Here is a 111674-nt window from a genome sequence, read left to right as displayed (position 1 = left end):
GCATGGGCGGTATGGGCGGTATGGGTGGCATGGGCGGCGGTCCCGGTGGCAAGCCGTTCAACTTCCGCCAGTCGCGTCATCAGGGTCGCGGCGGGTTCGAGGACATCTTCTCCGACCTGTTCACCGATTTCGGCGGTCAGGGCGGCGGCGGGCGCCAGCGCCAGGCCCCGCGCAAGGGGGTTGATGTGCGCCAGACCGTGACCGTTGATTTCATGCAGGCGGCCCAGGGAGGCAAGCACCGGGTGACCCTGGCCGGTGGCCGCACGCTGGACGTGGCGGTTCCGTCCGGCGCCAGCGATGGCCAGGTGCTGCGCCTGCGCGGACAGGGCGAGGCATCGGCCATGGGCGGCGAGCCGGGCGATGCGTTGATCGAGATCCGGGTCGCCGAGCACAAATTCTTTTCGCGTTCGGGTGATGATGTGCGTCTTGAACTGCCCATCAGCCTCAAGGAAGCCGCGCTGGGTGCCAAGGTGCGGGTCCCGACCATCGACGGCGCTGTCGATGTGCGGGTGCCGCCTGGCTCCTCGACTGGCACACTGCTGCGCCTGCGCGGCAAGGGATTTGCCGGCAGCAAGGGCAAGCGCGGCGACCAGCTGGTCCGGCTGATGGTGGCGCTGCCGTCCGGCGATGAGGCGCTGAAGGCCTTCCTCGAGAAATGGTCGCCACCCGATGGCCATGACCCGCGCAAGGGTCTGCATTCGTGACGGTGATGTTTTGGTAGTATGTTGTTCAGCACGGGTTCAGGGGGAGCCCGTCAATGTGAGTGCCATGTTGAGAAACCTAGTGATCCTTGCTGGCGCCCTGAGCGTCTTCGCAGCCCCCGCCAGGGCCGACGGACTTGATCCGGCGGTCGTGGAGCCTGCCGGCTATGCCAGCCTGCAGGACCGTTACACGGCGCCTGAAGCCCGCGACGCCCGGCGTCAGGGTGATGTGGTGCCGGCCCTGCGTGTGATCTCCGAAGTGCGTCGCCGCTATCCGGGTGCCGATGTGCTCGATGCCGAGCTCGAGGGCGGTGGTTCACCGCGGTATGTGATCAAGATTCTCACCCGTGAGGGTCGCCGCGTGGATGTGGTTGCCGATGCCCGGACCGGGCAGATACTGTTTGAACGATAGGGGGATTGCATGCGCGCGCTTGTTGTTGAAGACGATCCGGATCTGAACCGCCAGCTTGGCCGGGCTCTCGAGGATGCCGGCTATGCCGTCGACGCTGCTGTCGATGGTGAGGACGGGCATTTCATGGGCGACACCGAACCCTATGACGTGGTGGTCCTGGACCTTGGCTTGCCCAAGATGGACGGCGTCACCGTTCTGGAGCGCTGGCGTCAGGCCGGGCGTGATTTTCCGGTCCTGATCCTGACCGCGCGCGATCGCTGGTCGGAAAAGGTGGCGGGCTTTGATGCCGGCGCCGATGACTATCTCACCAAGCCTTTCCACACCGAGGAATTGCTGGCCCGCATGCGCGCCCTGACGCGCCGCGCCGCCGGTCACACCACGGCGACGATCGAGTGCGGCGGCCTGTCCATCGACACACGCGGCGCCCGCGTCTTCATTGATGGCGCGCCGGTGAAGGTGACCTCGCACGAGTTTCGCATGTTGTCCTACCTGGCCCATCACCAGGACCGGGTGATCTCGCGCACCGAGCTGGTCGAGCATATTTACGACCAGGATTTCGACCGCGACAGCAATACGATCGAGGTCTTTGTCGGTCGTCTGCGCAAGAAGATCGGGACCGACCGGATCGAGACCGTGCGCGGGCTGGGCTATCGACTGGTTGATCCGGTGGCGCGCCCGGTTTCGTGAAGCGTCGCGCCTCCCTCGCTTTCAGGCTGTTTGCCGGCGCCGCCGCCTGGGCGCTGGCACTTCTGCTACTGGGCGCCATTGCCCTGACCACGCTCTACCAGCGCTCGGTCCTGCGCACGATGGACGACCGGCTGTCCAGTGTCGTCGAGGCGCTGGTCGCAGCCGCCGAGACCGATCCCGGTGGCGGCATCGTTCTGGCTCGCAGGCCCTCCGACCCGGCCTATGACCGGGTCTTCTCCGGCCGCTACTGGCAGATATTCGATGGCCCGACCATGGAGGGCGGCGGACACCAGGCCCTGGTCGTGTCCCGGTCCCTCTGGGATGAAACCCTGTCACCGCCGGAAGCCCTGATGACCTCCCTGCTGGCCAGTCCCGGCCAGGTGATGTCCTTCGACACCAAGGGCCCCAGTGGCGAACCCTTGCGCCTGACCGCGCAGGCGGTGCAGCTGCCGGCCCGTCCGGATCTGGTCATCATGATGGCGGCCGAGGATCGCGAGGCCGCAGACCGCGATGTGCGCAATTTCGCCATGACCTCCGGCATCATGTTTCTCGGCTTTGCCACGGCCATTGCGGCCGGTGTCTTCTTTCAGGTCCGCATCGGCCTGGCGCCGGTGTTGCGCATGCGCACCCGCGTTGCCGAAGTGCGCGAAGGCAATCAGGAGCGCGTCGATGGCGAGTTTCCGGTCGAACTCCAGCCCCTGGCCGATGAACTCAACGCCATGCTCGATCATTCCCGCGAGCTGGTCGAACGGTCCCGCACCCATGTCGGCAATCTCGCCCACGCCCTGAAAACACCCATCGCCGTTCTGACCAATGAGGCGCGCACCTCCGATGGCGCTCTCGCCGAGCTGGTCCAGCGCCAGACCGGGGTCATGACCGCACAGGTCGAACACCATTTGCGCCGCGCCCGGGCGGCGGCCCATGCCAAGGCGGTCGGCGCGCGGACACCAGTGGCCCCGACGGTGGGAGATCTGTCGCGGACGCTGGAGAAGATCAACGCGGCGCGGGGCATCCGCATCACGTTCGAGGCCGAGGAGGGCCTCAATTTCAAGGGTGAGCGTCAGGACCTTGAAGAGATGATTGGCAATCTGATGGACAATGCCTGCAAGTGGTCGGGCGGCGAGGTCCATGTCGTGGCCCGGCGGACGGGCGCGCGGGAACTGGCGGTCATCATCGAAGACGACGGCCCCGGCCTTGCCCCGCAGGAGTGCGAAGCGGCCTTGCAGCGCGGGGTCCGGCTGGACGAACAGGCCCCGGGCTCGGGTCTTGGCCTGGCCATTGTTTCGGACCTGGCCAAGGCCTATGGTGGAGAGCTCAGCCTGTCGAGATCAGAACTCGGCGGCCTGGCGGCCCGTATTGGTCTTCCCGCGACTGCTCGCTAAGTGCTCATTAACCCAAGTCGTTGAAGACTAGGGTTAGCAAAAGACTGTGTATTCTGGATCATGGCCAATCTCTCGCCTTCTCAGCGAGCCAAACTCGAAGCGCTGTGGCGAAGCATGCCCGAGAAAATGCGGGCGGCATTGCGAGCCACAACCAAGGCGGCCGCTGCGAGTGATCCAGCGTCGGCGGCGCTCGACACCATTTTTTCGGAGCTTGAAGACGCCCTTCGTTCGCCGGCCGGTGACCTGGCGAAGGCCTATGTGCTGTCTCCGTTGCGGCCACTGGTCGGTGATTCCGCGCTCATACCGCCGTCCCGCTTCCGCTTTTCCGCCGAGGACCTGTCCAAGATCTGGGGCTGGATGGGCCGGCACCTCGCCAAGGACATGGTCGAAGCCGCCAAGAAGTGCAAATGCCCGGAGCGGGATCCGATCTGGTTCGATTTCCAGCGCCAGGCCGGCGCAGCGCTTGCCGATGCTGTGCACAAGGCGGATCGCGTCCCCAAGGACATGACAGCGCTGCTCAAGCGCTTCGGCAGTGAAGGCCGGGCGATGTTGAGCGACGCCATCGTCCTGCTGAACAATAATGAGCAGATATCCGCCGCGATGGCCCAATTGCCGACGCGGATCGACGACTATGACGATGATCTGACCCTTATCACCAAGAATCTGCACGAGGAGATGGTGGAGAGCAATTCCGAGGCGGCATTGTGGATCCTGCTGCTCACCATGGGCCGGCTGGAAAGTCCCTGGCAGATCTTCCGGGTGGTCCGGCGGATCGGGCGACGTGATGACGACCTGGTCGTTCAAAAAACCGAGCTGGCCGCGGTCGGGGATGCTGTTCTGGGCGATACCGGCTATTTCGCCGCCCGTCTCAAACAACCACCCCAGACCCTGGAAGAGGCGAAAGCCTGTTTCCAGCTTTTCGACCGTTTCGTCGCGTTTTCGACCGGCATGACGGCCGAATTCGGCATCCGCAAGGACGGACGCTGGGGGCGCTCGCTGTTCGGCTTGCGGGCCGAGGCCTCAACCAATGTGGAAAAGATCCTGGCGAAAGTGCCCCTGGCGCTCGATGCCGGCCTGCCGGAACCGCGGCGGGGCCGTACCGGTCGGGTCATACCGGCCCAGATCCCGCCGGCCGCCGCCGTCGACAAGGCCGAAGGGCTGCTCTACTTCCTTGGCCGGTGCCGGGAACACGCAACGGCCGCGGCGATCGCCTCGACCCAGAAGCGCATCGCCGATGCGGCGGAGAAGCGCATGCAGGAGGCCGGCGAGATGCTGGTCGATCTGGTTGCCTCCAGTGAGGGCCAGAACCGGACCACAGCCAGCGACGGGCTCGACATCACCATCCGCCTGCTCGAAAGCGCCGGACACGACGAAGCCGCCTCCCTGTTGCGCCGCCGCGGGGTTGCCGCCGCCGCGGCATAGCGTCCCGGCTGCACCTGTCTGCCTTGCGTTGCCGGGCCGTGCGACATAGGTCGAAACCATGGACAGATCACCGCCAATCCCCAAAGCCCCGGCCCCTGTGGCCCTGGAAAATCGCGCCAGCGATCACGGTCGCCTGTACTCGCCCAGTGCCGCACGCAATCGCGACGCGATCGCGACGGTTCTCGCCCGGGTCCTGCCGACCGGGGCGTCGGTGCTGGAAATCGGATCGGGGACCGGCGAGCATGCGGTGGCCGCGTGCCAGATCCGGCCGGACCTGATCTGGCAGCCCAGCGATCCCGATGCGGCATCCCGCGACAGTCAGGCCGCCTGGGCCGGCGAGGCGGGCGGCGCGATCCGTCCGCCGCTCGAGATCGATCTGCTGCGTCAGGAAACCTGTGCCACCATTGACGGCTTCGACGCGCTGGTGTGCATGAATGTCATCCATATCGCGCCGTGGGCGGTCGCCGAAGCGCTGGCGGCATTGGCCCAAAGCCGGTTGCGGCCGGGCGGGCGTGTTGTCCTGTACGGCCCCTATCTGCTCGGCGACGAAACCGCACCGTCAAACCTGGCCTTCGACGCATCGCTCAAGTCGCGCAATCCGGCGTGGGGCGTGCGTGCACTCGACGCCGTCGTGTCCCTGTTGGCGGCGCACGACCTGGCCCTGGTCGAGCGCGTCGACATGCCGGCCAACAATCTCATGCTCGTTTTCAAACGCCGGGAGCCGGAATGATGCGGCATCGCAATCGACGTCTCGCCACCATCGCCGCATCGGCGACTGTGCTCGTGATCGCGGTCGCACTGGGTCTGGTGGCCCTGCGCAGCGCCGTGGTCTTCTTCTATTCGCCCAGCGAGATCGCGGCGGAGCACCCCGGCGTCGAGGCCCGTATCCGGGTCGGCGGCCTGGTACTGGAGGAGTCGGTTGCAGAGGCTGCCAATGGCGCCACCCGCTTTGTGATCACCGACCGGGTCGAGAACGTGCAGGTGGAATATGCCGGCCTGCTGCCCGATCTGTTCCGCGAAGGCCAGGGGGTGGTGGTCGAGGGCCGGTTCGCCGGCGACGGAGTCTTGCAGGCGAGCACGGTGCTGGCCAAGCATGACGAGACCTATATGCCGCCGGAAGTCGCCGAGGCGCTTCGCGAGGCCGGCGTCTGGCAGGGGGAGGGCGACGCCCAATCCGCAGCCGGAGGCACCGATCGCCGCTGAGACCGGTCGTCGCGCTCAAGCTCTTGTGTCTTGCACCCGTTCGTGGACGCCTTACCTGCAGACCCATTGATGGAGGCAGGAAATGGCACAATCCCGACGTATTGAATTTGCAGGCGCCCTTGGCGAGACGCTCGCGGCACGGCTGGAACTGCCGCACGGCCAACCCCGCGCCTTTGCCCTGTTCGCGCATTGTTTCTCCTGTTCCAAGGACATTCTGGCGGCGAGCCGGATCGCTCGCCGGCTGACCGGCTCGGGTTTCGCCGTCCTGCGTTTCGACTTCACCGGCCTGGGCCAGTCGGACGGCGACTTCGCCAATACCAACTTCTCCTCGAACATCGCTGATCTGATCGCTGCGGCCGACTATCTGGACGCGGAATACGAGGCGCCGGCCCTGTTGATCGGGCACTCGCTGGGCGGTGCGGCGGTTATCGCGGCGGCTGGCAAATTGCCCTCGGTGCGCGCCGTGGCCACGATCGGGGCACCGGCCGATGCGGCGCATGTGACACAGCAGTTCGCGGCTGACCTGGCCGCTATCGAGCGCGATGGTGTGGCCCGGGTGGAGCTGGCCGGTCGTCCCTTCACGCTCAAAAAGCAATTCCTCGATGATATCGCCGACCACAAGGTGGAGGACGCCGCGGCGGGGCTGCGTCGGCCGCTCCTGCTCTTGCACGCGCCGACCGACGCCATTGTCGGGATCGACAATGCGTCGCGGCTGTTCCAGGCCGCGAAACACCCCAAGAGCTTTGTCAGTCTGGACGATGCCGACCATCTGCTTGGCGACGTGAAGGACGCGCTCTACGCCGCCGATACCATCGCCGCCTGGGCCGGGCGATACGTGCCCGAGGCCCGGTCCGAGCCGCCTGCTGCCGCGGGTGAGAGCGTCGTTGTGGTACGGGAGACCGGCGGCGGCCGGTTCGAGAACCATGTCGTTGTTGGCGACCATGTGATGCTGGCCGACGAGCCCGCCTCAGTCGGTGGCCTCGATGCCGGTCCGTCGCCCTATGGCTATCTCAGTGCCGCACTCGGCGCCTGCACCTCGATGACGCTGCGCATGTATGCCAACCGCAAGGGCCTGCCGCTGGACCGGGTCACGGTCAGCACCGGCCATCACAAGGGCCATGCCGAGGATTGCGCCGACTGTGTCGATGGGCAGGAGCGCCATGTCGATATCTTCGAGCGTGAGATCACGCTGGAGGGTGAGCTTGATGGCGATCAGAAGGCCCGGCTTCTGGAGATCGCCGACAAATGCCCGGTCCACCGGACCCTGCACAGCCCGGTGGTGGTGCGGACCCGGTTGAAAGATGACGGGTAAGTTACCATCTGTAATGTTATTGTAATGTTTGAGACAGGCGGGGTTTAGTCCCGCCGCGTGAAGTTGAACCCCTAATCGCAATGGAAAGGTCGTCGACACTCATGATTTCGGTTGATCGCATACGCCGCCTCGGCGGAGTTTCGCTCCTTGTGCTGTCCGCGCTGGCAGCAGGAAGTCTCCTGGATCGCTCGATGGGCGAGGCCTATGCCGTCCAGTCGTCCGAGGCACCGCCGCTCGCCGCGGCCGTGCCGGCCGGTGCGCCCCTGTCATTCGCCGACCTGATCGAAACCGTCAGTCCTTCAGTGGTCACGGTGCAGGTCAGCGGGCTGGTTGAAAACGCACCCTTCGGCAATTCCGGTCCGGATCTCGACAATCTCCCGCCGCAAATGCGCGAGTGGATGGAGCGCCAGTTTGGCGGCCAGCGGCAGATGCCGCAGCCGCAACCGCGCCAGTCGCTGGGCTCGGGCTTCTTCATTTCGGCTGACGGATACCTGGTCACCAACCACCACGTGGTGGCAGATGCCGACGAGATCACCATCGGCACGGCCGAGGGCGAGGAATTCCCGGCCCGTGTCATCGGCACCGATCCGCAGACCGACCTGGCTCTGCTGAAGGTCGACGGCGAGGACGACTTCCCCTTTGTCCGGCTCGAAGAAAATCCCAATTACCGGGTCGGTGACTGGGTCGTCGCGGTCGGCAATCCGTTCGGTCTCGGCGGAACCGCCACGGCGGGCATCATCTCGGCCATCGGACGCCCGATCGGCAATTCCACCTATAACGACTTCATCCAGACCGACGCCTCGATCAATCGCGGCAATTCCGGTGGTCCGACCTTTGACCTCAATGGCAATGTGATCGGGGTGAACTCGCAGATCTTCTCGCCGTCCGGCGGCAATGTCGGCATCGGTTTCGCCATCCCGTCCGACGTCGCGGCCCGTATCATCGCCGACCTGCGCGATGATGGCCGGGTGGCGCGTGGCTGGCTGGGTGTGTCGATCCAGAATGTCACGGACGACATTGCCGAGGCACTCGGACTTGAAAATACCACCGGGGCCATCATCAGCTCGATCGTCGAAGGTGGTCCCGCAGACCGCGCCGGTTTCGAGCGCGAGGATGTGGTGCTGGAAATCGACGGCGAGGCCGTCGACGGCTCCCGCGACCTGACCCGCCGCGTCGGCAATATCCAGGCCGGCGACGACGTCCGCTTCCTGGTACTGCGTGACGGCCGCGAGCGGACCATCCGCGCCACCCTGGGCGACCGCCCGGGCGAGGAGCAACTGGCCAGCATGAGCAGTGTCGATGCCGCTCCGGCGCGGACCACGGTGTTTGGCATGTCGATGGCGCCGCTCGCCGAGGAGGACCGTGAAGTCCGCGGCCTTGGCGCCGATGTCAGCGGGGTCGTGGTCGATGAACTGGAACCCGGCAGCGAGGCTGCCCGCAAGGGTGTCCAGGTCGGTGACATCATCCTGGAAGCCGGCGGCGATGCCGTCGACAGTGCGGAGGCGCTGCGCGCCATCGCCGATGAGGCCCGTGAAGACGGCCGCAGCGCCATCCTGCTGCTGGTCGAGGGACGTGGCGGTCAACGCTATGTTGCCCTGCAACTCGGCTCTGCCGACTAGAGAAAAGGAGATCGGGGTGCGCATTCTGATCGTTGAAGACGACCGCGAAGCGGCCAGCTATATCCGCAAGGGCCTTCGCGAAAGTGGCCATGTGGCCGACCATGCCGGCGACGGTGAGGAGGGTCTGGAAATGGCCCGCGCCGCGGAATACGACGTGCTCGTCGTCGACCGCATGATGCCGCGCATGGACGGTCTGTCGATGGTCGCAGCCCTGCGGGCCGACGATGATCGCACCCCGGTCCTCATTCTCTCCGCGCTCGGCGAGGTCGATGACCGTGTCGAGGGGCTCAAGGCCGGCGGCGATGACTATCTCGTCAAACCCTATGCCTTCGCCGAGCTGCTGGCCCGCGTCGAGGCCCTGGCCCGTCGCCGTGATCCGGACACGGTCCGCACCAAGCTGGTGGTCGGTGATCTGGAGATGGATCTTCTGGCCCGCACCGTGGTGCGCGAGGGCGAGGACATCCTGTTGCAGCCGCGCGAATTCCGTCTGCTCGAATTCCTGATGAAGCATTCCGGCCAGGTGGTGACCCGGACCATGCTGCTGGAAAAGGTCTGGGACTATCATTTCGACCCCCAGACCAACGTCATTGATGTGCACATTTCACGTCTGCGCTCGAAGATCGACAAACCCTTCCCGCGCTCGCTGCTGCACACCGTGCGCGGAGCCGGCTACCGCCTTCAGGCCTGATCCGGCATGACGGCGCGCGGTGCCGCCTTTCTCAGGACAACGGCCTTCCGGCAGACGCTTCTGTCGGCGGCCCTGTTCGCCCTGTCGAGCTTCGTTACGCTGGGCTTTGTCTATGCGGCGTCGGCCGGCATGGTGCTGCGCCGTGCCGACATGTCGATCAACGAGGAAGTCGTCGCCCTTGATGCCAGCTTCCAGGCGGGCGGGATCCGGACCGTCAATCGCTACATCCTGGAACGGACCGTCGGCGGCGGTGCCGATTATCTCTATCTGCTCGTGCATCCGACCGGGCGCAGCCTGTCCGGCAATCTGACCTATCTGCCCGATGTCCAGCCCGATGATGAGGGCCGGGTCCAGTTCACCTATAGACGTCCGGCCGCCGGTGACAATGATGGCGAGGACGGCAAGGACGACCGCACCGCACGCGGCCGCATCATCGAACTGCCCTCGGGCTACCGGCTTTATGTCGGTCTCGACGTGGATGAGGAAACACGCCTCATCTCGCGCATGCTCAACACCATCCTGGCGGCCTCGGCGCTGGCACTGGCGCTGGGTGTCGCGACCGGGATTTTCGTCAGCCGACGTTTCGTGCGCCGTCTCGACCGGATCAATACCGTCGCCCGGCGGGTCAAGGCGGGTGACTTGCAACCGCGGGCACCGCGCAATTTCACCGGCGATGAGCTGGACGAATTGTCCGAGAACTTCAACAACATGCTCGACCGGGTTGAGGCGCTGATGCACCGCATGCGCCACACCGGTGACAGTATCGCCCACGATTTGCGAACCCCGCTGACCCGCATGCGCAACCGCCTCGACGAGGCCCTGCGCGACGATGCGGACCCCGGCTCGCGCGAACAGGCGCTGGAGCGCGCCGTCGCCGACACTGACGAGCTGCTGGGCATTTTCAACGCCATCCTGTCGCTGTCGCGCCTGGAGGCGGGCGAAAGCCGGGCCTCGATCCAGCGCCTCGATCCAGCCGACATTGCCGCCGACCTGGCCGAGCTCTACGAGCCGGTCTGCGAGGACGAGGGACTGGCCTTCAACAGCGAAATCCAGGCCGGCCTGTCGATGTTGGGCGATCGGGGCCTGCTGTCCCAGGCGCTCGCCAATATTCTCGACAATGCGGTCAAATACACCCCGGCCGGCGAGGCCGTGACGCTGCGCCTGCGCGAGACCGGGGACGGCCGGATCGAGTTCTCGGTCACCGATACCGGGCCGGGTATTCCGGCCGCCGACCGGGATCGTGTGACCCAGCGTTTCGTGCGGCTGGACAATTCCCGGACCCAACCCGGATCGGGACTTGGACTGTCGCTCGTCCAGGCCATTGTCGATGTGCACAATGGTGAGTTCGAACTGGCCGAAGGGCCCGGCGTCGTGTCCGGTGGCCATGGCCCCGGCCTGCGCGCCTCGCTGTGCTTTCCCAAGGCGCACGCCGACAGCTAGTCGGGCCATGTGTGCCACGTCGATTTATTTCGCGCTGGAGACCTTCACCTGACGGGCGGATCGGGTCAGTTTGCGTGTCATGACAGACCCCGCCGCGACTCCGGACCGTGTACTGCCTGCGGGACTGACCGCCCTGCCAGGCCGGGCGCCGGGGGCAGCGGCGCATGTCCTCGCAGCGCTGCCGGAGGCGGTCCGTACGTCGATCAATCCGGCTGCAGGCTTTCTGGATACCGTGTTTGCGGCGGCGCCCTATCTGGCCCGGTTGGCCCAGCGCCGCCCGCAAACGCTGCAAGCCTGCATGTCGCAGACGCCGGACGCCCTGGTGGCTTCGATTGTCGCCGACCTGCACCGGGCCGCTGCCGGGGCGGCCGATATCCCGGCGCTCGATCTTGCCCTGCGTGCCGCCAAGAGCGATGCCCATCTGGTCACGGCGATGGCTGACCTGGCGGGTGTTTGGGACGTGCAGGCGGTCACCCGGGCGATGACAGGGGTGGCAGATGCTGCCCTGCAGGCGTCGCTGCATGCCCATGTCCGCTTCCAGGCGGAGCGGGGGCGTGTCCATCCTGTCGCCGACCCCGATAATCCATTGCCGGGCGTGGTGCTGCTGGCACTCGGCAAGATGGGGACCGGCGATCTCAATTATTCCTCCGATATCGATCTCGTCGCGGTCTATGACCCTGACGACCTGTCCCTGCCTGACAGCGAAGAACCACGAAAGCGCCTTCCGCGCCTGATTCAGGCGGTGGTGAAATCGCTCCAGGACGTCACCGCCGACGGCTTTGTCTTCCGGGTTGATCTGCGTCTGCGTCCGGATCCGGGAGCAACGCCGGTCATCATCTCGACCGAGGCCGCCCTCAATTACTACGAGGGGCTGGGCCAGACCTGGGAACGCGCGGCCTGGATCAAGGCCCGCGCCAGCGCCGGTGACCGCGAGGCCGCGGTCCGTTTTCTCCAGCACATGCAGCCCTTCATCTGGCGCCGCTCGCTGGACTATGCGGCCATTGACGACATCCGCGGCCTCGCCCGCCAGATCCAGACTGTCGGGCGGCGCGCCGAAATACGTCCGGCCGGGCATGACCTGAAACTGGGCCGCGGTGGCATTCGCGAGATCGAGTTCTACGCCCAGATCCCGCAGCTGGTCTTTGGTGGCCGGGACGAGCGGGTCCGTGAACCGTCGACGCTGGCGGCGCTGGAGGCGCTGGCCGGGACCGGTGCGGTTGAGCCGGACGTGGTGGCGGCCCTGTCGCGGGATTATCGCGACCTGCGCAGCTGGGAACACCGGATCCAGATGCGCCAGGATGAGCCGAGCCAGACCGTGCCGCTGGACGCAACTGACCGGGCCGATCTCGCCGCGCTGTCGGGTTTTGCCAAGGTGGCGGATTTCGAGACTGCGGTGGTAGCCTGTCTGCAACGGGTGCACGGCCATTTCTCCGACCAGTTCGAGGGTGACGAACCGCTGGCTTCGGCGGCAGGCTCGCTGATCCTGACCGGGGTCGAGCCGACACCGGACACCATCACGACATTGCAGACATTGGGTTTTTCTCAACCCGCCTCGGTCTGGGCGACGCTGAATGGTTGGGCGGGTGGCCGGGTGAGGGCGGTCAGGTCCAGTCGCGCGCGGACCCTGTTCGCCCGCATTGCGCCGCAACTGGTGGACCGCATGTCGGCGACCGGCGAGCCGGATGCAGCGATGACCCGCTTTGCCGCCTTTTTCGAAAATCTGCCCATGGGTGTGCAGCCGCTGTCGCTCCTGTCCAATGAGCCGGGACTGGCTGCCGACCTGATCGGCATCCTCACCCTGGCACCCCGCCTGGCTGCCGACCTCGCACGCCGGCCGGCCCTGCTGGACGCCATGCTCGATGACCGGTTCTCGGTCCCGTTGGCGCAGGACCCGGCGGACAGTTTCAGCAAGGTGCTCGAGGAGGCATTGGGCCGGGCCGGAGGATATGAGGACCGCCTCAATTCGGCGCGGCGCCGGGTCCGCGAAGAGCGGTTCCGGATCGGCACCCAGATCCTCAAGGGCATGGCCACGGCGCAAACCGCCGGCGCAGCCTTCTCGGCGATGGCCGATGCCAGCCTGGCGGCGATGGCCCGCGCGGCGCAGGACGAGACAGAACGCCGTTTCGGGCCCATGCCCGGTGAGGGCGTGATCCTGGGCATGGGCAAGCTGGGAGGCCGCGAGTTGGCGGCCGACAGCGATCTGGACATCATGATCATTTACGAGGGCGACGAGACCGCCCCGGCCTGGTTCGGCCGCTTTGCCACCCGCCTGATCAGCGCCCTGTCGGCCCCCACCGAAGAGGGCGAGCTCTATACGGTCGACATGCAGTTGCGGCCGTCCGGCAAGGCCGGGCCGGTCGCGGTGTCGCTGTCCCGCTTCGACAGCTATTATCCTCACGAGGCCTGGACCTGGGAGATGATGGCGCTGACACGGGCCCGCATCATTGCCGGTGACGGACCGCTCGCAACTGCCGTCGAGGCCTCGTTCGACCGCGCCCTGCGCCGACCACGCGACGCCAGGGGCGTGCGCGAGGATGCGCGCGCGATGCGCCAGAAGCTGGCCGAGGCCAAACCACCGACGTCGGGCTGGGATCTCAAGGCGCGCCCGGGCGGCCTGCAGGATATCGAGTTCATCGCCCAGACCCTGCAGCTCATTCATGCCGACAGGGAGGATGTGGTCCGGGCCTCGACCGGCGATGCACTTCAGGCCCTGGGACAGGCGGATGTCCTGCCGCCGGGCGAGGTGATGTTGCTGACCGAAACCCTGCAATTGCAGCTCGGCGTGCTGCAGATGATCCGCTGCGCCCACGGGTCCGGTTTCGATCCGTCCCAGGCAAGCAGTGGATTTGCGACCCGGCTGGCCGAGCTGGCCGGCTGCCGGAACATCGACGCGCTGGAAGCGGAGTTGGACCGGCGCATGGAGACCGTTCGGACGGTATTCGAGCGCCGGGTCGGAAAAATGTGACACAGTGGCGACGGAAAGCCGCGTCAGCCCCGTTCTATCTGTAGCGAGGCTATGAACGACAAGGACGACGTCATGAAACCTTACAAACTGATTGTACTGATGAGCACATCCTGCCTGATGCTGGCCGGGGCTGCGGCCCAGGCCCAGGGCCACGGTGGACATCACCGTGGAGAGCGGGCTGGCGGACAGGGTGGTGGCGCCGCGATGCGGGCCGTCATGATGCTGCGCGCGGCAGATGCCAATGGCGACAATTCAATCACCCGGGCCGAAGTCGATTCCCTCCAGGGCGAAATGTTTGCCTGGATGGACCGCAATGGCGACGGGTATCTCGACGAGGCTGACCAGTCCCCGGTCCGCCAGCGCCTGCGGGCCATCCATGAAGCCGAAGCCGAAGATGGTGACGGCCATGGCGGCATGCGGGGCCGTGGACAGGGCCGTCGGGGTGGTGAAGGCCGCCGCGGCGGACCGGATGGTGAAGGTCCGGGCCGGCATTTCGATGCCGACGAGGACGGCCGAATCTCCCGCGCCGAATTCCTCGGTGGTGAAAACCGCCTGTTCGAGATGCTCGATACCGACGGGGATGACGTGATCACGCCGGACGAGCTGGACGCCGCATCGGAAAGGCGTCAGGAACGCCGTGAGGAACGTCGCCGGTGGTGGCGGAACTAGCGGTTTCGCGCATGTTTGACGGACACGGCATGAAAACAGATGAACCGGCTGAAGCCGGACCCATCTCGGGCCGTGTCCGCGAACACCCGTCGGTCGGGACGTCGGCCATGGCCGACGTCCGGGCGGCGGAAGACAGGTTGATGACGCGCATCGGGGCGGGCGACCGCGACGCGGCGCGCGAGCTGATGGCAGCCAATATGAGCCGGATCATCGGCCTCGCCCGGCGCACGCTGGGTGACCCGATGGAAGCCGAGGACGTGGCCCAGGAAACCTTCCTGCGCGTCTGGAATGCGGCCGGCCGCTGGCAATCGGGTCAGGCCCGTGTGTCCAGCTGGGTGTGCCGGATTGCGCTGAACCTCTGCTACGACCGCCTGCGCAAGCGGCGGGAAGTCCTGACCGACACCCTGCCGGACCGGGCCGATGACGCGCCGGGGCAGGACGTGCGGATGGAACGGTCGGAAAGTGGCAGCCGGGTCGCCAGCGCAGTCCGGGCATTGCCGGACCGTCAGCGCCAGGCGCTCGAGCTGGTCCACTTTCAGGAGTTGAGCAATATCGAGGCGGCGGCGATCATGTCGGTGAGTGTGGACGCCCTGGAATCCCTGCTGGCGCGCGGTCGCCGCAAGCTCAAGACGGTTTTGCTGGGCGATGCGCCGGATCTGATCGCCAGCTATTCACGCGGTGGTGACACCAAGTACGGTGACGAATGATGACTGAGGAACGCTTTTACCAAATTCTCGAGGCCTATGGTGCCGATCCGGCGCATTGGCCCCCGGCCGAGCGCGATGAGGCGCAGTGCTTCGCGCAGGCGCGCCCGGATCTGGTGGCCCTGGTGATCGACGACGAGAGGGCGCTGGATGCGTTGCTGGACCGTCTGGTCGAGCCGGCGCCGGACACCGCCTTGCTCGAACGCCGCCTGCTGGCCCGCCTGCCGCGCCCGGCGCTGCCGGACTGGACCGTGCCATCGGCAGTCGCTGCCGCACTTGTTCTGGGCGTTTGCCTTGGCTTTGCCAGCGGTGCTGTGATGGGGCCGACTGACGATCTGGACGCGATCTATGCGGACGCCTTTACCGGCTATGAGCAGGATTGGGTGGACTGGCTGGGAGACGACGCATGAGACCGGCCTTGCCCTGGATCATTGCCCTTGTCGGCTCTGTGCTGATCAATGGTGCCTTGGTTGGCTATCTTGTCCATCACTCCGCCGATGGACCGCGCTGGCAATCTGAGCGCCCCTCTCCGGAGGGGGCCAATCGTCGTGGCGGGCCGGGCGGGCGCCAGGGCTTTGACCTGAGAGGCTTCGTCGAGGCGCTGCCCGAGGAGGCCCGGACCGAAGCCCGCAATCGCTTGCGGGCGACATTCTCCGAGATGCGCGGCGTTGGGTTCGAGGTCGTCGAGACCCGCCGGGAACTGAATGCGCTGCTGGTGGCAGAAGAGTTCGATGCCGAAGCTGTCGCTGACGTGATGGCTCGGATGCACGCCAGCCAGCGCGCCGTCGAGATGCGGATCGAAGCGGTTGTGCTGGAAGTGGTTGCCGGGCTGGACGCCGAAACCCGGGCCGCCGCCCTGCAGGCCGGTCGGGAGCGGATGGGTCGCCACGGACCGCCGCGTGACCGCCGCGAGGGCCCGCCACAGCCGCAGAACTAGCGCTGCCTATTCGCCGGCCGCCAGGCGCGCCGGCGTTGGGCTGTCCACGAAATCATCATCTACGTCAAAGCCGCCATCGGTCGGCAGGTCGGCGGACAGGCCGAGCGGGGCCTGGGTGTCGATACCATCGTCGGCCAGGTCGGCGTCGTCGCCAAGGGCCGCCTCTGTCACCTTGCGGATGGCATCGCGCGGGATCGGCTGGTCCTGGCTGATCGGCAGCACAATCGAGACGGTGGTGCCTTCGCCCAGGACCGAGTCGATCGACAGGGTGCCGCCGTGCAGCTCGATCAGGGATTTGGACAGGGCCAGGCCGAGGCCGGAACCCTGGAAGCTCTTGGAGTGCTGGCTTTCGATCTGCTCGAACGGGCGCCCGAGGCGGGGCAGGTCATCCTTGGCGATGCCGATGCCCGTGTCCGACACCTGGAAGGCGACACCGAGACCGGACAGGAAGCCGCGTACCGTCACCCGGCCCCCTTCCGGCGTGAATTTCACTGCGTTGGAGACCAGGTTGATCATCACCTGTTTGAAGGCCCGCGGATCGACCTCGATCTCGGGCAGGTCGGACACATCGGCGCGCAGCTTCAACCGCTTTTCCTCGGCCCGGCCGCGGACAATACGGATGCTCTGCTCGACCAGCTCGCTGGCATCGGTCGGCTCGGGTTGGAGCTGCATCTTGCCGGCTTCGATCTTCGACATGTCCAGAATGTCGTTGATCAGCTCCAGCAGGTGCCGGCCCGAGGACAGGATGTCCTTCATGTAGCCGACATAGCGATCATCGCCGAGCGGACCGAACATTTCCTGCATCATGATTTCGGAGAAACCGTTGATGGCGTTGAGGGGCGTGCGCAGTTCGTGGCTCATGTTGGCGAGGAATTCCGATTTCGAGCGATTGGCTTCCTCGGCCCGGATCTTCTCTTCCTCGTATTTCTTGGCCAGGTCGGCGATACGGGCTTGTGAGCGTTTGACGTCGTCGACGGTCTTGCGCAGCTGGGCCTCGTTCTCGGTGAGGGCGGCCTCGTGATGCTTGAGATCGGTGATGTCGGCACCGACCGAGACCAGGCCGCCATCGGCAGTCGGGCGGTCGGAATAGTGCAGCCAGCGGCCATTTGACAGCTCGATCTCGTAGGCAACCTTGCTGTCGGTGCCGCCATGGACCGTCTTGATGGCGCGGGCGGCTGCTTGCTCAACGGCCTGGTAGCTCATGCCGGGCTTGAGCATGCCATCGGTGAAGTCGAACAGGTCGCGAAACTTGCGGTTCCACAGGACCAGGCGCTGACGGCTGTCCCACAGCACGAAACTTTCCGACATCGACTCAAGCGCCGCGCGCAGGCGGTTTTCGGCCGCGGCGACCCGGGCCTGAGCGCCCTTGCGCTCGGTGATGTCGATGGCGACGCCGACGATGCGGGTATGATTGACCTCGCCGCCTGGCAGGATGCGTCCGCGCATCTGCAACCAGACCGGGGCCCGTGCCGCGAGCACTTCATGGTCCACTTCCGCACCCGCCGGCGCGCTGCGCATGGCGGCGCGCAGGCGCTCGCGATCGGGCTTGGAGAAGAGTTGCAGGAATTGCTGGCCGGTACATTCCGTCGCCGCCTCAAGGCCGAGAATGCGGGCGAGGCTGTCGGTGACAAAAACGGTGTCGGCCTCCGGATTCCAGTCCCATACACCACAGCGGGCGCCTTCGATGGCGACGCGGAAGCGCTGCTCGTTGTCCTCGAGCTGCTGCCGGGTCGAGCGCAGGCGGCCCATCTGCATGAACACCAGCGCACACAGTCCCAACGCCACAAAGATCGGCGCGATGAACATCAGGCCGTAAAACGAGATCGTGCGGTACCAGGCGCTCTGGTTGATCCGCATCGCGCCAAGCGCGTAGACGCGCAATTCGGTGCCGGCGATGGGCGCCACGGCGAACGTCACGCGCTCCTCGCCAAAGCGGGCGTCGGATGTGGCACCGCCTCCACCCGCGGTCAGGGTGTCGATGAAACCGGGCTGCAGGCCAAAGCGTTCGGCGAGTTGCGTGCCTGGACGGGCGCTGGGCATGCGCGGCCGGATTGCCAGCATCCCGCCCTGTGCGTCGGCGAGGGCGACCACGCGGTCATCTCCCCAATCCGGCAGGGCCGTTTCGGGGCTCAGCCGCGCGACGAACGCGCCGACCGTCCCATCGCTCAGCGGTGTCGGGACGGCGAGGACCAGATGGGCCGAATTGCCGGTGACCTGGGCGGTCAGTCCGGACGGGGCGTCCAGGGCGGCGCCGGCCAGCTCGCGCAACCCGTCCGCCGGAGCGCCTTCGGAGACGACTTGCCCGCCGGGCAGGAGGAGGGCGACATCGGTCACCAGCTCTGAACCATTGATGGCGGCGAGGCGCGCCCGCGCCAGTTCTTCGACAGACCGTGGCGTCGCTTCGCGCAGGTCCGCGGCGGCAAAGGCCAGCGCGTAGCGGGCCTCGGCGATGCGGGCGGTCACCCGTTCGGCCAGATAGCCGGCCGCATTGGCCTGCGATCGCTCGGCCTCGGTGATCAGGATTTCGCGCTCCTGCTGGATCTTGACCAGCAGGATGCCGCCATAGGCCAGCGTGAACAGCACCATGGCCAGAATGATCCAGGTTGCGCCACTGCCGCGCTTCTTGACGGGTTTGTCCGGATCCGGAGAGCGGTCGCGGGTCGGCGATCCCCGGGACGGGGATTGCGGCGCCCTGTCCGTGGCCGCCTGGGCCTTGGACGGGCGTTGATCGAACCGCATCTGATTCATCGTCTCAAACTAAGGTGCATTGAGGGCCGGTGTCGACCTGTCAACGCGGGCTATCAATCGACCTGGCCGGCTCAGCCGGTGTCAGCGCCCGGGCTTTCGTCCGTTGCTTCCAGATCGGCGCTGACCTTCTGCCGCGACTTGCGGCGTTCGGTGCCCTTGTAGGACCCGGAATCGGGATCGGCACGACGGCGATCCGGGCCGAAATAGGATTTGTTGCGGATGAAGGGGCGGGGCTCGTTGATCACCGAGGCGATCTTCGCGAACATCTCCTTCGCCGTCACCGGTTTGCAGCAGAATTCGGTTACGCCTGCATCGCGTGCCGACATGACCTTGGACTTCTCGGAATAGGCACTCAGCATGATGATCGGCACCAGCGGATTGGGGCTGTCATCGGCGGTCCGCACAAGACGGACGAAATCGAGCCCGTCCAGGATTTCCATCTGGTAGTCGGTGATGATGATGTCGACGGCGTCCGAACGGACCATGTCGAATGCGTCTGCCGGGTCTTTCGACTCGAAGATCTGCTTGATGCCAAAGCCGTGCAAAATGGTGCGCAGGATCGTCAGCATGTAGCCGTTATCGTCAACGATCAGAATTCGCACACGGCTGAAATCAACGGCCATGGTCTGCCTACCTTGTTGGGTTACGCCGCCCGGGACGCATGCTTTTTCGGGCTTTTCAGAGAGTTTAGCGGCGCAGGCTTACCGAAATAGTAACCCTGCCCGTAGGTCGCACCCATCGCCTTTAGAGCCTTGGCCTGGGCCTCGGTCTCGATCATTTCGGCGACCGTCTCCGCTCCCACGCTGCGGCAGACATTGATCATGCCTTTCAACAAGGTGGCATCACGCTTGGAGGCCTCGAAGCGCTTGATGTAGGAACCGTCAATCTTGACCACATCGGCCGGGAAGTCGCGCAGGTAGTGGAAGCCGGCAGCGCCGGCGCCGAAATCATCCAGGCACACCTTGTGGCCGCGTTCGCGGATTTTCTGGATGATCGCCGTGGCGGCCTTGATATTGCTGATGGTCGCGGTTTCAGTCAGTTCGAAGCTCAATCGTTTCCGGTCGATCTTGAGGTCGGCGAGCAGGGCCAGGAAGCGCTTGCCCCAGGCCATGTTGGTCAGTGACTTGCCAGACAGGTTCACCGCCAGTGACGGGCGGTCGTAATCGTCGCGCAGGAAAGCGGCGGCGATTTCGGTCATGGCGTAGTCGATTTCGTAGATCAGACCGGTGCTTTCAGCGAAGCCGACACTGTCCTGGACCGGCTTGCCGTCCGGCAGTCGCAGCAGCAGCTCATAGTGATGGGTTTCACCGGTTTCCAGATTGACCACTGGTTGGGCGTGCGGCTCGATGACCCGGCCGGCAATCGTCGTACGAAGCTCGGTCAGCCGGCGTTCGTTGTCGCGCATCATGGTCTCGGCGACTTCCTGCAGGCTGGCCACGTCCAGTACGCGGTCACTCTGGGCGGCCTCGTTCATGGCGTAGACAAAGGCCTGAACCGCCACGCCCGGTTCGAGGTCTGGCGCATCGCAAACCGAGTCGATCGTGACCTCGAACGAGTCGAGACCGGAATCCGCCAGCGAACCCTCGACTTCGGCCCGAAGCTTGGCCAGGTCGACAGTGCGGTCGTGGATCAGCGCGGTGCGTTCCTCGTCGACCTGACGGGCAACGCCCTCATCGCCAACCGCCAGGGCACAGGACGCTGCGATGGATTGATAGATTCCCGATGCGCGCGCTTCGCCGACCAGGCGCTCCAGTGGTTCTCCGGCGTCCACCCGCAACACCGACATGGCCATGTCGACGCCCGCCGAGCGGGCTTTTTCGATTGAACGTGCGGCACTGCGCTCGAACGCCTGCGGGTCGAGTTCTTCAGGCGCGTCAACAGCCTCGTAGGACAGACTCCAGCGGATGCGGTCATCATCGCCCAGCATCCAGCCACTCAACCGGCACTCGCGGCCACCAATGGCGATGCGGACCGGGCCCAGCCGGCGACCCGGCTTGAGGCGATGCATGATGGCCTGGAAAACAGGTCGCGAGGTGCGGTCGAAGCGTTTGGCCAGGTCTTCACCAGCGCCGGTCAGTTGCGGTTCACCCAGTGTGGCGACGGCGCCGGCGGCGTAGGTCACGCTGCCCTTGCTGTCCGTCTCGACAAGGATATCCGCTGACGCGAAGGCGAAGGACAAGAAGCGGTTTCGTTGCTCGACGAGTGACATGAGCATTCCAATCGTGTGCACAGGTCGGCGAGTGTCGCCCGGCAATCGTTAGAACGCCCTTAAAATCCGCGAAGGGTCAGGCGGCCCGCGACCGGGCGCTGTTGCCGGAGGTGGCGGGCCTGGTATTGATGTCCCTGAGCACACGCTCGGCGCTGCGCGACAGTTCGGCTAGGGCCGGCGGCAGATCGACATCCTCGCTGGCCAGTGCGGCCAGTTGCTCTGCGATCTCGAGCAGGCGCGGACTGTTGGCCAGAAGGCGGCCCTGCGCTTCGATCCGGTGCGGCGCGCGATCATATTCGGCGGCCGGCACACGCCAGCCACCCCAGTCCATCGCCTCGGTGACAACGACGGGGAATGTGCCGGGGAAGGGATGCCCGGCACATTCCTCGAGGGTCTGCCATTTGTTCTTTGCGCGCAGTACGCGCCAGTGACCGGCCTCGACATGGTCGGCCTGCTCGGCGGAGAGTTCGTCGGCGGTGAAGTCCCGTCCCAGGCCGCAATCATAGGCGACCCGGATCGGTTCCTCGACATCCTTCACCCAATGGGGCTTGACCTCCTCGACCAGGGCCCAGGTCCCGACCGGGCCGACAAAGACCCGTTGATGCTTGTGAAAGACTGCTTTCGCCATGTCATGACTCCCTCGCCAGCCTTACCCAAGCATGTCCGCGTTTAAACCGGGTGAACGGAACCGGTCGGATTTGAGTGATTGCAATCAAGCCGCGTTGCCCGGCAGGCCTGCACAGGCTATGTCGCGCCCCATGACGTCGCACTCTGCCTTTTCCCGCCGCCTGTCGGTGGCGCCGATGATGGACTGGACCGACCGGCATTGCCGGGCCTTTCACCGTGTCCTGACCCGGCATGCCCTCCTCTATACCGAGATGGCGGTCGACAAGGCGATCATCCATGGGGACACGGACCGGCTGATCGGATTTGACGCCGCTGAACATCCCGTCGCCATCCAGCTGGGCGGGTCCGACCCGGGTGAGCTGGCACAGGCCGCGAAGACGGCCGAAGGCTTCGGCTATTGCGAGATCAATCTGAATGTGGGTTGCCCGTCCGACCGGGTCCAGTCGGGCCGCTTTGGTGCCTGTTTGATGCAGGAGCCCGACCTGGTCGCCGATTGTGTCGCGGCGATGCAGGACGCGGTGTCCGTGCCGGTGACGGTGAAATGCCGGATCGGTGTCGATGACCAAGAACCCGAGCAGGCGTTGTTCTCCCTGGTCGACACGGTCGCGGCGCGCGGTGTGACCAGCTTTGCCGTCCATGCCCGCAAGGCGTGGCTGAAAGGGTTGAGCCCGAAGGAAAACCGCTCGGTGCCGCCGCTGGACTATGCGCTGGTGCACCGGCTCAAGGCCGAGCGCCCCGATCTGGAAATCATCCTCAATGGCGGCCTGGAGGATCTCGATCACGCGATTGCGCAGAGCGCCGGGCTCGACGGTGCCATGATCGGTCGTGCCGCCTATCACACACCGTGGATCCTGGCCCGCGTCGACAGTGCGGTGTTTGGTGAGACCGATCCGGTCGCCACCCGCTCCCAGGCGCTGGCTGCCTTCCGACCCTATATGGCGGCCTGTCTGGAAGGCGGCGGCCGCCTGCACGACATCACCCGTCACATGATGGGGCTTTTTGCTGGAGAGCCGGGTGCCCGCCAATGGCGTCGCATCCTCTCGGAAAAGGCCACACGCGCCGGCGCCGGGCTGGATGTGTTGGACGAAGCACAAGCGGCCGTGTCGCCGCGGGACGAGGCGGCCTGAATGACCGATATCTGGATCCTGGTGCTGGCGATGGCGGCGACCGGCGCCTTTGCCGGCCTGATCGCCGGCCTGTTCGGTATTGGCGGCGGTATCGTCATGGTGCCGGCCATGTATTTCGCCTTCCAGTTCCTGGGCCATGACGATCCGCGCGTGATGCAGGTTGCGGTCGGCACCTCCCTCGCTGTGATCATCGCGACCTCGGCGCGATCGGTCGCCGCCCACGCCAAACGCGGCGCCGTCGACTTTGCCGTGCTGAAGGGCTGGGCGCCGTGGATTGTCATCGGTACCCTGGCCGGCTCTGTGATCGCCCACCTGTTGCCCGGCAATTTCCTGACCGGGCTGTTCGGCGTGACGGCGATTCTCCTGTCGGCGCAGTTCTTTTTCGGCCGGCCTGACTGGCGGCTGGCAGACGACATGCCCGTAGGTCCGCTGCGCTGGGGGCTGGGCGGTCTGATCGGTATCCTCTCGGCGTTGATGGGGATTGGTGGCGGCGTGTTCGGCGTCACCCTGATGACCCTGTGCGGCAAGCCGATCCACAAGGCCGTCGCCACCGCTGCCGGTTTCGGCGTCGCTATCGGTCTGCCCGGCGCGATCGGTTTTGTGCTCAATGGCTGGGGCCAGGACGCGGTGCCATACTCGTTGGGCTATGTGAACGGGCCCGGCTTTGCGCTGCTGGCCGGCAGCGCCTTCTTCGTGGCGCCGCTCGGAGCAAAGTTGGCGCATGCCCTGCCAGAGAAGACCCTGAAGCGCTGCTTCGCGGTTGGCCTTGTGGTGGTCGGTGCGATGCTGGTCCGCGAAGCCTGGCTGGTGGCCAGCTAGTTCGAGCGCAGGATCAGCTGGTCGCGACGGATCTCGATCGACTCGAAACGCTCCAGCACGGTCATGCCCAGCAGCGACTGGTCGCCGCCATTCATCACCAGTGCAGGCACCGAATCAAAGCTGCGGCCGGGCAGGGTGAGCGAGCGAATTTCGACGGGCGCGGCCATCGACAGGCCCGCCGCGGTGGAGGTCCGGATCGTGTAGTCCAGCTGGTCCGTGCGGATGCCGATATGGCGGGCGTCGGCCAGGCTGAGCGCGACGCCGGTGGCACCGGTATCGATCATGAAGGTGATCTCGGCGCCGTTGATCTCGCTGTTGATGTAGAAATGTCCGTCGAACTGCCGTTCCAGCACGATCGCGCCATCGCTGAGCTGCACACCCAGCCCGCTGCTGGTCGAACTGCCCGGCGCGGCCGGAGCAGCACCCCACAGCTCCTGATACTGCCAGTCGGCATAGTCCCGGTTGAGAATGTTGATCGCGACCGCGGCGATGCCGATCGACAACCAGGCGACCAGATTGCGATGCCGCCTGCCGTCCGGCGACAGGGCAGAACCGGCCAGCGCCAGACCGAGCAGGGCCAGAACCGTACCGATGAAGATCGTCTTGATCAGCGGCGCGATGTCGGCCCAGAGCGGCCAGCTCACCAGACGCAGGCCCAGAAGGGCTATCCCCAGGGCGAGGGCGGGCACGGCGATGCGTGTCGCGATCTGGCGCACAAGCGTCCCACTCATGGCTGACCTGTTCCCTGACGCGCGGCCCGCGCCGCCTGATAGGCTGTCTCGCGCGCCGGAAGCTGGGCTATCACGGCGTCGCGTTCCTCGTCGCTGTAGCGAGTCCAGCGCCCCAGTTCTTCCATCGTACGAAAGCAGCCGACACATAATTGTGCCTTCGGATCAACGAAACACACCTGCACGCAGGGGGTCCTGACCGGTGGTTTGACGGGCGGCACACTCATGCAGCGCAGCATTTCGCGGGCGGCGCGTTGTGGCAAGAGGTTGCAGCGGTCCGGTCGGGCGGAATATGGTCCCGCTTTGACCGGCGGGGACTTTCATGGACGATCTTTTGTTGCAGGGCCGCAGCTTTGCGGGCCTGTTTCTTCTGGCCGGCATTGCCTGGCTCCTCGGGCCGCGCAAGAAACTGCCGATCGTCCTGCTGATCGGCGCCATCGCGCTCCAGCTGGTAATCGCCTCCCTGCTCTACACCGTCGCGCCGTTTCGCGCCTTCCTGCAATCGCTGACCGGCGTCGTCGCCGTGCTGCAGGCGGTGACCAATGAGGGGGCGCAATTCGTGTTCGGCTATCTCGCTGGCGGCACCATGCCGTTCGAGATCAATCCGGACGCGGCGGGCGGGACGTTTCTGTTCGCATTTCAGGCCCTGCCGATGGTCATCGTGCTCTCAGCCCTGTCGGCCCTGTTGTGGCGCTGGCGGGTGCTGGAAGTGTTGGTGCGCGGCTTTGCCTTTGCTTTCCAGCGCCTCTTGAACCTGTCCGGCTCGGCCAGCCTCGGCGCCGCGGCCAATATCTTCCTCGGCATGACCGAGAGCCCGGTGCTGATCCGGCCGCGCCTGCCCGACATGAGCCGCTCCGACCTGTTCCTGATCATGACCGTCGGTTTTTCCACCGTCGCCGGCTCGGTGATGGCGCTCTATGTGTCCCAGCTTTCCGGCATTATCGACGGCGCAGCCGGACACATCTTCACCGCCTCGCTGATCTCGGTCCCCGCTGCGGTCCTCCTCTCGCGTCTGATGATGCCGGCCGAGGCGATGACGCCTGAAGTCGAGGCCAAGGAAAAAGTCCCGACCCAGATCTACCACTCCTCTATGGACGCGCTCACCACCGGCGTCTCGGACGGGATGCGGCTCTATTTCAACATCATTTTCATGCTGCTGGTCTTCACGGCGCTGGTTGCCCTGCTCAACGTCATGCTGGGCCTGGCCCCCGACATGTTCGGCGCCCCGCTCTCGGTCGACCGTATCCTGGGCTGGTTGTTCGCCCCCATCGTCTGGCTGGCTGGCGTGCCGTGGTCGGAAACGACCCAGGCCGGCTCCCTGATGGGCCTGAAGACGGCGCTCAACGAGGTCTACGCCTATGACCGCCTGGCCCAGATCGGCGACGAACTCTCCCCGCGCACCAGCCTGATCATGACTTACGCGCTGTGTGGTTTTGCCAATTTTTCCAGCGTCGGGATCTTGACTGGCGGCCTCGTCGCGATTGCGCCGTCGAGGCGTGAGGACATCCTCCAGCTGGCCCCCAAGGCGCTGATCTCCGGCACGCTGGCGACGCTGATGACCGGCGCCGCGATTGGCGTGCTGCCGCAGGGATTGTTCGGGTAGGGGGCCAGGGGTGGTCGTCCTGAAGGAAAGTTGGGCCCACAAGGTAACCGACTGGGCCGCACTTGCATCCTTGCTCGCGTTCATGGGCTACGGATTCTGGCTATCAATCGCACCCGATGCCGAAGCGTCTGTGTGGAGCAGCGGCGCTCGGCTGCTGCCGGGTTTCATGATCGCCTCGCTGGTGCTGGCCGTTCGGTACGGAAGTGTCGTTCGACGTGAAATCATCGTTGATACGCATGAGATTGTCCTGAAGGACCGGATCCCCGCGATCAGCCTGAAACGCGCGGAAGTGTGTGACGTCGAAGTGGCCGATACGGGCGATGCGGTTTGCATCGGACTGAATGATCGACCGCTCGTTCGAGTTCGCGCCACGCCATTCCAGCTGACGCCAGCCGAACTCAAGATTTGGCTCGCTTCGAACCCCGGCTAGAAACCCTCGTCTTCGCTGTGTCGCTTACGGCGCGGACCGGTCCTTGTATACCTTGTCAGCCAGCGCGCCGTATCCGGGTCTTGAGGTCAAGGGCGCTGCAAGCGCCGCTTCGCGGTTCCACCCTTGAGCTGAAAAACCGGATACGGCGAACTCTCGGCATGGAATGTATGGACGGGTTCGCGCCGGCGCGGCGCAATCCTCGCAGATCAAAGCTCATTTCTCCTGGCCGCAGCCCCGCAAAAGCGGGGCGGAGAGCCGGGACCGACGAGACCGTCCGACGAGCGATGAGTCTCTCGTCGGTCCCGGATGGCGCTGTGCGCCTCCGGGGAAATTGGATTGCTCGGTAGAGGTCCTTCCCCTTGATGGGGAAGGTGCCCCGAAGGGGCGGATGGGGTGAAACGTGCCAGCGTTCTTGCCGCTACCGTCCGTCACCCACTCCGTCTGGCCGCTGGCGCGTCCAGCCACTTCGCCCATCAAGGGCGAGGACTTGCTCTCGATCTTCCTCAATCCCCCCGCGCCGGCCAGAGCCGACTTCTCAGCCACCCAATCGTCGAATTCCCCGCCAGGGACTGCCGGTAGGCGGTGTCCATGAAACGGTCCAACCCTTCGGCATCGGCGAACAGGTCGGAGCGGGTTTTCATCGGGGCGTCGGGGTCGATGCGTTTGATGACCTTCGCCGGATTGCCGGCGACGATGGTCCACGGCTCGACGTCCCGGGTCACCACCGAGCGCGCGCCGACGACGGAATGGTCGCCAATGGTCACGCCCTTGCCGACAAAGGCGCCATCGCCGATCCAGACATTCCTGCCCAGCCTGACCGGCTTGAACTCTGGCTGCGGGTCGACCCGGTCATGGATGGAGTGCCAGTCGCAATCGGTGATCGTCACCTTGTTGGCGATCAGGCAGGCATCGCCGATCTCGATCTGGCCGGCGGCGAGGATGCGTGTTCCGGGAGCCAGGAAGACGTGATCGCCCAGCGATATCCGCCCGGCCTGGGTCTGCGGGGCCCAGACAGTGAGCCGGACCTGGTCGGCCTTGTTGGCGATGACATGGAGATAGTCGCCGACGGTGATGTTGGGACCGAAGACCTCAATCGCCCAGGGCTGGACGATCTTGGGTTCCCTGCCGACTTCAGCAAAATGCGGCCAGACGAAATGGCGCGCCCAGGCGTTCTCGAAGCGCTCCCAGGCCTGATGCATCCAATAGGGGCGGTGGTCGCGGCGCATGCGGGCCTCTGGCGTCACTGCGCCGAAGCGCTTAAAGGGATGGCATGACCGATACCCCAGAAACCGACCCCATCGAAGAGGCCATCCTGCAATTGGTGGCCGCCGCCCCGGAAAACCGATCCGTCTCGCCGGCCGATGTGGCCAAGGCGGTCGATCCGGAGCGCTTCAATCGCAAGTTCGGCCATGTCCGCCAGGCCGCGATCCGTCTGGCCGTGGCCGGCAAGGTGACGATCCTGCGCAAGGGCAAGCCGGTCGAGGATCCCGAGGCCTTCAAGGGTGTCTGGCGGATTGGCCGCGCCTGATCTCGACACCCTGCTGGCGGATATCCGCGCCTGCCGGGTTTGCGCCGATGCCATGCCCCATGAGCCGCGACCGGTGATCCAGGCCCATCGCGATGCCCGCATCCTGCTGGTCGGCCAGGCGCCGGGCAAACGGGTACATGCGTCGGGCATACCGTTTACGGATCCGTCCGGAGACAGGTTGCGCGAGTGGCTGCAGATGGACGAGGCGACCTTTTATGATCCGACCCGGCTCGCCATCGTGCCGATGGGGTTCTGCTTTCCCGGTCTCGACGCCAAGGGCAGCGACCTGCCACCGCGCCGCGAATGTGCGCCATTGTGGCAGGCGCGGGTCCGCGAAAACCTGCCAAATGTCCGGTTGACCTTGCTGGTCGGGCAGTACGCCACTCGCTTCTGGCTGGGTTCGCGGGCGCACAAAACGCTGACTGAAACCGTGCGTCAGGCGGAGACCTATGCACCGGATTTCCTGCCACTACCGCATCCCTCCTGGCGGAATAGTGCCTGGTTGCGCAAAAACCCGTGGTTCGGGGAAATAATTCTCCCGATGCTGCGGTGCCGCATGAAAGAATTGTTATCCTAGCCTCATCCTTTGGTGTTTCTGACCGCTTGTGTGTTGCCGTCTGAAGCGGTATTCCGGCGCCCGAAATCGTGGCCCCGGAAACGGCAGCCGCAACAGCTGAACAAAAGGGTTTGTGGCTCATGAGCGTTCTCGAGCATCCGTCTTTCGACAATCACGAGAAAATTCTTTTCGCGACCGACGAAGTCACCGGGCTGAAAGCCATCATCGGTGTCCACTCGACGGTCAGCGGCCCGGCCTGCGGCGGTTGCCGCATGTGGTCCTATCCCAATTCCGAAGCCGCCCTCCAGGACGCGCTGCGCCTGTCCCAGGGCATGAGCTACAAGAACATCATGGCGGACCTGCCGATCGGTGGCGGCAAGTCGGTGATCATGAAGCCGGAAGGCTCGTTTGACCGCAAGGCGCTGTTCGAGGCCTTCGGTCGCGCCGTCGACAGCCTCAACGGCCAGTACATCACGGCCGAGGATGTCGGCGTCAGCCCGGACGACATGATGGCCGTACGCGCCTCGACGGCCCATGTCGTCGGCCTGCCCGAGGGCAAGGCGGCGTCCGGCGATCCGTCACCGGTGACCGCCGAGGGCGTGTTCCGGGGCATGAAGGTCTGCGTCGAGCGCGGTCTCGGCAAGTCGGACCTCACGGGCGTCAAGGTCGCGATCCAGGGCGCCGCCGGCCATGTTGGCACCTATCTGGCCGGCCATCTCGCCAAGGCCGGCGCCGAGCTCTTCATCACCGACATCAACCAGGACGGTCTCGAGCGACTGAAATCCGAGCACGGCGCCACGATTGTGGGTCTGGACGACATCTATGACCTCGATGTCGACGTCTTTGCGCCTTGCGCCCTGGGCTCGGTTATCAATCCGGACACGATCGATCGCATCAAGGCGAAGATCATCGCCGGCGCCGCCAACAACCAGCTCGCCACCCGCGAGATGGGCGCTGAAATTCTCAAGCGCGGCAAGATCTACGCGCCGGACTATGTCCTCAATGCCGGCGGCATCATCAATGTGATGGGCGAGATTGCCGGCGACTTCAATCCGGAATGGGTCAAGGGCAAGCTGATCGGTCTGGAACAGACGCTGGCTGAAATCCTCGACCAGTCAGACCGCGAAGGCCGTCCCTCCAACCTCATCGCCGACGAGATCGCCCGTCAGCGCATCGAGGAAAAGCGCGCCGCCAAGCTGGCATAGGTCAGGCCCGCAAGCCTGAAGCCAAACGCCCCTGCCGGACGGTGGGGGCGTTTTGTTGTGTGGGGGTATACAGCCCCTTTGTCATCCCTGATGGACGCCCGGCGAAGGCCGGGCGCAAGTCAGGGACCTATGTGGTTGCAGGCAGCTAGATCCCCGCCATCCGTCCGGCCTTCGCCGGACATACTGCGGGGATGACAAAGGCGGGACGGGATAGGAGAGTGTGGGGTCAGCGATGGGCCCACGCGCATCGCCGGTCAGACCGTCTTGGCCCGCCCGCACCCGGAGACCCGGAATTGGAATACGTCACCGCCCCCCTGTCCGAGACGCTCGACACTGCCCCACTATGGGGGCGTCTGCTGATCTTTGCGGCCATCGCCGTGCTGGCCAATATCGTTGTGCTCGGCATTCGCCTGGTGGCCAATCTCATCATCGCGACGCGGACCGAGCGCAAATATTCCAAGCTCCGCTCGGTGACCTCAATGGCGGCCAGCGCGATCATGTTCTCGGTCTGGTTCCTGACGCTGGGTTTCATCCTCGCCGAGCTGGGCGTGTCGCTGACCGCCTATCTGGCCAGCGCCTCGGTGATCGGTCTGGCCATCGGTTTCGGCTCCCAGGGTGTTGTGCAGGACCTCGTCAACGGGGTTACCTTCATCTTCTCCGACCTGCTGGATGTTGGCGATCTGGTCGAGATTTCCGGCCAGACCGGGATCGTCCAGTCGATCACCATGCGCTTTGTCGAGCTGGAGAATGCCGTCGGCGCCAGCGTCTTCATCCCCAACCGCACCATCACCAATGTGATCAATTATCCGCGCGGCTATATCCGTTGCATTGTCGATGTGACCCTGACCGGCAATGCCGATGAAAAGGATCAGGCCGAAGCGCGGGCGACCGAATTGATGCACGGGTTTCACGAGCAATTTCCCGGCATATTCCTGTCCCGCCCGTCGAATGTGGGCCGGGTGGCGCTGACGTCCGGACGCGAGTTCGTGCGTATCAAATTCCGCATCTGGCCGGGCCGCGCCCAGCCGATCGAGACCATTTATCGCGATGAGGTCGTCGCCGCCTTTGCGGCCACCGACCCCGATTACAAACCGTGGATGGTGGCCGTCAGCTTCGAGGTCGAAGATCGCCCGGAAGCCGTGCGCCCGTCGTTGAATTTGAGCTGGCCGGGCGGGAAATAGCGCGGAGCGTTTGCCTCAATACCCTATCCCTTCCACCGTCATCCCCCGGCTTGTCCGGGGGACCTCACCCATCCTGTTGACGACGCAAGCGCAGGTCCCCCGGATCGCCGCGTCGCGCCGACCGTGGGAAGACGATGTATTGGGGCGTTTGGCGATTGGAGACGGCACAGACGCTGCGACTACGCCGCCACCACCCGAACATAGGCCGGATCCAGCTCGACACTCACCCGATCCCCTTCGCGGATTGGAGAGGGGGCCGGTGTTTGCGCGGTCCATTCGCCGATCTCGCTGGCAAAGCGGTGGGTCAGATGCGGGCCCGCCGATCGGCGGCGGGTGATGGTGCAGGGGCCATCGGGATCAAGGCTCAGCGTGAAGGCGCGCGGGCGGATCAGCACGCTGACCGGCTGACCGTCGTCAAAGCCGTTGGCATCAACCGGCCCGAACGGGGTCTTCGCCTGACCGTCCGTGACCTGGCTTTCGATGATTTCGACATCGCCGAGCAGTCTCGCCGCCGTGGCGCTGACCGGGCTCATCCAGACATCGTCGGGCGGACCGGTCTGGATGATGCGGCCACCATCCATCAGGGCCAGCTGGTCAGCGACGGCCATGGCTTCTTCGGCGTCGTGGGTGACAATCAGGGCGGTCGTGCCGGCGGTGCGCAGCGTGTCGATCGTGCGTTCGCGCAGCTCGGCGCGCAGGCGCCGGTCAAGGCCGGAAAAGGGTTCGTCCAGCAACACCACGGAGGGCTGCGGCGCCAGGGCGCGGGCGAGGGCGACACGTTGTTGCTCGCCGCCGGACAGCTCGTGCGGATAGGCCTTGGCCCGGTGACCCAGTTCGGCGGCTTCCAGCTGGGCTTGGGCGCGGGTGGTCTTGTCGGGCCCCGTCAGACCGAATGCGACATTGGCCAGGGCGGTCATGTGCGGGAAGAGGGCATAGTCCTGGAACACCATGCCGACCCGGCGCGCTTCCGGCGCGACATGGGTGGCGGTGTCATTCCAGCAAGTGCCGCCAAGGCAGATCGAGCCGGCCTCCAGTCGTTCCAGCCCGGCAATGGCGCGCAGGAGGGTGGATTTGCCGCTGCCTGAGGGGCCCAGGAGCGCCGTGATGCGTCCGGCGTGCAGATCGAGATCGGCACCGGCCAGGGCGGCGTGGTCGGCCCGATAGCGACGCTCCGCGCCGCGAATGCTCAACACTGTGCGTGTGTCCGCCATGCGGCGTCCCCCGGGGCGTTCTGGCTAGCGATCCTGTCTGGATAGGTAGCGGGCCACGAAGATCATGGGAAGCAGGGCGACCAGCGGAATCAGGAGTGACGGCATTGCGGCTTCGCCCAGGCGCTCATCGCTGGCGAAATTGTGGGCGATGATGGCCAGCGTGTCATAGTTGAACGGGCGCAGGATCATCGTCGCCGGCAATTCCTTGAGGACCTCAACGAAGACCAGAAGACCGGCGGAGGTCACCCCGGCGGCGATCAGCGGCCAGTGGATATGCCAGACGCGGCGGCGACGCGTTGCCCCGAGGGTTCGCGCGGCGCCGTCCAGCGATGGCGTGATGCGGGCGAGCGCCGTTTCGGACGGGCTGATGGCGGCGGCGGCAAAGCGCGACAGATAGGCAAAGACCAGCGCCGCGCCGGTACCGGTCAGCAGGATCGGGAAGACCTCGCCGGTCAGGGCGCGCCAGGCCGGGTCGATCAAGGCCTGCGTCCCCGAGAGGATGGCGATCACGCCAACCGCAGCGACAGCGCCCGGAACCGCATAGCCAAGCCCGGCGGCGCGGGCGGCCAGGGTGGCGATGGTGGTGCGGCTGCGCAGGGAATAGGCGGTGGCAAGGCCCAGGGCGGCGGCAATCAGGGCGGTGATGCCGGCCAGGGTCAGGCTGTGCAGGCTGGCGGCAGCCAGCCCGGTTGCGGTCTCGGTGTGCGCGGCCAGCCAGACCAGGCGGCCCAGCGGGATGATCATGCCCAGCAACAAGGGGGTCAGGCAGGCGGCCATCGCCGCCAGGGCAGGGCCACCATTCAAGGCGAGTCGCGGCGCCGGCTTGTGACGTCCGGAGGCATTGACGCTGCGGGCACGGCTGCGCTGGGCGCGTTCGAGGCCGAACACGACCAGGGCGATAAAGACCAGGACGAGTGACAGGCGGGCTGCGTCGACCAGGGACCCGGCTCCGCTCCAGGCGCGGATCAGGCCGATCGACAGGGTCGGGGCACCCAGATGGGAGACGGTGCCATAGTCGGCCAGGCTTTCCATGGCCACGAGTGCCAGGCCGGCTGCGACGGCCGGGCGGGCCATCGGCAGGGACGTGCGCCAGAAAGCCGTCAGCGGGCCGGCGCCCAGTGTGCGAGCGGCGTTGTAGGCGTCGGCGGACTGGCTGGCGAATGTGTCGCGGGCGAGCAGGTAGACATAAGGGTAGAGGACCAGGGCAAACATCAAGCCCGCCCCGACGCCGCCGCGGATGGTGGGAAAGAGACCGTCCGTGACCGCGTCGAGCGGTCCGCCCGCCTGGCTGAGGTCGAGCCAGGCATAGGCGGCGACATAGGCCGGCACGGCCAGGGGCAGGATCAGCACCCAGCTGAGTGTCTTGCGGCCCGGAAAGTCGGTGCGGGCGATAAGCCAGCCCAGAGTGGTCCCGATCAGGCCGGCCCCGCCGCCCGCGACCAGGGCAACCAGCGCCGAGGTTGTCAGATAGACGGGCAGGCGGGTCTGGGCGAGGTGTTGGAGATAGTCGCCGCTGTCACGGGTCAGGGCGATCCACGCGACTGCGAGGATCGGTGCGGCACAGACGAGCGCCGCCAGGACTGCCAGGCCGGAGGACCGGCCCGGCAGGCGGGATGGTGATCCCGCCTTGTCCACTACTGCCAGCCGACCCGGTCGAAGATGCGCTGGGCGGTTTCGTTGTGGTCACCCAGTTCCGAGACGTTGAGGTCGTCCTCGACGAAGGGCAGCATCGCGGCCAGGGTCGGATTGTCCCAGCTGACATCGCTGCGGACCGGGATCTCGTTGGTCATCTCCGCAAAGGCGCGCTGGGCGGTGTCGGAAAAGAAGAATTCGATCAAGGCCCGGGCTTCAGCGGGGTGCGGCGCGTTGACCGCGATACCGGCCCCGGACACGTTCACATGCGCGCCGGAGGTCTCCTGGCTCGGGAAAAGGAGGGTGACAGCGGCCGCAGCAGCCTGGGCAGCCGGGTCGTCGGAATTGACCATCATGGCGTAGTAATAATGGTTCAGGATGGCGACATCGCACTCACCGGCCGCGATGCCGTTGATCTGGGTGCGGTCACCGCCCTGCGGTTCGCGCGCCATGTTGTCGACAATGCCCTGGGCCCAGGCCTGGGCCCCGTCTTCGCCCAGATGGGCGACCATCGAGGCCAGCAGGGACTGATTGTAGGCATTGCCACTCTCACGGACGCAGATCCGGCCCAGCCAGCGCGGATCAGCGAGGTCTTCATAGGTCGTGATCTCGCCGGGCTGAACGCGGTCGTTCGAATAGGCGATCACGCGGGAGCGCTTGGCGAAGCTGACCCAATAGCCTTCCGGGTCGACCAGGTTGGCACCGATGCCGGAGGCCAGGTCGGAATAGTCGGCGGCGGCGAACAGGCCGGCCTGCTCGGCGCGGTGAAGGCGGGCAGCATCGACGGTGATGATCACATCGGCCGGGCTGCGTTCACCGTCAGCGCGGACGCGCTCGATCAGCTGGTCCCCATTGGCCGAGACCAGATTCACCTCGATGCCGGTTGCTTCGGTGAAGGCGGCATAGATGGTGGCGTCGCTGGAGTAATGACGGGCGCTGTAGACGTTCACGACGCGCGCCTCGGCGGCGGCTTCGGTCTCGCCCGACGCGGTGTCGGTGGCCGGCTGGGAACAGGCTGCCAGGGCAAGCCCGGCGGCAGCGGCAAGGAGTTTCACGGAATTCATGTCGCACCCAATATTATTGACGTGCCCTACTCCTCCCACTTCTGAGAATGTTTCGCAAGAAATCCGTGCAGATCGCAGATGCGCCACCTCGTCACAGGGTCTCTTGTGACCAGAATCACAAACGGATGCGGCGTTGCCGACGGGCCAGGGGCGCGTGATCGATGATGTTGCGGTGTGTGGCTGGATGGAAATGGTGGGCGATACTGGGATTGAACCAGTGACCCCCTCGGTGTGAACGAGGTGCTCTCCCGCTGAGCTAATCGCCCGGTATCCCGGAAAACGACCGTATAAGCAGGCACTTTTACCCGGTCAACCACATGTGGAAGTTGAAGCGCACATGCGTCGCGCTCAAGGTGCGACAACTTGCCACACCGTCATGCTCTCGTCATATGGCCAGCCAGCCTATATCAGCCTCCACCAAGCTGGAACGCGGCCGTCGTGGCCCGTCCCGTCAATCACCAGATTGGACGCAATTCCCGGCCGGGGGAAGCTTCGGCCGAGTAGGAGGTTTTGTTCATGAGTAATGATCTGTGCACGCCCGAAGGTGCGCGTCGTCTTAAAGCGCGAATTGAAGCCTATTGGGCCGAGCGCGGCTATGATGTTTCCGTCGATCTCGTCGAAGCCGGTTTCATGCCTGCCATGCGCTCCGCCCGCACGGATGTGCGCTCGAACCTCGTCAACGGTATGCCGACCCGCGCAGCCAACGACGCCGGCCGCGAGCGTCGCTCGGCCTGATCAGGTCGTGCCTCGCCACAGTCCGGCGAGCGCCAGCGGTACATCGCTGAATGCATGAATGACCCGGTCGGCTCCCAAGGAGTCGGCCGGTCTTTCGCTGTAGCCATAGCTCATGATCACAACGGGCAGCCCGGCCGCGGCGGCTGAGCCGACATCCGGCTCGCTGTCACCGATCAGGGCAGCCCGGCTCCACCCCTGTCCCAGGGCGTCGAGCAGGTGGTCGGCAGCCGGCTTTTTCGCCGTGGTCCGGTCCGGGCCGACAATACGGTCGAAATACCCGGCCAGCCCCAATTCCCCGATCAACATGTCCGACAGGACGGATGGCTTGTTGGTGCACACCGACAGGCGGCATCCCTGTGCCCGCAGCCAGGCAAGCGTCGTCTCGACGCCTTCGAATGGCGTTGAATGGGCGGCCACGTCGGATTTGTAGATCTCGATGAAATCCGCGACAGCCGCTTCGGGGTCCTCAAGCTGCATCGATTGGGCCGCATGGGCGCGCTCTAGCAGGGCCCGCGCGCCGCGTCCGACCATCGCTCTCACAGCTCCCAGTTCAACCGGCTCAAGCCCGCGAGGCTCGATCACCGCATTGAGGGCCCGCAACAGGTCAGGCGCGGTGTCGACCAGGGTGCCGTCGAGGTCGAAGGCGATTGCGGCGTTTGCGAACAGCGCGGCGTCACGGGAGTCGAGCATGAAAACGGGCCTTGTCTCGGGCAATGCAGGAGAAGCTAGGTTACGCGCACCACAACGATAGGCTATAGCGCCTGACAGGTCGAAATCGCCGATTCCACAAGCCAAGGAAGTCCAAATGTCCCGATCCCGCGCCGCCATCATTCTCGCCGCCGGCCAAGGCACGCGGATGAAGTCGAAAACGGTCAAGGTTCTCCACAAGGTCGCCGGGCGGCCGATGCTGGATTGGGCCGTGGCGCTGGCGGGTGAGTGCGGGGCGTCGGACATTGTTACGGTCTGGGGGGCGCATTCGCCTGCCGTTCGCGACGCAGCCGAGGCCCTGGGAACGCGCACGGCGCTGCAGGACCCGCCGAAAGGGACGGGCCATGCCGTACTTGCCGCCCGGGAAGCGTTGGCCGACCAGACCGGTGATGCCATTGTCCTGTACGCCGATACCCCCTTGATCACCGCTGCAACGGTCGCCCGTGTGTTCGAGGCGCTGGAGGGGGGCGCGTCGGTCGCCGTGCTTGGTTTCGAACCTGCCGATCCGGCCGCCTACGGCCGCTTGATCACCAATGAGGCGGGCGACCTGGATCGCATTGTCGAATTCAAGGACGCCAACGAAGCCGAGCGCGCTGTCGGGCTGGTCAATTCCGGCGTGCTGGCGGCCCCGGCGGACTTGCTGTTTGACCTGCTCGGCGATGTCGGCAATGACAATGCCAATGGCGAATACTATTTGACCGATGTCGTCGGTCTGGCCCGGGCCCGCGGCCTGCGCGCCGCCGTGGTGGTCGCTGACGCCGATGAAGTGTTGGGCGTCAATTCCCGCAATGACCTGGCCGAGGCCGAAGCGGCGTTCCAGTCACGCATGCGCAAGTCCATGATGGCCGACGGCGTGACCCTCGTCGCGCCGGAAACGGTATTCTTCGCCCATGACACCCGGATTGCCCGGGATGTCGTGATCGAACCCCATGTCGTGTTCGGTCCCGGTGTGGTGATCGAGGAAGACGCCGTTATCCACGCCCATTCGCATATCGAGGGGGCACATCTGCATCGCGGCGCCCATGCCGGACCCTATGCCCGCCTGCGTCCCGGTGCCGTGCTGGGGGCGGGTTCCAAGGTCGGCAATTTCGTCGAGATCAAGAAATCGCAGCTCGCAGAGGGCGCAAAAGTCTCGCACCTTACCTATATCGGCGATGCGTCGGTCGGCGCGAACGCCAATATCGGGGCCGGAACCATCACTTGCAATTACGACGGATATGACAAGCATCGCACCGTGATTGGCGACAACGCCTTCATCGGCTCGAACACCTGTCTGGTCGCCCCTGTCACTGTCGGGGCCGGTGCCTTTACGGCAACCGGTGCCGTGATCACCGAGGATGTGCCGGCTGATGCGCTCGCGCTCGCCCGCACCCCGCAAACCCACAAGCCGGGCTGGGCGGCCCGTTTTCATGCCGCCAAGCGCGCCCGCAAGGCCAGAAAGGACAGCCAGACATGAGTGTGACGGAACGCCTGAAGGATCCCAGCCTCTACAAGACCGACAGCTTCATCGATGGCCAGTGGGTCGCAGGTGAGGGCGGCGTCGACGTGCTCAATCCGGCCAACAACCAGGTCATCGCCACCGTCGGTGATGTGGGTGAGGCAGGGGCGCGCCGGGCCGTCGCCGCCGCGACGCGCGCCTTTGAATCCTGGAAGACGGTATCGCCGTTCCAGCGCGCGTCCCTGTTGATGAAATGGCACAAGCTGATCCTCGACAACGCCGAGGACCTGGCGACCCTCATCACGCTGGAAATGGGCAAGGTCCACAAGGAGGCGCAGGGCGAAGTCGTCTATGGTGCGTCCTTCATCGAGTGGTCGGCCGAGGAAGCCAAGCGCGTGCATGGCGAGACCCTGTCAACGCCGTTCCCGGGCTCGCGTGGCTGGACCATCCGTCAGCCGATTGGTGTGGTCGGTTGCATCACGCCGTGGAATTTCCCCAATGCGATGATCACCCGCAAATGCGCGCCGGCGCTCGCCGCCGGTTGTACCATGGTGATCAAGCCGGCCCCGGAAACCCCGCTCTCGGCCCTGGCCCTGGCCGAACTGGCCAAGCGCGCCGGTATTCCCGATGGCGTGTTCAATGTCGTGTGCGGAGACGCCCCGTCCATCGGCGGAGTGCTGACCAGTTCGGACGATGTCCGCATGGTCGGTTTCACCGGCTCGACGGCGGTCGGCAAACTGCTGATGAGCCAGGCCGCCTCGACGGTGAAACGTGTGGCGCTCGAACTGGGTGGCAATGCGCCGTTCATCGTCATGGACGATGCCGATGTCGAGAAGGCCGCCGACGGCGTCATCGCGTCGAAATTCCGGGTGTCCGGCCAGACTTGTGTCTCGGCCAACCGTATCATCGCCCAGCCGGCGATTGCCGACCGGCTGGTCGAGGCGCTGGAGGCCCGGATATCCAAACTCAAGGCCGGCGACGGTTTCGCCAGTGACACCACGGTCGGTCCGCTCATCCACATGAAAGCGGTCGCCCGGGTCGACAAGCTGGTGAGCCAGGCCCGCGAAGCCGGAGCCCGGATTGTCACCGGCGGCAAGCCTTTGACTGACGAGCTGGGTGGCTCTTTTTATGCCCCGACCCTGATCGACGGCGGTGATCCTGCGATGGACGTGTCGTGTTCGGAGATTTTCGGACCGGTGGCGTCCATTTATCGCGCCGACACCGAGGCCGACATCATCAAGATGGCCAATGACACGCCGTTTGGACTGGCCGCCTATATCTACACCAATGATGTCGGCCGGGTGCACCGCCTGACCGAGGGTGTCGAGTACGGCATGATCGGGGTCAATGCACCGATGGTCGGAGCCGCGTCCACGCCGTTCGGCGGTGTGAAGGAAAGCGGGATTGGCCGCGAAGGCGGCAAGTGGGGCGTCGAAGAGTTCACCGAGCTCAAATACGTGCTGCTTGGCGGCGTCGATCAATGAGTGCCCAGCGCCAGAAGTCGCTCGCGGCAGCGGCGGCGCTGGACTATGTCGAAAACGGCATGACGCTGGGGCTCGGCTCTGGCTCGACCGCCGAGATTTTCCTCCGCCTGCTGGGTGAAAGGATCAAGGACGGGCTGGCTGTTCGCGGCGTGCCAACCTCCCGGCGCACGGCCGAGGTGGCGACCGAGAACGGGGTGCCACTGATTGATGTCGACCATGTCGATCACATCTCGATCACCATTGACGGTGCCGATGAGGTTGATGGCCGCTTCCAGCTCATCAAGGGTGGCGGCGCCTGCCTGCTGCGCGAAAAGATCATCGCCCACGCCTCGGACCTGATGATTGTCATGGTGGACGAAACGAAGCTGGTCTCGACGCTGGGGAAATTCCCGCTGCCGGTCGAGGTCGATCGCTTCGGTTTCTCGCTGACCGCTGGCCATGTCTATGACGCGCTGCGCAAGGCCGGGGTGACGTCGCCGGATGTCCAGCTGCGCCGCAAGGGCGACGGGCTGGAACCGCTGGTCACCGATGGCGGTCATTATATTCTCGACGCGTCTTGTGAAGCGATCCCGGATGCCCGGGCTGTTGACCAGGCGCTGAAAGCCATTCCGGGCATGGTCGAACACGGCCTGTTCATTGATCTGGCCCGTGTGGTCATCGTCGGAGAGGACGGTGAGGCGCGGGTGATGGAATTATAGGGGGGAGTTACACCATGCGTGTTTTGATCGTGGCGGTGGTCGCCATTTTGGCTTGGCTGCCGTTGAGCACGGCCGCAGCACAGGACGTGGCGACGGAGCGGCAGCTCGAGCTGGCGCGCGAGATCGTGGCGGGGACGTCGAACGAGGCGATGTTCGAAATCGCCTTGCAGCCAATGCTGCCGCTTTTGCGCCAGTCCTTCGCGGCCAGTGTGCCCGGAGCGACCGAGGCACAACTGGACAGGGCCATGGAAATCGTCATGGACGTGATGCTGGAGACATATCCGGACATCGCCGAGGCGACGGCCATTGCCTATGCGAACCGCTTTACCGAAGCGGAACTCGCTGAACTGCTGGCATTCTACGAAACCGATCTCGGCCAGAAGCTGGCCGTTGAACAGCCCGCCCTGATGAGCGAGATGGCCCAGGTCGGCGAGTTGCTCGGCCAGCATGCCATGCAGCGCAACATGGCCCGCCTGCTGGCGGCGTTCGAATAAGGCGGATCGCGCTCACATAGCCCCGAAGGACCTGACATGACCCAGTACGACTACGATCTCTTCGTCATCGGCGCCGGCTCCGGCGGCGTTCGCGCGGCCCGGATGGCCAAGCAACATGGAGCCGCCCGGGTTGCCATCGCCGAGGAGTATCGGGTCGGCGGGACCTGCGTGATACGCGGCTGCGTGCCCAAGAAGCTGCTGGTCTATGCGAGCGAGTTCGCCAAGACGTTCAAGCTGGCCGAGAGCTATGGCTGGAGTGTCGGCGAGACCTCGTTCAGCTGGGAAAAGCTGATCGCCGCCAAGGATGCCGAGATCGACCGGTTGTCGGGGATCTACAGCCGCAATCTCAACAATTCCGGTGTCGAGGTGATCGAGGAGCGGGCCGAGTTCGAGGACGCGCACACGATTCGCCTGTTGAAGTCCGGCCGGACCGTGACCGCCGACAAGATCCTGATCGCGGTCGGCGGCACGCCCTTCGTGCCGGAGATCGAAGGCGCCGAGCTGGGCATTTCCTCCAATGAGGCCTTCCACCTTGAGACCCTGCCCAAGCATGTGGTGATCGCCGGTGGCGGCTATATCGCCTGCGAGTTCGCGCAGATTTTCGCCGGCATGGGCGCCGAGGTCTGTCAGGTCTATCGCGGCGACACAGTGCTGCGCGGTTTTGACGATGATGTGCGCAGCCATGTCCATGAAGAGCTGGTGCGATCGGGCGTTCGCGTGATCACGCACACCGTCTTCGAGAAGATCGAAGCGCTGCCGGATGGCCGCAAACGGGTTCACCTGGATAATGGCAATCACATCGATACCGATGTCGTGATGTATGCGATCGGGCGTAACCCGCATGTCGACGGGCTGGGCCTCGACAAGGCCGGGGTCGCTCTCGACCCGAAGGGCGCGATCAAGGTCGACGCTTTCTCGAAAACCACCGCCGACAATATTCACGCCGTTGGAGACGTCACCAACCGGGTCAATCTGACTCCAGTCGCCATCCGTGAGGGCGCTGCCTTCGCCGCGACCGTGTTCGGCGGGACGCCAACCGCCTACGACCACGAAGACATTGCGTCGGCGGTGTTTACACAGCCTCCCGTTGGCTCTGTCGGGCTGTCAGAGGCAGATGCGCGCAAAAAATTTGCACAGGTTGATGTTTACAAGACCTCGTTCCGGCCTATGAAATTGTCGCTGACGCCGGATGCATCCCGCATGTTGATGAAACTCGTCGTGGACGGGGAGACACAACGGGTGCTGGGCGTGCATATTGTCGGGCCGGATGCGCCTGAAATGATCCAGCTGGCCGGGATCGCCGTGAAGGCGGGTCTGACCAAGGATCAGTACGATGCGGCCTGTGCCGTGCATCCGACCAGTGCAGAAGAGTTGGTGACCATGAAGGAAAAATGGACGCCACCGGAGTTGAAAGCAGCAGAGTAACATGACCTGGTCTCCCCAATCCTGGCGGACAAAACCCGTCAGCCAGATGCCGAATTACAAGGACGCCGCCAAGCTGGACGCCGCGATCGCCGAGCTTTCGGCCCGTCCGGCCCTCGTCTTTGCCGGCGAGGCGCGGCGTCTGCGACGCCAGCTGGCCGATGTCTCGGCGGGCAAGGCTTTCCTGTTGCAAGGGGGAGACTGCGCCGAGAGCTTCAAGGAGTTCTCGACAGAAGGCGTGCGCGACACGTTCCGGGTTCTGCTGCAGATGGCTGTGGTGATGACCTTCGCTGCCTCCAAGCCGATCGTGAAGGTCGGCCGGATTGCGGGGCAGTTCGCCAAACCGCGCTCGGCCGACATGGAGACGATCGATGGCGTGTCGCTGCCGAGCTATCGCGGTGACAGCGTCAATGGTCCCGAATTCACACCGGAAGCGCGCGAACCGGATCCGCAGCGCCTGATCCGCGCCTATGACCAATCCGCATCGACGCTCAACCTGCTGCGGGCCTTTGCGTCCGGCGGTTACGCCGACCTGCACAATGTCCACCAGTGGACCCAGGACTTCGTCAGCGACAGCCCGGCAGCGGAACGCTATGCCGAGACTGCGGCACGTATCTCCGAGGCCCTGGCCTTCATGAAGGCCTGCGGCATCGGTCGTGACAGCGCGCCGTCGCTCGAGGCTGTCGACTTCTTTACCAGCCACGAAGCCCTGCATCTGCCCTTCGAGGAAGCCCTGACCCGGCGCGATCCGAATACCGGGCAATGGTATGCGACTTCGGCCCACATGATCTGGACCGGTGAGCGGACCCGGCAGCTCGACGGCGCCCATGTGGAATATGCCCGTGGCATCGCCAACCCGGTCGGGGTCAAATGCGGCCCCACCATGCAGCCGGATGAACTCCTGCCGCTGATCGACGCGCTCAATCCGGACAATGAGGCCGGCCGTCTCGTCCTGATCGTGCGCATGGGTGCCGACAATGTGGTCAAGAACCTGCCCAAGCTGGCCGCCGCCGTGACCAAGGCCGGTCGCAAGGTTGTCTGGTCATCCGACCCGATGCATGGCAACACGCACAAGACCAGCAATGGCTACAAGACCCGCGATTTCGACCGGATCCTGTTGGAGCTCGAGGGCTTCATGGATGTGCTCTACGCTGAGGGCGCCTATCCGGGCGGTGTGCATTTCGAGATGACCGGCCGCGACGTGACCGAGTGCGTCGGGGGGGCCAAGACCGTCACCGAGGCGGACTTGGCCGCGCGCTATCACACGCATTGCGATCCGCGCCTGAATGCCGACCAGGCGCTCGACATGGCCTTCCGCATCGCCGAGAGCCTCAAGCGCGTTCGCAACAACAACTCGGCCGCCAACGCGGCGTAGGGGCGCGCCTTTCCTCCCCATGCCAATGGCGAGGGCACCCGCAAACCGGGGGAGGAGCCGCCGCGTCAGCGGCGGATTGCTTGGAGCCGGCCGAAAACAGTTTGGCGCTGCGCGCCGCCCCATCGACCCGATGCTGTGCATCGGCCCACTTCCCCACGATGTGGGGAAGAAACCCCAAAGAAAAACGCCGCCCGGATCTCTCCGGGCGGCGTTTCACTTGATCGGTACCTGAAAGGCTGGATCAGATGTCTTTCAGGGCAGCAGCCGGGCGGAAAGCCGCCTGGGTGCGCGCCTTGGACATCATCGTTTCGCCGGTGCGCGGATTGCGCACTTCGCGGGCTTCACGGTGCTTGGCGTAGAAGGTGCCGAAGCCAGCGATCTGGACACTGTCATTGCCCTTCACCGAGCCGACGATGGCTTCGATGGCGGAATCAACAGCTTCGCCCGCTTGTGCACGGGACAGGCCGGTTTTTTCGGCGACGGCTTTGGCAAGATCAGACTTGTTCATAGGGTTCCCCCCAGTTGTTCGCGGTCCGGCAAGTACGGTCATCGTATCCGTCCGGTAGTCGCGTGTTCGTTGACGGTCCAACAAGGCCGAGAACTGACCACGATTGCAAGCTGCAACAGGCGAATCCGAGCCAAATCGCTGCAATTTCCCCGGCAAAACACGGTTTTTCACAGTTCGGCCCCTGATTTGCGTACATTGAATGGCATGTATCAGGGTGAACCGCATCATAACGCACCAACGGCGAATCGCCCGATTCGCATGCTCCCGTTCGCACTTGCAGCAGGTTTGGCCGTCTATCTGCTTGCGTCATTCGCAGGTGCGGGGGCGACGCTCGCCCCGCTCGCAGCGGCGATTGCAGCCGGCTGGACGCTCGGACGACTGACCCGACGCTGATCCGGACCATGTCCTGGTGAGCGACTGGATGGCGCTTTGTGCCCGGGCCGGTCGCGGGGGCGAGTCGAGGCGTTCAGCCGACCGGAGGCACCTGGGTCAAGGCCCAGAAAATGCTGATCAGCAGGGTCAACATTCGCGCCAGCACCGATAACGCGGTTACCACCAGGGTCAGCAGCACCGTCTTGCCGAGCATGCCCAGGATACCTGATGAGAATCCGACCCGGATAACCTGTCCGGCAATCGCCATGAATATGACGATGTTGATCAGGAAGGCCCATTTGAGGATGTCGGGCCAGACGCTGGAGGCGACCAGGACAAGTGTGCTGGTCACCGCCCCCGCCGTCACCGGTATGAAGTAGCATTGGGTGGCGTGCAGGAAGTTCACGCCCTTGCGCATGGATCTCAGCGCGATGACGCCCGGCAGGAACAACAAGGCTTCGATCGGCACATAGAGCAGGGCGGCCATGGTCGAGATGGCGGCGCGGACGGCCTCGATGTCCCGGCGACCTTCGCGCAGTGCGTCGCCGAAGGCCGCGCCATCGCCTGAAATCCGCCAGATGACCTCGCCCCAACCGCCCCAGACCATCGACAGGAGGAACATCCAGGTCAGGACGCCGAACCAGACCCGCATGGTGGGTGTGTAGCGCGCCCGGTCGCCATCCAGAAAGGCGCGGGCGACGGTGGCGGGGCGCAGAAAGATGTCCCGCAAGGTTCGCAGGCTTCGATAGTTGAAGCTCAGCACCTCGTCGAGCACGTCCTCGAGGACGCGGGTCTCGCCGACCTTTTCCTTCCGGGCCCCGTCCGTCATCAGATCCGGACCAGCATTTTGCCGGTGTTCTGGCCCGTGAACAGGCCCGAGAAGGCGGCGGGCGCGTTCTCTATGCCGTCCATCACCGTTTCGGCGGGCTTGATCTTGCCGGCCGCCATCCAGTTGCCGAGGTCGGACACAAAGTCCGTGAACATGTCGGCATGGTCGGAAACAATGAAGCCGCGGATGGTCAGCGACTTGCCGATGATCTGGGTGAGATTGTCCGGCAGGGTTGCGGCGCTGGTATCATTATAGCGCTGGATCATGCCGCAGGCGGCCATCCGGCCTTTCGAACGGAGCGAATTCAGGGCCGCGGTGAAATGGGTGCCGCCGACATTCTCGAAATACCCGTCGACGCCCTTGGGCGCGACTTCGGCGATGGCCGCCGTCAGGTCGTCGGTGGCCTTGTAGTCGACCACATGGTCGGCACCGAGTGATTTGACGAAGGCACATTTTTCCGGACCGCCGGCCGTGGCGATCACGGTGGCGCCCATCGCCTTGGCAAACTGGATGCCGGATGTGCCGACCGCGCCGGCACCGCCGGACATCCACAGGGTTTCACCGGGCTGCAGGTCGATCATGCGCTTGATGCCGACATAGGCGGTCAGGCCGGGCATGCCGGCAATGCCGAGGAAGGCCTGCGGCGGCAGGATCGAAGTGTCGACCTTGGTCAGACCGGCGCCGGGCGCCGTATAGGCTTCACGCCAGCCATGCATCGAGCTGACATGGTCGCCCGGTTTCAACCCGTCGAAATTGCTCTCGATGACTTCACCAATCGCGCCGCCATCCATTACCTGCCCGAGTGCAAAGGGCGCGATATAGGTGTGGATGCCGCTCATGCGTCCGCGCATATAGGGGTCAACCGAGATGTAGAGATTGCGGACCAGGACTTCCCCGTCGCCGGGCGCGGGAACGTCCGTTTCCACGACGTCATAGTACTTCGGATCCGGTGCGCCCTTCAGATAGGCGTTCAAATGGATTTCACGCGATTTCATCAACCAACTCCCGTTTCGGTTTTTATGAGTCTCTGTTTGCGTAGTCGTCTGGCGCGAGCAACGTCATGAAGTCCAGCCCGAACTCATTTGCCAGCACCCAGTCGATCGTCAGGAAGGTACAGGCAATCGTGATGATCATGGTGACCGGTAGCAAGGCCAGGAGGCCGAGAAGGCGCAGGATCAGCGCGGTAACCGAGCGACCGTAAAAATATGCGAGCAGGATACCGCAAATGACAAAGAACGAAATCAGCGCGATGGTTATGCCGACGACAGTCCCTTCGCCTCCCAGTGTTTGCAACGGGATCAGCGCGATCATCAGCATGAAGCTGGCATTGGTCGCCACGAGGTAGATCTGTAGATGGCCCCAGATCGGTGTCGACGGCCGATAAAGCTTGAGCGCCAGCAGATAGGGCAGGGATGATAGCACCGTGATCGGCCATAGCGCGATGGACTGGGTCGCGACCAGCGCATCATTGACCTGGCGGCTGGTCAGCGGCTCATCAAAGCTGCGGCGGGCGGTCGCCAGCCAGGCTTGCATGTCGTCCGGCGGCAGGTCGGTCGTCATGGTGTCGAGGGTCGCGGTGACCGGCGTTCCGAACAGGGCGGCGACGACGAACTGGAAAGAGAACAGGGCGATGAACACGCGGATCGGAGACAGATAACGCGCATAGTCACGCCCGATCGCGGCCGTTGCGACCCGCGCCGGTCTGATGAAGCTGTCCAGCATGGTGCGGAAGATGCGCGCGTCGACATCGAAAATGGCGACGGTCATTGAATCCAGTGGTGTTTCGTGACCGCTGCGCACCGGATCGTGGTCGCCGTTCTCTTTCACCCCGTTCTCGGTCACGCCGTCCCCCTCGGTTGGCCCGCATCCTACGTCCGGACCAAGGTCGTGCAAGGGAGAAAACCGGCCCTGCCTTTGCCTGGCGGGGCCGTGTTGTCGCGCCTGCCTTGCAATCGCCGGAAACAAGTGGTGATGCATGGGGTGCTTGATCGTGCCAGCCGCAGCGCTATTCACGGCGGCATCAATCGAGGTTTTGTTCATGACATCCAATTCTCGCATCTTGCGGACCGGCGTTGTCGGGGCCGGCGTGTTTGGCGGCTTTCATGCGTCGAAATACGCCGCGAACGACCGCGTCGAGCTGGTCGGGATATATGAACCGGATCTGGACCGTGCCCGGGCGCTGGCCGACAGGCATGGCGTCAGGGCGTATGACAATTTCGCCGAGCTTCTGTGCGGCGTCGATGCGATCACCGTCGCCAGTCCCGCTGTCCATCATTTTGAAGCGGCCGCCACGGCGCTGGCGCTGGGCAAGCATGTGCTCGTGGAAAAGCCGATCGCGGCATCGGTTGAAGAGGCGCGTGAATTGATTGCCCTGGCCTCCAAGCATGGTTGTGTGCTCCAGGTCGGCCATCAGGAGCGCTTCGTGTTCAACGCGATGGGCTTGTTCGCGGTGGATGCCACACCCCGCAAGATCACCGCCAGCCGCATGGGGCCGCCGTCGGATCGCTGTCTCGACGTCTCGGTGACGCTGGATCTGATGATCCATGACCTGGATCTTGTGATCGCGCTGTCGGGCAGCGCCGTGAAGCGTGTCTCCGGCGAGGTCGACAAGGGCCGCTATGGGCATCCCGATGTCGCCAGGGCAAGCCTGGTCTTCGACAATGGTTGCGAGGCAGAGTTGATCGCCAGCCGGATCCATCACGAGCGCGATCGCAAGATGCGCGTGGAGTATGAGACCGGTGTGCTGGACATCGATTTCGTCGCCAAGACCTTCGAGAATTCGACGCCCTACAATCTCAATCCGGATTTCGCCGACGACCCTGTCGCCAAGGATTCCCTCGGCGCCAATGTCTCGGCCTTCATCGCGGCAGTCCTCGATGGCGGGCCGGTGGCGGTACCGGGAATTGCCGGTCTTCGGGCCCTGGACGCAGCGCGCGCGATCGATGGCGCCCGGACCTACGGCTCCTGACCCTCTTGCAGGGACTTGCGGCGCGGTCTAAATCGCGGCCATGACAGATCGCATCATTCTCGTCACCGCCCAGCTCAACCCGGTTGTCGGGGATGTGGCCGGCAATCTGGCCAAGGCCCGTGCCGCCCACGCCGAAGCGAAGACGCGCGGCGGTGACATAGTCGTCTATCCGGAAATGTTCCTGCTGGGCTATCCGCCCGAGGATCTGGTGCTCAAACCGTCCGCGGTCGAGGCCTGCCGATCGGCGCTTGATACGCTGGCGGCCATTACCCGTGATGGCCCGGCGATCCTGATCGGCCTGCCCTGGCGACAGAACAAGTCGCTGTACAACGCTGTCGCCCTGCTCGACGAGGGCCAGCTGGTCGCCCTGCGTTTCAAGCACGAACTGCCCAATTATGCCGTGTTCGACGAAAAGCGCGTGTTCCAGCCAGGGCCTTTGCCGGACATCGTCAAATGGCGCGGCATCAAGCTCGGCCTGCCGATCTGTGAGGACCTGTGGCTCGGTACGGTGCCCAAGGCGTTGATCGAGAAGGGCGCCGAGATGATCATCACGCTCAATGGCTCGCCCTGGCGGCGGACGATCGAGCGTGAACGCAAGCAGGCCTTTGCCCGCTGGTTCGACAGCTGGGCGGCGCCCAAGGCGATCATCTTTGTCAATCAGGTCGGTGGCCAAGACGAGCTTGTCTTTGACGGGGCCTCCTTCTCGCGAGACAGCGAGGGCCGCGAGGTCCAGCGGCTGCCGGCGTTCGAGGAAGCCATTGATGCCGTGGAATGGGTGCGCACCGACAAGGGCTGGTTCGGCGCTGGCGGGCAGGTTGTTTCGGTCAAGTCCGGTCTGGAAGCCGACTGGAAGGCGATGACCCGCGCGCTGGGCGATTATATCGGCAAGAACGGCTTTCCCGGTGTGGTGCTGGGCATGTCCGGCGGGATCGACAGTGCGATCTCGGCCGCCATCGCGGTCGACGCGCTGGGCGCCGACAAGGTCTGGGCGGTGATGATGCCGTCGAAATACACCAGCCAGGAAAGTTTCGAGGACGCCAAGGCCTGCGCCGAGGCGCTGGGCATCCGCTATGACATCATCGATGTCGAGCCGACCATTGCTTCCTTCAATGCCATCCTGTCGTCGCCATTCAGGGGCACTCAGCCCGACACGACCGAGGAAAATCTCCAGTCCCGTGCTCGCGGCGTGGTCTTGATGGCGCTGTCCAACAAGTTTGGCCCGATGGTGCTGTCGACCGGCAACAAGTCGGAGATGGCGGTCGGCTATGCCACCCTCTATGGCGATATGAATGGCGGCTATAACGCCCTGAAAGACATCTACAAGACGGAAGTCTTCGAACTCGCCTGGTGGCGCAATTCGGCCAATCATCAGGTCGGCCTCGGCCCGGTCGGCCAGGTCATCCCCGAACGCATCATCACCAAGCCGCCCTCGGCCGAACTGGCCGAGGACCAGAAGGATGAGGACAGCCTGCCGCCCTATGACGTGCTCGACGCCATCCTCTACGGCCTGATCGAGGAAGAGCGCTCGGTCCGTGAGCTGGTCGCCGACGGTCATGACGAGGCCGAGGTCAAACGCATCGAGAACCTGCTCTACCGCGCCGAATACAAACGCCGCCAGGCCCCGCCCGGCGTCAAGATCGGCCCCAAGAATTTCGGCCGTGACCGGCGGTATCCGATCACCAACCGGTTCCGGAACTAGGGGCGCCCCAGTCGCCCGGGTTTGCTTGTCATCCCCGCCGGATGTCCCGCGAAGGCGGGACGCAGGGCGGGGATCTATGTGTCTGCCATCAGTTAGGTCCCTGACTTGCGCCCGGCCTTCGCCGGGCGTCCATCAGGGATGACAAGGTTTGTAGGTTGTTGGTTTTGACAACGCCTGCCGAGCCGGCCTGCGTCACCCCGTCACATTCGTCAAACCAGTTATTTCTGTCACAACAGAAATGAACGAATGGAGGTGGACATGAAGGCATATGACAGGCTCCCGCGAACGTTGGCCCGTAACGCGGATCGAATGGCGCGGCGGGATGGTGCACTTGACCGCTTGTCGGGCCGCGACACGCGAGACGCGGGTGTCTTCAATGTCATGACGGGGCCGGTGACGCGTCCCCGCGCGTGCAGCCCGGTGGTGGCCTGGCTCACCGGATGCGCGGCCACGGCCCTGACGGGGTACTGGGCAATCGGTGTCGCGGATCTCGCCGGCGGGCAGAGTGAACCTCTGGGCTTTCTCGCCGTTCTGGCGGGCGCTCTGCCGGGGGCCTTGGCCTATGCCGCGTTGGTGGCCTTCCTGACCGCCATTCCCATGCCGCTCCTTGTTCTCGCCGAACGCGCCGCACACTGGCACCGCGGCGGGTCGGACTTTCTCACAGCAGCCTTGATGGGGGCGGTACTGGCCCAGCTGTTCGGCTGGCCGGTTCTGGACGGTCCGCGCGGCATCGCAATGACATTGTTCGCGGCCTTCAGCGGCGGCGTTGGCGGTCTGGCCTACTGGCTGGCCGCCGGGAGACCCGGTCCTTGCCGAGGCGATGACGAGATTGAGCACGGGCGGGCACAGGCATGACGGCGATCTGGAAGACAGCGTTTGGTGCGGACCCCTTGCAGGCAATCGGGGCCTGGTTGGTTGCCTGTTATGTGGCGGGCGCGGCAGTTTCGCTCGAGTTTGGCCTGTACCAGGGTATTGTCGTCGAAAACGCGCTGGCGGCCGGATTGAGCGCGATACTGATCGCGCCGTTCTTGGGCTTTCTCGTCGGCTTTGTCGTGGCCTTCTTCACAGCCATACCCGCGTTGATCCTGACCAGTGTGATCCGCGCCATCCGCTGGCCCCGTCCCCTTGCCGACATGATCGGTGGCGCCGGTCTCGGTGCCGCGTTGATTGTGGGGATAAGCGGGATAGCGATAGCCAGGGATGGCCGCTGGAGCGGCTGGCTGACCGTGGCAGGCTTCGCCCTTGCCGGCGCGATCAGCGGCTGGGTCTATTGGCAGATAGCCGGGCGCCCGCAACCGCATGACCCATTGCCGCAGAAAATCGTTCAGGATCATGTCTTTGATTGATAAGAGTGAGACGGGAAAGGGGATCATCATGACCACACCGACACGCCCGCCGCTGAGCTTTTCTGGCTCGATGCGCAATATCCTGGCCTGGCTGGCTGCCGCTGTCGCGTCCGGCCTGACGGTCGTCATCGGCTTTGCCTTGCTGGCCGTTATCGAGGCGGAGGGCGGCGTCGAGGCCGAGGCCGAATTCCTTCAGGCCCTGATCCCGGGCAGCCTGTTCATCGGCGGCTATATCGCCGTCCTGACCGCCCTCCCGACCGTGATCCTGACCTGGGTCCGGCGCTGGCGCGGCTGGTACGGCCTGCCCGTTCACCTGCTGATGGGCGCCCTGACCGGCGCCGCCGCCATCCAGATCTTCGGCATGCCGCTTTCCTACGGCCTGGAAGGCGTGCCGATGACAGCCTTCTTCGCAGCGACCGGACTGGTTGGCGGTGGGGTGTATTGGTGGCTGTCGGTGCGGCCTTGATTCTGCCACCTGAAGCGTTTTGCCTGGGCTGGCCATCAATCGGGAAGCGGCTTTGTTGAATGCTGAGCAATATCAGGGAAGTTGTGGGGCAAAAACCTTGGCGGGCTATCGGCGCGTGGCTACTGACCTGCTATCTGGTCGGTCTGGTTGTGATTGGCGGTGGCAGTGTGTTTGCCGCAATCCAGGCCTCCTTTGATCCGAGCTTTCCGGCCGAATGGCAGATGGTCATCATGTCGCCGCTGTGGAGCGTGCCCGCCGGTCTTGGCACTGCGGCTATGACCGCCTTGCCCGTCTGGGCAGCTGTCAGCATCCTGCGTGCCACGCGCTGGCCCCGACCCTTGTGTGAGGTTGTGCTCGGGCTGATCCTGGCGGTGCTTCTGCTGCAATTGGCGGATCTCGTTCTGTCGATCAGCGATCCTGAACTCGATGTGCAGCCCGTCGGCTTGCCGATCTGGGTCTATATGTTTTTCGGCGCCGTCGGTGCTGCCGCCGGCTGGACCTATTGGCGCCTCGCAGGACGTCCAGGTCGCGTCGACGACCCGATGGCGGGCGCCATCACGGCGCGTGGCCTCGACTGAACGTGACCGTTCCTGACTGTTGCCCCCATCCGCACCCCCCGCTTGCCCCGATGCCCTGACAGCGCTAAGCCCTGCGCCTCTATCTCAGTGAGGCTCCACGTCGATGACCAAAGTCCGTTTTGCGCCCAGCCCGACCGGCAAGCTTCATGTCGGCAATGTCCGCACCGCGATCTTCAACTATCTGTTCGCGCGCAAGGCGGGCGGGACGTTTGTGCTGCGCATTGACGATACCGATGTCGAGCGCTCGACCCAGGCTTTCGAGGACGGTATCCGCGCCGACCTGACCTGGTTGGGCATTTCCTGGGACGAGACCTTCAAGCAGTCGGACCGGTTCGACCGCTATGAGGCCGCCGCCGAGGCGCTGAAGGCCAAGGGCCTGCTCTATCCCTGCTATGAGACCGGTGAGGATCTCGACCGCAAGCGTCGCCTGCAAATGGCCAATGGCCGGCCGCCGGTCTATGACCGCGCCGCCCTGGACCTGAGCGATGCTGAAAAGGCCGCCTTCGAGGCCGAGGGCCGCAAGCCGCATTGGCGTTTCAAGCTGTCCGGCAATCCGGTCCAGTGGGACGACATGGTGCGTGGCCCTGTCTCGATCGAGACGTCGTCGCTGTCCGACCCTATCCTGATCCGCGAGGACGGCTCCTTCCTCTACACGCTGCCCAGCGTGCTGGATGACATCGAGTCGGAGATCACCCACATCATCCGCGGTGAGGATCACACCACCAATTCCGGCGCCCAGATCGAGATTTTCGAGGCGCTCGGCGGCAAGGCGCCCATGTTCGGTCACCAGGCCCTGCTGGTCGGCGCTGATGGCGGCAAGCTGTCCAAGCGGACCGGCTCGCTCGGGATTGCCGATCTGCGCGATGTTGAAGGGCTTGAGCCGATGGCGATCATGTCGCTGCTGGCCCGCATCGGCACGTCGGATCCGGTCGAGGCCTTCGCTGATGTCGAGGGCATTCTGGAAGGCTTTGACCTGGGCAAGTTGTCCCGCTCGCCGGCCCGTTTTGACGATGAAGAATTGAAGCGCGTGAACGCCAAGCTCCTGCACGCCATGCCCTATGCCGTGGCCCAGCCGAAGCTGGCAGCGCTGGGGGCCGACAAGGGCGAGGCCGTCTGGGAGGCGGTACGTCCGAACCTTGAAACCCTGGCCGACGCCAAGGCCTGGGCCGTGCTGATTGATGGTCCGGTGACGCCGGTGATCGAAGAGGCGGATTATGCCGAAGCTGCCGCGCAGCACCTGCCGGCCGGTGAGCTGGATGGTGCCAGCTGGTCGGCCTGGACCAATGCGCTCAAGGAGGCAACCGGCCGCAAGGGCAAGCAGCTCTTCATGCCGCTGCGCCTGATGCTGACCGGTGAGGCCCGTGGTCCCGAGATGGCGGTCCTGCTTCCGCTGATCGGTCGAGACAAGGTGCTCAAGCGTCTGGCGGGTGAGGCGGCCTAGCCCATCCGGCTCGGTCAGCGCTTTCACGCGTCTTGTCATCCCCGCTGAATGTCCGGCGCAGGCCGGACGCAAGGCGGGGACCTAACTATTCGAACACATATAGGTCCCTGACTTTCGCCCCGCCTTCGCGGGGCGTTCATCAGGGATGACACCCCAGGCAGGGTCGCGCCGAGCGCCCTTACCTTGACATAATGACATGTTTGCAGTCCTTTTTGTCAGGTTGTCTTGACAGATGCGCTCCTGAGTGTCAGGTATGCATGACACTAAGTCATGTAGAGCTGATGGAGCATACGATGAAACCTTATGGTAGCGGGAAGATGAGTATCGGCGGATGGATTGCCATTGCGGTCGCGATTGTGGTCGGTGCAACCGCCGGGCAGGCCGACGGGCAGGGACCGGACCCGTTCATGGCCGGATCGGTACAGATTGAGCGGTTTGGTTCTCCGGCCGGTCGGGATGTCATCCTGGTCCCGGGTCTGGCGACGCCGGGTGAGGTTTGGGCCGAAACCGTTGCTGCGCTGGGCGACAGCGTCGACGCCCATGTCGTGACCCTGGCCGGGTTTGGCGGTGTGTCGGCGCTCGAGCGCGGCGAGCGCGGTGTGGTCGGCAGTGCGGTGGCCGATCTGGCGGCCTGGATCGCCGCAGAGAACATCGAGGACGCCGTGCTGGTCGGTCACTCCATGGGCGCGCAGATTGCGCTACAGCTGGCCGCTGATGCACCGGATCAAGTCAGCGCGGTTGTCGTGGTCGACAGTGCGCCCTTTTTTGCCCGCCTGTTCAATCCGGCAATCACCGAAGCGCAGGCGGCGGCCTATGCGGCGGGCGTCTCGGCGCAGATGGCGGCAGCACCGCGTGAGCAATTCCTGGCCATGTCGCGGCAGGGCCTCCCGGTCCAGTCGATCACAGCGGACGGACAGGCCCGGGTCATGGCATGGATGGAACTGGCCGATCAGGCCGTCGTCAGCCAGGCGATGGGTGAGGTGATGGGGGCGGACTTCAGCTCGGTCCTGCCGCAAGTGTCGGTACCGGTGACGGTCATGTACGCCTGGAGCGAGGGGGCGCCGGTGAGCGCGGATCAGCTCGAATCTGTTTATGCCAACCAGTATGCCGGTCTGGCGGCGGTTGAATTGCAGCGGATTGAAGGCTCACGCCATTTCATCATGCTGGACCAACCGGCCGTGTTCCGGACGGCCTTGGGCGCGGTCATTGCGCGCCCGGATGGGGAGGATTGATCATGGCGAAGAACGCCCGTCTCTACATGATCCGCTTCGGCGGCTCGATGCTGGCCTACATGCTGGTCCTGATCGGCTCGGTCTCCTGGCTCGGAGCCAATGAGACCGGCCCACTGGTTCGCGGCGTCGTCGCCCTGCTGCCGGTGATCCCGGGCCTGTTCGCCCTGTGGGCGGTCATGGTCTTCTATCGCTCACTGGATGAGTTCAAGCAGCGCATCCTGGCCGAGGCGATGATCATTTCGGCGCTGCTGACCGGTTTTGGAACCTTTGCCTATGGCTTCCTCGAGGGGGCTTTGAACCTGCCGCCCATCCCCTCGATCTGGATTTTCCCGCTCCTGATCGGGTTGTGGGGTGTGGTCGGCTGCTTCCAGAAATATGTGGTGTACCGGTGAGGAACCGTCTCCGTGTCCTGCGCGCCGAGCGGCGCTGGAGCCAGGCCGAGCTGGGCGAACGGGTCGGTGTGTCACGGCAGGCCATCAATGCGGTGGAGACCGGCAAGCACGACCCGTCCCTGACGCTTGCCTTTGCCCTCGCCGGCGCCTTCGATCTGGCCATCGAGGACGTCTTTGACCCGAACGCGTCGGCGGACTGATCAGTCCGCCGAACCGGCTCCGGCCGCCTTCTGGTCATCCAGCTGGGCGATGATGCGGGCGATTGCCTCGTCTGCGTGATCAATCAGGTCGACATGGTCAGCCAGCGATTGCGGTGTGAAACCCTCGCGAACGGTGTGGGCAATGAGGTCGATGAACGGGGCCCAGAAGCCGTCGGTGTTGAGGAAGACGATCGGCTTGTCCTGCAGGCCCAATTGCTGGCGCGAGATGACGTCGAAGACTTCCTCCAGGGTCCCGGTGCCGCCCGGCAGGATGATGTAGGCGTCACTCTCGGCGATGAGCAGGCTCTTTCGCTCGCTCATCGTCTCGACAATCTTGATCTCGACGCCGTCGAGATGGCCCTCACGGGCGATCAGGAAGCCGGGAATGATGCCATGGACCGTGCCGCCGCCGGCGGCCGCCGTCGACGCGGCGATCCCCATCAGTCCGACATCGCCGCCGCCATAGACGAGGCGGCATCCCGATTGCGCAATGGCCCGCCCGACCTCGGCCGCCGCAGCGGCATAGGATTCGCGTTCACCCATCCGTGACCCGCAGAAGACACCAATCGACCTTAGTTTCGCCATCGTGACATCACTCATATTTGCTTTATCGGACCGGGATGCTAATTGCCGAAGGTCGACGGCGCGAGGATTGCATCCAGTTCGTGTGCGCCAGAGTGCAGATTACAGCTCGGGTTGATGGATGACAGGAGACAGGCCATGACCGCCACGCGGTCGTTTATCATCGCTGCAGCCCTTGCCGCGCTGGCGATTGCCGCCGCGCTGGCCTTCATCATGTATCGTCCGGGCCCCGCCGATGACAGCGCCGGCGTGCCGGTCGCAGGAAACCCGGTGTCCCCCGCTGGTACGACAACAGAAGCCGAACCCAGTGCCGCCATGCTCGCAGCGCCGGTGTTTGACATCGTTCGTGTAGCGCCGGCCGGCACCGCCGTGATCGCCGGGCGCGGCGAACCGGGGGCTGCGATTCGCCTCCTCGCCAATGACGAGGTGCTCGAATTTGACAGCAGCAATGGTCGCACCGATCACATGCTCATCGATGAGCGCGGTGAGTGGGCGATCATCCTGCAGGACCCGCTGCCGTCCGGCGCGGTCGAGCTTTCCCTTTTGATGACCGCCGCTGACGGTCGCGAGCTGCGGTCCGACCAGGTTGTTGTGGTGTCCATCCCCGAACAGCGCGGACCAACGCCGCTGGTCGTGGTCGGTCGTCCGGGCGAGGCCAGTCGCGTCTGGCAATGCCCGTCCTGTTCCAATTCCGAGATGGGCCCGCTGGTGCTCGAGACGATCGACTATGACGAGACAGGCGCTGTCATCTTCTCGGGCCGCGCCGATGCCGGAACCACGGTGCGAATCTTCGCCAATGGTGCCCTGGTCGGTGAAGCCACGGTCGGTCGCAATGGCCGCTGGAACCTGCAGGCCGGCGCGCTGCTGGCGCCGGGCATCTATGACCTCCAGATCGACCAGGTCGACGAGGACGGTCAGGTCAGCGCGGTCATCGTTCTGCCCTTCGAGCGCGTCGCCGCGGAAGACCTCAACATGGGTCCCAATTCGGTGGTCGTGCAGCCGGGCAATTCGCTTTGGCGCCTGGCCCGCCGCCTGTATGGCGAAGGCGTCCAGTACACCGTCATCTACGAAGCCAATCGCGACCAGATCCGCGACCCCAACCTGATCTATCCCGGCCAGGTGCTCGAAGCACCGGGTGAGGACGGGCAGGGCGGGTAGACGAGCGAACGTCAGCTTGGCTGCTGCCGACAGGGGGCAGCGCGCTGAACGTCGCGCAGCGTGGACAGCGGCCGCTGAGTGTCTTGGAGTTGCGTGATGGCGCACACTGCGCGACCGCGCGGATCTTCGAATTACCATATTTCACCGTCATCCCCCGGCTTGTCCGGGGGACCTCAACACCTCTGTGAGCGGTTTGGCCGAGGTCCCCCGGATGCTCGCTGCGCGATCCCCGTGGGATGACGCGCGGTGTGGTGTTTGGAAGGGCACCGGGCTTCTGACCGCCAGTCTCAGCCCTCAACTCTGGCGCTTGCCCCTGCAACGCCCTATCTCTCCCCGCAATGAAACCGACAGCTCCCGATAGCGCGGAAGACGCCCGGCAAGCGCCGCAAGGCTCGCTTGGCAAGACGATGTGGCGGCTGTTTGCGTTGCTGGCCTCGCCGGAGATGGCGAAGTGGCGCTTCCGCATGGGGCTGGCGCTGGTCCTGACCATCATTGCCAAGCTGTTCTCGGTGGCGGCGCCGATCCTGTTCGGTGACGGCATCAACCTGATTGTTGACGCGACCGGCAATGCCCCGACCTCGCAGGCGGGGCAAGCCAGCACCTTGTGGCCCGGGCTGCTGACGACCTTCTCGCTGGCCTTCATTGCCTATGCCGTGGCGCGCTTCCTGTCGGTTGGCGCACCGCAGCTGCGCGACGCCATGTTCGCGCCGGTCAGCCAGGACGCCCAGCGCCTGACCGCCGTGCGGGCCTTTGCCCATGTCCAGGGCCTGTCGATCGGCTATCACCAGACCAAGCGAACCGGCGCCCTCCAGCGCATCATCGAACGCGGCGCCCGCGCCGTCGATTTCCTGATGCGCTTCCTGATCTTCAACATCGCCCCGACCCTGTTCGAGCTGACCTTGGCGGCGATTGTGCTCAGCGCTAATTACGGCTGGGAATTCGCCGTCATCGCTGTGGTCACCATCGTCATCTACATGGCGCTGACCTGGTCGATGACCGAGTGGCGCGTCGGCATACGTCGGCAGATGAATGATGCCGACAATGAAGCCTCCGCCCGCGCCGTGGACGGGCTGATCAACTTCGAAACCGTGAAAGCCTTTGCCGCCGAAGAGCGCGAGAGCGATGCCTATAACGGCGCCATGAAGCGCTATGCCGGGGCGGCGGCGAAGTCCCAATCCTCGCTCGCTTTGCTCAATGGCCTGCAGGCGCTGATCATGAATGCCGGACTGCTGGCGATGGCCCTGACGGCCGGCTGGAAGGCGTTCAACGGCGTGCTGGGCGCTGGTGATGTGGCGGCGGTGACGCTGGTGCTGATGAATATCTACCAGCCGCTCAACATCCTTGGCTGGGCCTATCGCGAAATCAAGCAGGGCGCGGTCGACATGGAGCGCGTCTATGAGACGTTGGCCTTGAAGCCCGATGTCGCCGACGCGCCGGACGCCCGGCCGCTGATGCTGCAAGGCGGAGCGGTGAGTTTTGCCGATGTCGGCTTTACCCATGACGGCCGCTCGCGCTCGCTCGGCGGTGTGTCGATGGACATTCCGGCCGGCAGTTTTGTCGGCATTTGCGGACCCTCCGGAGCGGGCAAGTCGACCGTTTTGCGCCTGCTGTTCCGCTTTTATGACCCCGAGCAGGGATCGGTCTCGATTGATGGCCAGGACCTGCGTTCGATTGCCCAGGCCAGCCTGCGCGATGCGCTGGGCCTGGTGCCGCAGGACGTGGTCCTGTTCAACGACACGCTGCGGGCCAATGTGATCTATGGCAGGCCGGAGGCCAGCGAGGCCGAGATCGCCGACGTGCTCAAGCGGGCCCATCTCAGCGAGTTTGTTTCCGGCCTGCCGGACGGGTTGGAGACGCGGGTGGGTGAGCGTGGCCTGAAACTCTCCGGCGGCGAGAAGCAACGGGTCGGGCTGGCCCGCGCCATCCTGAAAGACCCGGCGGTGCTGATTCTCGACGAGGCCACCTCGGCGCTCGACAGCCAGACCGAGAGCGAGGTCCAGGCGGCCTTGAGCGAGGCGGCCGAGGGACGCACCACCATCGCCGTCGCTCACCGCCTGTCGACCATTGCCGGCGCCGACCGGATTTTCGTGCTCGATGCCGGGCGGGTGGCCGAAACCGGCAGCCATGACGAACTCCTGGCCCGCGGCGGTCTCTATGCCGACATGTGGCGCCGTCAGAGCGAGGCGGTCTCCGCCGCGTCGGTCGGTTCAGTGCCGGTATCGGTCGCTAAATAGCATTGCGCGGCGCGTCGCCTTGCTTACCTTGGTGTTCCGAGCACGGGGCGACTCCATCATGACCGGACACACGCGCACACGACGCACCCTGATGAGCAGTGCGGGCGCATGACCCAGCCTCAAGCTGTCGGCCTGATCGGCTTGGGTGCGTTCGGACGTCTCGCCGCCGTGCATCTTGCACCGCATCTTGATCTGGTCGCCCATGATCCGGCGGTCGCAGACATGGACGGTATAGCCTGTGTGTCGCAGGCCGAGGCCGCGTCCCGACCTGTGGTCATCCTCGCGGTTCCGGTTCAACAGATCGCCGGCGTCTGCCAGCAAATCTCGGCGCACCTGCCAGAGGGCGCGCTGGTCCTCGATGTGGCTTCCGTCAAACTCAAGCCCATGGCGGCCATGCGCGAGCACCTGCCTGCCGGGACTCGCATCCTTGGCACCCACCCCCTGTTCGGGCCGCAGAGCGCGGCAGACGGGCTGGACGGCCAGTCCATCGTCCTGTGTCCCGACAGTGATTTTGACCCGGCCTGCATCGCCGATTTCCTGCGCGACGATCTGCGCCTCGATGTCCACATCTCCGACGCCGATACCCATGACCGCACCATGGCCAGCGTTCAGGCGCTGACCCATCTGGTGTCCAAGGTCATCACCGATCTGGATCTGCCCGCCGCGCCCTATACGACGCGCAGCTATGATTTGCTCAAACAGGCCGCGGATCTGGTGGCCGGTGACAGCGACGAGCTGTTTCGGGCCATCGAGCGGCACAACCCGTATGCGGGCGAATTGCGGGAGCGGTTTTTCCAGGCGGCACGCGCGTTGGACGAACGGCTGGAGTAGGGCGTTTCGGCCACGAAAAAGCCCGCCATGGGGCGGGCTTTTCGACCCCGGTTGCGGGGTGTTTCTTGAGAATGGCTCCCCGGGACGGGCTCGAACCGCCGACCCGGTGATTAACAGTCACCTGCTCTACCAACTGAGCTACCGAGGAATACCGTCTCTCAAGCGAGGCCCGGCTTTTATCAGAGCTTTTGCTCCCGGCGCAAGCACCCTGCTGCGCAAATGGCGCAAACTGTGTGCAAAAAAAATCGGGAGCCGCGAAGGCTCCCGAAAAGGCATTGGGTGGATGGTGGGGTGTCTTCACGGGAAGACGCAGCTAGAATCGGCCGCGAACCCTTAAGGACGGGTTAATGGCGGTGGCCAAATTAGGCATTTGGTTTATCGTCATTGCCGAATTCCTAATGGATTCATGGAAATGCGTGGATAAGTCGAGATGATTGATTCACCATGATCCGGCCCGTCGAAGGGCCTGAATACCGCCGGGCGCAAGGCCCGCCGGGCGAATCACCGGAGTTGACCATGCGCGAACACGCCACATTCCAGTCCTTCTGGCCCTTCTATCTGCAAGAGCACGCCAAGCCGTGGACCCGTACCTGGCACTTTGTCGGCTCGACGCTGGCTATCGCTGTGCTGATCTACGCGCTGGTGTCGCAGACCTGGTGGCTGCTCGCGGCCGTCCCGGTCTCAGGCTATTTCTTCGCCTGGGTCAGCCATGCCTTTGTCGAGCGCAACAAGCCGGCCACATTCACCTATCCGCTTTGGTCGCTGGTGGCGGACTACTGGATGTACGGCTGCTTCCTGACGGGCAGGCTTGATGCCGAGCTCGACCGGGCCGGTGTGCCGACCGGTCGGCAGGCTGACGAGGCCTGAGGCTTTCCCCGACGGCGACGGGCGCTATGTCCGAGGTCATGAGCCGACCGTCCAAACATCAGCCGAAACCCACCAAGACCTGTGGGGTGTGCGGGCGCCCGTTCGAGTGGCGCCGCAAATGGGCGGCGGTCTGGGATGAAGTGAAATACTGTTCACAGCGCTGTCGACGGGCCCGGTGAGTCAGAGGTCCGCGAGCACGTCACGGGCGCGGTCCCGATAGGCCTGTCGCTTGTCGTCCGTCATGCGGTCCCAGTTTCGATAGACCGGCCCGAGACGCGGATTGCCGCGCAAGGTGTCGGCATTGCGGTCGAGAAAGTCCCAATACAGTGAATTGAAGGGGCAGCTGTCCGGGCCGGTCCTGTCCTTCACATTGTAGCGGCAATCCCCGCAATAGTCTGACATCCGATTGATGTAGGCGCCGCTGGCTGCATAGGGTTTGGAGGCCAGCAGTCCGCCGTCGGCGAATTGGGACATGCCGATCGTGTTGGGCGCTTCGACCCATTCGAACGCATCAATATACACCGCCAGATACCATTCATGCAGCGCGTGTGGATCGATGCCGGCAATCAGTGCAAATGTACCGGTGACCATCAGGCGCTGGATATGGTGGGCGTAGGCCTCGCGCCGGGTCTGGCCGATTGCTTCGGACAGGCAGGCCATCGCCGTGTCACCCGTCCAGTAGAAGTCCGGCAGGGCGCGGCGGGCGTCGAAGGCGTTGCGATGGACATAGTCCGCGCCCTCGCGCCAGTAGATGCCCCGGACGAATTCGCGCCAGCCGATCACCTGCCGGATATAGCCTTCCGCTGAATTGATCGGCACCCGACCTGATCGCCAGGCATCTTCCACCCGGCGGCAGACCGTCATCGGGTCGAGCAGGCCGATATTCATGTAGGCCGACAACAAGGAGTGGTGGAGAAAGGGCGTGCCGCGGAGCATGGCGTCCTGATAGGTCCCGAAATCGGCCAGGGACTCGCTTATGAAGTGCTCGAGCGCCGCCTCGGCGCCATCCGGAGTGACCGCGAAGCGAAACGGTTCGAGATCCCCGAATCCGTCCGGAAAATGTTTGGCAACCATGTCGATGACAGCGCGTGTTTCCGCGTCAGGCCCGGCGGAGAAGGGGGCAGGCATGAACAGGTCGTCGGCGGCAGGCTTGCGGTTCTCCGTGTCGTAATTCCACCGCCCGCCGGCCGGCTTGTCGCCGTCCATCAGAAGCCCGGTCTCGCGCCGCATCTCGCGATAGAAATACTCCATCCGCAGCTGCTTGCGGCCTTCGGCCCAGGCGTTGAAGCGGTCGTGGCTGCAGATGAACCGGTCATCCTCGACTATCACCACTGGCAGGTCGAACCGGTCCTGCCAGCCGTCAAACTCCTTACGCAGGCGCCACTCGCCGGGTTCCGTCAGGATGATTCGGTCGTAGCTGTGCGCGGCCAGGGCGCGCTCCACCGCCTCGGTGAAACTGCTGCAGGGCTTGTCCTGGTCTAGCCGGTGATAGATCACCCGCCGCCCGCTTGCTTCCAGCGCGGCGGCGAAATGGCGCATGGCCGACAGCACGAATACAATCTTCTTGCGGTGATGCCAGACATATCCGGTTTCGCGGCTCGCCTCGACCATCAGGATGTCGGCATCGCCCGGGGCCGTTTGGCGCAGGCTCGGGAGGTCCGGCGTCAGCTGGTCGCCCAGTACCAATACAAGGTCGGTCATGACGGCCCTCTCTCATCCATTTCTGCATTGCTTACGTAGACACCGTCACGGCAGACCACTTTTTGAAACAGATGGTGAGATGAAGCGATGACACGTTTGGCGGTGGTGATCGGGGCAGGGGGCGGCCTGGGCGAAGCGTTGTCAGCGGCACTCTTGGCGCGCGGCGACCACGACCGGGTGATCCGGCTGTCACGCCGCACCGACCCGCCGGTCGACTTCACCGACCTCGCGTCAGTTGAGCGGGCCGCGAGCTGGTTGTCGCGGCAAGCCGGGGACATTCGGCTCGTCATTGACGCCACCGGCTTTCTTCATGACGACCGCTTCAGTCCGGAGCGCAGCCTGCGCGATCTTGATCCGGAGCACATGGAACGCGCGTTTCTGATCAACGCGATTGGCCCGGCCATGCTGATGAAGCATGTCCTGCCATTGCTGCCGCGTGACGGGCGTTGCGTCTTCGCGACCCTGTCGGCGCGGGTTGGCTCGATTTCCGACAACCGGCTGGGTGGCTGGCACAGTTATCGGGCGTCGAAGGCCGCCCTGAACCAGCTTGTGCGCGGTGCTGCGATCGAATTGGGGCGGCGGCACAGGCACGCGATCTGTGTCGCGCTGCATCCCGGCACCGTTGACACGCCTCTGTCGCGACCCTTCTCGAAATCCGGCCTCGAGGTCCGCCCGCCTTCCAAAGCGGCGGCGGAGGTGCTGGCCGTGATCGAGGGGCTGACCGAAGCCGACTCGGGTGGATTCTTTGACCACAAGGGTGAGCCCATCGCCTTTTGATGCGTGAGCCGGTGGTCCGGTCATGTCGGGTGAAGGCTTGGAGGCACCGCCCGGAATCGAACCGGGGTACACGGATTTGCAATCCGCTGCGTAACCACTCCGCCACGGTGCCAAGCCTTGTGAGCCGGGAGCTATAGCGCTGTCGCGCGATGCGAGCAATCCGGCTTTGTCACCTCATTGGCAGGCGGGCAGGCCGCGATCGCGGTACGGTGCTCCCGGAGGCATTTCGCCGCGCACGCAGTGGCATGCTTGCGGGGCTGCGCAATGCCGGGATATATCAGCGCCAGCACTATCCGAACCGGGCCTGGACAGGGAGAGCCTCGTGAGCGAATTCGAGACCGCGCGCAAGCAGATGGTGGATTGCCAGATCCGGCCGTCCGATGTCACCGACCGGCGTTTGATCGCTGCCTTCCTCGATATTCCACGCCACCTCTTCGTGCCGCGGGCGAGACGCGCTTCGGCCTATTCCGACGGCCAGGTGCCAGTTGGCGATGTGCGGTCGCTGATGCGGCCCCGTGATTTTGCCAAAATGGTTCACGCCGCCGATATCCAGCCGGACGAGCTGGTGCTCGATATTGCCTGCGCGCGCGGATACTCCACGGCGGTTCTGGCGCGCATGGCGGGAACCGTCGTCGGTCTCGAATCAGACGAGGACAGCCTGTCGCGAGCGACCGGATTGTTGTCTGACGCGGGTGCTGACAATGCCGTCGTGATCGAAGGCGAGCTGGCGGCGGGTGTCGCCAAGCAGGGCCCGTTTGACGTGATCTTCGTCAATGGCGCGATTGATTCCGTGCCGCAGGCCTGGTTCGACCAGCTGGCGCCAGGTGGCCGCCTAGTGGCCGTGATCCGCAAGGGGCCGGTTGGCAAGGCGACGGTCTTCACGCGGTCGTCCGCCGGCATTGGAGAGCGGGTTGTCTTTGACGCCCATGTTGCGCCCTTGCCAGGTTTCCAGGCCGAGGCCGGTTTCGCGCTCTGACATTTTTTTTCCGAACCGGAACGGATTTCGACCGGCCGGGCGTTTGATCTCCGGTGTCTGCGAACCGCCGAACGATGTGCGCCGGGGCAGGTTACAAAAATATCAGGGTGAACAGTGTTCACTTTTAATGTGGCCATGCCTATATGCGGGAATGGCAGGCGTGTGGCCGGAAAATGGTCCACCGCGTCGTCGGCACTGGATCGGTCGGCGTGACGCGTTAGTATAAGGCATAGGAGCGACGGGCCGGGCCCGCCGCTGTCAGAGGGGTTCGTAATGTCGCGATTGAAGAGTGTAGCGCTCATGTTGGCTGCCGGCGCATCGGCGCTCGCGCTGGCCGGGACGGGACAGGCCCAGACGCTGGAGGAAACCCTGGCGCTGGCCTACAATTCCAACCCGACCCTGCAGGCCGAGCGGGCCCGCTTGCGGGCCACCGATGAGGGCCGTGTCCAGGCGCGTGCCGGGCGGCTGCCGACCGTTTCGGCGTCGGCGTCGATCTCAAGGTCGCACTCGGAAGGCGAGAGCTTTTCCCAGATCAACAATTCCACCAACAGCTTTGAATCGGACGCCACGCCCAAGAATTATGGCCTGTCCGCCAGTCAGCCGATTTATCGTGGCGGCCGGATCGACGGGGCCATCGACCAGGCCACGGCTGTCGTCATGGCCGGGCGCGAATCGCTGCGGGCTACCGAGCAGACCGTGCTGATCGAAGCGGTCACGACCTTCATGGATGTACGCCGCGATGGCAATGTCGTCGAGATTCGCCAGAACAATGTCGAAGTGCTTGCGCAGCAATTGCGAGCGGCCCGCGACCGGTTTGAAGTCGGTGAGATCACCCGGACCGATGTATCGCAGGCCGAGGCCCGGCTGTCGCTCGCACAGGCACAATTGTCGGCAGCCCAGGCGCAACTCGCTGCCAGCCGGGCCGCCTATGAGCGTGTGACGGGTCAGCCCGCCGCGTCGCTGAGCGCGCCGCCGGCCCTGCCCAGCCTGCCGGACAATCTGGCCGATGCGGCGGAATATGCCTTCGACAATTCTCCGCAATTGCTGGCCGCCCGGTACAGCGAGGAAGCATCCCAGCACGCGATTCGCATCGCGCGCGGTGCATTGCGCCCTGAAATCTCTGTCACGGCTTCGGCATCATCGGCTCGCGATTCCAGTTTTTCCGGCGATGTTCGCGACAGCACCTCGATCATGGGCCAGGTCTCGATGCCGATATTCACCGGCGGGTTGAACCGGTCGCGCATCCGGGCTGCAGTCGCCCAAGAGGAGCAGGCCCGGCATCAGGTCCGTGAGGCCCGCCGCCAGGTCACTGAAGCGGTGACCAACGCCTGGTATGGCTATGTCACATCTCTGACCGTGATTGAATCGAGCCGCCAGGCTGTGCGGGCCAACGAGATCGCGCTCGACGGGGTGCAGCAGGAGGCCTTTGTCGGGATCCGTACCACGCTGGACGTCCTCAACGCCGAGCAGGAGCTGCTCGAATCGCGGCTGACATTCGTGACAGCCGAGCGCGACAGCTTCGTCGCGGGCTATCGCCTGTTGCAGGCGATGGGACTGGCCTCTGCCGAACGCCTGGGTCTGGATGTGGAAATCTACGACGCCGCAGCAGCAGATTCCCGCGAATCGCGCTTCCCTAACCTTGACTTAACGCCCTGGGACTAGGGTTTTCGCAGAGTCGCGGGCTGGACAGGCGAGTTCCGGCCCGGTTTATTCGCGTGATACGGGAAACTGCCGGACGCAGTTGAACATTGCCGATCATGGTTCCGGGCTGCAGTGATCCGCTGCAGACGCCGACCGAAGACAAGGGAATTGGGCGCTCATGGCCGATGCCGCTGAAAACGAACCGTCGATGGAGGAAATCCTCTCCTCGATCCGCCGCATCATCAATGAAGACGATGAAGATGCGCCAGCGGAAGCCGAGGCCGAGGCCGAAGCTGCCCCGGCCGACGAAGAGCCGAAGAGCCAGGATGATGTCGACGCCCTTTTCGACGAACCGGCCGCGGATGACGGCGGCGACGATGTGCTTGAGCTGACCGACCTTGTCGATGCCAGCGATGAAGGCACTGATCCGATGGCCGTCGATGACGATCTGATGATCGTCGACCGCGAAGAGCAAGAACCGGAGCCAGAGCCTGAACCGGTCATGGCCGAGCCGGAACCCGAAATTGATTTTGATGCCCTCGCGGACGAAACAGCTGACGGCATCATGAGCGAGCCGGCCGCCGCTGCGGCTATGGGGTCTTTCCACACCCTGGCCGAGAATATCCGAATTTCCGAGGAAGAGGGTCGCACCCTGGAAGGTGTTGTCCGGGCCCTGCTGCGTCCGATGTTGAAGGAGTGGCTCGACTCGAACCTGCCCTCGATTGTCGACGAGAAGGTGCAGGCCGAGATTGATCGCGTGGCCCGACGCCGCCGCTAGGCCGTTATCCGGCCTGCCTGTCGACAAAACAAGCAAGAGGGGCGCATCCCGGCGGATGCGCCCCTTTTTCATGGCGCCCGCGTTTCATGTGTGACGCGGGACAGCCGATCAGCTGAGTGTCACTCGTGTCCGGTTCGTCGTTACAGGTCCTGGGCCGAGAGCAAGGCGCGGTACTCCCGGATCTTGGCGACATATCGAACCGGCTCGTGTCCGCGGGCATAGCCATATCGCAATGTCGTGTAATGCTCCGGGTCCGACAGCAAGGGCAGGACTTCGGCCAGATCATCCCAGCTGTCCTTGTCGCGCCCGAGCCGTTCAGCCAGCCGTCGGGCATCATACATGTGGCCCATTCCGACATTGTAGGCGGCCAGGGCGAACCACAGCCTGTCGGGACCAGTCACGCTGTCTGGTACGCGCTCATACAGATCGTCGAGATAGGCGGCGCCGCCAAGAATGCTCTGGTGCGGGTCGGTGCGGTCATCAATGCCCACCCGCTCGGCAGTCGACAGGGTCAGCATCATCAGCCCGCGCACGCCGGTGGCGCTGACGGCGTCGGGGTCCCAGTGTGATTCCTGATAGGCTTGCGCCGCCAGCAATTCCCATTCGAAGGGCAGGTCATCGGCGACTTCCTCGAACAGGCTGCGATAGCGGGGCAACCGGTTTTCGACCCGGCGGACGAAACGCGCGACATCGACATAGTCATAATCGCCGAAGCGCCCGAACCAGGTTTCGTCGAGGGCCTCCAGCAGGCCGTCGGCGTGTGCGGTGGCGAACCAGGCCGAAAGGGCCGCGCCCAACCCGTCAACGTTGGCGTCGTAGGCCCAGGCGAGCGGCTGTTCCCCTGTCAGGTTCTGGGCGACGATCAACTCGGGATGGCGTCGTCTGGCGAAGTCTGCAAGATGGCTGTCCGCGACCGTACAGTCGGCGCGCCCGTCATCGACGGCCTCCAGCAAAGGCATTGCCGAGCCGGCCGCGCGGGTTCGCCAGCGCAGTGCCGGATGGGTTTCGCCGATCGCGCGCAGGGTCTCTTCATAGCTGGACCCCTCCAGCACAACGATATCAGCCTCGGGCAAGCGGTTCAGGCGGGTCGGGCTGACTCCGCCGCGACGACAGACGAGTTGTTCCGTCACCGACTTGTAGACGGGCGAAAACGCCAGCCTCTGCGCCCGGTCGGGTGTCAGCGTGAGACCGGCGGCCGCGATATGACCGTCACCGGACCCGAGCGCCTCGAACAGCACGGGAATCGATTCGGCAAGCTCGAAGCGTGCCGTGACGCCAAGGCTCTCGGCGAAAGCGTTGGCGAGATCGACCTCGTAGCCGGACGGACCGGCTTCATTCTCGATGAGACTGGTCGGGCCGGCGAGGGTGAGGACAACCAGTTCGCCGCGGTCCCGAATCGACGTCAGGGTGTCGGGCTCCCGGGCAGGAGGCGGCGCGCTGCAGCCGAGCGGCAGCAATAGTACCAGCAAGGCGGAAAGCCGTTGCGGTCTAACCGGTCTCAGGTGGGCGGCCAGCGCCCGGAGTGCGTGTTTCATGACACCAAGTTAGGCCGAGTGTGCCGGAAACACAAATTGGCAACCAGGCGGAGTGATCGGTTTTTGTTCCGTTTTGTTAACCATAAATGTTCCGCTTGTGTTCCCGGAACAAAATTGGTACATCAGCACTTGGTTGCCCGGACCTGAGGGGCGTGAAATAAGGGATGAAGGCTATGAGCAAGGGCGCGATTCGACTCGTGAAGAACGAAAAGAACATGGACAAGGAAAAGGCGATCGAGGCGGCACTGAGCCAGATCGACAAGGCCTTTGGCAAGGGTTCGGTCATGAAGCTGGGCCAGAAGCCGGCGATGGAGATCGAAACGATTTCCACCGGTTCGCTTGGCCTCGACATTGCGCTGGGAATTGGTGGTCTGCCCAAGGGGCGGATCATTGAGATCTATGGTCCCGAGAGCTCGGGCAAGACGACACTGGCCCTGCACACGGTTGCCGAAGCCCAGAAAGCGGGCGGGGTTGCTGCCTTTGTGGACGCTGAGCACGCGCTCGACCCGATTTATGCCGGCAAGCTGGGCGTTGACCTGGCCGAGCTCCTGATTTCCCAGCCCGACACAGGTGAACAGGCGCTTGAGATCGCCGATACGCTGGTTCGCTCCGGCGCCATCGACATCCTGGTGATCGACTCCGTGGCTGCGCTGACACCGCGTGCCGAGCTGGAAGGTGAGATGGGCGACAGTCTGCCGGGCCTTCAGGCCCGCTTGATGAGCCAGGCGCTGCGCAAGCTGACCGGTTCGATCTCGAAGTCGAACTGCCTGGTGATTTTCATCAACCAGATCCGCATGAAGATCGGTGTGATGTTCGGTTCGCCGGAAACCACCACGGGCGGCAATGCCCTGAAATTCTACTCCTCGGTCCGTCTCGATATCCGCCGCATCGGGGCCATCAAGAACCGCGACGAGGTGATCGGCAACCAGACACGGGTCAAGGTGGTCAAGAACAAGGTCGCGCCGCCTTTCCGGGAGGTCGAGTTCGATATCCTCTATGGCGAAGGTATTTCCAAGATGGGCGAGCTCATCGATCTCGGCGTCAAGGGCGATGTGATCGAGAAGTCTGGCTCCTGGTATTCCTACAATTCGGAGCGGATCGGCCAGGGTCGTGAAAATGCCCGCCAATTCCTTTTGGAACATGGCGATATCGCTGCCGAGATCGAGGCCAGGGTTCGTGCCAATGCCGGTTTGATCGCTGATGAAATGCTGACCGGGCCCGAACTCGCGGCCGAGGATCAGGCGGCCGGTTGATCCGGTCGCGGGGCGAGGCGCGCGGGGTCCGGTGTTGACCGAACTGTGTGCCTCCGGCCGGTCTTGCTGGATCATTTGTGGTCGCAGAGCGGCGCAGGCGTCACGGTAGGATAATAAACACAGCTTGATTGTGAACGGGTGCTTGGCTAGGCCGGGCACCCGTTTCTATATGTCAGACGACAGAAACATTTGTGTCCGTTGGAATGCGGACGTGCGACCTCCAGCCGACGGGATCGGACATCATGGCCAGCCTGCGCGACATCCGTGCCACCTTCCTCGACTATTTTGCCAAGCACGATCATGAGGTGGTGCAATCGGCGCCGCTGGTGCCGCAGGATGATCCCACACTTTTGTTCGTGAACGCCGGCATGGTTCCCTTCAAAAATGCCTTCACCGGTCAGGAGAAGCGGGCTTCCCTGCGCGCCACATCGTCTCAGAAATGTGTCCGTGCCGGCGGAAAGCACAATGATCTCGACAATGTCGGCTATACGGCGCGCCACCACACCTTCTTTGAAATGTTGGGGAATTTTTCCTTCGGCGACTATTTCAAGGAAGAGGCGATTACCCGCGCTTGGAACCTCGTCACCCGGGAGTTCGCCTTGCCGGCCGACAAACTGCTGGTCACTGTCTATTCCGAGGATGATGAGGCGCGAGCGCTGTGGCGCAAGATCGCCGGCCTGCCGGATGATCGGATCATCGGTATCTCCACCTCGGACAATTTCTGGTCCATGGGCGATACCGGCCCGTGCGGCCCGTGTTCGGAGATTTTCTTCGATCATGGCCCCGACATTGCCGGGGGACCTCCGGGCTCGCCGGATGAGGATGGCGACCGGTTCATCGAAATCTGGAACCTGGTGTTCATGCAGTATGAGCAATTGGGGCCGGACAACCGCATCAACCTGCCAAAGCCCTCGATTGACACAGGCATGGGCTTGGAGCGGATAGCGGCGATCCTTCAGGGCAAGCACAATAATTACGAGACCGACCTGTTCCGCAATCTGATCGCGGCTGGGGAAGACGTGCTGCGCGTCAAGGCCGAGGGCGATGCCTTGGCCAGCCACCGTGTTATCGCCGATCATCTGCGTTCGACCTGTTTCCTGATGGCCGATGGCGTCACGCCGTCCAATGAGGGCCGCGGCTATGTGCTGCGCCGGATCATGCGCCGGGCCATGCGACACGCTCATTTGCTCGGTGCCGGGGAACCGGTGATGTGGAGGTTGGTCGAGGCCCTGAAGTCGGAGATGGGCGATGCCTATCCCGAACTGGTGCGGGCCCAGGCCCTGCTCGAGGAAACCCTGCAGGTCGAGGAGGAACGTTTCCAGCGCACGCTCGGGCGCGGCCTGTCCCTGCTGGAGGAGGCGACTGCCGGGCTGGTTGAGGGCGATGCGCTCGCCGGTGCAACGGCCTTCAAGCTTTATGACACCTACGGTTTCCCGCTCGACCTTACCCAGGACGCGCTGCGCGCCAAGGGCATGACTGTTGACGAGGCCGGGTTCGAGACGGCGATGGCCAAACAGCGCGCCGACGCGCGGGCCAGTAAATTCAGCTCAGGCGATGCCGCCCCTGATGCGGTGTGGTTTGCCGTGCGCGACAAGGTCGGACCGACGCGTTTCACCGGATATGCCGGCACCGGCGGCCAGGGCCGCCTTGCGGCCATCGTCTCCGGTGGCCGGGAAACCAAGGCACTGGGGAGCGGCCAGAGGGCCGAACTGGTGTTTGACCAGACCCCCTTCTATGGCGAGAGCGGCGGGCAATGCGGTGACAGCGGTGAAATACGCTTTGCTGATGGTGCTGTTTTCACCGTCGAGGACACTCAAAAGCGCGGTGGCGACTTGCATGCCCATATCGGCCTGTTGGCCAAGGGCGAGATTACCCTCGGCGACAACGCGGAGCTCGACGCCGATGCACCCCGCCGCACGGCGATCCGGGCCAATCACTCGGCAACCCACCTGGTCCATGCGGCGCTGCGCGACGTCCTTGGAGCCCATGTCACCCAGAAGGGCTCCCATGTCGGGCCGGATCGCTTGCGCTTTGACTTCTCGCACAACAAGTCAGTCACCAGCGACCAGGTTGCCGCGATCGAAGCACAGGTCAACGCGGTCATCCGCCAGAACACGCCGGTTTCGACCCGTGAAATGACGCCGGACGCGGCCATCGAGGCGGGCGCTCTGGCGCTGTTCGGGGAGAAATATGGCGACACGGTCCGCGTGCTGACCATGGGGCAGGCGCTGGCCGACCATGACTCACCGTATTCGGTGGAATTGTGCGGTGGCATTCATGTTGACCGAACCGGCGATATTGCCTTGTTCAAGATTGTTGCCGAAACCGCCGTGTCGTCGGGTATCCGCCGGATCGAGGCGATGACAGGCGAGGGCGCGCGCCTCTACATGGAAGAGCAGATCGGTTTTGGCCGCGCCGCAGCTGACGCACTGAAATCCCCGCCATCCGATCTCGCGACGCGGGTTGCGTCCCTGATGGATGAACGGAAAAAGCTTGAGCGCCAGCTGGCCGAAGCCAAGAAACAGCTGGCCATGGGCGGCGGGGCGGCTGGCGCTCCGGCCGGACCGGATACCATCAATGGCGTCAACTTCATCGGTCGTGTCGTCGAGGGCGTGGGCGGCAAGGATTTGCGCGGCCTGATCGACGAGGCCAAGGCCCAGATGGGTTCTGGCGTGGCGGCTTTCATTGGCGTCAATGAGGGCAAGGCAGCCCTTGCGGTGGGGGTCACTGATGATCTCAAGGACCGCTTCGGCGCTGTTGACCTGGTCAAGGCGGGCGCGGTGGCCGTTGGCGGCAAGGGCGGCGGTGGCCGACCCGATTTTGCTCAGGCAGGCGGCCCAGATGGCGCAAAGGCCGAGGATGGCCTCGCCGCGATCCGCGCCGTGCTGGCGGGCTGATGGCCCGGGCTCCCAAGTCCGACATCCAGCTATTGGGTGACAAGCAGGCGGCGCGGGCCATTGCTGCTGCACGGGCCGATTTCAATGCCGCCCTGGAGAACCGTGCGCTGAAGGCCATCGCCACCCATCTCGCCGAGGATGCGGTTCTCGTGCCGGGCGATGAAGCGCAATTGATCACTGGCCGGGCTGCGCAGATCGACGCCTGGGCGTCAATATTCAGCCAGATGCCTGATGTCAGCTATGTCCGAACGCCGTCCCGGATCGAGGTGTGCGAGGACAGCCAACTCGCGGCCGAGACGGGGCGCTGGAAAGGGGCCTGGTCCACCGATGGTTTCGCCATACGCTATTCCGGTCGGTATTTTGCCAAGTGGCGCTGTGACGACGGTGTCTGGCAGATTGAAGCGGAGACCTTCGTGACGATGAAGCGCAGCGGTGGCGCGGACCAGGGATAAAGGCCGTTCAGTCGCTGGATGCCAACCCGGCTCGTGCGGCGGCCTCTGTGTTGAAGATTTTCTCCACCGTCGCCAGTCGGGCGTTGGCTTGGTGCGCATAAAAAGTCATCAGGGCTTCCTGGAGCAAGTCATCGATGACGACGGCAGACCGTGTACCCTCAGCAATCCCGAGGCGCTGATCGAGTTCAGACAGGCCCTCAACCAAACGGGTCATTTCCGCGACATCCAGCTCGCCGGCCTGCGCGCCATCGAACACAGTCAGATGCTTCATTCCCGGCATCCTGTCCGGATGACTGTAGACCCGCTCACATTCGGCCAGCAGATCCCGGGCCGTGAGCTTTCCGGAGACACGCCATTCAATAATGCGGGTCTTGGAATCGATGGTGAAACTGGATTGCATGGCTGCGGCCGCCTCCACCGGATGCTCCCCTTGGGTGATCATCGGGGTGCCTTGCCGTTCAATTGTCCGAAGCGAAGAGTAAAGCAAGTGGTCGGTGAAAGCGAGCGGGCGACAATATCACCCACCGGTAGATCAGTGGTTTGCCGCGAGCGCCAAGTCCCGACCGAGGCCGGTCAGGTTGAACAGCCGCTCGCCCCAACAAAATAAGGGCGGCCCCACCGGAGCCGCCCCTGTCTGTTCTCATTTGACCCGATGGATCAGCCGCGAGCCGCCATCGCAGCCTTGAACCGCTCATCGACCTTGTCGAGGAAGCCTTCGGTCGACAGCCAGCCCTGGCTCTCGCCGACCAGTAGCGCCAGGTCCTTGGTCATGAAGCCGGCTTCCACCGTCTTGATGATGGTGTCTTCCAGCAGGGCGGCGAAGTCCATCACGTCTTGATTGCCGTCCATGCGGCCGCGATGGCTGAGACCTTGCGTCCAGGCGAAGATCGAGGCGATCGAGTTGGTCGAGGTCTGCTCGCCGCGCTGATGCTGGCGATAGTGACGGGTGACCGTGCCGTGGGCGGCTTCGGCTTCGACCGTCGAGCCATCGGGGCTCATCAGGACCGAAGTCATCAGGCCAAGCGAGCCGAAGCCCTGGGCCACGGTGTCGGACTGGACGTCGCCGTCATAGTTTTTACAAGCCCAGACGAAACCGCCGGACCATTTCATCGCCGCGGCGACCATGTCGTCGATCAGGCGGTGCTCATAGGAGATGCCCTTCTCGGCGAAGGCGTCCTTGAACTCGGCCTGGTAGATCTCTTCGAACAGGTCCTTGAAGCGGCCGTCATAGGCTTTGAGGATGGTGTTCTTGGTCGACAGGTAGACCGGCCAGCCGCGCTGCAGGCCGTAGTTCAGCGAGGCGCGGGCGAAGTCGCGGATCGAGTCGTCCAGATTGTACATGCCCATGGCGACGCCCGGGGACGGGAAGTCAAAGACCTCGCGGGTCACCGGATCGGAACCGTCGGACGGCTCGAAGGTCATGGTCAGCTTGCCTGGACGGTCAACCAGGAAATCGGTGGCGCGGTACTGGTCGCCGAAGGCGTGACGGCCGATGACCATCGGCTGCTGCCAGCCCGGCACCAGGCGCGGCACGTTGGAGATCACGATCGGCTCGCGGAAGACCACGCCGCCGAGGATGTTACGGATGGTGCCGTTCGGCGAGCGCCACATCTTCTTCAGGCCGAATTCCTCGACCCGGGCTTCGTCCGGCGTGATCGTGGCGCATTTCACGCCCACACCGTAATGCTTGATCGCCTCGGCGGCGTCGACGGTGATCTGGTCGTCGGTCTCGTCGCGCTTGGTGACCGAGAGGTCGTAATACTTCAGATCAATGTCGAGATAGGGCAGGATCAGCTTGTCCTTGATCAGCTGCCAGATGATGCGGGTCATCTCATCGCCGTCGAGTTCGACGACCGGTGTATCGACTTTGATCTTCGCCATGGGTGCTCTCATTTCTTTTCGGACGGACTGAAGTCGCGCTAGGACAGCGCGGACACGTAATTTGCGCGCTCTCTAGCACCGGTGCGCGCCAAGGTGAAGGGCTGGTTCCATGCCGCAAAACTCAGCAACGCCCGCTTTCATACTCCACACGCCCCAGCTGGGCGAGAATATTGGCGCGGCGGCGCGCGTCTTGGGCAATTTCGGTCTTCCCGAGCTGGTCATTGTCGATCCGCGCGATGGCTGGCCCAATGACAAGGCGATCACCATGTCGGCCGGTTCGCCGGTGCTGGGCAATGCCCGGGTCGAATATCGTCTCGGCGACGCCATCCACGATACCACACGGCTCTACGCCACCACCGCCCGGCCGCGCGGGATGGAAAAGCCGGTGATGACGGCGCGCGAGGCGGTCAGCGACATGAAGGCGGCCATTGCCGCCGGCGAGAAAGTCGCCGTGATGTTCGGCGGCGAGAAGTCCGGCCTGCCCAATGAGGCGGTCAACATCGCCGATGTCATCATCACCCTGCCGGTCGACCGCTCCTTCTCCTCGCTCAACCTGGCCCAGGCCGTTGCCGTGATCGCCTATGAATGGACCGCTGATGAGGGCGCGCCGGCCGAGTTTGAACCGGTCTCCGATGTCGCCAAGCGCGAGGACCTCGAGCGGATGTTCGAGCACTTCGAAGCCGAGCTTGACCGTGCGGGCTTTTTCCATCCGCCGGCGAAGACGCCTCTGATGGTGCAGAATCTCCGCAACGCCTTTGTTCGCGGGCGCTGGACGACTCAGGAAGTGCGCACCTTCCGTGGCGCCATCAAGGCGCTGGCGCTGGGTCGTGGCACGGCCCGCGTGGTGCGGGAAGACTAAACGTCCGGGCGGCGTGCGGCGGCATGCGACGCCAGCTCGATGGCTCGCAACAAGTCGTCACCGGTTTCCGGCAGCTCGACAGCGTCCGCGTGCTCCGCCCATACGAGAATTGACTCCATCAATTGGGCATGGCCGACAATCACGCCGGCATCCATCGAGCCCGGGAATATCCGGGCCTCAAAGGTCGTCTTGCCGGGTAGCAAATGGGCGAGGTTGCGGAAATTGAAATCGGCGTATTTGGTCGGCTTGCAGGTGACCAGCATGGCCCGGGCGTCATCCGGATTGGCGGCCTGGAACGCGTCTGATTTCGCCAGTTCCACCAGATTGTCGGCGATCGACCCCAGTCGCACGCAGTTTGGATTGGTGCCGACAAGCCGGCGCAGGAAATCACCATGCCGGTGCAGGACCAGGATCAGGCGCGACAGCGTGCGGGCCGGGGTCAGACGTCCGGCATCAAAATGGATGTGGACCGCCGCTTCGACCGGGACTGTGAAGCCCAGTTCGGCCGCGTCGGCCAGCAGGGCGGTGAGGGCAGGGGCCGGATCGGTCTTATAGGGCGGGGTGATGATCTCGCAGGGTCGCTCGCGTTCGCCGGGTAGCGGTGCTGCCATGGCAACTGGACGCTCGGCGCCGTCAACGGCCTTCGTGATGTCGCCCTCGGCATGGACCAGCTCGGTGCCATAAAGGGCAGCGACGGGGGCGAGGACGGTCTCGCGCGGCGTGGTCGGGTCGCAATGACGCTGCACCAGGTCCAGAAGCCGGGCGTCGTCGCTGAGGACGCGCAGCCAGCCGGGCAGGGCGGGGGTGTTGCGGTCGAGGTCAGCGCGCAGGGTCAGGTCGTCGACCAGAAGCGCCGCCCGCCGACCATCCGGATCGAGGACGTCAAAGCCCAGAACGAGATTTTCGAACACCGGCAGGTTCGGCACCAGGCTCGGCTCGGACTGCGGATAGAAGACGGTGCGGACGGTGCCGCCGATGCGGGCCGCGATCCGGTCGGCCAGATCCCGGCGGCTCCTGCCCGGCGGCGCCATCAATTCGATCTCGAAACCCGTCTTCCAGGGCCGGTTCTGGTTTTCGGCCGTCATCAAAACCTCTGTTTCGCGGAACGCCGTGGTGGCATCGCTGGCAAGTGTCTCATTGATTCCGGGAAATGAGGGAGGCTGATCGACATATCGGGGCGGTATTCCATTTGCGCACTGATAACAATCAAGGTAGTCAAAACAATAGAAATTCCCGGGGGACAAACATGTCGAATTCCACCTTGTTGGGTGCCTTTGCGCTCGTCGCGATGACCGGTGCGGCCGGCCAGGCCGAGGCACAACTGAGTGTAACCGAACTGGCAGCCATCACTTCTGCGATCTCGGCGGGCAGTGGCATCAGCCAGGAAACCGACGCCCACCGCGATCTCTACTTCAGCAGCCAGTACGGCTATTGCGACGCGATGAAAGTGGCGCAGGTGTGGAACACCGATACTTTCCGGGCAAAGGCCATCATCGGCAGCAAGATCGCGGCGGGTCTGACCCATCTGCTCGACCGTGATATCGCCTCGACCGCCGCGTCGGTCCGCTGCAGTTGGGAAGACCTGGGGCTGGAATACGCTCACGCCGAGGCCCTGGCGGCGTTCTGGGGCTCATCGCCCTATGACGCCAAGCTGACGGCTGGCTCCATGGCGTCCAGCCTTGGTCACAAGCGCTTCATGGAAAACATGGCCTACGTCCTCGACACGGTCGGCAATGCTGCCCCACCGGCTCATGGCGACGGCGGGGAGACCCACCGCATGCAGCAGGTCTTCTTCCAGAGCGACTATGGCTATTGTGATGCGCTGAAGGTTGCTCATGTCTGGGGCACGGATGTCGGGGAAGCCAAGGCCGTGATCGGCCGCAAGATCACTGAAGGCCTGACCAACCTTGCCGATGCCGACATCGCCTCCACGGCGACCAGCGTCAGTTGCAGCTGGGTTGATACCGGGTTGAGCTTTGATGACGCACTCACCCTCGCCGACTTCTGGGGCGTGCCGGTTGGTGAAGCCAAGGCGAAGGCCACTCAGTATACCAGCGAATGGGGCAATCACGGTTTCCAGACCCGTCTGGGCACCGTTTTGCGTCGCGGCTAGACAATCGGCCCCGATTGCCGCTCCGGCCTGCACCGGATCGGTTGACTTTCCTGTCCACACAGGTAGAAACCCCGCTTCTCGCGCGCCATCGGGTGCGCGGGGTACGGGTGATGTGACGTCCGCCGTTTAAATCGTGACCCCAATGATGGGTGTCGCCGGATCGCATCGAGAGAAGAGAGAACATGTCGAAGCGTCATTCGCAGAAATACAAAATTGACCGCCGCATGGGTGAAAACCTGTGGGGCCGTCCGAAGTCCCCGGTCAATTCGCGCTCCTATGGCCCCGGCCAGCACGGTCAGCGCCGCAAGACCAAGATGTCCGATTTCGGTCTTCAGCTCATGGCGAAGCAGAAGCTGAAGGGCTATTACGGCAACATCACCGAGAAGCAGTTCCGTCGTACCTATGACGAAGCGTCCCGCCGTAAGGGTAACACCGCCGAGCTGCTGATCGGTCTCCTCGAGAGCCGCCTCGACGCCATCGTCTACCGCTGCAAGTTCGTGCCGACGGTTTTCGCATCGCGCCAGTTCGTCAATCACGGCCACGTCAAGGTCAACGGCATCAAGGTCAACATCCCGTCCTACCGCTGCAAGCCGGGCGATGTGATCGAAGTCCGCGAGCGTTCGCGCTCAATGGCTCTGGTCCTGGAAGCCCTGGACAGCCCGGAACGTGACCTGCCGGAATACATCGATCTCGATGCCAAGGCGATGAAGGCCACCTTCGTGCGCATGCCGGAATTCTCTGAAGTGCCGTACGCGGTGCAGATGGAGCCGAACCTGGTCATCGAATTCTACTCCTCGTAAGAGGACGCAAATCGACCAGAAACAGGCCGCTCCGGGACACCGGGGCGGCCTTTTTCGTGTCCCGCCCGCCGGCAGGTCGAATTTGGCGCACCTGCCCTAGTGTGACGCACGGTGGCACCAAATTTCCCCCTTCACGAGTCTTGGGTTGAACAAACCTCAATCCCTGCTTGGATACCGGTTCTGTCCTGTCCTGTGGGGCAAATTTGAGCGGGGCCGGGCACGATTGGGGACTATTGGGGGGCTATTATGATCGGTTTTTTGCGAGGCGGCCTGGCCAGTGTGGGGCTGGCCCTGACCCTTTGTGCATGTGCGACCAGCGGTGACCCGCAGCAGGAGGCGGAAAACCGTTTCCTGCCGAGCCTGCCACCGATGCCGGCCATGCCATCATTGCCGACGGTGAATATCTCTGACATGCGCATTCCGGGCACCTATCGTCAGGCACCCGCCGTCAACCCGGATGCCGAGCCGGTGATTTACTGGCGCGTGATCGAAGATGACATCCTGATTGTCCATGCCGACACCAATGGATGCACCTCACGGGCCGACTATCTTGTGAATGTCGAGCAATACCATGGCGACATCTACACGGTGCAGCTGACCCGCCAGGTCGAGGACCGCTGTGCCGCGCCGACCCCTTGGGGGGTACAGCTCGGCTTTGGCTTTGAAGAGCTGGGCGTGCCGATCGGTGGACAGGTGATCCTGCTCAATCCGGTCGACACAGAGCGGCCCTGGGACTGGAACGAGACGCGTACCAACCTGGCCGCGCGGCGCTGACGCCCGGAGACCGGTGTCACGCGTCGGCGAGGACGCCCTTGTCCTTGAAATAGGCCTGAAGCTCGCCGGTCTCGAACATTTCCTTGATGATGTCGCAGCCGCCGACGAACTCCCCCTTCACGTAGAGCTGGGGAATGGTCGGCCAGTTCGAGAACTCCTTGATGCCCTGACGGACACCGTCATCCTCAAGCACGTTGACGCTCTCGAAATTGACCTGGAGATGATCCAGGACCCGGGCGACGACCGAGGAGAACCCGCATTGCGGAAAGACCGGGGTGCCCTTCATGAAAAGGACAACGTCATTGCCGTCGATGGTCGACTTGATGCTGTCATGGGCGGTGGCGGACATGGCGGAACTCCTCGAATGATCCTGATCGATAGCTAAGGCTTCGCCGCGCCGGCTTCAAGAGTGGCGACCAGTGCGGCATTGGCCGCCAGGTGGGCCGCGCGGCTGGTCAGGCAGATGACGCTGTCCGCGAAGGGCTGCGACAGGGCCCAGTGGAGCCCGGCCACTGCCGATGCGGTCGCAGCCGCCGGCGGATCGCCGCGCAATCGACGTTTGAGCTGACGGGCGAGATACCACAGATCGCTGCGCGACCGGGGCGGGCCCGCCAGGCGGGCAGCGCCTGCCATGGCCTCGATGCCAATGACCGACAGGCCGCTTTTCCGGGCAAGGGTCAGGCGCTGGCGTTGGGTGCTGCTCAAGCTGTCATTGACCGGTGCCATGAGGGCGTCGAACACGCCCAACTCGATGGCACGGTCCAGCTCCTCGCCCCGGCCGCACACCCCGATATGGCGGATCATGCCGCGTTCGGTGAAGGCTTGCAGCCGGCGGATCAGTTTGTCCGTGAGTTCGCCGGGGGCCGGGCCATGCAGCAACAGAAGGTCGACATGGTCGCGTTGCAGGCGCTTGAGCGACTCCCGTAATGACATTTCCACCGCGCCGGCGGAAAAGTCGCGGTGTCCGCCCGCGTGGACCCCGGCCTTGGTGGCGACAAAGGCCGCATTGCGGGGGATCTGCTTGAGGGCTGTGCCCAGGCGCCGCTCGGCCTCGCCCCGGCCGTAGGCCGGGCCGGTGTCGAACAGGGTCACACCGTGCTCGACCGCTTGATGGATCAGGCGCGTGGTCGCGCTGCGGCTGGTCCCCAGACCGGCATGCGGTCCGGTGACACCGAATCCGAGGCGGGAGAAGGCACCGGCCTCGATCATCAGCCGGGTGTCCGCGTTTCCAGGGCGAGTGCGTGCAACTCGCCGCCCATCTTGTCGCCCAGGGCCGCATAGACCATCTGGTGCTGGGCGACCCGCAGCTTGCCGCGAAAGCTTTCGGAGACCACGACGGCCTGCCAATGGTCATTGTCGCCGGCGAGATCGGTCATGGTGATCTCGGCGTCCGGAATTCCGGCCTTGATGAGGGCGATGATGTCGTCGGCGGGCATGGGCATGGCGGATCCTCGAAATACTGTGTGACTGGCAGGCTGTTGCGGCTTCACGGTTGATCACGAATGACCGGTGACGGCGTGACCGGTTGTGTCGTCTCGTGCACTATCCCGACGCGCCATGACAGCCCATATCTGCGCCAAGCTAGTCGTGACCGTTGCCGGGGAAAAGACCATGACCGCCATCTTCGCTGCCAAATGCCTGAACAGATGCGGGCTGGGCTTCGGCCAGCTCCTTCTGGCGACCCTGCTGTTGGCCGGTTCCGCCCAAGCAGGCGACCAGTATCTGGATCGCGATGACCGGCCGGTCGGGGGTTTTGACGTGGTCAGTTACCACACCGGTGACCGGCCTGTAGCCGGGCTGGACACCATCACGGCAGAATATAACGGAGCGACCTGGTATTTTGCGACCGAAGCCAATCGCGACCTATTCCTGTCCAATCCGGGCCGCTACGCTCCTGCGTATGACGGACACTGCGCTTATGCGCTGGCAAATGACCGCAAGGTGCGCACCGATCCGCTGGCCTACGGCATAGTGGACGGTGTGCTCTACATGAATTTCTCGCCGTCGATTCAGCAGCGGTGGGAGCAGGGCATTCCCGGCTATCTTGAGCAGTCGGAGGCGAACTGGCCGGACCACGAACCGCAACCGGCGGCCAGCCCCAGTCGCTGGTTCTGATTGTTACGGAAAATTTGGTGGGGTGCTGTGCAGCTCCATGGCAATCTCGGTGGCGTCTGTTCGAACCGGGGGTATTCCATGCGCGCCATTCTGGCCTCTGCCATTCTTTCCGTGAGCTTGTTCTCGACCGCCTGTGTGGCCGGCCAGCCGGGAGGCGCTGGAGATAGCGTTGACTGGGCACTGGACCGGGAGCAATTGCTCACCGACCTTCGGGTTCTCGCCGCCGACGACATGCAAGGCCGGGAGGTCGGAACCGCCGGCAATGCCCGGGCGCGCGCCTACATTATCGACCGTCTGGAATCGATGGGTGTCGGCCCGGTAGGCGACGGCTATGAACATGGCTTCACTTTCGAAGCACCGCGATCCCGAGAAAAGATCGACGGGGTCAACATCCTTGCCGTGATCGAGGGCACAGGTGACAGCGAACGCACGATGGTGGTGTCGGCGCATTTTGACCATGAGGGCATGCGCGGCGACCAGATCTGGAATGGCGCCGATGACAATGCGTCCGGCGTCGCCTCGGTTCTGGCCATAGCCGAAATGTTTCATGCGGAACCGCCCGAACATGACGTGATCTTTGCCTTCGTTGATGCCGAGGAGCGCGGTTTGCAGGGGGCCCGTGCCTTTGTCGCCAACCCGCCAATCCCGATCGAAAACATCACCTTCAATCTCAACATGGACATGGTCGCCATGTCGTCTGACCGGATCCTGTGGGCCGTCGGCACTTATCACTATCCGTATCTGACACCGATCGTTGAAGACGTGGCGACGCGGGCAAGTGTGTCGATGCCGATGGGCTATGACGAGCCGACGACAGAGCCGGGCGGTGACTGGACCAATCTGACCGATAGTGGAGCCTTCCACGCTGCCGGCATCCCCTTCATCTATCTGGGCGTCGACTTCCATCCGCACTACCACCAGCCAACCGATACCTATGAGAACATGACGCTGGACTTCTTCCAGGATGCCAGCGAAGCCATCGCCGATTTCGCGCGTCAGTCGGACGCGAACCTGCAGATGATTGGCGAAGCGTCCGGACGCTGATTTTCGCCTACCTGCAAGCATCACGAATGGCCCGGCCGTGTGCCGGGCCATTTTCGTGTCCGCCGGTCAATGATGAAACCTATTCTTCTCACATTGACACCTATCGGTTTCAATATGTACATCAGGGGTATCGAACTGAACCGGAGACGCAGATGTCCTTTTTCTCACCACGCAATCGCGCCGAAGCGAGTGACCGCCTTGCGGGCATGACCGGGTACGCGGCCGCCTTCGCGGCGCTGATCTACGCGCTGAACGTCGGGCAGGCCCTCACCGTGCCACCGGTGTCGACCTATCTCGACGATGCCGGACTGATCGGCGGATTGCTGATTGTCATCGTTTTCCTGCCCAGCTTTTTCATCATCAAGCGGCGATTTGGCGGCCCGGCGGTCAATCCATGGAAATCGGACGGCTTCATGAGCGCGGCGCTCCAGCGAGCTGGGTTGACTGCCTTTGCCGGCACTTTTCTGAGCCTGATCCTCCTCACCCTGCTGGATCGGTTGATCCTCGAACGGGTATCGGCTGCGGTGCTGCTCGACCTGATCCTTGCGATTTCGCTGGCTTGTTTCGCCATGTCTTTCTTCCTGTTCAGCCGCGATGAGGGCGAGGGGGAGGACTCGGTTTGAGTGCGCCGCTGACCAATCGGCTTCGGGTGCTCCGGGCAGAATCCGGGATGAGCCAGAGCGACCTGGCCGCCGCCATCGAAGTCTCGCGCAAGACGATCAGCACGATCGAGGTCGGGCGCTTCGTCCCGTCCACCGTCATCGCGCTGCGGCTGGCACGATTCTTCAAGGTCACCGTGGAAGACGTGTTTGCCTTGGCCGACGACTGAGCGGTTGAGGCTGAAACGAAAAAGCCGCCGCAAGATTGCGGCGGCTTTTTCTTGTTGGGTAGAGCGTCGGTCTATTCCGCTGCTTCGACCAACTGGTCCATCAGGCCGGGCATCCAGCCGTCCCAGGCCGCGCGCAGGCGGTCCAGCTCCAGAGGGTGGGCGCCATTGACGGTCACCGCCGTGCCGCCGGCGAGGCCGACCACATGGACGGGCACACCGTCGGCCTTGGCGTCCTGCAGGATGGCGATGGCGTCTTCCTTGGCGGCAGCCAGCAGATAACGGCCCTGGTCCTCACCGAAGAGATAGCCGTGCATCGGAACCGGGCCTTCATGGGCCAGCTTGATGCCCATGTCCGAGGCCAGCGCCATGTCGGCCGCGGCGCAGGCGAGGCCGCCATCGGACAGGTCATGACAGGCCGAGATGCGGCCCGAGCGGATCTGCCCGCGGACGAAGTCACCATTGGCTTTCTCGACATCGAGATCGACCAGCGGCGCACCGCCATCTTCGCGGTTCTCGATTACCTTCAGATAGACCGAGGCGCCCAGCGCGCCTTCGGTCTCGCCGACCACGATCAGGATATCGCCTTCGCGCATGCCACCGAAATGGGCCCGCTGGTCCATGTCCGGGATCAGGCCAACCCCGCCAATCGCCGGCGTCGGCGGAATGGCGACGCCATTGGTCTCGTTGTAGAGGCTGACATTGCCCGACACGACCGGGAAGTCGAGCTTGGCGCAGGCCTCGGCCATGCCGTCGATACAGCCGACGAACTGGCCCATGATTTCCTCACGTTCCGGATTGCCGAAATTGAGACAATCGGTGATGGCGATCGGGTCGGCACCGGTGGCGGTCAGATTGCGCCAGGCTTCGGCGACAGCCTGCTTGCCGCCCTCGAACGGGTTGGCAAAACAATAGCGCGGCGTGCAATCCGTGGTGATGGCCAGCGCCTTCTTCGTTCCATGCACGCGGACAATGGCGGCATCCGACGGGTCTTCCGACGAGGCGGCCGTGTCGGCCATGACGTGACGGTCATACTGTTTCCAGATCCACGCCTTGGAGGCCATGTCCGGGCTCGACATGAGCTTCAGCAGCACCTCGCCCATGTGTGAGGGCTGGGCGACGTCCTTGGCATTGAGCTGGGCGCGCACTTCCGGCGCAAAATAGGGGCGCTCATATTTCGGGGCGTCGTCGGCCAGCGGCGCGACCGGGATATCGCAGACGGTCTCGCCCTTGTGGGTGAGCACCATGCGGCCGGTATTCGTGGTCTCGCCGATCACCGCGACATCGAGTTCCCATTTGCGGAAGATCTCGTAAGCGACGTCCTCGCGACCCGGCTTCATGATGACCAGCATCCGCTCCTGGCTTTCCGAGAGCATCATCTCATAGGTCGTCATATTGGTTTCGCGCTGGGGCACCTTGTCCATGTCCAGCGCAATGCCGATCCCGCCCTTGTCGGCCATTTCGACCGAGGAGGAGGTGAGGCCGGCCGCCCCCATGTCCTGGATCGCGGCGATGGCGTCGGTGGCCATCAGTTCGAGACAGGCCTCGATCAGCTTTTTCTCGGTGAAGGGGTCACCGACCTGGACGGTGGGACGCTTTTCCTCGGACTGGTCGTCAAACTCGGCCGAAGCCATGGTCGCGCCATGAATGCCGTCGCGGCCGGTCTTTGAGCCGACATAGACGATCGGCTGGCCAGGCTCGGCGCCGCGGGCGTAGAAGATATTGTCGGCATCCGCGAGGCCGACGGCCATCGCATTGACCAGGATATTGCCGTTATAGCCGGCATGGAAATTGGTCTCGCCGCCCACGGTCGGCACGCCGACGCAATTGCCGTAACCGCCAATGCCAGCCACCACACCAGAGACCAGATGCGTGGTCTTCTTGTGTTCCGGCGCGCCAAAGCGCAGCGCATTCATCAACGCTACTGGCCGCGCGCCCATGGTGAAGACATCGCGCAAAATGCCGCCGACACCCGTCGCCGCGCCCTGATAGGGCTCAATGAAGGAGGGGTGGTTATGGCTTTCCATCTTGAAGATGCAGGCCTGACCATCGCCGATATCAATCACACCGGCATTCTCGCCCGGCCCCTGGATCACCTTCTCGCCGGAAGTCGGCAGACGGCCCAGATGCGCGCGCGAGGACTTGTAGGAACAGTGCTCGGACCACATGACCGAGAAAATCCCCAGCTCCACAAGGTTCGGCGCCCGGCCCAGACGGTCCAGAATGACGGCGTATTCGGCGTCATTGATACCGTGTTCCTTGACGATCTCGGCGGTGATGCCTTCGGCGTATTGGGTCATCGTCACGCACTCCCGAGGAGAGATTCAAACAGCGCCAGCCCATCCGTGCCGCCATGGCCGGTGTCCACGGCGCGTTCCGGGTGGGGCATCATGCCCATCACATTGCCCTGCTCATTGGTGATGCCGGCGATGTCGCGGGCCGAGCCATTGGGGTTTTTGCCATAGCGGAACACCACCTGGCCTTCGCCCTCGATGCGGTCGAGCGTGGCGTCGTCGGCGAAGTAGTTGCCGTCATGATGGGCAATCGGCACCAGAAGCCGGGCGCCGGCCTCATAGCGTGAGGTGAATTGCGTGTTGGCGTTCTCGACGGTGAGCGGCGCCTTCTCGCAGACGAATTTCAGCCCGGCATTGCGCATCAGTGCGCCTGGCAGAAGTCCGCTCTCGGTGAGAATCTGGAAGCCGTTGCACACGCCCAGCAGCGGCGCACCGGTCGCGGCGTGGGCGACAATGGCCGGCATGATCGCCGAGCGCGAGGCCATCGAACCGCAGCGCAGATAATCGCCATAGGAAAACCCGCCGGGCACCATGACAAATTCCGTGCCCTCGGGCAGGTCACTGTCCTGGTGCCAGACCATGGCCGGCTTGTGGCCCGTGACTTTCTCGATCGCGTCGTGGGCATCACGATCACAATTCGAGCCCGGGAAGACGATGACGGCGGATTTCATACTGTGTTGTGTCCCTGTATCGGTTGGCGCTTGATGCCCTAATCCCACCAAAAAAACCACCAGTCGCTCTGCATGAGACTGGCGGCTAGCGCTTCGATGGTTTGCGTGCCTTGGAGGACAATGTCCGGGCAGTAGGCGAAATGTTGGCGCGCGAGTTCCAGCGCTTCCTCGCGCGATGCGGGGCGCCTGTCCACTCTTAGCTCGATTGTGTCACGCGTTATCGACACCAGCTTAGCGCCATAGGCGTCCCGCCAGCCGCGGAGGTGGGCCACGTGAACTTCGGGTGCAGGGCAATCGTTCCACGCGCCCCAGCGCAAGAGTGCAGGGATCTCGGTTTCGTCATCTGTAGGAAATACGCCGATGTAGGTCAGCGAGTGTGGTTGATTGGTTAGCGGGCTTGTGACGGCCAGTGGGCCATTGAGGGCTTCCGCCTCGGCAGGCCAAGCTCCACTGATCTCCTTCATCAAATCGGGCAGATCACTCGCGTCGATGCCAACCGGCGTCTTGCTGAATGCAGCGAGGTCAATGTCGGCGGAAGCCATGACAATGTCGGATGGCGAGCGTAGGTTTTGGATGCCGGATGTCGGCGTATGAAAAATGCTTGCGAGGGTCAGAAAATTGTCCCGGTCACCCAGGTGGGCGGCGCATCGCCCGGGCTTTGCAGCGAGACTCTGGCGTTCTGCTTCTGCTACCGCGCCGGCTGCTGTGACTACCTCAAAAGGAAATGCTGCCTCGACTAGCTTTGCGAGCTCAACTTCGTCGACGACCGGTTCCCGGTGGGAAACATCGCCGCCAAAGTCGGCCTCTGTAATGCTTGGGTCTGACTTTCGCGGAAGCGGTCGACCAGTAAACAACCAGAGCAGAAGATCACGCAGGCCCAACCCGGCCTCTCCTACGCCAGTTCGATCGAGTAGCTCTCGATCACCGGGTTGGAGAGGAGTTTGGCGCACATCTCGTCAACGCGCTTGCGGGCCGCTTCGGCGTCATCGCCGCTCAGGTCCAGCTCGATCAGCTTGCCCTGGCGGACGGCTTCGACCTCGTCATAACCCATATTGTGCAGGGCGCCGGCAACGGCGGCTCCCTGAGGGTCCAGAACGCCGGGTTTCAGATACACGTGGATTTTCGCTTTCACGGGCTCGACTCGCTTGTGCTGGTCACGACATTTGGCCCCTGCATAAAGCGGAGTCGTCGCGCGCGCAATTCGCAGCCCATGGTGATTCAGCAGGGCAGGGGTGCGTTGTGCCTTTTCTTCCCCACAGGGTAGGAAAGTGGGCCGGCGCGTCGCGTCGGGTCGGATCGGGTGAAACGCGCAGCGTTCCGGCACCGGCCGCCGATCACCCACTCCGTCTCGCCGCTTTCGCGACGATCCACCTCGCCCATCAAGGGCGAGGACCTACTTCGCGGCGTCGCTCTTGCCGACATCACCATTGGCGGCGCCCTGGCCGCTCTCCTTCATGATGCCGAGACGGCGGGCGACTTCGGCATAGGCTTCGGTGACATTGCCCATGTCGCGGCGGAAGCGGTCCTTGTCCATTTTCTCGTTGGTCTCGAGATCCCACAGGCGGCAGCTGTCCGGGCTGATCTCGTCGGCCAGCACGGTGCGCACCATGTCGCCTTCATAATGGCGACCGAATTCCAGCTTGAAGTCGACCAGGCGGATGCCGGCGCCGGTGAACAGGCCGCACAGGAAGTCGTTGACCCGCAGGGTCATCGCCATCATGTCGTCGATCTCCTGATGGGTGGCCCAGTTGAAGGCGGTGATGTGCTCTTCCGAGATCATCGGATCGCCCAGCTCGTCCTTCTTGTAGTAGAATTCGACGATGGAGCGCGGCAATTGATCGCCCTCGGGCACGCCCAGGCGGGTGCTGATCGAGCCGGCGGCGACATTGCGGCAGACCACTTCCAGCGGAATGATCTCGACCTGGCGGACCAATTGTTCGCGCATGTTCAGGCGCTTGAGGAAATGGGTGGGAATGCCGATCCGGCCGAGGCCGAGCATGATATGCTCGGAGATCCGGTTGTTGAGCACGCCCTTGCCTTCCAGCGTCGCCTTCTTCTGGTTGTTGAAAGCGGTGGCGTCGTCCTTGAAATACTGGACGATGGTGCCCGGCTCGGGACCCTCATAGAGGATCTTGGCCTTGCCTTCGTAAATCATCTTGCGACGGGACATGATGGGCGCTCCAGAGGCGGGCCCGGCCGCCCCCAGCGGACAACCGGCCATGGAAAAGCACGACGCGGCCCGAATCGAAGACCGGACCGCGTATCGGAGGCTGAAATTATCCTTCGCGGGCGTGCGGCGCAATCTCTTGTCGCGGTGCGGCATGGAGCTGCCACGGACAACCGCGCAAAGATTGATTTGGCGGCGCCGCCAAGCTACTCAACAAGCAACACAACTGTCCCAAACGACCGTCCTCAAGGAGAGACCCATGTCGGGCATCAATGATCGCGAAAAAGGCTTCGAGAACAAGTTCGCGCACGATCAGGAGATCGAGTTCAAGGCCAACGCCCGCCGCTGCAAGCTTCTGGGCCTGTGGGCGGCCGAGAAAATGGGCATGGACGGCCAGGAGGCCGAAGCCTATGCCAAGACCGTCGTGGTCGCCGATTTCGAGGAAGCCGGTGATGATGACGTCTTCCGCAAGGTGCGCGGCGATTTTGACGCCAAGGGTGTCGAGCTGTCCGACCATCTCCTGCGCAAGGAAATGGACGACCTGCTGATCAAGGCACGCGAGCAGATCCGCTCGGAAGGCTGATCCTTCGGCAAAGCGCTGCAACGAAAAGCCCCGGTCATGCCGGGGCTTTTTTGTGGTCAAAGCTGAGGTGAGAGGTCAGACGCCCTCGGCCTCAAGCCGCTCGACGACATGCAGCCAGCGATCCAGCGCCTCGCGGATCTGGTCGCGGCCGTAATCCATGGTGATCATCTCGAAGACCTGGCCGGTCTCGCGATCAATCAGCAACATGAAACCGGTCGAGCCGGCGGCATCGTCATAGATGGACAGCAGGCCCTCGGCCTCGGCCATTTCGCGCAATGCGCCACGGCGGCCCAGGGTGAAGTCGAATTTCACCCAATCCACAGCCGCGTCTTCGTATTCCTCACGGACATCCTCGACGCGCGGTTCGATGATCCGGCAGGCTGAACACCAGGAGGAGCGGAACATGGCCGCAACCAGGCGCGGCTCGCTCGCCGGCTCCGATACGCTGGCCACAGCGGCACTGTCCCAGTTTCCGCGGAAGAAATTGGGGGCCAGGAAGGCGGCCATCAGGCCGATCAGGACGAGGCTCAAACGCATGGTGTCTTACTCGGTTGCGGTTTCAGGTTTGACCAGTCCGGGGATGCCGTCGATCGAGACCGCATTGCTTTCATAGCGCCGCGCTGACCAGTCCTCGTCGGAGCGGTGGGCGTTGACGCGCACCAGCTGGTCGCGCTCGCCGGTGAACTCGTAGAAGGGCACGCCCCAGCCGCAACTGTCCTGGATGCGGTCGATGGTCGCCGTGAAGATAGTGCGGGCCTTGGGAAAGTCCGGAAAGAGGGCGAGCTTGTCGGCAAAGCCCGGCTCGTCAAACGACACCGCCTCGGCCTGTCCGTAAAGGCGCAGGATGTTGGGCGCGCCCTCAAAAGCGCAGAACATGAAGGTGATGCGGCCATTCTGGCGCACATGGGCCAGCGTCTCGATGCCCGAACCGCCCAGATCGAGATAGGCGACCTCATTGGGACCCAGAATGCGGAAACTGTCATAGCCCTTGGGCGACAGGTTCACATGCCCGCCATCTCCCGACGGGGCGGTGGCGACGAAGAACATCTTCTGCTTTTCAATGAAGGCGCGGATGCGATCGTCGATATGGGGGTGAGTCTTGGCCATGGCGGGGAATGTAGGGAGGTGCGGATCAGTTCGCCACCGGGTTGTGCGCGATATCACCGCTTTGTCATCCCGGGCTTGTGTTCGAAGACCTGCCGCCAAACCCTTGTCATCCCTGATGGACGCCCTGCGAAGGCAGGGCGAAAGTCAGGGACCTATGTGTTCGAACAGTTAGGTCCCCGCCTTGCGTCCGGCCTTCGCCGGACGTCCAGCGGGGATGACAATTGCAGAGGATCGGAGCCCTCAGTCCCCGAACACCCGGGCGAAAATCGTGTCGACATGCTTCATGTGATAGGCCTCGTCGAAACAGGCCTCGATCTGGGCATCGCTCATCAGGGCGGTGACACCCTCATCGGCCTTGAGGTGATCGACCAGCATGCCGCCTTCATCCCAGGTCTTCATGCCGTTGCGCTGGACGAGCCGGTAGGAGTCCTCACGGCTGGCACCGGCCTGGGTCAGCGCCAAAAGCACGCGCTGGGAATTGTGGATGCCGCCATAGGCTTGGAGGTTTTCCAGGCAACGATCCTCATGCACGATCAGTTTTTCGATCATGGAGGCGGTCCGGTGCAGGGCAAAGTCGAGATGGACATTGGCGTCGGGGCCGATGCCACGCTCGACCGAGGAGTGCGAGATGTCGCGCTCATGCCAGAGGGCAATATTCTCCATCGCCGGCACCACGGCCGAGCGCACCAGACGGGCCTGGCCGGTCAGGTTCTCGGTGAGGATCGGGTTGCGCTTGTGCGGCATGGCCGACGAGCCTTTCTGGCCCGGCGAGAAATACTCCTGCGCCTCGCGCACTTCGGAGCGCTGGAGGTGGCGCACCTCGATGGCGATATTCTCGATCGCCGAGGCGATCAGGCCCAGCACGGCGAAATAATTGGCATGGCGGTCGCGCGGGATGACCTGGGTCGAGACCGGCTCGACGCTGAGGCCCATCTGCTTGGCGACATGCTCTTCCACCGCCGGGTCGATATTGGCAAAGGTGCCGATGGCGCCGGAAATGGCGCAGGTGGCGATCTCGTCACGCGCCGCGACCAGGCGGGCCCGGTTGCGGTCGAACTCGGCATAGAAGCGGGCGAATTTGAGGCCCATCGTGGTCGGCTCGGCATGGATGCCGTGCGAGCGACCGATACAGGCGGTGAACTTGTGCTCCATGGCGCGCGTTTTCAGCGCTGCCAGTACCCGGTCCATGCCTTCCAGCAGGAGATCGGCGGACTGCTTCATCTGCACGGCCAGGCAGGTGTCCAGCACGTCCGAGGAGGTCAGCCCCTGATGGACGAAACGGCTCTCCTCGCCGACATGCTCGGCCAGATGGGTGAGGAAGGCGATGACATCATGCTTCACCTCGGCCTCGATCTCATTGATCCGGTCGACATCAAACTCGACGTCTTTCGCTTTCCACACGGCCTCGACCGCCGATTGCGGCACCACGCCCAGCTCGGCCAACTTCTCCGTCGCATGCGCCTCGATCAGATACCAGATCTTGTACTTGTTCTGGTCGGCCCAGATGGCAGCCATTTGCGGGCGGGTATAGCGGGGGATCATGAGCGGGCTCCGGGCAGGTCATCGGCAAGCGCGGGGGATGCGCCACGGCGCGGAAAAGGTCAAGTGTGGGGGAGGTGTTGGCTACTCGCCCGCGTCATAGTCCAGGACTTCCGTGGTCACGCCGGCGCTGAAATACCAGTTTGGCGTCACCGTCTCGTCGAGTGCGGCGTACTCGGCCTTGGTATAGGTCAGGATCGATCGCTGGTGGCGGAGCGAATCCCTGGCAGCCTGTCCGGCAGCATGCAACCAGATGCGGAAGACCTGATAGACCACTTCTCGCGCGCTGGTTACAGGCCCGGGGTGCACGAGCCGGTAGCGATTGACGTATTGTCCGAGTGTCTGCTTGCGCCGCGTCAGATGCCAACCGGTGTAGATGAGCCAGGCGACCGGGCTGAACGGTTCAAGGAATAGACGGGGCAGGCCGATCCAGTCCGGATCAAAAGGCTGCCCAAGCTGCATTTCGTTGAGTGTCAGGAGCAGCAATTGGGCGGGCAGGGCGATGGCGAGTTGCGCGGCGGCAAAATCGACCAATCCGGCCCTGAATCGCTGTTCGGGCAGGATGGCTGTCTGACGTGCCGAGACCGGCGGTGCCGGTTCGCAGATCAGCACAAGAAGTGGGCCCAGCAGCAGGGCTATGGCATTGATGGCGCTCGCGACCGGCGCCGGGACTGTGACGAAATTACGCAGCGCGGTCACGCTTTCCCAGACCTCGTCGAACTGCTCCAGCCAGTTTGAGAAAAAGGCCTGGTGCAACCCGGCTGGCACAAGCCAGAGCGCGATCAGGGTCCAGCCCAGAATGTAACGATTGACGTGAAGACGTTGCATCCTGGCATTGTGCGGGTTCGCGACGCGACGCCAAGGGGGATCTGCAGGCTGCGGGTCCGGGATTTTCCCGCATTTTCAAAGGGACACGTACCAAAGGTACATGTCCCTCCGTTCACTTCAGGCCGATCTCCCGGAGGCGCTGATCGAGGAAGTCTCCGGTCGAGATCGGGGCGGGCGGTTCGGCGCCGTCCTGCGCACAGCCGGGCAGGCATTCCAGCACCACATCGGCGCGCGGCTGCACGAAAAAGGGCATGGAATACCGGCTGACATTCGGGCCGACCGGATTGACCACGCGATGGGTCGTCGCCGGCAGGAAGCCATTGGTGATCCGCGCCATCATGTCGCCCGTGTCCACGACCAGGTGGTGCGGACCGTTGAGGACAGGCAACCAGTTTCCGTCTCGCGTCAGCACTTCCAGTCCGCCCCCCTGGGCGGCGACAAGCAGCGTGATCAGGTTGATGTCTTCGTGGGCCGCAGCCCGCACACAGCGCGGGTCGGCCGATGCCGGAATCTCCGGATAGTGGATCAGGCGCAAAAGCGAGGTGCCGTTCTCGATCCTTGGGTCGAAATAGTACTCCGGCAGGGACAGGCCCAAGGCGATCGCCGACAGCAGGTCCCGCCCCGTCGCTTCCAGGGCGTCAAAGAGCGCTTCGAAGACGGTCTGGAAATCAGCCGGCTGATCCGGCCAGGACAGCTTCGCTTCCGGCTCGGCCTGGGCATGCCCGATCTGCCAGAACTCCTTCAGGTCGGGAACGCTCGAATCCTTGGCATGCTCACGACCAAACGGCGTATAGCCCCGCAGCCCGCCGGCATGGCGCATCTTCTCCTCGACCGGGCGGGCAAAGAAGGTGGCCGCAGACGCATAGCTGCGCTCGATCATCTGCGGATCAACCCGGTGACCTTCCAGGGTGATGAAACCGCATTGGCGCAGGGCGGCCACCAGGTCCCGTCCGAACGCCTGGCGCGTGGCCGCATCGCCGTCGCGAAAAGCGGTCAGGTCCAGATGGGGAATGCTATCGGTCAAGGTCATCTCCAGCCATGAGCGCGTCGACCGCAGCCCGTACCGGCAGGGCCGGTTGGGCCCCGGCATTGCGTGTCGCGGCGGCCCCGGCGGCGCAGGCAAATTCAAGGGCCGTCCGGGCCGGTTGGTCTTCCAGCAAGGCCAGCGTCAGTGCCGCCACGAACGTATCGCCCGCCCCGGTCGCATCGTGTGATGTTACGCTTGGCGGCCGGGCGCGGGCAATCTCGACACCATCCCTGAACAGGACGGCCCCGCGAGCGCCCAGGGTCAGGGCTGTCAGGCCACCCGCCGCGAACAGGCGGTCGGTCCCGTAGAAATCACATTCTGCCTCGTTCACGATGCAGACGTCGGCCCGCCCCAGCACGGCGTTGTCCAGCGTCCGGGCCGGGGCAAGGTTCACAACGACCAGCCCGGAACACCGCGCCTGGGCCTCCAGCAGAACCTCGACCGGCGTCTCGAGCTGGCCGATCAGGCCGCCGTCGATGCGCTCCGGAAGATCGGTGACCGACAAGGCGCCATTGGCACCGCTGGCGACAACGATCTGATTGTCGCCGGCCGGCTCGACGGCGATCATGGCGATACCGGTCGGCTGATCCGGAACACGGCGGCAGCGCGACAAATCAACACCGCCGGCCGTCAGCAAGGCGAGCGCCGCGTCGGCCTCGTCATCCTCGCCGACACAGGCGATCAGGCGGGCCTGCGCGCCCAGGCGCCGGGCCGCCAGCGCCTGGTTGGCGCCCTTGCCGCCCGGGTGTTTGGCAAAGCCATTCCCCAACACCGTCTCGCCGTCCCGGGGCAGATGTTCACAACGAACCACAAGATCCAGATTGACCGATCCGACGACGGTGATCTTTTGGGTCATCACAGCCGCTCCATTTCGGTGACCACCAGGTTGAACAGCTTTTCGTCGCGGACGCCGTGAACCCAGCGAATAACGGGCAGGTCGGACGGTGTGTCCGTGGACTGGATCCGCGTTTGGCCGCGTCGCTCGCCATCGCTGCAATCGACGTCGATGGCAACCTCGGACACATCAAACAGGTCGGGCGCCAGCAGGTAGCCAATCGTGCAGGGGTCGTGCATCGCAGCCCCGTCAACCCCATAGATCTCGCCATAGACCCGATTGACGTGGCCGATCATGGCCGCTGCCGTCAGGCTGGCCGGGTGAGCGGAGGTCAACAAGCGGTCCATACGCGTCGGCATACAGCGGAATTGCAATGTCGTATCGAGGCCGATCAGGGTGGTCGGGCATCCACTGCCCAGCACGCATTTCGCGGCATCCGGGTCGGCATAGATATTGAACTCCGCGAACGGTGTGATGTTGCCGCCTTCGTCCGCGGCCCCACCCATGATGACCACTTCGCGCAAGGCCGCCGTGATGGTCGGGTCGCGTTGCAGGGCGGTGGCAAAATTCGTCATCGGTCCGGTGATCACCAGCGTGATCGATCCGGGCTTGGCCGAGCCCAGCTCACGGCAGAGATAATCGACGGCATGGTCGGGTTGAAGCGGCGCGAGCGCGGGAGGCAGAACCGCGTCTCCCAGTCCTGTCTTGCCGTGGATGTGGTCGGCAAAACTGGGCGCGACCCGCATCGGTCTGTCGCAGCCCGAAAACACCGGAATGTCGTCCCGCCCGGCCAGCGACAGAACGCCGAGGGCGTTCCGGGCACAGACATCGACCGGCACATTGCCGGCCACAACACAGATCGACTGCAGGTCAATCCGGTCCGATGCGCCCAGGGCAACGAGCAGTGCGATGCAATCATCGACACCCGGGTCACAATCAAGAATGACGCGATGGGTCATGGGCTTATCCGACAAACAACATGCCGGCGATGGCTGCGCTCATCAGATTGGACAGCGACCCGGCCAGCACGGCGCGCAGGCCGAAGCGGGCAATCTGCGAAATCCGGTCCGGCACAAGACTGCCCAGCCCGCCCAGCAAAATCCCGACAGAGCTGAGATTGGCAAAGCCGCAAAGCGCAATGGTGAGAATGGCCTGGCTGCGCGGCGAGAAGTCCTCGATGCTGCCGGACAGGGTCAGATAGGCGACGAATTCATTGATCACCAGCTTTTCACCGACAATGGCCCCGGCCGCCTGGGCCTCTGCCACCGGTATGCTGAGTGCCATCATCAAGGGGGACAGCACGGTGCCCAGCAGGGACTGGATGGTCACGCCGTCGGCGCCGAACAATCCGGCAATACCGGCAATCAGCCCGTTCAAAAGCGCGATCAGCGAGACGAAGGCGATCAGCATAGCGCCGATATTCAGCGCCAGGTGAAGGCCGTCCTTGGCCCCGACCGCCGCCGCCATCACCACATTGGCGTGTCGCTCCCGCTCAGGCGGACCCTTGACGATGTCCTGGGCCTCATCCTGCTCGTCGTCGGCCGGCATGATGATGCTGGCCATCAGCAAGCCGCCCGGCGCGGCCATGAAGCTGGCGGCCAGCAGGTATTCGACACTGATCCCGATTTGCGCGTAAGCCGCCAGCACGGTCCCGGCCACCGAGGCGAGACCAGAAGTCATGATGGCGAACAGCTGGGGCTTTGTGATCCCGTCGAGATAGGGGCGGATCACCAGCGGGGCCTCGGTCTGGCCGACGAAAATATTGGCGGCAGCGTTGAGCGAGACCACACGTCCGCAGGCCAGCAAGGCATTCAGCCCGAAGCCGACAATCCGGACGATCCACTGCATCACGCCGATATGGTAGAGCACCGACATCAGCGCCGAAAAGAAGATCACCACCGGCAGCACGTTCAGGGCAAAACTGAATCCGACCGCGTCAGACACCAGCGGGCCGAACACCATGGCGATGCCGGCCGTCGAGAAGGCCAGCAATTGGGTCACACCCGCCGACAGCGCCGACAGGATGTCGCGACCGATGGGCAGATAGAGCACCAACGCGCCGATCGCGCCCTGCAAGAGCAGGGCACTCAGCACGGTCCGCAACCGGATTTTGCGCCGGTTGGTCGAAAACACGACAGCAATCAGCAACAGCAGAACAGCGCCCAGCCCGGCGATCATATTGGGATGCATGCGACAGTTTTCCCCTTGCCGGTCTTGCCGGGCAGCCTGGCGGTACAGATGTGGTCTTCAATTCCTGTCCGACAGGATGGCTTCGTCCCGATTGACAGGCCTGACCCTAGCGCAGGCGGCACACGGACGCCAAGCGGCCTGGGTAGGTGGGGAGGATGTTCCACGGGGCCGCCCGGTATCAGGTCGCCAGCAGGCTGGCCGCGCCGCCCTGCGCGAGCCAGGCCGAGACCCGGTATGTGGCCATGACATGGATGATGAGGGTCCCGAGGCCGACGGCCAGGGTGAGCGGTGACCCATTTTGCCGGTTGCCATCTCGGTCGGTCATCATGGGCGATGTGATCTGGCGCTCGATGTGGAACAGCGCCATGCCCGCCAGAACCGCGAATGTTCCTGTGCCCGCCGCGACCAGGGCCAGCATCGCCGGCGTGCCGAGAAGCGCGTCGGAATGTTTGGCAATCTGCCACCCGACAGAGCCGAGGGTCACCAGGATGGCCAGGCCGAGCGAAGATCGGGACGCGCGCTTGGGGTTATTCATCAAAGTCACCTTTCGGAACGAAGCGAGGGGGTGGGACAAGTTCCTCTGGTACGTGCCCTGGAACAGCTCGTTGGCTAGTCAGTGCTGATGGCTTTCACATCGCTGGCCCGGTTCCACCAGGCCGGTTGGGCGTCGGTTTTGCGAATCTGCAGCAAGGTGACAGGCGCAAAAGCATAGGCGATGGCACCGAAAACAGTGTTGAGAAAGCCGCTTTTCATGGGGGATTTCAAAGCGACGCTACGGTAACTCATGACCCTTTGACCGAAGCTGGGCCTGCCTGTTGCAACGGCACGAATGCTGCGCGCCACAAAGGACACCATCACAATCCCTACGATACCCAAGGTTATCGGCGCGGTAGGGTCAGGGGGTATCCGACGAACGGCTGCAATGAACGGGCCCGCGACAATCGACCAAGCAAAAACATCAAACAGCACCGCCCAAAAACGGGTGGAGACCGGTACACGAGCGTGCGGTAGGTCCTGTCCCCGATGAATGGGAATTGTTCGCGCACCGACCAAAAACAGGGCGCAGATCGCGAATTGAAGCAAAAGCGGCGGCAAGAATTCCGGGGTCCCAATAAGCTGAAGAGTCGAATGGTATATTTGTGGTGCCAGAGCCAGAACTGGCGTCGCTACCCCCCAGAACAAGCGACGAGAATGGCGCCGGTCGCTTTCAGGAGAGCGGCCCGTCAGAAAGGCTTCACTCGTTTTCTTCAAAGCGCGCCCCAATCCACATCCCCATGCCGGTCCAGCGCAACGGCCCCATCCGGCATCGCGTACTTCAATCCCGAACCGCAATTGAACAGCACGCATTCGGCGTCGCGGGCCAGCAGGCCGTCGCCCATGGCTTTTTCCATGGCGGCGAGGGTGGCGGCGCCTTCGGGGCAGAGCAATAACCCGTCCTGGCGGGCGCATCTCGTGCGGGCGGTTTCGATGACGGTCTCGGAGACGGCCAGCGCCGCGCCGCCGCTCTCCCGGACGGCGTCAAGGATCAGGAAATCACCGATCGCCTTGGGAACGCGGATGCCCATGGCGGCGGTTTTGGCGTCGAGCCATTCCTCGGCATGTCGGGCACCATCCTCGTAAGCTTTGACAATCGGCGCGCAGCCTTCCGCCTGGACGGCAAACATTTTTGGGCGTTCCGAACCGATCCAGCCGAGTTGCTCCATCTCGTCGAAGGCCTTCCACATGCCGATCAGGCCGGTACCGCCGCCGGTGGGGTAGAAGATGGCATCGGGGACCCGCCAGCCGAGCTGGGCGGCGAGTTCCAGGCCCATCGTTTTCTTGCCCTCGATCCGGTAGGGCTCTTTCAGGGTCGAGACATCGAACCAGCCCATCTTGTCCTTGCCGGCCCCTACAAGGGCGCCGCAATGATGGATGAAGCCGTTGACCTTGAAGACCTTCGCCCCCTGCAGGGCCATCTCGCGCAGATTGGCCTCCGGCGTATCCTCCGGCGCAAAGCAATAGCTTTCCATGCCCATCCGGCTGGCATAGGCCGACATCGCCGCGCCGGCATTGCCATTGGTCGGCATGGCGAGGCGCTTGAGGCCGAAACTGTGAGCCATCGCCACGGCGAGGGCGAGACCGCGCGCCTTGAACGAGCCCGTCGGCAAACGCCCCTCATCCTTGACCCAGACCTTGCCCGTCGCTCCGGAGGCCTTGGCGGTCGCCGGCACATCGATCAGCGGTGTGTCGAGTTCGCCCAGGGCGCAAATGTCGGCGTCGTCGACGACGGGCAGCAGTTCGCGCCATTTCCAAAAACCCCCCTCGCGCGCCCAGACCGCACCGCGATCGACCTCGTCCTTCATCTTGTCCAGGTCATAGCGGGCGAGCAGTGGCTTGCCGGCCTTGGACAGGTTGTGCGGCTCGCCGGCCTCGTAGCGTTCGCCGGTCTGCGAACATTCCAGATGGGTGAAGTAATTGGCTTTGCTTTGCATGGGGCGGGCTCGCTGATGGCTTGGACCGGAGGCTAGGCGAGTGGCGCGCTGCGTCCAGCCCACGAGTCACCGGAATTCATTTGTCCTCAGCCAAGGGTGTCGTCTAGCCTGTCGGCACGACAAGGGGAGCGTGACATGGCAAAAGTGATTGGTGTCGGGGGCGTGTTTTTCCAAAGCCCGGACCCGGCGGCCTTGATGGCCTGGTACAAGGACAAGCTGGGCCTGACGATCAATGATTATGGCGGCGCCGACTTCCTGCATGCCGACAGCGGCAAGGCCTTCCCGCAGGGCGCGCGGACGATCTTTTCCGGCTTCAAGGCCGGAACCGACTATTTCAAGCCATCCGCCAAACCTTTCATGATCAATCTGATGATTGACGATATGGATTCGATGCTGGCGCACCTGAAGGAAAAAGAGGTTCCGCTGGAAGGCGAGCCCCAGGATTTCGATTATGGCCGCTTCGCTTGGGTGATGGATCCGGACGGGACGAAGATCGAGTTGTGGCAGCCGATCGAGCCGGCGGGGTAGGGGGCACTTGCTTTCCAGTATTCAGGCGGAGGGCGCCGCGGCGCTCACCCGTCCATAAATCGCTTGCCGGGACTTCGCCGTATCCGTTTCTTCCGGTCAAGGGGCATGCCCGCTGCGCGGCCCTTCGGGCCCTTGACCGGAAGAAACGGATACGGCCTGCTGGCTGACAAGCGATCTAGGGGTTATTGCGAGCCGTGGCTCGCTCTTTCCGGGCCGCATGTGTCGCCATCCGGGTTATGGCTGACGTCACTACATCAACCCCAACGTCTTGAAGCTCGCGGTATTCTCGCGCCCGATCACTAGGTGATCATGGACGGCGATCTCGAAGGGTTTGCAGATCTCCATCAGCGTCCGGGTCATCTCGATATCGGCCTGGCTGGGCGTGGCGTCGCCGGAGGGGTGGTTGTGGACGAGGATGATCGCCGAGGCTTCGTGGGCTAGGGCGGACTTGACCACCTCGCGGGGATAGACCGGGGCGTGGTCGATCGTGCCTTCACCGAGCACCTCGTCGGCGATCAGCTTGTTCTTGCGATCAAGAAAGAGGACGCGGAACTGTTCCGTGGTGGCGTGCTGCATGGCGGTGCGGCAATAGGCGACCAGGGCCGACCAGGAGGTGATGACCGGGCGGCCGATCACCTGTTCGCGGGCGAGGCGCTCCGACAGCGCCTTGATCAGTTTCAGTTCGGCGGCGGTTTTCTCCGACACCCCGCGCACCGATGAGAGCTGGCCGACCGTGGCCGAGGCGACGCCGCCCAGATCCCCGAAGCGGGCGATCAGGTCCTTGGCAATGGGTTTGACGTCGCGGCGCGGGATGCAGCGGAAGAGGTAGAGTTCCAGCAATTCATAATCGTGTAATGCCAGCCCGCCCGCTGAGGTTAGTTTTTCGCGCAGCCTATCCCGATGGCCTGTATGGGGTGCCAGATCGGTCATCGTCTAGGTGACGGAATAGGGTGGCTTGTCGAGGCCCTTGGGCGATTTGGTGAAGATCTCGACGCCGTCGGCGGTGACGCCGCAGGAATGCTCGAACTGGGCCGAAAGCGACTTGTCGCGCGTCACGGCGGTCCAGCCATCGGACAGGACCTTCACGTCGGGGCGACCCAGATTGAGCATGGGTTCGACGGTGAAGAACATGCCTTCCTTGAGCTCGGGGCCTTCGCCATGCTCACCGAAATGGAGCACATTCGGGCTGTCGTGGAAGTTCTGGCCGAGGCCATGGCCGCAGAAATCGCGCACGATGGAGCAGCGGCGTTCCTCGGCATATTCCTGGATGATGGCGCCGATCGTGCCAAGGGTGACGCCCGGTTTGATCGCATTGATGCCGGCCATCATGGCTTCATAGGTGGTGTCGACCAGCAGCTCGGCTTTCCGGCGCGGCTCGCCGATCGTGTACATGCGGCTGGTGTCTCCATGCCAGCCATCAACCACCACGGTCACATCGATATTGACGATGTCACCGCTCTTGAGCGGCTTGGGACCGGGAATGCCGTGGCACACCACATGATTGAGCGAGGTGCACAGCGAGTGCCGATAGCCGCGATAGAACAGGGTCGCCGGCATCGAGCCATGATCGAAAGCGTATTCCCGGGCCAGCTTGTCCAGATACTCGGTGGTGTTGCCGGGCCGGGCGTGCTCGACCAGCATGTCGAGGATTTCGGCTGCCAGTCGTCCGGCCTTGCGCATGCCCGCAAAGCCCTCGGGCCCATGCAGCTTGATGCGGCCATCACGTGGGCTGGCGGTATCGATATCGGTCACGGTCTCGTAGGCAGTCGTCAAGTCGGCTCTCCTTCAATACCCGCTTATAAACAGAGCGCGCGCCGTTTGGAACGGCGCGCGCCTGCATTTATCAGACTGGGGCTTGAAGCCTACTCGACGTCGTTGCCGAACAGGTTGCCGAAGAAGCTGTCCTCATTCCAAGCCGGCCGCTCGTCGCTGTCAGCGATTTCGCGGGCGATCATGTAGTTGATGTTGGCGAATTTGGCGCCCTGCTCGAACAGGACTTCCAGCTCGCCATCCAGCTGATCGGTCGGACGGTGATAGTGGGTGGTCAGGAAGCCCATGAAGCCTTCGCCTTCGTCCCAGCGCGGATCCGGCGAGGAAAAGCCGGTCATCAGGAACAGCGACGGCACGCCTTCGCGGACGAAGTTGTAGTGATCCGAGCGCACAAAGAGTGACTGCTCCGGCAGTGGGTCTTCGCTGACCATGATGCCCAGACGATCAGCGGCACGGCTGGCAATCGGTCCGAGATTGGAGTGATTGGCGCCGAAGGCGATCACGTCGGCGAAGTCATAGACGATCACCGGCATGTCGAGATTGACGTTGGCGACGATCTGTTCAGCCGGGACCGACGGGTTGCGGGCGAAATGCTCCGAGCCCAGAAGGCCCTTTTCTTCAGCCGTCAGCGCGACAAAAACGATCGAACGACGCGGCGTGCCTTGCTCCAGGAAGGTGCGGGCTGTCTCCAGCATGATGGAGATGCCGGACGCATTGTCGACTGCGCCATTGCAGATTTCGTCGCTCTCGTCGGAGGCGCGGCAGGAACCGCCCGAGCGCATGTGGTCGGTCACCGAGCCGATATGGTCGAGATGGGCCGACAGAACGACAATCTCGTCGGCGAGGATCGGATCGGAGCCGCGGATCATGCCGACCACATTGGGGTCACTGAAGGGTTCGGACAGCGTGCGCTGACGGATGGTCGCGGTGTGGGGCAGGGCAAAACGCGGATAGGTCGGCTCTTCAGCAGACATCGCGGCCTGCACGTCCTCCAGGCTCATCTCGGCGCCCTCAAACAGGCTGGCACCAAGCTCGGCGGTAACGTTGGCAGCGGCCTGGACAGTGTCATATCCGGACGCTCCGGTGGCGGCAGTCAGACGGACACTCGGACGGCTGCCGAAGCCGTTGGCAAATCCGGTCAGCTGTTCCTGCGTCCATCCGGTGATCGAGATCATGCCGATGGCGCCGTGTGCGGCGGCAACATTGCGTTTGGTCGTGCCGGAATTGTGGTGGGCGCGTTCTTCGGAAATACCTTCAAACACACCCTCGGGAACTCCGCCCATGACGACCACGATCTTGCCCTCGACATCGAGGCCTTCATAGTCGTCATGACCGCGATTGGTGGCCGAGACGCCGTGCCCGACGAAGACCAGCTCGCCGGTGATGGTGGCTTCCAGCACGCTGGGATTGGTACCGATAAAAGCGCCTGTGCCGTGGGCGAAGGTTTCGCCGTCCAGTGTGAACTGGTTGTAGTCGGCATCGGGACGCACTTCCTGCATCGGTACGTCGGCGAAATAGGTGCCATCGTCGCCGGCCGGCTCGAGACCGAGAAGGCGCATCTGTGCGGCGACGTAATTGGCGGCGATTTCATAGCCGTCTGTACCGGCATCGCGGCCGGCGAGGTAGTCGGATGCCAGAAAGCGGATGTGTGCTTCGATATTGGTGGCGCTGACATTCGGCGTGAAGGCCGCGTCGGCGGTCTCGGTCGTGGTGTCGGTATCAACCGAGCAGCCCGCCAGTGCCAGTCCGGCAATAGTCGCAATGAGATACTTCATAAGAGCCTCCCCCAAAGAGGTGTTGGTGTCGCGGCGGACTATAGGGGGCAGGCGCTTGGGCACAATCTCGGCAGATTGTTAACTTTCAGTCACAAGCGCCGCCGCAACGGACGGGAGGACAGAGTAGTGGTCTGAAAAGATTGGAGTCATTCGGGCCGGGCGTCCTGTGGACAGCTGGAAGCAGACAACCTTGGTGAGGGCACGAAACACAGTTGCGCCATCGCTTGCCCGGCGGAAATGGTAACGGCGTTCAGCCCGCAGGCGACCATCGGACCGGCTGATCCAGACGGCGCAGTCGATGTCGTCGCCCAATCTGACATGGCCCAGATAGTCAGCTTCGGTGCGGATGATGGCGATGCCGCGATCATCCTTCGCGCAGGCCTCCATCGAATAGTGCTCACCCTTGGAGAACCAGTGCGTCCAGGCAGCCTCGTCGGCCCATTCCAGATAGCGGGCGTTGTTGGCGTGACCGAAACTGTCGATGTCCTTCCCGGTCACGGTGATGCGGTGGATATAGGCATCCGGCAGATCCCAACCGTTCCAGTCGTCGCTCATTGGTCCAGCTCCACGCGCATCGGACGGGTTATGGTGACCGCCTCCGGGGAGACGTCGCAGGCATAGGCGAGGACTTCAACCCCGGCTTCCGCGCTGGCTCGCAGGGTTTGCGCATAGACCGGATCGATATCCCCGGCTGGTCGCAGCACCTCGCAATCACTGCGCTGGACGATGAAGAGTTGCACCGCGCGCTCACCTGCCTTCACCTGGTTGGCCAGCTCCACCAGATGCTTGGCCCCGCGTGAGGTCACACCATCGGGAAACTCCGCAATGCCGGGCCCACGCTGCCAGTGGACATTCTTCACCTCGACCCAGCAGGCTGGACGGCCATGGCCTTCCAGCAGCAAATCGATGCGGGAGTTTTCGCCATATTTCACCTCGCGTCGCAGGCTGTCATAGCTGGTCAGCTCGCTGATCACGCCGGCATTCACCGCCTCTTCCGCCAGCGAATTGGCGAGATTGGGCAGGGTGCCGATCAAGGTGCCCTCCGCCTCGACGAGCTCCCAAGTGTATTTCAGCTTGCGCTTGGGATTGTCCGAACGCGACAGCCAGACCGGCAGGCCCGGCGTCTTGATACCCGTCATCGCGCCGGTATTGGCACAGTGCGCCGTCACCACATCTCCGCCCGCCAGTTCGACATCGGCGAAGAAGCGCTTGTAGCGTCTGACCAGTCGGCCTTCGATCAGGTCCGTCGGAAATTTCATGACTTGGACTTCCCCGCGAGTGGCACATATACGGTCAGGCGTGTGTGCGACTTAAGGATGATTCTCATGGCCACGGGCAAACGGGTGACGGCAGCGGTTCTTCTGATCGGCGACGAGGTCCTGTCCGGCCGCACCCAGGACAAGAACCTCAACCAGATCGCCCGCTTCCTCGCTCCGCTGGGGATCAATGTGATGGAATGCCGGGTCGTGCCCGACGAGACCGACGTCATCGTCGATGCCCTGAACACGCTGCGGGCCGGCCATGATTATGTCTTCACCACCGGCGGTATCGGTCCGACCCATGATGACATCACCGCAGACGCCGTCGCCGCTGCCTTTGGCGTCGGCATCGATGTCCGCGACGATGCACTGGCGATCATCGAAGACTGGTATGCCAAGACCCAAACGCCGGTCACCGAGAGCCGCAAGCGGATGGCCCGAATTCCCGATGGCGCCAGCCTGATCATCAATCCGGTCACCGGCGCGCCCGGCTTCCAGACTGGCAATGTCTTCACCCTTGCCGGTGTGCCCTCCATCGTCGCCGGCATGCTCAATGACATCGACCACCGGCTCGAGGGCGGGGCGGTGACCAGGTCGCGCTCGGTCAAGGGCGACAATCTGCGCGAAGGTGATGTCGCGGAAGCGCTTGGCAGGCTGGCAACGGAGTTTCCCGAGGTCTCGATCGGGTCCTATCCGTATTTTCTCGAAGTCAAAGCCGGTGAAATCAAGCGCGGTACCCACCTGGTGGCTCGCGCGACGGATGAAGTCCAGCTGGACCTGGTGATCCAGCGGATCGCCACGATGGTCGAAGCGGTCGGCGTGACGCCGCGAATAGACCCGGCCGATTGACGGCGGAGCGACAGGCGAACCGGCCCGAAAGCGGAGCTGTCAGCCCTTGTCGCGCCGAGCTCGGGACGTCTGTCAGGCAAAAAAGAGCCCCGGTCGCACAACACGCGACCGGGGCCAGGGTTTTCCCAAGGCATGGGAAGTCGTCAGTTGCCCGTGTGCGGGTTCACTGTCTGGTAGGTGGCGGAATTGCCGATCGCCGTGGCCGCGCCGGAGAGGATTCCGCCAGTTGTCATGCCGCCCGTCACAAAGGAACTGACAGCGGCGTTGTTGGTCTGGTTGGTATTGCCCCAGGCCGTGACCGGGCATTCCGAACAGACATAGGTCGTGGCGGCATTGCCGAAGGCTGTCGCCGAGACCAGGGCCGAGCCGCCGGCATCGCCGCCGAGTGTGGCCCGGGCGGTCACAGCGGCGTTGTTGGTCTGGTCCAGCCCCATGAAGGCGTCGGCGCCGATATTGGAGATGATGGCGGAGTTGCCCACACCTTCCGCTGACACCGAGAGGACATCGGCATCGAAATTGCCGACCAGGATTTCCGATTCGGCCGTGACCGCACCGTCATTGTCCTGCTCGCCCTGGATATGGGCGTAGCCGTATTCATTCTGCATCCACACCGAATTGCCATTGGCCGACGCAACGACGGTCTGGCTGATCGCCGTGCCGCCAGCCTCGGTGCCGGCCCGTGCCGTCACAGTGCCGCGATTGTCCTGGTCGACATCAACGACCTGGGACGGGTTGTCATAATAGCCTTCCAGTTGCGCCGAATTGCCATTGGCCGCGCCGAGTACGGTTGCCGCATAGCCAAGGCCGGCATCGGTGGCGAGGACAAAGCTGTCAGCCGTGACGTCGGCGCCGGTGTCCTGGCGCAGGGCGAGATTGGTGTCGCTGCCATAGGTGGTGCCCTGGAAGGCATTGGCCGAGGCGGTTGCCGAGGTGACCGAGGAGATCGCATAGCTGCCGACTTCCAGGCGAGCTGTCGCGGCGACCGTCGAGCCGTCCAGTGCCGTCTGGTTGATTTGTGCATCCATGCCATTGTCATTGATCACGCTGGCCGAATTGCCCATCGCCGAAGCGGTGGTAATGGCGGCGCCGTCAATGATCGTCGCACGCGTTTCCGCGCGGGCATCGACCGAACCTGAGAAGGTCTGATCAGACTGGATATCATGCCGCTCCACCACGTCCACGGTCAGCGCATTGGCGGCGCCGATGGCAGACTGGGAGACGGAGTTGGCCTGGTCGGTTTCACCGTCCGTCACGACCGTGATCGCGGCGTCCAGATTGACCTGGCCGTTCAGGATCTCAGTCGTATCGTCCGCGAAGATAGGTGCGCACGTGATCGTCGCGGCGCTCATGCCCGCGATCAACATTGCTGCGCGCTTGGACATTGGAAGTCTCCCGTTGGCCGTAAGGTGTGGAGGCGTTGACGCCCCCGGTAATATTGGTGTGACCGCCCGTGCTGCCGCCGATCGGATCGGCATAGGTGCAGGCTGCGGCCGGATCGACGCCGTACATCTGCGCCGAGACTTCCAGCACGGCGCGTTCGATCACCGAACGCACGGCCAGCTGGACCGGTTCGAGCGAGCGCCCGCCACCGGAGATGTCGACGACGGCATTGTCCCAGAAGGCAAAGATGCCGGCAGAGATTTCGCGCCCGACAATCTGTTTCTGATAGGAGATCACATCGACCGTCTCCATCGTGCGCGTGTCGTTCAGGCGCAGATCAAGTCCGATATTCATCACCCACATGCGGCGATTGAAGACACCTGTCGGGTCGCTGTCGACGCGGTCGCCGCCCAGAACGTCGATGCCGGATGAGCGGATATTGTAGTTCAGCTCTGTAATGCCGCCGACCAGGTGAAAGTCGGAGCCGGGCAGCGATGCGGCATGAATCTGGCGCTGAGCGCCATTGTCACCGATCAGCGAATTGTTGGCATAGCGAAGCTCGAGTTCCGACACCGATGTGTCAAAACGCTCCACCAGGCGGACACCGGCCTTGGCAAAAGCCGAGATCGCCATCAGGGAAGCGCCCTGGGTCACCGCGGCTCCACCTTCCAGCGACGCCCGACCGGTGTAATCCGCCAGCCGTCCCACAGCGATGCGGGGCGATTGCAGATTATGCTCGCGGGCGTAATTGGCGAGGCAGACCAGCGCCTCGGAATAGGGCGTCGGATTGGCTGTGACAGGCGCGCCGCCGATCGGCGTCGCATAATTGCCGTCGGACCCGCCTGTGCGGGCCGTTGTGGCGCAACCGGTCAGCGCCAGCGCGCTGACGAGTGTCGCCATCAAAAGCTTAGTCTTGATCATTGTCCGTACTCACATTGCCTTGGGCCGTCGCGCTGGCGTTGATGTCGCCATTATTGATTTGGGTGGAATTCACGATGACCGTGTTCCACTGGCCGCTCACATTGACGTTGAGCTGGTTGCCGATAGCGGAGGCGTTTGCGCCGACGCCGCCACTGCCAAACAGGCCGGTCTGGGTGGAAACCCCGACACCGGTCTGGATGATTCCGTCGATGATCACGCGATTGCCGGCGCTTGAGCGCGCCGCGGCGCCGGCACTGGTGGTTGCACCCGACCAGGGCTGGCTCGCCTGTGCGGTCGATCCGCCATAGGGCTGCTCCCAGCCAGCCGTGGTCTGGACCTGCTGAGCCTGGGCCGCGGCACTGATGGCTGCGAGGGCGAAAGCGGCACCGACGACGGTGGGGAAGCTGCGCGTGTTCATTGTGTCATGTCCTTTTAGACGCGAATTCTGTGTCCGGAGTTGCAACGCGCGTGCCAAAGGGTGTGCCGGGCTAAAGCCGTTCCCCTGTTGGGGGAATCGTGTCGCCCTTGACCGGGCAATGCCTGATTGGGGCAATGTGAAACGGGAGTGGACGCCATGAGTGTGCCGCAGCGGGACGGGTCGGACGGGCCTTGGGACAGGCCTCCACCGCCGCGCGCGCCGGTCTTCAACGCCATGCCACCGGCCGTGCTGTTGATCGCCCTGAGCCTTGTCGGCGTGTCACTGCTCGGTCAGGTCTGGCCGCAATTCAGGGCCGCTGTATTCAACGCGGGCGTCTTCATCGCTGCCGAGCGAGGAGCCTCATTGCCAAGCCAGCCGCTTGGCCCGGTCGCGCCGCTTTTCCTCCACGTCTACATCCATTTCGGCTTGCTCCATATTGCCATGAATCTGGCGATTCTGGTGGCGACCGGCCGGGCCGTTGCCGCGCGTCTGGGCCAGGGGGCGCTGGGGTCCGTGGGCTTCATCTTTCTCTTCTTTGCCTGCGCGGTGTGCGGCGCCTCGCTCGAGGCCGTCCTTCATCAGGGCCCACCTGTGCCGATGGGCGGTGCGTCGACGGCCGTTTCGGGCCTGATAGCCGCTGCCGGATGGGTCCGAGGCGGATGGCGCGGCATGGCGCGGCTGGCCCTGCCGTGGATTGGCATCAATCTGATGATCGGACTGGTCGGGGACATGATGCCGATCTCCATCGCCTGGCTCGGACATATCGGCGGTACTCTGGGCGGTGTGATCCTGACGCCGCTGGTGATTGCGGTCTTCGAAGAGCGGCCTGGCTGATTACCAGAGCCCGTCGATATGGCGCGCCCCGTCAATCTCGAACCCCTTGATCATGAGGTTGCCGGAGGCGGGAAGGGACAGGATTACCCGCACACGGGCTTGCGCACTGCCACCGTCCGGCACTTGGTCGCGCAACATGTCTTCCAGAGCCAGCGCCTGATCCCGACTGGCGTAATAGCGCTCGATATTGAAGCGGGCGTGCACGGCGTCGCCGACCCACACCACCCGACCTTCCGCCACCAGGCCTTGACCCGGGTGTTGCCGGTACACAGCGACCGGCCGGGCCAGCCCGTCAGTGCCGATCTCCAGCGTCGCGAAGACGGGCGCGTGGTCCTCGAACGCGTCATCACCATCCAGGACCGCGAGGTCGAGCATTGCCAATGGCGTGCGGATCATCGCGTAGTGACCGAGGAAAATGTCGCGAGGATCATAGCCCTCGACCTCCATCACCAGCTCCGTTCCAGAATTCCGGGCGCTCTGGTGGCTGACCAGCATGAAGACAAGAAATCCGGTCATCGCCGCCGCGATCAGTCCCAGCCGGGCTGGAGCGCTCTTCATCGGATGGCTCATGATGTCTCTCCGGGATTGGCGTCGGCCGGGTCCGGGTCAGCGAGACGTCGCCGCTTTTGCGCCTGCCAGAGGACGAAGCTGGCACCAAACAGGAGCAACCCGCCGAGGAAGAAGAACAGGGACGTGTCGAGCAGGCCTTCGAAAGTCTCCGCATAGACATAAAGCGTCTGCGCCACGAAACCGATGATGCCGATCGTGCGCAGCGTTGTGGCCGACTGGCGCGAGCCGATCAGGATCAGCGCCACGCAGGCACTGTAGATCAACCCGCCGACCAGCATGCGCAGGACCAGCGGTGCGGCGTCCGGTTCCCCACCCAGGGCGACGGGCAGGGCAGCGATGGCCAGCGCAGTGGCAAACAATGCCCCCGCCTCCGAGACCTTCAACTGCCCGGCGGTCACGCGCAGCGCACACAGGAGGGCGATGACAGCCAGTGCCGGCAGGGCGAGGGCGCCGTAACCGGTGACGTTCGATGTGTCATGGGCGGCAAGGTGACCGTCCAGGGGGATCTGGATCAGCAAGGCCGCAAACAGGGTGATCAGCGTCATCCAGCCGGCGACAATGCCGGCGCCGGGGATCTTGCGGTCGCGCAGGACCGATCCGGTCAGCGCCAGGGCCGCGAAGACCAGTATGGCCGCGGCCTGTACCGCCAGGGCGCCGACGGCATGCAGGTCCTGCCACACATGGAGCGCGTGGGCGATCCACAACGCCAGCGCCAGCGAGACCAGATGCACGGACACGAAGGAGCGCATCCGTATGGCCAGAAAGGCACAGGCCGCGGCGACCGGCAGGTAGGCCCACACCGTGCCCGGGACATGGACATTGCCCGCTTCCAGTCCTGCCCACAGCGCTCCCAGCCCGGTGGCCAGGATCAGAACCGGCCGTGACCTCACCTGCCAGGCGGTCAGGCCGCCGGCGACCGCCCAGATCAGGACGGCCGTATTGCGAAAGGAAGTCATGTTGAAGGTCTGGGCGGTCAGCATGATCGCGGCGCCGAACAGTACCACGCCGAGCAAGGCGAGGGCGTGGCCCAGCGTTTTTGCGTCTCGTTGGAACGCCTGTCCGGCCGCCAGCAGGCAGATCCACAGCAGGCTCAGCATCAGGCCGAAGCGCAGGAGGCGGGGAATCATCTCCCAATTGGCGCCGACGAAGGTCAGCGCCGACAGGCCCAGCAGGACGGCGCCCAGGATCGTCAGGGCGCCCAGCGCCGAGGCGCCGCGGCGCGGGCGGGCGGCGTCAGCGAGAATCGCGGTCCGATTGTCGGCATCGACGAGATCGGAATCGATCCAGCGATCCAGATCCCGTGTCAGGCGTTGCAGATAACCCATCGGTGCCACTCCTGCTGCCCGCACCGCCCCGGAGGCGTGATCGCGAGCGTGAGCGGGCAGGGTGGCGGAGGTGTGCAGGCCTGTCCATGAAAGCTTGATTCACATTCCGCCGCCGCCGTCGGAAGCGTGAGGGACAGGACGGCGGTTTTGTGGTATCATGCAACCTTGATAAGGCAGGAGGCCGGTGATGATTGTAGATGCGATTCTTCGGGGCAAGGGACGGGACGTGATCTCGATCCGCGAAACGGCCACTTTGGAAGAGGCCGCCCGCCTGCTTGATTCCCACGGCATCGGGGCCCTGCTGGTCGAGGACGGCACCGGCCGGCCGATCGCCATCCTGTCCGAGCGCGACCTGGTCCGGGAGATGGCGCTGAACGGCGCGGCCTGCCTCCAGCGCCCGGTTGCCCAGGCCCTGACCCAGGCGTTTGTCATTGCCGGTCGGGATATCGACCTCAACGCGCTCATGGTCCTGATGACAGAGCGTCGGGTTCGCCACATTCCCATTCTCGAGGATGACCAATTGCTGGGGATCATTTCCATCGGTGATGTGGTCAAGGCCAAGATTGCCGAGATGGAGGCCGAGACGGCTGCGCTGCAGGCCTATATCCGGTCCTGACTGCTAGCGGCGCGCCAGGACTGGTACTGCACACGCCGTTTGCCTTGTGTGACAGGGCTATTGCGAGGCGGTCCCGCATTTCCTGCAGCAAAAGCCGCATCAGGGGGTTGCGTCTGTCACGGCGTCCTGTAGAACCCCGCTCACACCGGCGCTGCCGCAGCGGTTTACCCCTTGCGGACCAGCGTCGTTTGTTTATTATACGAGGTCTTGTCGCTTTTCTAAGTCAAGCTGGTGCGCCGAATTCGATGCGCCGGGCAGTGATTTTTTCGCCGGTTTTCGGACCACTGAGAAACTCCTGCACGACCCTGAAAAACGTGATTGACTTCAGGTTTGGGGCGGCTTAAACACCGCCCTCCTTGGCCGGGGGCGGCGAGTTGATTGTCCCTCTGGCTGATCGGGTTCATCGGCGCGGTTGTGTTGGTTGGGCCT

At 64.0% G+C, this 111674-nt stretch carries 116 protein-coding genes and 3 tRNA genes (1 of these 119 running past the window's edge); 66 read left to right on the top strand and 53 right to left on the bottom strand.

Annotation, left to right across the window (positions count from 1 at the left end; translation table 11 throughout):
- The 16 genes from VOI18_RS13455 to VOI18_RS13380 form a co-directional block, all read left to right on the top strand.
- Window positions 1-704 carry the 3' portion of a DnaJ C-terminal domain-containing protein gene (locus VOI18_RS13455; protein WP_323762930.1) on the top strand. 223 nt of this gene lie to the left of the window's left edge, so the window shows 704 of its 927 coding nt (coding positions 224-927); its start codon lies off the left edge, out of view; the stop codon is at window positions 702-704.
- A gap of 64 nt (window positions 705-768) precedes the next feature.
- Window positions 769-1113: a PepSY domain-containing protein gene (locus VOI18_RS13450; RefSeq protein WP_323762929.1), complete on the top strand. Its 345-nt coding sequence runs from the start codon at window positions 769-771 to the stop codon at window positions 1111-1113.
- A 9-nt stretch (window positions 1114-1122) separates the two neighbouring features.
- Entirely contained in the window at window positions 1123-1800 is a 678-nt protein-coding gene (locus VOI18_RS13445) for a response regulator transcription factor (protein WP_011642876.1), read from the top strand.
- Window positions 1797-3182, top strand: a complete 1386-nt coding sequence (locus tag VOI18_RS13440) for a sensor histidine kinase (RefSeq protein WP_323762928.1) — start codon at window positions 1797-1799, stop codon at window positions 3180-3182. The genes VOI18_RS13445 and VOI18_RS13440 overlap by 4 nt, the downstream gene beginning before the upstream one ends.
- 114 nt (window positions 3183-3296) lie before the next feature.
- Complete coding sequence (locus VOI18_RS13435; protein ID WP_323762927.1) at window positions 3297-4604, top strand: hypothetical protein; 1308 nt, start codon at window positions 3297-3299, stop codon at window positions 4602-4604.
- A gap of 58 nt (window positions 4605-4662) precedes the next feature.
- Window positions 4663-5334 (top strand): DUF938 domain-containing protein, encoded by a 672-nt coding sequence (locus VOI18_RS13430; RefSeq protein ID WP_323762926.1) that lies wholly within the window; start codon window positions 4663-4665, stop codon window positions 5332-5334.
- Window positions 5331-5807 (top strand): cytochrome c maturation protein CcmE, encoded by a 477-nt coding sequence (gene ccmE, locus VOI18_RS13425; protein WP_323762925.1) that lies wholly within the window; start codon window positions 5331-5333, stop codon window positions 5805-5807. Before VOI18_RS13430 ends, ccmE begins: the two co-directional genes overlap by 4 nt.
- An 82-nt stretch (window positions 5808-5889) precedes the next feature.
- On the top strand, window positions 5890-7119 hold the full coding sequence (locus tag VOI18_RS13420; RefSeq protein ID WP_323762924.1) for a bifunctional alpha/beta hydrolase/OsmC family protein: 1230 nt from the start codon (window positions 5890-5892) through the stop codon (window positions 7117-7119).
- 101 nt (window positions 7120-7220) lie between these two features.
- Window positions 7221-8738: a Do family serine endopeptidase gene (locus VOI18_RS13415; protein ID WP_323762923.1), complete on the top strand. Its 1518-nt coding sequence runs from the start codon at window positions 7221-7223 to the stop codon at window positions 8736-8738.
- Entirely contained in the window at window positions 8707-9426 is a 720-nt protein-coding gene (locus VOI18_RS13410) for a response regulator transcription factor (protein WP_416374888.1), read from the top strand. The genes VOI18_RS13415 and VOI18_RS13410 overlap by 32 nt, the downstream gene beginning before the upstream one ends.
- Window positions 9427-9432: 6 nt before the next feature.
- Entirely contained in the window at window positions 9433-10866 is a 1434-nt protein-coding gene (locus VOI18_RS13405) for a HAMP domain-containing sensor histidine kinase (protein ID WP_323762921.1), read from the top strand.
- A gap of 79 nt (window positions 10867-10945) precedes the next feature.
- Complete coding sequence (locus VOI18_RS13400; RefSeq protein ID WP_323762920.1) at window positions 10946-13831, top strand: bifunctional [glutamine synthetase] adenylyltransferase/[glutamine synthetase]-adenylyl-L-tyrosine phosphorylase; 2886 nt, start codon at window positions 10946-10948, stop codon at window positions 13829-13831.
- Between the two features lie 72 nt (window positions 13832-13903).
- Window positions 13904-14500, top strand: a complete 597-nt coding sequence (locus tag VOI18_RS13395) for a hypothetical protein (RefSeq protein ID WP_323762919.1) — start codon at window positions 13904-13906, stop codon at window positions 14498-14500.
- Between the two features lie 29 nt (window positions 14501-14529).
- Window positions 14530-15207, top strand: coding sequence for an RNA polymerase sigma factor (locus VOI18_RS13390; RefSeq protein ID WP_323762918.1), 678 nt, complete (start codon window positions 14530-14532; stop codon window positions 15205-15207).
- On the top strand, window positions 15207-15614 hold the full coding sequence (locus VOI18_RS13385; RefSeq protein WP_323762917.1) for a hypothetical protein: 408 nt from the start codon (window positions 15207-15209) through the stop codon (window positions 15612-15614). The genes VOI18_RS13390 and VOI18_RS13385 overlap by 1 nt, the downstream gene beginning before the upstream one ends.
- Complete coding sequence (locus VOI18_RS13380; RefSeq protein WP_323762916.1) at window positions 15611-16141, top strand: periplasmic heavy metal sensor; 531 nt, start codon at window positions 15611-15613, stop codon at window positions 16139-16141. The genes VOI18_RS13385 and VOI18_RS13380 overlap by 4 nt, the downstream gene beginning before the upstream one ends.
- Before the next feature lie 6 nt (window positions 16142-16147).
- Here VOI18_RS13380 and VOI18_RS13375 read toward each other — a convergent pair whose 3' ends face one another.
- The 4 genes from VOI18_RS13375 to VOI18_RS13360 all read right to left on the bottom strand — a co-directional run bounded on the left by VOI18_RS13375 (window position 16148) and on the right by VOI18_RS13360 (window position 21726).
- Window positions 16148-18880 carry an ATP-binding protein gene (locus tag VOI18_RS13375; RefSeq protein WP_323762915.1) on the bottom strand — a complete coding sequence of 911 codons (2733 nt, stop codon included), beginning with the start codon at window positions 18878-18880 and terminating at the stop codon, window positions 16148-16150.
- 80 nt (window positions 18881-18960) lie between these two features.
- The gene (locus tag VOI18_RS13370) at window positions 18961-19512 is read right to left on the bottom strand and encodes a response regulator (RefSeq protein ID WP_323762914.1); all 552 of its coding nucleotides are present in this window, start codon (window positions 19510-19512) and stop codon (window positions 18961-18963) included.
- 20 nt (window positions 19513-19532) lie between these two features.
- Entirely contained in the window at window positions 19533-21098 is a 1566-nt protein-coding gene (locus VOI18_RS13365; RefSeq protein ID WP_323762913.1) for an EAL domain-containing protein, read from the bottom strand.
- Window positions 21099-21174: 76 nt separating this feature from the next.
- Window positions 21175-21726, bottom strand: a complete 552-nt coding sequence (locus tag VOI18_RS13360) for a hypothetical protein (RefSeq protein WP_323762912.1) — start codon at window positions 21724-21726, stop codon at window positions 21175-21177.
- Between the two features lie 130 nt (window positions 21727-21856).
- On the opposite strand from VOI18_RS13360, the gene dusA reads away from it, so the two are divergent.
- Both dusA and VOI18_RS13350 read left to right on the top strand, forming a co-directional pair.
- Window positions 21857-22852 carry a tRNA dihydrouridine(20/20a) synthase DusA gene (gene dusA / locus VOI18_RS13355; protein ID WP_323762911.1) on the top strand — a complete coding sequence of 332 codons (996 nt, stop codon included), beginning with the start codon at window positions 21857-21859 and terminating at the stop codon, window positions 22850-22852.
- Window positions 22853-23671, top strand: a complete 819-nt coding sequence (locus VOI18_RS13350; protein ID WP_323762910.1) for a sulfite exporter TauE/SafE family protein — start codon at window positions 22853-22855, stop codon at window positions 23669-23671.
- Here VOI18_RS13350 and VOI18_RS13345 read toward each other — a convergent pair.
- Both VOI18_RS13345 and VOI18_RS13340 read right to left on the bottom strand, forming a co-directional pair.
- Window positions 23668-24402 carry a retropepsin-like aspartic protease family protein gene (locus VOI18_RS13345; RefSeq protein ID WP_323762909.1) on the bottom strand — a complete coding sequence of 245 codons (735 nt, stop codon included), beginning with the start codon at window positions 24400-24402 and terminating at the stop codon, window positions 23668-23670. The genes VOI18_RS13350 and VOI18_RS13345 overlap by 4 nt on opposite strands.
- On the bottom strand, window positions 24399-24626 hold the full coding sequence (locus VOI18_RS13340; protein ID WP_323762908.1) for a DUF1289 domain-containing protein: 228 nt from the start codon (window positions 24624-24626) through the stop codon (window positions 24399-24401). The genes VOI18_RS13345 and VOI18_RS13340 overlap by 4 nt, the downstream gene beginning before the upstream one ends.
- A gap of 95 nt (window positions 24627-24721) precedes the next feature.
- Between VOI18_RS13340 and VOI18_RS13335 the strand changes: the two genes are divergently transcribed.
- The gene (locus tag VOI18_RS13335) at window positions 24722-26002 is read left to right on the top strand and encodes a NupC/NupG family nucleoside CNT transporter (protein WP_323762907.1); all 1281 of its coding nucleotides are present in this window, start codon (window positions 24722-24724) and stop codon (window positions 26000-26002) included.
- Between the two features lie 10 nt (window positions 26003-26012).
- Entirely contained in the window at window positions 26013-26432 is a 420-nt protein-coding gene (locus VOI18_RS13330; protein WP_323762906.1) for a hypothetical protein, read from the top strand.
- A 503-nt stretch (window positions 26433-26935) separates the two neighbouring features.
- On the opposite strand, the gene VOI18_RS13325 is transcribed toward VOI18_RS13330, so the two are convergent.
- Window positions 26936-27658 (bottom strand): acyltransferase, encoded by a 723-nt coding sequence (locus tag VOI18_RS13325; protein ID WP_323762905.1) that lies wholly within the window; start codon window positions 27656-27658, stop codon window positions 26936-26938.
- Between the two features lie 44 nt (window positions 27659-27702).
- On the opposite strand from VOI18_RS13325, the gene VOI18_RS13320 reads away from it, so the two are divergent.
- From VOI18_RS13320 to VOI18_RS13305, 4 genes are all read left to right on the top strand, one after another.
- Window positions 27703-27960 carry a DUF3253 domain-containing protein gene (locus tag VOI18_RS13320; protein WP_323762904.1) on the top strand — a complete coding sequence of 86 codons (258 nt, stop codon included), beginning with the start codon at window positions 27703-27705 and terminating at the stop codon, window positions 27958-27960.
- The gene (locus VOI18_RS13315) at window positions 27947-28537 is read left to right on the top strand and encodes a uracil-DNA glycosylase family protein (RefSeq protein WP_323762903.1); all 591 of its coding nucleotides are present in this window, start codon (window positions 27947-27949) and stop codon (window positions 28535-28537) included. Before VOI18_RS13320 ends, VOI18_RS13315 begins: the two co-directional genes overlap by 14 nt.
- Window positions 28538-28656: 119 nt before the next feature.
- The gene (locus VOI18_RS13310) at window positions 28657-29721 is read left to right on the top strand and encodes a Leu/Phe/Val dehydrogenase (RefSeq protein ID WP_323762902.1); all 1065 of its coding nucleotides are present in this window, start codon (window positions 28657-28659) and stop codon (window positions 29719-29721) included.
- Between the two features lie 293 nt (window positions 29722-30014).
- Window positions 30015-30902 carry a mechanosensitive ion channel family protein gene (locus VOI18_RS13305; RefSeq protein ID WP_323762901.1) on the top strand — a complete coding sequence of 296 codons (888 nt, stop codon included), beginning with the start codon at window positions 30015-30017 and terminating at the stop codon, window positions 30900-30902.
- Between the two features lie 179 nt (window positions 30903-31081).
- Here the strand turns inward: VOI18_RS13305 and VOI18_RS13300 are convergent, their stop codons facing one another.
- The 4 genes from VOI18_RS13300 to VOI18_RS13285 form a co-directional block, all read right to left on the bottom strand.
- A complete protein-coding gene (locus VOI18_RS13300; protein WP_323762900.1) occupies window positions 31082-32113 on the bottom strand; it encodes an ABC transporter ATP-binding protein in 1032 nt (343 codons plus the stop codon).
- 24 nt (window positions 32114-32137) lie between these two features.
- Window positions 32138-33748, bottom strand: coding sequence for an iron ABC transporter permease (locus tag VOI18_RS13295; protein ID WP_323762899.1), 1611 nt, complete (start codon window positions 33746-33748; stop codon window positions 32138-32140).
- Entirely contained in the window at window positions 33748-34809 is a 1062-nt protein-coding gene (locus tag VOI18_RS13290) for an extracellular solute-binding protein (protein WP_323762898.1), read from the bottom strand. Before VOI18_RS13290 ends, VOI18_RS13295 begins: the two co-directional genes overlap by 1 nt.
- Before the next feature lie 191 nt (window positions 34810-35000).
- Window positions 35001-35075: transfer RNA gene (locus tag VOI18_RS13285), tRNA-Val, on the bottom strand.
- 250 nt (window positions 35076-35325) lie between these two features.
- Between VOI18_RS13285 and VOI18_RS13280 the strand changes: the two genes are divergently transcribed.
- Window positions 35326-35544 carry a hypothetical protein gene (locus VOI18_RS13280; protein WP_011642908.1) on the top strand — a complete coding sequence of 73 codons (219 nt, stop codon included), beginning with the start codon at window positions 35326-35328 and terminating at the stop codon, window positions 35542-35544.
- Here the strand turns inward: VOI18_RS13280 and VOI18_RS13275 are convergent, their stop codons facing one another.
- On the bottom strand, window positions 35545-36234 hold the full coding sequence (locus tag VOI18_RS13275; protein WP_323762897.1) for an HAD hydrolase-like protein: 690 nt from the start codon (window positions 36232-36234) through the stop codon (window positions 35545-35547).
- 115 nt (window positions 36235-36349) lie between these two features.
- On the opposite strand from VOI18_RS13275, the gene glmU reads away from it, so the two are divergent.
- From glmU to VOI18_RS13245, 6 genes are read left to right on the top strand one after another with little or no spacing between them, the layout of a single operon-like run.
- A complete protein-coding gene (gene glmU / locus VOI18_RS13270) occupies window positions 36350-37708 on the top strand; it encodes a bifunctional UDP-N-acetylglucosamine diphosphorylase/glucosamine-1-phosphate N-acetyltransferase GlmU (RefSeq protein WP_323762896.1) in 1359 nt (452 codons plus the stop codon).
- Complete coding sequence (locus tag VOI18_RS13265) at window positions 37705-39174, top strand: NAD-dependent succinate-semialdehyde dehydrogenase (protein ID WP_323762895.1); 1470 nt, start codon at window positions 37705-37707, stop codon at window positions 39172-39174. Before glmU ends, VOI18_RS13265 begins: the two co-directional genes overlap by 4 nt.
- Complete coding sequence (gene rpiA, locus VOI18_RS13260; RefSeq protein WP_323762894.1) at window positions 39171-39872, top strand: ribose-5-phosphate isomerase RpiA; 702 nt, start codon at window positions 39171-39173, stop codon at window positions 39870-39872. Before VOI18_RS13265 ends, rpiA begins: the two co-directional genes overlap by 4 nt.
- Before the next feature lie 14 nt (window positions 39873-39886).
- On the top strand, window positions 39887-40366 hold the full coding sequence (locus VOI18_RS13255) for a DUF2059 domain-containing protein (protein ID WP_323762893.1): 480 nt from the start codon (window positions 39887-39889) through the stop codon (window positions 40364-40366).
- A gap of 36 nt (window positions 40367-40402) precedes the next feature.
- The gene (gene gor / locus VOI18_RS13250; RefSeq protein ID WP_323762892.1) at window positions 40403-41791 is read left to right on the top strand and encodes a glutathione-disulfide reductase; all 1389 of its coding nucleotides are present in this window, start codon (window positions 40403-40405) and stop codon (window positions 41789-41791) included.
- A 1-nt stretch (window position 41792) separates the two neighbouring features.
- Window positions 41793-43163, top strand: coding sequence for a class II 3-deoxy-7-phosphoheptulonate synthase (locus VOI18_RS13245; RefSeq protein ID WP_323762891.1), 1371 nt, complete (start codon window positions 41793-41795; stop codon window positions 43161-43163).
- Window positions 43164-43404: 241 nt separating this feature from the next.
- Here the strand turns inward: VOI18_RS13245 and VOI18_RS13240 are convergent, their stop codons facing one another.
- The 4 genes from VOI18_RS13240 to VOI18_RS13225 all read right to left on the bottom strand — a co-directional run bounded on the left by VOI18_RS13240 (window position 43405) and on the right by VOI18_RS13225 (window position 46714).
- Complete coding sequence (locus tag VOI18_RS13240; RefSeq protein ID WP_011642915.1) at window positions 43405-43671, bottom strand: HU family DNA-binding protein; 267 nt, start codon at window positions 43669-43671, stop codon at window positions 43405-43407.
- A 466-nt stretch (window positions 43672-44137) separates the two neighbouring features.
- Window positions 44138-44872, bottom strand: a complete 735-nt coding sequence (locus VOI18_RS13235; protein ID WP_323762890.1) for a DUF3667 domain-containing protein — start codon at window positions 44870-44872, stop codon at window positions 44138-44140.
- A complete protein-coding gene (locus VOI18_RS13230; RefSeq protein WP_323762889.1) occupies window positions 44872-45867 on the bottom strand; it encodes an NADP-dependent oxidoreductase in 996 nt (331 codons plus the stop codon). The genes VOI18_RS13235 and VOI18_RS13230 overlap by 1 nt, the downstream gene beginning before the upstream one ends.
- Window positions 45868-45889: 22 nt before the next feature.
- A complete protein-coding gene (locus VOI18_RS13225) occupies window positions 45890-46714 on the bottom strand; it encodes a DUF3667 domain-containing protein (RefSeq protein WP_323762888.1) in 825 nt (274 codons plus the stop codon).
- Between the two features lie 196 nt (window positions 46715-46910).
- On the opposite strand from VOI18_RS13225, the gene VOI18_RS13220 reads away from it, so the two are divergent.
- The 10 genes from VOI18_RS13220 to VOI18_RS13175 all read left to right on the top strand — a co-directional run bounded on the left by VOI18_RS13220 (window position 46911) and on the right by VOI18_RS13175 (window position 55194).
- Window positions 46911-47840, top strand: coding sequence for a Gfo/Idh/MocA family oxidoreductase (locus VOI18_RS13220; RefSeq protein WP_323762887.1), 930 nt, complete (start codon window positions 46911-46913; stop codon window positions 47838-47840).
- A gap of 40 nt (window positions 47841-47880) precedes the next feature.
- Window positions 47881-49539, top strand: a complete 1659-nt coding sequence (locus VOI18_RS13215; protein WP_323762886.1) for an NAD+ synthase — start codon at window positions 47881-47883, stop codon at window positions 49537-49539.
- Window positions 49540-49932: 393 nt separating this feature from the next.
- Window positions 49933-50394, top strand: a complete 462-nt coding sequence (locus VOI18_RS13210) for a hypothetical protein (protein WP_323762885.1) — start codon at window positions 49933-49935, stop codon at window positions 50392-50394.
- Window positions 50391-50885, top strand: coding sequence for a hypothetical protein (locus tag VOI18_RS13205; protein WP_323762884.1), 495 nt, complete (start codon window positions 50391-50393; stop codon window positions 50883-50885). The genes VOI18_RS13210 and VOI18_RS13205 overlap by 4 nt, the downstream gene beginning before the upstream one ends.
- A 28-nt stretch (window positions 50886-50913) precedes the next feature.
- Window positions 50914-51351 (top strand): hypothetical protein, encoded by a 438-nt coding sequence (locus VOI18_RS13200; RefSeq protein ID WP_323762883.1) that lies wholly within the window; start codon window positions 50914-50916, stop codon window positions 51349-51351.
- A gap of 59 nt (window positions 51352-51410) precedes the next feature.
- Window positions 51411-51929 carry a hypothetical protein gene (locus tag VOI18_RS13195; RefSeq protein ID WP_323762882.1) on the top strand — a complete coding sequence of 173 codons (519 nt, stop codon included), beginning with the start codon at window positions 51411-51413 and terminating at the stop codon, window positions 51927-51929.
- A 103-nt stretch (window positions 51930-52032) separates the two neighbouring features.
- On the top strand, window positions 52033-53370 hold the full coding sequence (gene gltX, locus VOI18_RS13190) for a glutamate--tRNA ligase (RefSeq protein ID WP_323762881.1): 1338 nt from the start codon (window positions 52033-52035) through the stop codon (window positions 53368-53370).
- 293 nt (window positions 53371-53663) lie between these two features.
- Complete coding sequence (locus VOI18_RS13185; protein WP_323762880.1) at window positions 53664-54602, top strand: alpha/beta hydrolase; 939 nt, start codon at window positions 53664-53666, stop codon at window positions 54600-54602.
- A 2-nt stretch (window positions 54603-54604) separates the two neighbouring features.
- A complete protein-coding gene (locus tag VOI18_RS13180; RefSeq protein ID WP_323762879.1) occupies window positions 54605-54994 on the top strand; it encodes a hypothetical protein in 390 nt (129 codons plus the stop codon).
- Window positions 54991-55194 (top strand): helix-turn-helix transcriptional regulator, encoded by a 204-nt coding sequence (locus tag VOI18_RS13175; protein WP_323762878.1) that lies wholly within the window; start codon window positions 54991-54993, stop codon window positions 55192-55194. Before VOI18_RS13180 ends, VOI18_RS13175 begins: the two co-directional genes overlap by 4 nt.
- Here the strand turns inward: VOI18_RS13175 and VOI18_RS13170 are convergent, their stop codons facing one another.
- A complete protein-coding gene (locus VOI18_RS13170; protein WP_323762877.1) occupies window positions 55195-55779 on the bottom strand; it encodes a TIGR00730 family Rossman fold protein in 585 nt (194 codons plus the stop codon). It abuts the gene before it with no gap.
- A gap of 135 nt (window positions 55780-55914) precedes the next feature.
- On the opposite strand from VOI18_RS13170, the gene VOI18_RS13165 reads away from it, so the two are divergent.
- The 3 genes from VOI18_RS13165 (at window position 55915) to VOI18_RS13155 (ending at window position 59999) form a co-directional block, all read left to right on the top strand.
- Complete coding sequence (locus VOI18_RS13165; protein WP_323762876.1) at window positions 55915-56934, top strand: LysM peptidoglycan-binding domain-containing protein; 1020 nt, start codon at window positions 55915-55917, stop codon at window positions 56932-56934.
- Window positions 56935-57272: 338 nt separating this feature from the next.
- Window positions 57273-59168, top strand: coding sequence for an ABC transporter ATP-binding protein/permease (locus VOI18_RS13160; protein WP_323762875.1), 1896 nt, complete (start codon window positions 57273-57275; stop codon window positions 59166-59168).
- A gap of 108 nt (window positions 59169-59276) precedes the next feature.
- Window positions 59277-59999 carry a prephenate dehydrogenase gene (locus VOI18_RS13155; protein WP_323762874.1) on the top strand — a complete coding sequence of 241 codons (723 nt, stop codon included), beginning with the start codon at window positions 59277-59279 and terminating at the stop codon, window positions 59997-59999.
- A gap of 72 nt (window positions 60000-60071) precedes the next feature.
- On the opposite strand, the gene VOI18_RS13150 is transcribed toward VOI18_RS13155, so the two are convergent.
- Window positions 60072-60147 (bottom strand) — tRNA-Asn (locus VOI18_RS13150).
- A gap of 368 nt (window positions 60148-60515) precedes the next feature.
- Between VOI18_RS13150 and VOI18_RS13145 the strand changes: the two genes are divergently transcribed.
- Window positions 60516-60866, top strand: coding sequence for a DUF962 domain-containing protein (locus VOI18_RS13145; protein WP_323762873.1), 351 nt, complete (start codon window positions 60516-60518; stop codon window positions 60864-60866).
- Window positions 60867-60904: 38 nt separating this feature from the next.
- Window positions 60905-61045: a DUF2256 domain-containing protein gene (locus VOI18_RS13140; protein ID WP_416374887.1), complete on the top strand. Its 141-nt coding sequence runs from the start codon at window positions 60905-60907 to the stop codon at window positions 61043-61045.
- A gap of 1 nt (window position 61046) precedes the next feature.
- Here the strand turns inward: VOI18_RS13140 and VOI18_RS13135 are convergent, their stop codons facing one another.
- Window positions 61047-62567 carry a cryptochrome/photolyase family protein gene (locus tag VOI18_RS13135; protein WP_323762871.1) on the bottom strand — a complete coding sequence of 507 codons (1521 nt, stop codon included), beginning with the start codon at window positions 62565-62567 and terminating at the stop codon, window positions 61047-61049.
- 87 nt (window positions 62568-62654) lie between these two features.
- On the opposite strand from VOI18_RS13135, the gene VOI18_RS13130 reads away from it, so the two are divergent.
- Entirely contained in the window at window positions 62655-63344 is a 690-nt protein-coding gene (locus tag VOI18_RS13130) for an SDR family oxidoreductase (protein ID WP_323762870.1), read from the top strand.
- A 38-nt stretch (window positions 63345-63382) separates the two neighbouring features.
- Here the strand turns inward: VOI18_RS13130 and VOI18_RS13125 are convergent.
- Window positions 63383-63456, bottom strand: a tRNA-Cys gene (locus VOI18_RS13125).
- A 210-nt stretch (window positions 63457-63666) separates the two neighbouring features.
- Between VOI18_RS13125 and VOI18_RS13120 the strand changes: the two genes are divergently transcribed.
- The 3 genes from VOI18_RS13120 (at window position 63667) to VOI18_RS13110 (ending at window position 66739) form a co-directional block, all read left to right on the top strand.
- On the top strand, window positions 63667-64320 hold the full coding sequence (locus tag VOI18_RS13120) for a protein-L-isoaspartate O-methyltransferase (protein ID WP_323762869.1): 654 nt from the start codon (window positions 63667-63669) through the stop codon (window positions 64318-64320).
- 273 nt (window positions 64321-64593) lie between these two features.
- On the top strand, window positions 64594-65982 hold the full coding sequence (locus tag VOI18_RS13115; RefSeq protein WP_323762868.1) for a TolC family outer membrane protein: 1389 nt from the start codon (window positions 64594-64596) through the stop codon (window positions 65980-65982).
- Between the two features lie 157 nt (window positions 65983-66139).
- Window positions 66140-66739 (top strand): DUF2497 domain-containing protein, encoded by a 600-nt coding sequence (locus tag VOI18_RS13110; RefSeq protein WP_323762867.1) that lies wholly within the window; start codon window positions 66140-66142, stop codon window positions 66737-66739.
- Between the two features lie 140 nt (window positions 66740-66879).
- Here VOI18_RS13110 and mltF read toward each other — a convergent pair whose 3' ends face one another.
- Complete coding sequence (gene mltF, locus VOI18_RS13105) at window positions 66880-68274, bottom strand: membrane-bound lytic murein transglycosylase MltF (RefSeq protein WP_323762866.1); 1395 nt, start codon at window positions 68272-68274, stop codon at window positions 66880-66882.
- Between the two features lie 173 nt (window positions 68275-68447).
- On the opposite strand from mltF, the gene recA reads away from it, so the two are divergent.
- From recA to VOI18_RS13090, 3 genes are all read left to right on the top strand, one after another.
- Entirely contained in the window at window positions 68448-69527 is a 1080-nt protein-coding gene (gene recA, locus VOI18_RS13100; protein WP_323762865.1) for a recombinase RecA, read from the top strand.
- Between the two features lie 242 nt (window positions 69528-69769).
- On the top strand, window positions 69770-72424 hold the full coding sequence (gene alaS, locus VOI18_RS13095) for an alanine--tRNA ligase (protein WP_323762864.1): 2655 nt from the start codon (window positions 69770-69772) through the stop codon (window positions 72422-72424).
- Window positions 72424-72876 carry a nuclear transport factor 2 family protein gene (locus tag VOI18_RS13090; protein WP_323762863.1) on the top strand — a complete coding sequence of 151 codons (453 nt, stop codon included), beginning with the start codon at window positions 72424-72426 and terminating at the stop codon, window positions 72874-72876. The genes alaS and VOI18_RS13090 overlap by 1 nt, the downstream gene beginning before the upstream one ends.
- 7 nt (window positions 72877-72883) lie before the next feature.
- On the opposite strand, the gene VOI18_RS13085 is transcribed toward VOI18_RS13090, so the two are convergent.
- Both VOI18_RS13085 and VOI18_RS13080 read right to left on the bottom strand, forming a co-directional pair.
- Window positions 72884-73318 carry a hypothetical protein gene (locus VOI18_RS13085; RefSeq protein WP_323762862.1) on the bottom strand — a complete coding sequence of 145 codons (435 nt, stop codon included), beginning with the start codon at window positions 73316-73318 and terminating at the stop codon, window positions 72884-72886.
- A gap of 215 nt (window positions 73319-73533) precedes the next feature.
- Entirely contained in the window at window positions 73534-74757 is a 1224-nt protein-coding gene (locus VOI18_RS13080; protein ID WP_041636819.1) for an NADP-dependent isocitrate dehydrogenase, read from the bottom strand.
- 109 nt (window positions 74758-74866) lie between these two features.
- Here VOI18_RS13080 and VOI18_RS13075 point away from each other — a divergent pair, with 109 nt between their 5' ends.
- Window positions 74867-75616: an RNA methyltransferase gene (locus tag VOI18_RS13075; protein WP_323762861.1), complete on the top strand. Its 750-nt coding sequence runs from the start codon at window positions 74867-74869 to the stop codon at window positions 75614-75616.
- On the opposite strand, the gene VOI18_RS13070 is transcribed toward VOI18_RS13075, so the two are convergent.
- Window positions 75613-76701 (bottom strand): amidoligase family protein, encoded by a 1089-nt coding sequence (locus VOI18_RS13070; RefSeq protein ID WP_323762860.1) that lies wholly within the window; start codon window positions 76699-76701, stop codon window positions 75613-75615. The two genes, VOI18_RS13075 and VOI18_RS13070, sit on opposite strands and share 4 nt — an antisense overlap.
- Before the next feature lie 161 nt (window positions 76702-76862).
- Here VOI18_RS13070 and VOI18_RS13065 point away from each other — a divergent pair, with 161 nt between their 5' ends.
- The 3 genes from VOI18_RS13065 (at window position 76863) to VOI18_RS13055 (ending at window position 79303) form a co-directional block, all read left to right on the top strand.
- Window positions 76863-77729 carry a hypothetical protein gene (locus VOI18_RS13065; protein ID WP_323762859.1) on the top strand — a complete coding sequence of 289 codons (867 nt, stop codon included), beginning with the start codon at window positions 76863-76865 and terminating at the stop codon, window positions 77727-77729.
- 182 nt (window positions 77730-77911) lie between these two features.
- A complete protein-coding gene (gene rpsD / locus VOI18_RS13060) occupies window positions 77912-78529 on the top strand; it encodes a 30S ribosomal protein S4 (protein WP_011642956.1) in 618 nt (205 codons plus the stop codon).
- A 246-nt stretch (window positions 78530-78775) separates the two neighbouring features.
- Window positions 78776-79303 carry a hypothetical protein gene (locus tag VOI18_RS13055; RefSeq protein ID WP_323762858.1) on the top strand — a complete coding sequence of 176 codons (528 nt, stop codon included), beginning with the start codon at window positions 78776-78778 and terminating at the stop codon, window positions 79301-79303.
- A 16-nt stretch (window positions 79304-79319) separates the two neighbouring features.
- Here VOI18_RS13055 and grxD read toward each other — a convergent pair whose 3' ends face one another.
- The 3 genes from grxD to VOI18_RS13040 are packed head-to-tail and all read right to left on the bottom strand — an operon-like array spanning window position 79320 to window position 80745.
- Window positions 79320-79652, bottom strand: coding sequence for a Grx4 family monothiol glutaredoxin (grxD, locus tag VOI18_RS13050; protein WP_323762857.1), 333 nt, complete (start codon window positions 79650-79652; stop codon window positions 79320-79322).
- Window positions 79653-79684: 32 nt separating this feature from the next.
- On the bottom strand, window positions 79685-80512 hold the full coding sequence (locus VOI18_RS13045; RefSeq protein ID WP_323762856.1) for an aldo/keto reductase: 828 nt from the start codon (window positions 80510-80512) through the stop codon (window positions 79685-79687).
- Entirely contained in the window at window positions 80512-80745 is a 234-nt protein-coding gene (locus tag VOI18_RS13040; protein WP_323762855.1) for a BolA family transcriptional regulator, read from the bottom strand. The genes VOI18_RS13045 and VOI18_RS13040 overlap by 1 nt, the downstream gene beginning before the upstream one ends.
- 169 nt (window positions 80746-80914) lie before the next feature.
- Between VOI18_RS13040 and VOI18_RS13035 the strand changes: the two genes are divergently transcribed.
- The 4 genes from VOI18_RS13035 (at window position 80915) to VOI18_RS13020 (ending at window position 83291) form a co-directional block, all read left to right on the top strand.
- Window positions 80915-81418, top strand: coding sequence for a YHS domain-containing (seleno)protein (locus VOI18_RS13035; RefSeq protein ID WP_323762854.1), 504 nt, complete (start codon window positions 80915-80917; stop codon window positions 81416-81418).
- Between the two features lie 78 nt (window positions 81419-81496).
- Entirely contained in the window at window positions 81497-82462 is a 966-nt protein-coding gene (locus VOI18_RS13030) for a M20/M25/M40 family metallo-hydrolase (protein WP_323762853.1), read from the top strand.
- 152 nt (window positions 82463-82614) lie between these two features.
- On the top strand, window positions 82615-83085 hold the full coding sequence (locus VOI18_RS13025; protein ID WP_323762852.1) for a hypothetical protein: 471 nt from the start codon (window positions 82615-82617) through the stop codon (window positions 83083-83085).
- Between the two features lie 26 nt (window positions 83086-83111).
- Window positions 83112-83291, top strand: a complete 180-nt coding sequence (locus tag VOI18_RS13020) for a helix-turn-helix transcriptional regulator (protein WP_323762943.1) — start codon at window positions 83112-83114, stop codon at window positions 83289-83291.
- Window positions 83292-83362: 71 nt separating this feature from the next.
- On the opposite strand, the gene purL is transcribed toward VOI18_RS13020, so the two are convergent.
- The 5 genes from purL to purC form a co-directional block, all read right to left on the bottom strand.
- Window positions 83363-85588 carry a phosphoribosylformylglycinamidine synthase subunit PurL gene (purL, locus tag VOI18_RS13015; protein WP_323762851.1) on the bottom strand — a complete coding sequence of 742 codons (2226 nt, stop codon included), beginning with the start codon at window positions 85586-85588 and terminating at the stop codon, window positions 83363-83365.
- A gap of 2 nt (window positions 85589-85590) precedes the next feature.
- Complete coding sequence (purQ, locus tag VOI18_RS13010) at window positions 85591-86253, bottom strand: phosphoribosylformylglycinamidine synthase subunit PurQ (protein WP_323762850.1); 663 nt, start codon at window positions 86251-86253, stop codon at window positions 85591-85593.
- Window positions 86254-86291: 38 nt separating this feature from the next.
- Window positions 86292-87134: a DUF4253 domain-containing protein gene (locus VOI18_RS13005; RefSeq protein WP_323762849.1), complete on the bottom strand. Its 843-nt coding sequence runs from the start codon at window positions 87132-87134 to the stop codon at window positions 86292-86294.
- A gap of 11 nt (window positions 87135-87145) precedes the next feature.
- A complete protein-coding gene (purS, locus tag VOI18_RS13000; RefSeq protein ID WP_323762848.1) occupies window positions 87146-87385 on the bottom strand; it encodes a phosphoribosylformylglycinamidine synthase subunit PurS in 240 nt (79 codons plus the stop codon).
- A gap of 261 nt (window positions 87386-87646) precedes the next feature.
- Window positions 87647-88423 (bottom strand): phosphoribosylaminoimidazolesuccinocarboxamide synthase, encoded by a 777-nt coding sequence (gene purC / locus VOI18_RS12995; RefSeq protein WP_323762847.1) that lies wholly within the window; start codon window positions 88421-88423, stop codon window positions 87647-87649.
- 256 nt (window positions 88424-88679) lie between these two features.
- Between purC and VOI18_RS12990 the strand changes: the two genes are divergently transcribed.
- Entirely contained in the window at window positions 88680-89003 is a 324-nt protein-coding gene (locus VOI18_RS12990) for a DUF1476 domain-containing protein (RefSeq protein ID WP_291764407.1), read from the top strand.
- Window positions 89004-89078: 75 nt separating this feature from the next.
- Here VOI18_RS12990 and VOI18_RS12985 read toward each other — a convergent pair whose 3' ends face one another.
- From VOI18_RS12985 to VOI18_RS12935, 11 genes are all read right to left on the bottom strand, one after another.
- Complete coding sequence (locus VOI18_RS12985; protein ID WP_323762846.1) at window positions 89079-89540, bottom strand: thioredoxin family protein; 462 nt, start codon at window positions 89538-89540, stop codon at window positions 89079-89081.
- A gap of 6 nt (window positions 89541-89546) precedes the next feature.
- On the bottom strand, window positions 89547-90110 hold the full coding sequence (locus VOI18_RS12980; RefSeq protein WP_323762845.1) for a pyridoxamine 5'-phosphate oxidase family protein: 564 nt from the start codon (window positions 90108-90110) through the stop codon (window positions 89547-89549).
- A 240-nt stretch (window positions 90111-90350) separates the two neighbouring features.
- Window positions 90351-91652, bottom strand: coding sequence for an adenylosuccinate lyase (gene purB, locus VOI18_RS12975; RefSeq protein WP_323762844.1), 1302 nt, complete (start codon window positions 91650-91652; stop codon window positions 90351-90353).
- A gap of 81 nt (window positions 91653-91733) precedes the next feature.
- The gene (locus tag VOI18_RS12970; protein ID WP_323762843.1) at window positions 91734-92477 is read right to left on the bottom strand and encodes a hypothetical protein; all 744 of its coding nucleotides are present in this window, start codon (window positions 92475-92477) and stop codon (window positions 91734-91736) included.
- Between the two features lie 112 nt (window positions 92478-92589).
- Entirely contained in the window at window positions 92590-93501 is a 912-nt protein-coding gene (locus tag VOI18_RS12965) for an isopenicillin N synthase family dioxygenase (protein WP_323762842.1), read from the bottom strand.
- Complete coding sequence (locus VOI18_RS12960; RefSeq protein WP_323762841.1) at window positions 93491-94360, bottom strand: PfkB family carbohydrate kinase; 870 nt, start codon at window positions 94358-94360, stop codon at window positions 93491-93493. The genes VOI18_RS12965 and VOI18_RS12960 overlap by 11 nt, the downstream gene beginning before the upstream one ends.
- Window positions 94360-95298, bottom strand: a complete 939-nt coding sequence (locus tag VOI18_RS12955) for a nucleoside hydrolase (protein ID WP_323762840.1) — start codon at window positions 95296-95298, stop codon at window positions 94360-94362. Before VOI18_RS12955 ends, VOI18_RS12960 begins: the two co-directional genes overlap by 1 nt.
- Window positions 95299-95302: 4 nt before the next feature.
- Entirely contained in the window at window positions 95303-96529 is a 1227-nt protein-coding gene (locus tag VOI18_RS12950; protein ID WP_323762839.1) for a NupC/NupG family nucleoside CNT transporter, read from the bottom strand.
- Between the two features lie 178 nt (window positions 96530-96707).
- Window positions 96708-97064, bottom strand: coding sequence for a hypothetical protein (locus VOI18_RS12945; RefSeq protein ID WP_323762838.1), 357 nt, complete (start codon window positions 97062-97064; stop codon window positions 96708-96710).
- A 74-nt stretch (window positions 97065-97138) separates the two neighbouring features.
- Window positions 97139-97780: a hypothetical protein gene (locus VOI18_RS12940; protein WP_323762837.1), complete on the bottom strand. Its 642-nt coding sequence runs from the start codon at window positions 97778-97780 to the stop codon at window positions 97139-97141.
- Window positions 97777-99000, bottom strand: coding sequence for a threonine synthase (locus VOI18_RS12935; protein ID WP_323762836.1), 1224 nt, complete (start codon window positions 98998-99000; stop codon window positions 97777-97779). Before VOI18_RS12935 ends, VOI18_RS12940 begins: the two co-directional genes overlap by 4 nt.
- 135 nt (window positions 99001-99135) lie before the next feature.
- Between VOI18_RS12935 and VOI18_RS12930 the strand changes: the two genes are divergently transcribed.
- Window positions 99136-99528: a VOC family protein gene (locus VOI18_RS12930; RefSeq protein WP_323762835.1), complete on the top strand. Its 393-nt coding sequence runs from the start codon at window positions 99136-99138 to the stop codon at window positions 99526-99528.
- Window positions 99529-99777: 249 nt separating this feature from the next.
- Here VOI18_RS12930 and radC read toward each other — a convergent pair whose 3' ends face one another.
- The 5 genes from radC to sfsA form a co-directional block, all read right to left on the bottom strand.
- Entirely contained in the window at window positions 99778-100458 is a 681-nt protein-coding gene (radC, locus tag VOI18_RS12925) for a RadC family protein (protein WP_323762834.1), read from the bottom strand.
- 3 nt (window positions 100459-100461) lie between these two features.
- Complete coding sequence (gene map, locus VOI18_RS12920; RefSeq protein WP_416374886.1) at window positions 100462-101301, bottom strand: type I methionyl aminopeptidase; 840 nt, start codon at window positions 101299-101301, stop codon at window positions 100462-100464.
- Between the two features lie 89 nt (window positions 101302-101390).
- Window positions 101391-103073 carry a M28 family metallopeptidase gene (locus tag VOI18_RS12915; RefSeq protein WP_323762833.1) on the bottom strand — a complete coding sequence of 561 codons (1683 nt, stop codon included), beginning with the start codon at window positions 103071-103073 and terminating at the stop codon, window positions 101391-101393.
- A gap of 78 nt (window positions 103074-103151) precedes the next feature.
- The gene (locus VOI18_RS12910; protein ID WP_323762832.1) at window positions 103152-103628 is read right to left on the bottom strand and encodes a thioesterase family protein; all 477 of its coding nucleotides are present in this window, start codon (window positions 103626-103628) and stop codon (window positions 103152-103154) included.
- Window positions 103625-104332: a DNA/RNA nuclease SfsA gene (sfsA, locus tag VOI18_RS12905; protein WP_323762831.1), complete on the bottom strand. Its 708-nt coding sequence runs from the start codon at window positions 104330-104332 to the stop codon at window positions 103625-103627. The genes VOI18_RS12910 and sfsA overlap by 4 nt, the downstream gene beginning before the upstream one ends.
- 66 nt (window positions 104333-104398) lie before the next feature.
- On the opposite strand from sfsA, the gene VOI18_RS12900 reads away from it, so the two are divergent.
- Window positions 104399-105181 (top strand): competence/damage-inducible protein A, encoded by a 783-nt coding sequence (locus VOI18_RS12900; protein ID WP_323762830.1) that lies wholly within the window; start codon window positions 104399-104401, stop codon window positions 105179-105181.
- 143 nt (window positions 105182-105324) lie between these two features.
- On the opposite strand, the gene hfaD is transcribed toward VOI18_RS12900, so the two are convergent.
- The 3 genes from hfaD to hfaA are packed head-to-tail and all read right to left on the bottom strand — an operon-like array spanning window position 105325 to window position 107900.
- Window positions 105325-106563 (bottom strand): holdfast anchor protein HfaD, encoded by a 1239-nt coding sequence (hfaD, locus tag VOI18_RS12895; RefSeq protein ID WP_323762829.1) that lies wholly within the window; start codon window positions 106561-106563, stop codon window positions 105325-105327.
- Entirely contained in the window at window positions 106478-107482 is a 1005-nt protein-coding gene (hfaB, locus tag VOI18_RS12890; protein ID WP_323762828.1) for a holdfast anchoring protein HfaB, read from the bottom strand. Before hfaB ends, hfaD begins: the two co-directional genes overlap by 86 nt.
- Complete coding sequence (gene hfaA / locus VOI18_RS12885; protein WP_323762827.1) at window positions 107469-107900, bottom strand: holdfast anchoring protein HfaA; 432 nt, start codon at window positions 107898-107900, stop codon at window positions 107469-107471. The genes hfaB and hfaA overlap by 14 nt, the downstream gene beginning before the upstream one ends.
- 156 nt (window positions 107901-108056) lie before the next feature.
- Between hfaA and VOI18_RS12880 the strand changes: the two genes are divergently transcribed.
- Window positions 108057-108734, top strand: coding sequence for a rhomboid family intramembrane serine protease (locus VOI18_RS12880; protein WP_323762826.1), 678 nt, complete (start codon window positions 108057-108059; stop codon window positions 108732-108734).
- On the opposite strand, the gene VOI18_RS12875 is transcribed toward VOI18_RS12880, so the two are convergent.
- Both VOI18_RS12875 and VOI18_RS12870 read right to left on the bottom strand, forming a co-directional pair.
- Entirely contained in the window at window positions 108735-109304 is a 570-nt protein-coding gene (locus VOI18_RS12875) for a GDYXXLXY domain-containing protein (RefSeq protein WP_323762825.1), read from the bottom strand.
- A complete protein-coding gene (locus VOI18_RS12870) occupies window positions 109301-110629 on the bottom strand; it encodes a DUF2157 domain-containing protein (RefSeq protein ID WP_323762824.1) in 1329 nt (442 codons plus the stop codon). The genes VOI18_RS12875 and VOI18_RS12870 overlap by 4 nt, the downstream gene beginning before the upstream one ends.
- 187 nt (window positions 110630-110816) lie before the next feature.
- Between VOI18_RS12870 and VOI18_RS12865 the strand changes: the two genes are divergently transcribed.
- On the top strand, window positions 110817-111245 hold the full coding sequence (locus tag VOI18_RS12865; protein WP_323762823.1) for a CBS domain-containing protein: 429 nt from the start codon (window positions 110817-110819) through the stop codon (window positions 111243-111245).
- Window positions 111246-111674 lie beyond the last annotated feature (429 nt).

The organism is Maricaulis sp. (assembly GCF_034670125.1).
In the GTDB taxonomy this organism is placed as follows: Bacteria; Pseudomonadota; Alphaproteobacteria; order Caulobacterales; family Maricaulaceae; genus Maricaulis.
Note: the sequence above shows the minus strand (reverse complement) of the source record. Positions and strands in the feature narration are given on the sequence as shown.

Coding starts and splice junctions, on each gene's coding strand:
- VOI18_RS13450 (WP_323762929.1), top strand. CDS start 769: ATGTTGAGAAACCTAGTGATCCTTGCTGGCGCCCTGAGCGTCTTCGCA.
- VOI18_RS13445 (WP_011642876.1), top strand. CDS start 1,123: ATGCGCGCGCTTGTTGTTGAAGACGATCCGGATCTGAACCGCCAGCTT.
- VOI18_RS13435 (WP_323762927.1), top strand. CDS start 3,297: ATGCCCGAGAAAATGCGGGCGGCATTGCGAGCCACAACCAAGGCGGCC.
- VOI18_RS13430 (WP_323762926.1), top strand. CDS start 4,663: ATGGACAGATCACCGCCAATCCCCAAAGCCCCGGCCCCTGTGGCCCTG.
- ccmE (WP_323762925.1), top strand. CDS start 5,331: ATGATGCGGCATCGCAATCGACGTCTCGCCACCATCGCCGCATCGGCG.
- VOI18_RS13420 (WP_323762924.1), top strand. CDS start 5,890: ATGGCACAATCCCGACGTATTGAATTTGCAGGCGCCCTTGGCGAGACG.
- VOI18_RS13415 (WP_323762923.1), top strand. CDS start 7,221: ATGATTTCGGTTGATCGCATACGCCGCCTCGGCGGAGTTTCGCTCCTT.
- VOI18_RS13410 (WP_416374888.1), top strand. CDS start 8,707: ATGTTGCCCTGCAACTCGGCTCTGCCGACTAGAGAAAAGGAGATCGGG.
- VOI18_RS13405 (WP_323762921.1), top strand. CDS start 9,433: ATGACGGCGCGCGGTGCCGCCTTTCTCAGGACAACGGCCTTCCGGCAG.
- VOI18_RS13400 (WP_323762920.1), top strand. CDS start 10,946: ATGACAGACCCCGCCGCGACTCCGGACCGTGTACTGCCTGCGGGACTG.
- VOI18_RS13395 (WP_323762919.1), top strand. CDS start 13,904: ATGAAACCTTACAAACTGATTGTACTGATGAGCACATCCTGCCTGATG.
- VOI18_RS13390 (WP_323762918.1), top strand. CDS start 14,530: ATGAAAACAGATGAACCGGCTGAAGCCGGACCCATCTCGGGCCGTGTC.
- VOI18_RS13385 (WP_323762917.1), top strand. CDS start 15,207: ATGACTGAGGAACGCTTTTACCAAATTCTCGAGGCCTATGGTGCCGAT.
- VOI18_RS13380 (WP_323762916.1), top strand. CDS start 15,611: ATGAGACCGGCCTTGCCCTGGATCATTGCCCTTGTCGGCTCTGTGCTG.
- VOI18_RS13375 (WP_323762915.1), bottom strand. CDS start 18,880: ATGCGGTTCGATCAACGCCCGTCCAAGGCCCAGGCGGCCACGGACAGG.
- VOI18_RS13370 (WP_323762914.1), bottom strand. CDS start 19,512: ATGGCCGTTGATTTCAGCCGTGTGCGAATTCTGATCGTTGACGATAAC.
- VOI18_RS13365 (WP_323762913.1), bottom strand. CDS start 21,098: ATGTCACTCGTCGAGCAACGAAACCGCTTCTTGTCCTTCGCCTTCGCG.
- VOI18_RS13360 (WP_323762912.1), bottom strand. CDS start 21,726: ATGGCGAAAGCAGTCTTTCACAAGCATCAACGGGTCTTTGTCGGCCCG.
- dusA (WP_323762911.1), top strand. CDS start 21,857: ATGACGTCGCACTCTGCCTTTTCCCGCCGCCTGTCGGTGGCGCCGATG.
- VOI18_RS13350 (WP_323762910.1), top strand. CDS start 22,853: ATGACCGATATCTGGATCCTGGTGCTGGCGATGGCGGCGACCGGCGCC.
- VOI18_RS13345 (WP_323762909.1), bottom strand. CDS start 24,402: ATGAGTGGGACGCTTGTGCGCCAGATCGCGACACGCATCGCCGTGCCC.
- VOI18_RS13340 (WP_323762908.1), bottom strand. CDS start 24,626: ATGAGTGTGCCGCCCGTCAAACCACCGGTCAGGACCCCCTGCGTGCAG.
- VOI18_RS13335 (WP_323762907.1), top strand. CDS start 24,722: ATGGACGATCTTTTGTTGCAGGGCCGCAGCTTTGCGGGCCTGTTTCTT.
- VOI18_RS13325 (WP_323762905.1), bottom strand. CDS start 27,658: ATGCGCCGCGACCACCGCCCCTATTGGATGCATCAGGCCTGGGAGCGC.
- VOI18_RS13320 (WP_323762904.1), top strand. CDS start 27,703: ATGACCGATACCCCAGAAACCGACCCCATCGAAGAGGCCATCCTGCAA.
- VOI18_RS13310 (WP_323762902.1), top strand. CDS start 28,657: ATGAGCGTTCTCGAGCATCCGTCTTTCGACAATCACGAGAAAATTCTT.
- VOI18_RS13300 (WP_323762900.1), bottom strand. CDS start 32,113: ATGGCGGACACACGCACAGTGTTGAGCATTCGCGGCGCGGAGCGTCGC.
- VOI18_RS13290 (WP_323762898.1), bottom strand. CDS start 34,809: ATGAATTCCGTGAAACTCCTTGCCGCTGCCGCCGGGCTTGCCCTGGCA.
- VOI18_RS13280 (WP_011642908.1), top strand. CDS start 35,326: ATGAGTAATGATCTGTGCACGCCCGAAGGTGCGCGTCGTCTTAAAGCG.
- VOI18_RS13275 (WP_323762897.1), bottom strand. CDS start 36,234: ATGCTCGACTCCCGTGACGCCGCGCTGTTCGCAAACGCCGCAATCGCC.
- glmU (WP_323762896.1), top strand. CDS start 36,350: ATGTCCCGATCCCGCGCCGCCATCATTCTCGCCGCCGGCCAAGGCACG.
- VOI18_RS13265 (WP_323762895.1), top strand. CDS start 37,705: ATGAGTGTGACGGAACGCCTGAAGGATCCCAGCCTCTACAAGACCGAC.
- rpiA (WP_323762894.1), top strand. CDS start 39,171: ATGAGTGCCCAGCGCCAGAAGTCGCTCGCGGCAGCGGCGGCGCTGGAC.
- VOI18_RS13255 (WP_323762893.1), top strand. CDS start 39,887: ATGCGTGTTTTGATCGTGGCGGTGGTCGCCATTTTGGCTTGGCTGCCG.
- gor (WP_323762892.1), top strand. CDS start 40,403: ATGACCCAGTACGACTACGATCTCTTCGTCATCGGCGCCGGCTCCGGC.
- VOI18_RS13245 (WP_323762891.1), top strand. CDS start 41,793: ATGACCTGGTCTCCCCAATCCTGGCGGACAAAACCCGTCAGCCAGATG.
- VOI18_RS13240 (WP_011642915.1), bottom strand. CDS start 43,671: ATGAACAAGTCTGATCTTGCCAAAGCCGTCGCCGAAAAAACCGGCCTG.
- VOI18_RS13235 (WP_323762890.1), bottom strand. CDS start 44,872: ATGACGGACGGGGCCCGGAAGGAAAAGGTCGGCGAGACCCGCGTCCTC.
- VOI18_RS13230 (WP_323762889.1), bottom strand. CDS start 45,867: ATGAAATCGCGTGAAATCCATTTGAACGCCTATCTGAAGGGCGCACCG.
- VOI18_RS13220 (WP_323762887.1), top strand. CDS start 46,911: ATGACATCCAATTCTCGCATCTTGCGGACCGGCGTTGTCGGGGCCGGC.
- VOI18_RS13215 (WP_323762886.1), top strand. CDS start 47,881: ATGACAGATCGCATCATTCTCGTCACCGCCCAGCTCAACCCGGTTGTC.
- VOI18_RS13205 (WP_323762884.1), top strand. CDS start 50,391: ATGACGGCGATCTGGAAGACAGCGTTTGGTGCGGACCCCTTGCAGGCA.
- VOI18_RS13200 (WP_323762883.1), top strand. CDS start 50,914: ATGACCACACCGACACGCCCGCCGCTGAGCTTTTCTGGCTCGATGCGC.
- VOI18_RS13195 (WP_323762882.1), top strand. CDS start 51,411: ATGCTGAGCAATATCAGGGAAGTTGTGGGGCAAAAACCTTGGCGGGCT.
- gltX (WP_323762881.1), top strand. CDS start 52,033: ATGACCAAAGTCCGTTTTGCGCCCAGCCCGACCGGCAAGCTTCATGTC.
- VOI18_RS13185 (WP_323762880.1), top strand. CDS start 53,664: ATGAAACCTTATGGTAGCGGGAAGATGAGTATCGGCGGATGGATTGCC.
- VOI18_RS13180 (WP_323762879.1), top strand. CDS start 54,605: ATGGCGAAGAACGCCCGTCTCTACATGATCCGCTTCGGCGGCTCGATG.
- VOI18_RS13170 (WP_323762877.1), bottom strand. CDS start 55,779: ATGGCGAAACTAAGGTCGATTGGTGTCTTCTGCGGGTCACGGATGGGT.
- VOI18_RS13165 (WP_323762876.1), top strand. CDS start 55,915: ATGACCGCCACGCGGTCGTTTATCATCGCTGCAGCCCTTGCCGCGCTG.
- VOI18_RS13160 (WP_323762875.1), top strand. CDS start 57,273: ATGAAACCGACAGCTCCCGATAGCGCGGAAGACGCCCGGCAAGCGCCG.
- VOI18_RS13155 (WP_323762874.1), top strand. CDS start 59,277: ATGACCCAGCCTCAAGCTGTCGGCCTGATCGGCTTGGGTGCGTTCGGA.
- VOI18_RS13145 (WP_323762873.1), top strand. CDS start 60,516: ATGCGCGAACACGCCACATTCCAGTCCTTCTGGCCCTTCTATCTGCAA.
- VOI18_RS13140 (WP_416374887.1), top strand. CDS start 60,905: ATGAGCCGACCGTCCAAACATCAGCCGAAACCCACCAAGACCTGTGGG.
- VOI18_RS13135 (WP_323762871.1), bottom strand. CDS start 62,567: ATGACCGACCTTGTATTGGTACTGGGCGACCAGCTGACGCCGGACCTC.
- VOI18_RS13130 (WP_323762870.1), top strand. CDS start 62,655: ATGACACGTTTGGCGGTGGTGATCGGGGCAGGGGGCGGCCTGGGCGAA.
- VOI18_RS13115 (WP_323762868.1), top strand. CDS start 64,594: ATGTCGCGATTGAAGAGTGTAGCGCTCATGTTGGCTGCCGGCGCATCG.
- VOI18_RS13110 (WP_323762867.1), top strand. CDS start 66,140: ATGGCCGATGCCGCTGAAAACGAACCGTCGATGGAGGAAATCCTCTCC.
- mltF (WP_323762866.1), bottom strand. CDS start 68,274: ATGAAACACGCACTCCGGGCGCTGGCCGCCCACCTGAGACCGGTTAGA.
- recA (WP_323762865.1), top strand. CDS start 68,448: ATGAGCAAGGGCGCGATTCGACTCGTGAAGAACGAAAAGAACATGGAC.
- alaS (WP_323762864.1), top strand. CDS start 69,770: ATGGCCAGCCTGCGCGACATCCGTGCCACCTTCCTCGACTATTTTGCC.
- VOI18_RS13090 (WP_323762863.1), top strand. CDS start 72,424: ATGGCCCGGGCTCCCAAGTCCGACATCCAGCTATTGGGTGACAAGCAG.
- VOI18_RS13085 (WP_323762862.1), bottom strand. CDS start 73,318: ATGATCACCCAAGGGGAGCATCCGGTGGAGGCGGCCGCAGCCATGCAA.
- VOI18_RS13080 (WP_041636819.1), bottom strand. CDS start 74,757: ATGGCGAAGATCAAAGTCGATACACCGGTCGTCGAACTCGACGGCGAT.
- VOI18_RS13075 (WP_323762861.1), top strand. CDS start 74,867: ATGCCGCAAAACTCAGCAACGCCCGCTTTCATACTCCACACGCCCCAG.
- VOI18_RS13070 (WP_323762860.1), bottom strand. CDS start 76,701: ATGACGGCCGAAAACCAGAACCGGCCCTGGAAGACGGGTTTCGAGATC.
- VOI18_RS13065 (WP_323762859.1), top strand. CDS start 76,863: ATGTCGAATTCCACCTTGTTGGGTGCCTTTGCGCTCGTCGCGATGACC.
- rpsD (WP_011642956.1), top strand. CDS start 77,912: ATGTCGAAGCGTCATTCGCAGAAATACAAAATTGACCGCCGCATGGGT.
- VOI18_RS13055 (WP_323762858.1), top strand. CDS start 78,776: ATGATCGGTTTTTTGCGAGGCGGCCTGGCCAGTGTGGGGCTGGCCCTG.
- grxD (WP_323762857.1), bottom strand. CDS start 79,652: ATGTCCGCCACCGCCCATGACAGCATCAAGTCGACCATCGACGGCAAT.
- VOI18_RS13045 (WP_323762856.1), bottom strand. CDS start 80,512: ATGATCGAGGCCGGTGCCTTCTCCCGCCTCGGATTCGGTGTCACCGGA.
- VOI18_RS13040 (WP_323762855.1), bottom strand. CDS start 80,745: ATGCCCATGCCCGCCGACGACATCATCGCCCTCATCAAGGCCGGAATT.
- VOI18_RS13035 (WP_323762854.1), top strand. CDS start 80,915: ATGACCGCCATCTTCGCTGCCAAATGCCTGAACAGATGCGGGCTGGGC.
- VOI18_RS13030 (WP_323762853.1), top strand. CDS start 81,497: ATGCGCGCCATTCTGGCCTCTGCCATTCTTTCCGTGAGCTTGTTCTCG.
- VOI18_RS13025 (WP_323762852.1), top strand. CDS start 82,615: ATGTCCTTTTTCTCACCACGCAATCGCGCCGAAGCGAGTGACCGCCTT.
- purL (WP_323762851.1), bottom strand. CDS start 85,588: ATGACCCAATACGCCGAAGGCATCACCGCCGAGATCGTCAAGGAACAC.
- purQ (WP_323762850.1), bottom strand. CDS start 86,253: ATGAAATCCGCCGTCATCGTCTTCCCGGGCTCGAATTGTGATCGTGAT.
- purC (WP_323762847.1), bottom strand. CDS start 88,423: ATGTCCCGTCGCAAGATGATTTACGAAGGCAAGGCCAAGATCCTCTAT.
- VOI18_RS12990 (WP_291764407.1), top strand. CDS start 88,680: ATGTCGGGCATCAATGATCGCGAAAAAGGCTTCGAGAACAAGTTCGCG.
- VOI18_RS12985 (WP_323762846.1), bottom strand. CDS start 89,540: ATGCGTTTGAGCCTCGTCCTGATCGGCCTGATGGCCGCCTTCCTGGCC.
- VOI18_RS12980 (WP_323762845.1), bottom strand. CDS start 90,110: ATGGCCAAGACTCACCCCCATATCGACGATCGCATCCGCGCCTTCATT.
- purB (WP_323762844.1), bottom strand. CDS start 91,652: ATGATCCCCCGCTATACCCGCCCGCAAATGGCTGCCATCTGGGCCGAC.
- VOI18_RS12970 (WP_323762843.1), bottom strand. CDS start 92,477: ATGCAACGTCTTCACGTCAATCGTTACATTCTGGGCTGGACCCTGATC.
- VOI18_RS12960 (WP_323762841.1), bottom strand. CDS start 94,360: ATGACCCAAAAGATCACCGTCGTCGGATCGGTCAATCTGGATCTTGTG.
- VOI18_RS12955 (WP_323762840.1), bottom strand. CDS start 95,298: ATGACCCATCGCGTCATTCTTGATTGTGACCCGGGTGTCGATGATTGC.
- VOI18_RS12950 (WP_323762839.1), bottom strand. CDS start 96,529: ATGCATCCCAATATGATCGCCGGGCTGGGCGCTGTTCTGCTGTTGCTG.
- VOI18_RS12945 (WP_323762838.1), bottom strand. CDS start 97,064: ATGAATAACCCCAAGCGCGCGTCCCGATCTTCGCTCGGCCTGGCCATC.
- VOI18_RS12935 (WP_323762836.1), bottom strand. CDS start 99,000: ATGCAAAGCAAAGCCAATTACTTCACCCATCTGGAATGTTCGCAGACC.
- VOI18_RS12930 (WP_323762835.1), top strand. CDS start 99,136: ATGGCAAAAGTGATTGGTGTCGGGGGCGTGTTTTTCCAAAGCCCGGAC.
- radC (WP_323762834.1), bottom strand. CDS start 100,458: ATGACCGATCTGGCACCCCATACAGGCCATCGGGATAGGCTGCGCGAA.
- VOI18_RS12915 (WP_323762833.1), bottom strand. CDS start 103,073: ATGAAGTATCTCATTGCGACTATTGCCGGACTGGCACTGGCGGGCTGC.
- VOI18_RS12910 (WP_323762832.1), bottom strand. CDS start 103,628: ATGAGCGACGACTGGAACGGTTGGGATCTGCCGGATGCCTATATCCAC.
- sfsA (WP_323762831.1), bottom strand. CDS start 104,332: ATGAAATTTCCGACGGACCTGATCGAAGGCCGACTGGTCAGACGCTAC.
- VOI18_RS12900 (WP_323762830.1), top strand. CDS start 104,399: ATGGCCACGGGCAAACGGGTGACGGCAGCGGTTCTTCTGATCGGCGAC.
- hfaD (WP_323762829.1), bottom strand. CDS start 106,563: ATGTCCAAGCGCGCAGCAATGTTGATCGCGGGCATGAGCGCCGCGACG.
- hfaB (WP_323762828.1), bottom strand. CDS start 107,482: ATGATCAAGACTAAGCTTTTGATGGCGACACTCGTCAGCGCGCTGGCG.
- hfaA (WP_323762827.1), bottom strand. CDS start 107,900: ATGAACACGCGCAGCTTCCCCACCGTCGTCGGTGCCGCTTTCGCCCTC.
- VOI18_RS12880 (WP_323762826.1), top strand. CDS start 108,057: ATGAGTGTGCCGCAGCGGGACGGGTCGGACGGGCCTTGGGACAGGCCT.
- VOI18_RS12875 (WP_323762825.1), bottom strand. CDS start 109,304: ATGAGCCATCCGATGAAGAGCGCTCCAGCCCGGCTGGGACTGATCGCG.
- VOI18_RS12870 (WP_323762824.1), bottom strand. CDS start 110,629: ATGGGTTATCTGCAACGCCTGACACGGGATCTGGATCGCTGGATCGAT.
- VOI18_RS12865 (WP_323762823.1), top strand. CDS start 110,817: ATGATTGTAGATGCGATTCTTCGGGGCAAGGGACGGGACGTGATCTCG.